This is a genomic window from Halonotius terrestris, assembly GCF_006861665.1.
In the GTDB taxonomy this organism is placed as follows: domain Archaea; phylum Halobacteriota; class Halobacteria; order Halobacteriales; family Haloferacaceae; genus Halonotius; species Halonotius terrestris.
On record NZ_RKLU01000002.1, the window covers coordinates 123,383 to 232,578 of the forward strand.

Sequence of the window (109,196 nt, forward strand, 5' to 3'; positions counted from 1 at the left end):
TGTNTNGANGAGGGNATCGCGCAGGAGTACTCCTGTCGCGTCGGGATGTGTCTCGCCTGCAGCGCCGAGATCGTCGAGGGCGANGTCGNNCAGNCNGNNGCNACGAAGCGCGGCTTCACCGANCAGGAGCGAGAGAACTACGCGCTGACCTGCATGGCCCGCCCGCAGTCGGATCTCAAACTCGAACGCGGCGTCTACCCGCCGAGCATCGAGAACGATGCTGCCAGCGGAGCCGCCGACGCCGCGCCCGCTGACGACGACTAATTCTCCGACGACTGCGGTTCGAACTGGTGTCTTACCACGTCGGCATCGTCGTTCCATTCGAAGTCGCCGCCGTGAACCCGAACCAATCGCTCCTTGTAGGCGTCGAGATCCGCTGAGCCTTCCCGCTGGGCGTCGGCGTCGGTGAGATCGCCGAGTTTGATTTCTTCGACGCTCGTCACCTCGAAGGCGTCGCCGTCGATGTCGAATGTATCGCCTTCGTCGACGTACGCCTGCCCGCGGGTCATCTGGGTGATCTCGCCGGCTGCGACAGCCTGTTTGACGTGCTCGTTCGGCAGCAATGTTTCGGGGTCGACCTGTGTCATAACCTCGATTGGGACGGCCGAGACAAAAACGTGGCTCGCCCAACCCACGGGATTCAATAGCGTCGGCCCATCGCAGTGAGATAATGCGTCAGGACCACCTCATCACCGCGACTCAACTCTCGCGGGCCGACATCGAGGCGGTGCTCGACCGAGCGGCGGAGATCGACGCCGACCCCGCGGCGATGGCCGACCGATACCGGGAGGCCGTCCTCGCCCTCTGCTTTTTCGAGCCGAGCACGCGCACGAAGATGAGCTTCGAGACCGCGATCAAACGCCTCGGCGGCGCGACGACCGACATGGGAACGGTCGAATCCTCCTCGGTCAAAAAGGGCGAAAGCCTCGCCGATACCGTCCGCGTCGTCGAGGGCTACGCCGACGCGCTCGTGCTCCGCCATCCCAGCGAGGGCGCGGCGAAGATGGCCGCCGAGTTCGTTGACGTGCCCGTCATCAACGCCGGCGACGGCGCGGGCCACCACCCCAGCCAGACCCTCCTCGATCTCTATACGATCCGCGAGAACGTCGGCCTCGACGACCTCTCGATCGGCATTATGGGCGATCTCAAGTATGGCCGGACGGTCCACTCGCTGGCCGACGCGCTGACCAACTTCGACGCGCGCCAGCACTTCATCAGCCCCGAGAGCCTCCAACTCCCCCGTAGCGTCCGGTTCGATCTCCACAACGCCGGCGCGCAACTCCGCGAACACACCGATCTCGATGATGTCCTGCCCGAACTCGACGTGCTCTACGTGACCCGCATCCAGCGCGAGCGGTTCCCCGACGAAACTGAGTACGAACAGATCGCCGGCGAGTATCAGATCGACGCCGACACCTTGGAAGCCGCCAGCGACGACCTCGCGGTGATGCATCCGCTGCCCCGCGTTGACGAGATCGATCCCGGTGTCGACGCGTTGCCGCAGGCGACGTACTTCGAACAGGCACACAACGGCGTCCCGGTCAGGATGGCACTGCTTGATTTCCTGCTCTCGGAGGGTGAGCTATGAGCGATCACGAACTCCACGTTGCGAAGATCCGCGACGGCACCGTCATCGACCACGTCACCGGCGGCCAAGCCCTCAACGTGCTGTCGATCCTCGGTATCGACGGCAGCGAAGGCTTGGGCGTCTCCGTTGGGATGAACGTCCCCAGCGACCGCCTCGGCAAGAAGGACGTTGTCAAGGTCGAAGACCGCGAACTCAGCCAATCCGAGGTCGATGTGATCTCGCTGATCGCCCCCGAGGCGACGATCAACATCATCCGGGATTACGATGTCGCCGAGAAGAACCGCGTTGACCGCCCCGACAGCGTCGTCGGCCTGCTGTCCTGTCCGAACCGCAACTGTATCACGACCGGTAGCAACGAGCCAGTCGAAACCAAATTCAGCGTTGTCGACGAGGGTGTCAGATGCACCTACTGCGGGACGATCATTCGGGACTCGCTGGCCGATCACATTGACCCAGAGTAGCCGTCGACCGCTGCCGTCGCGGCCCTTCGTTTACTCGTGATAAGCTACTTCCACGGCGCGCCCGAAGGAGCGATATGGTCACCCTCTACGCGCTCGATGGCTGTCCGTACTGTGAGAAAGTCCACGACGCCCTCGACGACAACGAGATCGATTACGAGACGATCTGGACCGATCCACTCCACTCTGACCGCAACGAGGTCAAGCGGGTCAGCGGCCAGCGCGGCGTGCCCGTCATCGTCGACGAGACCCGTGGTGTGACGATGGCAGAGAGTGAAAACATTCTCACCTTCATCGAACGGAGTCTCGCATGAGTATCTACACTGGCCGCGGCGACGAGGGGCTGACCGACCTTCGCGATCGCTCCCGCGTCTCGAAAACGAACGTCCGGATCGAAGCCTACGGCGTCGTTGACGAAGCGAACTCCCTGATCGGCCGGGCGCGCCCGACCGGCTACGAGGATCTCGACGAGTGGCTGGCCGGCGTCCAGAACCACCTCCATATCATCCAGGCGGAGTTCTCGATGCCGGAATCCGACGACCCCGCAATCGAGGAGTCCCACGTCGAGGAAGTCGAATCGTGGATCGACACTGCCGACGAAGAGCTTGAGCCGCTCACTGAGTTCATTCTCCCGGGCGGCGGTGACACCGGCGCGACGCTGCATCACGCTCGGGCGGTCACTCGCCGCGCGGAGCGACGGTCGGTCGAACTCGCTAACAACGAGCCGATCAACAAGCAGGCGTTGGTCTATCTGAACCGCTTATCCGACGCGCTGTTCACGTTCGCGCGGCTGGTCAACGCCCGCGACGGTGTGCCCGAAGAATCGCCGAGCTACTGAGCGATCGGACTTTTCACGCGACAGCGTCGTAACTCACCGGGTGAGAACGGAAGTGGGCGACGACCGCCGGGGGGACAGACGGGAGCTGGGCGGTCGGCCCGGAACGGATGATGCCAACGGTGCCGTCGATTCCAAGACGGAGGCGATGCAGTCCGGCTGCAACGGGGACGGGATGTCCCGTTGCGAGCCGTGTCTTTAGGTTCGCCTAAAGGTTTGTATAGGTTTCGATTTAGGTTGGCCTAAAAGTAGAACTGGAGACCTTCTGCTCAGTAACGTGGCCGGATTGTACAGCGGTCTAAAAACTGTTGCCGCTGTGGGGACACAAGAGTTTTATCTGTCGCAACCGAAAGGACAGATATGAACAAGCACTTCAGTGATACCCGGTACTACCTCAGCCAAGCCGCATCGCACCTCAAACGTGGACTAAGCGAGGAGCTATCCCCTGTTGTTCGGCGGGTTCGCTCCCGGCTCGGCCGAGAGGTCCCGGAGCCGGAACCTGAAACCCGCGCCGAAAAGGCTCGCGTCGTCGCCGAGACGACCGCAGCGCGGGTCGTCGAAACGGCGACCGGCGCGAAACGGCGTGTCGACCAGCGCCGCGGTGACGACGACGCTGCCGCCTAAGCGTCGCACTCAGCGGTCATTCTTTTTGTAGTACAACGTCACCCGGAGAGAAGGGTTTAAGTCCAGCCGAGAGGTAGCGACTGTCGCTGGGTCGGTGGTCTAGTCTGGTTATGACGGCTCCTTCACACGGAGCAGGTCGGCGGTTCAAATCCGCCCTGACCCATTCGTCGTTTTAGTTTCCAATTCACTGATAGCGACACGACTGTCGATCAGTTTGCCGCTTCAATAGCGTCGTCGAACGTCTCCGCCAATGAGCGAACCTCGTCGATATCGAACCCGAGATGTTCGTCGGTGAGCTCCGGATGGTCGCTCAACACGCGAAAGAGGTTCACACCGTCCGCCGCACACTCCTTGCCGATGCCGACGAGTTCGTCCACATCGAAATGGTCGTCGTCAGCGAGGCGGGCGAGCATCCGGATCATCTCTTCGGGGTCGTCCTCAGCGAGGGCGGCCAAACTCCCGTCGTCGGGTCCTGTCATTGCCCCCGAGTTCGATATCGTGACGTATCAATCCCCACGGTTGCGGACGCCCTCGGCTGGCACCGCTCGCCCGGCGAAGATTGAATTGCGAGCCGGCCGAAACGACTGTATGTCAGTCGAAGGCGTCTGTCAACTCTGTGAGTCTCGCCTCGCCGAACACGATTGCACGCGGTGTGGGGCGAGCGTCTGTCGGCTCCATTACGACGGCGAGATGCGGTTTTGCGCCGACTGCGCCGACAAAGCGAAACCTGATAATCGGCGTGGCGACACCTTTCGGCTGTGAGGACCGGATCGAATCGGGAGTGTTGACGACGGCGGAGCCAGTGGCTCCCATCGCTGCGTGATGGCTCGCACCGGGTACTCGATTCGTGAATTCTGATCCGTCCATACGATTATCGATAGAGATAATTTTAGGAGTATTTTTAACAGGGTGATCCGCTATGTATCCTTTACAGCCTGTGAAGACCGAATAGGGTCACAGGTAGCCCATGTTCAACACTGAGAATTGCGGTCCAGTACTCGCATGACTGGCCGCCGCGAACTGCTGTTCGGAGTCGCCGGCTCCCTCTCGGTAGCCGGTTGTCTCGGCAGCGTGAGCGGTGTTGAGCGTGGGCTCTCACAGGCTGATTCTGGTTCTACCACCGACAGCGAGGCCGACGGTGTGACTTCCGAATCCGAGAACGAGGGGACTGATTCTGACACCGCGGAGGGCCCACCGAAGGGGTTGCCGAATTTCACGGTCGAGAACATCGAACTCAACTACGCCTCTCATGTCGGTATTACAACGCTCATTACAATCAAAAATGAGACTGATCATGGGTCGAAAACTGCACATCTCGTCGCCGAAGCCCACGATGGCGACGGGGTGCTCGGATCGGCTTCCTGTTGGGACGATATTCCGACGCTGACACGACCTGTCGAACTTCGTATCGAGAACATCTTCGATCTGTACGGCAATCTCGGTAGTATCTCCGAATTCGTGATCAAAGGGCGCGTCCCGGAAGGCGAATACGGCGTGATCAAATCCTTCTCCGGTAGTGGGTTCCGCGACGAAGTTGGGGTCGAGGACGTCTCCGAAGACGATGGGGAAGTTGAGGTCGACGTGGAGTCTGGCGACGAAACCGAGGACGATTCGGCCGGTGGTGACGCAACCAACGAAACCGAGACTGATGGATCCGAATCAGGAGACGGTGGTGGCGATGACTCCTCAGACGGCGGTGGCTCACTCGCGGACGAACTGGATGTTAATTTCTAATGAGTCGACACTATTCCGAGCAATCCGCACAGACTTACGGATTCACGCCGAGCCGAGATTCGCCGTTGTCGTGTGAGTCTGAGAAGTATAGCGGGAAGTAGATTTGAATAACAGTCGCTCACTCCGTTCGCTCCCTCATTCAAATCTATTCCGTGCGAGATGCAGCGACAGTCGAGATGGCGTGGCGACGAGACGCCACTTTTTGGGGTGACTGTCGCAAAAGTATAGCGGGAAGTAGATTTGAACTACCGATCTCCGGGTTATGAGCCCGGCGGAATCTCCTGGCTATCCCATCCCGCTATCAGTTTCGATGCCACAGTTACGGTTAAGCGTTATGATCCAAACGCAGTATGGCACTTTTCGGCAAAACGAAGCCGCTACACTCGTGGCTCACAACCCGCCGACTGGCCCTTATTTCGTCGGCTGAACCGTGCTAAAATCCCCCCGTGCATCCAACGATCACGATGGCTGAGACTGCCAGCAATCAGGCACCTTCCAAGTCCACGCCGGCGTCGTCGATCGTCATAACATAATCGAACAGCGGTTTGAGCGTGTTGATGTTTTTCGGATCGGTCGCAGAGGGGTTCACGAAGAAGTGCGTGATCGCCCCACCGGAGCTGAGCTTTCCGAGGAAAATGTGCAGGAACCGGAACGTCCCTTCGACCGTTTTGTACCGGAACAACACGTCCAACGGGTCGAGCGAGACGGCGGTCTCGCCCTCGAAAGCCGACCAGTCGTCCAGCGTCTTGGTGGCGAGGATTCCCAACCGCGTCACGTCGTTCGGGTTGTTGATGTCGACGACTTCGACGGTGTCGCTGACTGCGTTCGGCACCGACTGCGAACAGCCGATCGTGATGACCTTGACACGGCTGGCGTTGGTTGCGATCTCTTCGAGCCGCTCAACGTCCAGCGATCGGTACTGGATGAGCAAGACATTACGGTCGCTCGTCTCATCGAGTCCGAGGAGGTCGCGTCGGGCCTTGTGTTTGCGGTCGTCTTGGGAGCCACACTGGACGAGCATCGTCGTGCCGGCAGCGAGCTCGACTCCGTCGGGTCGCTGATACTCGTCGCTCGTTTCCCACTCGACCTCAGCGGCCGGCTCGTCGCTCGGGGTCGCCGGTTGGCCATCGTCGGTGGTTGCCGCTGCCTCCTGTGTGGCTTCTGCCGAATCATCGTCCGTCGTGGACTCGTCTTCGTCGTCGCCGATGATCTCCGAGAGCAGCCCGATCAGCTCGTCTTTCGGCAACTGTTTGAGCTGGTCGAGGTCGACATCGGCGGATTCGAGTTGTTCGTCCGAGACGCCGTCCAACGCGCTCGGCACCTCCTCGTCGCCCGCTGCGTCGCCGTCGGCTCTGCCGGTGTCCTGCCCGCCGTCAGTCAGCAACCGCCCGGTCGCCGCGGGCGGTGGATCGTCGGCGGTGGCTGCTCCCGATGGAAGCCCATCGATATCGACGCCCGGGAAGAGCAACCGGTCCTGCGTGGTCATAGCTACAACAGTGACGCCGGGGCATAAAAACATCCTCGGTTATCGAAACCGATTCTCTCGATTCTGTCACGGAATAATCATGCCGCGTGACGACAGAGTATACAGTCCCTACCGGCTGAAAATACGGGCGGCGAGTCGGTGGAGTTCGTTCACTGATCGGCGCGGAGCAACGCTCCGCCGGCTCGACTTCGCGTTGCTCAGTCGAACAACGTCTCGCCGTCAACCATGTGCTCCTCAACGGCGTCCATATCGAGCGTGACACCGAGGCCTGGCTCCTCTGGAATCTCGATGTAGCCGTCGACGATCACGTCTTCCTCGACGAGGTCTGCCCACCAGCCGAGTTCGTAGCTGTGGTACTCGACGGCCAGCGAGTTCGGGATCGCCGCGCCGACGTGCGCGCTCGCCATCGTCGCCACCGGCGAGGAGACGTTGTGCATCGCNACGGGGANGTAGTACTGNTTCGCNACGTCGGCGATCTTCCGCGTCTCCCGCATCCCGCCGACCTTCGGGAGGTCGGGCGCGACGATGTCGACGGCNNNGTTCTCNATGAGTCGTCGNNNCTCGGTNACNCGNTAGCGGTTCTCGCCGACNGNGATCGGCGTGATCGTGGATTTGGTGACCTCCTCCTGGACTTCGAGGTTCTCCGGCGGGACGGGGTCTTCGAGCCACCANACGTCGTACTCCTCNAGCNCNGCGGCGAGNCGCTTCGCNNNNCCNCCCGANAACGTCCAGTGGCAGTCGAANGCNACGTCNGCGCGGTCCNNNACNCGCTCGGTNACCGCNTCGACGATNTCGNCTTTGTGNCGGATCTCGCCGGGACGGAGATGGCGGTTCGCGCGGTCCTTTTCGAGGCCGCTCGGCACGTCGAGATCGAATTTGAGGGCGTCGTACCCCAGTTCCTCGACGACGCGTTCGGCCTCGTCGGCGCAGGCCTGGGGGTCGGCCTCGTCGGCGGTGTGGCAGTCACAGTAGACCCGCACCTCGTCGCGGTACTTGCCGCCCAGCAGTTGGTAGGCCGGTACGTCGAGGATCTTGCCCGCGAGGTCGTGGAGGGCGATTTCGATCCCAGCGATGGCGGTGACGGTGACGCCCTCGACGCTGCCCTCACCGGACATCTTCTGGATCAGATGCTCGTAGAGGCGGTCGATGTCGAGGGGGTTCTCGCCGACGACGAAGGGTTTCATCCGCTCGATGAGTTCGGGGATGCCCGCGCCCCAGTAGGCCTCGCCGGTGCCGACGACGCCGCTGTCGGTGTAAATCCGCACCAGGGTCCACGGGAAGTTACCGTCGATCATCGTCGTCTGTACGTCGGTGATCTCGACGTCGCGGTCGCCGCCGCGGGTGCCGGTGACGCCCATCGTTTCGCCGGACAGCTCGCGCATCGTGTACTCGGCGTTCGGATCGTGTAAAGAGTCGTAATCGACCATATGTCGGCGTTGGCGTCCACTCCTAAATAGTCTCCTCACCTGTGTGCGAAAGGCAACATTCAGGCACGGGCCGCACTGAGGAACGGTAATGAGCGGTTCGAACCTCTCGCGGACCCAAGCGTGGGTCGCCGCCGCCCGCCCGCAGACGCTGCCGGCGGCGGCCGCGCCCGTGATCGTCGGCGTCGGCCTCGCCGTCAACGACGGCGTGTTTGCCCCGTTGCCAGCCGTCGCCGCCTTCATCGGCGCGGCGCTCATCCAGATCGGTACCAACTTCGCCAACGACTACTACGACGCGATTCAGGGTGCCGACACCGACGACCGCGAGGGGTTCACCCGCGTCACGCAGTCCGGCCTCATCGAACCCGGTCGCGTCAAAGCTGCGATGTATCTCACGTTCGCTGCTGCCGTCGTCGTCGGCAGCTATCTCGTCTACATCGGCGGCGTTCCGATTCTCATCATCGGCTTGCTGTCGGTCGTCTCCGGGATTGCCTACACCGGCGGCCCCTACCCGCTCGGCTACCACGGCCTCGGCGACCTCTTCGTCTTCGTCTTTTTCGGCGTGATTGCCGTCACTGGGACCTACTACGTCCAAGCCGCAGCCGTGTTGGCCGCGCCGCTGGCGACGACGATTCCGGCGGGGACGGTCACGCTCGAAGCCTTCGTCGCCAGCCTCCCGATCGCGGCGATTTCGACGAACATCCTCGTCGTCAACAACATCCGTGATAAGGCCGAAGACGAGACGACGGGCAAGCGCACGCTGGCAGTCCGGTTCGGCTACAGTTTCAGCCGTGCCGAGTACATCGGTCTGTTCGGACTGGCGTATCTGGTGCCGGTCTGGCTGTGGCTGGCGACCGATTTTTCAACAACTGTGTTGCTCCCGCTGTTGACGCTGCCGATCGCTGCCCGCGTCGCCGAGACGGTTCGGACTGAAACGAGCGGTGCGGCCCTCAACCCCGCACTGGAAACGACCGGGAAACTGCTGGCGGGCTACGCGCTGCTGTTCGGCGTGGGGTTGGGGCTCTGATGTGGATCGACTCGTTCAGCCTGCGGCTCACATCGCCGCTGGAAACGGCCCACGGATCGATCACTGACCGCCGCGGATTTCTCGTTGGCATCGACGGCACGACGGCCCCCCACGGCATCGGCGAAGCAACTCCGCTGCCGGGCTGGACTGAGTCCCTCGACGACTGCAGAGACGTACTCGAAGCGACCGACCAGGAAAATACTGAGACTCACCCCGACCCAGCGACGACACCGGCGGCTGCTCACGCCGTCGAACTCGCAGGGCTTGACGGCCACGGTCGCAATGAGGCTACTCCGTTGTCAGCGATGCTCCGGGAGGCTGCCTTCGACGGCGATGCTTCCGCAGTACCGAACCAGGTGCCCGTCAACGCGACAATCGGCGACGAAAATATCGATTCGACCGTCGCTGCCGCCGAAGACGCAGTCGCCGACGGCTACGACTGCCTGAAACTCAAAGTCGGTAGCCGCTCTCTCGACGCCGATCTCCAGCGCGTTCGCGCCGTCCGTGAGGCCGTTGGCGACGATATCGCGCTCCGTGCCGACGCCAACGGCGCTTGGGACGTAGCGACCGCTGAGCGGGCACTCGACAGCCTCGCACCTCTCGATATCGCGTACGTCGAACAGCCGCTGCCGGCAACCGACATCGCCGGTCACCGCGAGCTCCGCGGCCGTGGCGTCGATATCGCGCTCGATGAGTCGCTGGCGACAACGTCGGTTTCAACCGTCCTTGATGCCGACGCAGCCGACGTGATCATTCTCAAACCGATGGCCCTCGGCGGGCCGCTACGGGCAACGCAGGCGGCTGCTGCCGCCCGCGAGGCAGGCGTCGAACCCGTGGTAACCACGACGATCGACGCCGTCGTCGCGCGATCGGCCGCAGTCCATGTCGCGGCGTCGATTCCCGATATCGCCCCGTGTGGGCTGGCGACTGGGTCGCTGCTCGCCGACGATCTGGCCGCTGATCCGGTGACGATAGCCGACGGGACTGCGAGCGTCCCGACCGGCGGCGGCCTCTGCGGCGACGATTTCGATAGCCTACGTCGCTGATTAGGCTTCGACGACCTCGACGACGCCGAGCATCCCCTGTGTTTGGTGGGGCGTACAGCGATACTTGTAGACGCCCGGCGTCTCGAAGGTGTAGCTGAACTGTCCGCTGTCTTCGAGATAATAGTCGCTCTCAAAGGAGCCATCGTCGGCGATGACGTTGTGCTGGCCGCCGCGACCGGTCCACTTCCAGACGACGGTCGTTCCCGGCGAGACTTTGACGGCCGCCGGATCGAACGACAGCCCGCTGTTGGCTCCGACGGCGACGGTGACCTCGTTCTCTCCGGTGCGATCGACGACGACGCCGTCGAAATTGTTTGCCGGCCCGAGGTGGCCATCGTAGGGAGCGTCGCCGCCGCCCCCACCGAGACAGCCTGCGAGACCGAGCGTGACCGCGCTGCCAGCCGCTGCAACTGCGTGTCGCCGCGTGTAGTCCATACGCCCGATAGCTGTCGAACGCCTATGAGTGGTGCCATCTGATCGTCGCTCTCGTGGCCCGAACGCTGAAACGGCGGTCCGTCCTACCGCGGGTATGAGCCACTGGACGGACACCATCGTCGGCGACCGGATGGCCGTCGATCAAGCGTTCACCGAGCGCGTACAGGCTTCCCAATTCACCAGCCAGGAGTGGGGGTTGATCATGACGGCGACCGACCTCGAAATCGAGCACGCCGAGGACCCTGACCAGGCCCGCATCGTCGCCAACACCGAGGCCGTCGAATCGATCATCCCGGAGTTGGAGTCGATCCGCTCGCAGATGGGGCCGATGGCTGGGGGCACCCGTGACGCCGGCGATGAGGGTAGTGGGGGTGTTGTCGACTCGATCAAGGGCGCGCTGGGCCTCAGCAACGGTGCGGACGACGGCGTCGATCAAGAGCAGTTAGCAGCGGCCGAATCACTCGCGCAGGCGTACGCCGACGAACTCCAACAGCATCTCGAATCGAAAGACGCCTTCGAGGCGGCCAGAGAGGCCTACCTCGAATCAGCGGACTCGTAAGCCGGGCTTCGCTTGGGGCCTCTCTGCATAGGCCGCGGTTGCGTTGGTGCCGAGATAGTTCGACTGTGCTGTCCGATTCTGCGCTAAAACCTATATTGATTGGGTATATCCATCGTCGAGTGTCCCTATGAACATAGCGCGTACGCATACGTGACACTGTTCCAATACTCTACTATGGCTGAAACGCAGTCACGCAATCGGATACGCGACAGTTACGCGACGAAGCTTACGCTTTCGTTGGCGGGAGTCGTCGCCCTCGCCACGGCGGCCGGCGTCTTGGTCTATTTCCAGGCTCGTTCGCTGTTCGGGGCGGAAGCCGGCGTTATCGGCTCAAGCATTCTCGGATTGATTCTCGTCACCGTCATCAGCCTCGCGCTGATCGGCGTGACGATCGGCAGCAACACGATCATCGCCCTGCGGCGGCTGACAACCAAGGCCGACCAGATGGCCGAGGGCGATCTCGATGTCGATCTCGATACCAAGCGAACCGACGAGATCGGCCAGCTGCACCAGGCCTTCGATTCGATGCGCCGCTCGCTGCGGGAGCAGATCTCGGCAGCCGAAGAGGCCCAAGAAGACGCACAGGCCGCCCGCGAGGAGATGGAACAGCGGGCCGAACGGATCGAACAGAAGGCTGCCGAGTACGAACGTGTGATGCAGGCCGTCGCCGACGGCGACCTCACCCAGCGCGTCGATCCCGACACCGACAGCGAGGCGATGCAGCAGGTCGGCATCGCGTTCAACGAGACGCTCGACGAGCTGGAAGGGACTGTCAGCGAGGTGATGACCTTCGCCGACCACGTCGAGGACGCTGCCGCCAGCGTCGATAGCACCGCCGACCAGCTCTACGAGGACAGCAGCGGCGTCGCCAACGCCGTCGAGGACATTTCGGACGGAGCCCATCGCCAAACCGAGAACCTCCGAGATGTCGCCGACGAGATGGACGGCCTCTCCTCGGGAGCCGAAGAGGTCGCCGCGACGGTCGATACGGTCGCGGAAACGACCGAGCAGGCGACCGAAGCCGGCACCGAAGGGGAGGCCGCCGCGGCTGACGCTATCGAACAGATGGATGCCGTCGAGTCGACGACCAACGAGACGCTGGAGGACATCGAAGTGCTCGACGAGGAGATGGACGAGATCGGCGAGATCGTCGATATGATCAGCGAGATCGCCGAGCAGACGAACCTGCTCGCGCTGAACGCCTCTATCGAGGCCGCTCGCGCCGGCCAAGAGGGTGAAGGCTTCGCGGTCGTTGCTGAGGAGGTCAAGTCACTCGCCGAAGAGACGAAGGAGGCTGCCGGCCAGATCGAAGGGCGCATTCAGCGCGTCCAAGAGAAAACTGGCGAAGCCGTCGCCGGCATGGACGAAACCTCCGTCCGGATCAGCCAGGGCGTCGAGACCGTCGAAGGAGCCATCGACCAGCTCAACGACGTCATCGAGTACGTTGAGGAGGTCGACAGCAGCATGAGCGAGATCAACCGGACGACCGAGGAGCAGGCCCGCGCAGCCAACTCGGTCGTCGAGATGATCGACGAGGTCGCCGAGATCAGCGAGACGACGACCGAGACGGCCGACGACGTGACGGAGACGGCCACCGACCAGCAGGAGACGCTCCAGACGGTCGAGTCCTCGGCGACGCAACTCCGGTCACAGGCCGCGAAACTGCACGAGGCCCTCGACCGCTTCGAGGTTGACGCCGACGCGGGCGAGGGTGAACTCGGTGGCTCGGTATCGACCTCGCCGACGGCTGGCAGCGAAATGTCGCCGGATGCGACGGCAACGACTCCCGACGCGGCCGCGACCGACGGCGGGCAGGACACGGACAGCGAGGCAACTGACAGCGGTTTCAACTTCGGTGATTCCTAATGTTGTTTTCAGCAAACGGCTGGGCGGCGATCGGCGCGATAGCACTGGCACTCGGCACGATCCCGTCGGCGTATTTCGCCGTTCGTGACGCGAAAAACCGGAAATACTACAGCGTGCTTGCGGCGATCACGGGGATCGCGACGGTCGCCTACACGCTGACCTCGCTTGGCGTGGGATCGATCCCAGTCGACGGTGCGACGTTCTACACGCCGCGGTACGTCGACTGGCTGTTGACGACACCGCTGTTGATCCTTTACCTGACGCTGCTGTGCAAACCGGGCAAACAGCTCTACGCGCTGTTGATCGGACTTGACGTGGTGTTGATCGCTCTGGGGATCGCCGCGATCTTCACCTCGGGCGTGCTGTCGCTGACGCTGTTCGGACTCGGCGGCGTGGCCTACCTCGCCTTAGCCTACCTGCTGGTCACTGAACTCCCGGATCGAGCGAGCTTCGCCAGCGAGCGGGTCGGGATCGTCTTCGCCAAACTCCGGAACGTGACGGTCGTGCTGTGGACGCTGTACCCCGTGGTCTGGCTGCTCGCGCCGGTCGGGTTCGGCCTGCTGGAGCCTGGCGTCGAGATGATGGTGATCGTCTATCTCGACATCATCACGAAGGTCGGTTTCGCCATGCTCGCACTGATGGGCAAGGACGCCCTCGACGACATCACCGACCAGTCGCTCCAGCTCGACACCGAAGAAGAACAGGGCACCTCAACGGCGACCGAGTTCGTGAGCTAACGGCTCTCTTTTCGCTGTTCGCAGCAGTCCCGCTACAGTTCGTCGATGATTGCCTGCGTGACCTCGTCGGTATCGGCGTCGCCGCCGAGGTCGGCCGTTCGCGGCCCCTCGGCGAGGACGGTTTCGACGGCGGTCTCGACGCGATCAGATTCCTCGCTGTAGCCGAGATGATTGAGTAGCATCGCCGCCGAGAGCACTGTCGCCATCGGGTTGGCAACGCCTTCGCCGGCGATGTCGGGTGCGGTGCCGTGGACTGGCTCGAACAGCGCGTTGTCGTCGCCGATGTTCGCGGAGGGCAGGAGTCCGAGCCCGCCAACGAGGCCGGCGGCGAGATCCGAGAGCACGTCGCCCGCCAGATTCGGACAGACAATAGTGTCGAACTGTTCGGGATCGAGACAGACCCGCGTTGCGAAGGCGTCCATCAGGACTTCGTCGGTGTCGACGCCGTGGTCGTCGGCGACGCGAACGACCGCATCGCGGAACCGGCCGTCGGTCTTCCGCATCACGTTGGCCTTGTGGACGACGCTGAACCCCTCGCCGTCGACGTACTCGCAGGCGAATTCGGCGAGTTTCTCGGAGGCGGAGGTGGTGACGACGCGGGTAAGCGTCGAGAGGTCATCCGAGAGATCGTCTTCGTGGCCGGAGTAGACGCCTTCGGTGTTTTCGCGGAGGAAAACGAGGTCAGTTTCGGGCCGGACGGCGTTGACGCCAGGGTACGCCTTCGCGGGGCGGATGTTGACGAAGGAGTCGACGGCGTCCCGAAGCGGGAGAATCACGTCGGCGGCGGTCTCGCCGGCCGCGCCGAACAGCGTGGCGTCGGCGTCGGCCGCGAGGTCGTAGGTCTCCTGTGGGAGTGCCTCGCCGGTGGCTTCTTTGACCGCGTCGCCGGCGTCGCCTTCGACGAATTCGAGATCGAGATCGAGCGATTCGAGTACCTCAACGGCAGCTGGGATTACTTCCTGTCCGATGCCGTCGCCTTCGATGACGGCGATTCGATGGCTCATACGCGCTGTCTCTCCAGCACTGAAAAGAGCATGTCGATGTGTGGGAGTCGTTTGGGTCCTCATCAAAGCAAAAATAAATATAGTTTATATATTCTGCCTGCGAAGACATTATAATATTGTAGTGAGCATCTGTCAGTATGTCTCAAGTAACGGATCCAGACTCTCCTGATGAATTTGAATATTCAGGTTGGCTTTCTTTTTATTTATATAAAACAGAAATAAAAGGCGAGTTAGAAAACATTACTTCTGGAATAAACTTAGAGGAGAAATTAAAACAAAGACTGCCAAAGTATGAGCAAGGAACGCCTTCTGACCCTGGTGACGGATTTAGGGTTACAAACACGCGAGAGCTCCTGAGGCAAGCCGGATTGCTTGATGAATACCCTTTCCTTGACGAGACTGTTCACGTGAAATATATCCAAGAAGAATACCAAGAAAGATTGGCATATATTGAGGAGGATGATGATTTTAGGGAAACTAGCACCTTGGAAATTTCAACCTCTGATCTATTCTGGATGTTTCCCAAGTTCCTATTTACAAGAGCATCTAAACAGGTATCGGATAACATTCGTACTCGGATGAGGTCAACGTTGGTTAATTCCCTGCGAACCGAAAAAATTGAATTCAATCGGGATTTCTTTATTTGGCTCATATATAATAACTATTCAGGCGAAGAAACCGATTCGTTAATTAATATACAACAATTACAGTCGATAGAATTAGTTGGACAACCAGATACTTTTGGAAGTAGCTCGAAATTTTCTAATGCAGAATCTGGTTCTGCTGTGGCACTACTCCAGCTTTTAGAAGGTAATTCACCACAAAATATTGAGGCGATGTTCAATTATTGTGATCGTAAAATAGTCGTAAATGTCAGTCATGATCGTATTCAAATATTGACAAGCAAAGAGTTGCCAGAGAAGCTGTCTGATTTAGAAAGGATGGCCCTCTCGGTGTCATTTGTGTCAGAATTCATATCCCTCTACGAAATGTGGACTAACCTCCCGAATGAAGAGAAATATCCACCTACATCCTCATTTAAAGAAATTTATAAGAAAGGGATTGACGAAGGGTACGAGACTGAAGGAATATCTAGCCAATTAATTGAAAGATTCGAAAAACTTAGAGGAGATAAGTGACCTTATGTCTCGGCGGGGTAAAATTATAACTCTGATCCGGCGTGCACCCTTTGGGGTGGTGCCAGTTCTAATTTTAGCTTTTACTGCAATAACCGGGATTTTAATCCCTGAAGGCAACTATTCTGATGAAGCTACAATACTGGTTTTATTGGTCTGTTCTGGGTTTGCGGCTTATTCATATCTGTTAGTAAATGACACAAAGATATTCTATGTTCAAATTGATCCAGAGTCAGAATCCCCTGCTCGCACTCATTATTCTAATGAGTTTGAACTTGAAGAAGGATATAGTGAATTTGACGCTTTTGTAAATGTTCCAAAATGGATGAACAAGTTTATTTTAGAATTCGATCCTGATTCTCCACTTGAGGTCGGGCTATGGGAGGTTCCTAATGATTACAACGAAAATGGAAATACAATAGAGTGTAGCGATAATGCTCATGATTTCAGTTTTATTCTTACTGTTGGTGGTGATGTTGCTGAATTGGGAACTGCAGATAGAGAGTTGAGAATTTATGAAAAAGAAACTAATTCAAAATTGACAACTCTCACACTGAAATCCACAAACACTCAGACAGATGATAGCTATCGTGACCAGTTCAAGAATGATGGATGAGTAAAATTCACATATTTCATATTAAATCTTGTTTTGAATAATCTGTACGGGTCAATATATTAAGGCGAGATTCACCCCAAACCGCTTCCCTGCGGTCTGCATAGCAGATGTAATGAGGGATGGCTTGGAACGGTTCAAACGCCCGCTACTCTACGTGATGGGGCCGCTCTACGTCGTCGCGGGCGTCCTGCATTTTGTCGTCCCGGAGCTATACGCCCAGATCATCCCGCCGTTCCTGCCCGCGCCGCTCGCGCTGGTCTACCTCTCCGGCGTCGCCGAAATCGCCGTCGGTGTCGGGGTGTTGATTCCACGAACGCGACGCTACGCGGCGTGGGCGACGATTGCGCTGCTCGTTGCGATTTTCCCGGCGAACGTCTATATGGCGACCTCGATGGTCGTCGTCGATGGAATCGGCGGTGGCGACCCCTCGCCGCTGATTCGCTGGGGACGGCTGCCGCTTCAGGGCGTGTTGATTCTCTGGGCCTACTGGTACACTGATTCGGAAACTGTCGATGCGTAGCGTGGATCGCTGGCGACTCGACTGATTTTAACTGGGCAACAGAGGTGTAGAAAGCCCTCGACGCTCTGGACTCCCGGGCCTCGCTGCGCGCTTCGTCGTTCGCTACGCTCACTCCTGCAGTGCTTGCGTCGGCCGGGTTCGTCGAGCGGGCGGTCGGCTCTGCCGACCGCCGCAAACGTGGCGGCTTCGCCGCCACGCGCGTCTCGCCCTTTCAGTCTGCCAGGGGCGGCGGCTGGCCGACTTGTCGATCACTTCTGATCACTCGTGGCTGGACAACCGAAGAGATAGAATACAGCGAACGTTAGCTTAGTCGTCGCCTTCGACGTACGGCAGCCCAGCAACCGTTTCCTCGACCTTGCTGCGGTTCGAGTACATCAGCGCGGTCGTATCCCAGATGCCCTCGACGAGGGCTTCCTTCATCGCGTCGTCGATCTCGACGTCAATGGTCGTGTCGCCGTAGGTGACGGCCTCGTTTTCGACATCGATGTTGATGTCGCCGTCGGGGTTGGCTTCGATCCACTCCTGGAGCTCAGTGACGGTCTCGTGGTCGGTCGTGACCGCCGGAATCCCCAGCGACTTGCAGTTGTCGCGGAAGATTTCGGCGTAGGATACGCCGACGATGCCGTCGACGCCCCAGCGCATCATCGCCTGCGGCGCGTGCTCACGGGAGGAGCCACAGCCGAAGTTGGAGTTGACCACGGCAATCGACGCCCCCTCAAAGCGGTTGAGCGGGTGATCGTTGAACCCGTCGTCGTCCCGCCGCGCGTCGTAGAAGAGGTAGTCGGCCATGTTGTCGAAGGTGACCTCCTTCATGAATCGCGCCGGCAGGATCTGGTCGGTGTCGATGTCGTCGCCGGGGATCGGGACGCCGGTGCCGCCGACTTCGGTAATGTGGTTTTCAGGAGCCATTAGTCAGCCGCCTCCCCAACACCGCTGGCACTGCCAGCCGGATCGTCGCCCAGGTACTCGCGGGCGTCGGCGACTTCGCCTTCGACGGCCGCGGCTGCGACCATCGCCGGACTCATCAGGACCGTGCGGCCCTCTTTGGAGCCTTGGCGNCCGATGAAGTTCCGGTTCGACGAGGAGGCNNANNNCTCGTCGCCCTCCAGNNNGTCGTCGTTCATGNCGAGACACATCGAACAGCCGGCCCTGCGCCACTGGAAGCCGGCGTTGATGAACGTCTCGTCGATGCCGCGGGCTTCACACTCCTCGCGGACGGTCTCGGAGCCGGGGACGGCGAGTGCGCGGACGCCGTCGGCGACCGTGTTGCCCTCCAGAATCTTCGCGGCTTCCTCGAAGTCCGAGACGCGGCCGTTCGTACAGGTACCGAGGAACGCCACGTCGACATCGTAGCCCAGCATCGACTGGCCGGGTTCGATATCCATGTGTTCGAGGGCCTGCTCGGCGGCCTCCCGATCCGTTCGGGCCTCGAAGTCCTCGGGGTGCGGGACGCTGTCGGTGATCTCGATGACCTGGCCGGGGTTGATCCCCCACGTGATAAGCGGGTCGATGTCGTCGGCGTCGACGGTGACGACATCGTCGTACTCGGCGTCCTCGTCGCTGCTGATGGACTCCCAGTACTCCTTGCGCTCCTCGAAGGCCTCGCCTTCGGGGACGTATTCGCGGCCCTGCAGGTACTCGTAGGTGGTCTCGTCGGGGTTGATGTAGCCCGCGCGAGCGCCGCCTTCGATAGACATGTTACAGACCGCCAGCCGGCCCTCCATATCGAGGGCTTCGATGGCCGGGCCGCCGTACTCGTAGACGTGGCCGACGCCGCCGTCGACGCCGAGGTCCTGAATGATCTTCAGGATGATGTCCTTGGCGTAGACGCCCTCGCCGAGTTCGCCCTCGACGTTGATCCGGCGGACTTTCTGTTTGTCGGCCGCAATGCAGCCGGTCGCCAGCACGTCGCGGATCTGGCTGGTGCCGATGCCGACGCCGATAGAGCCGAACGCGCCGTGGGTCGCCGTGTGGCTGTCACCGCAGGCGACGGTCATCCCCGGCTGCGAGAGGCCGAGTTCGGGGGCGACCACGTGGGTGATGCCCTGCTTTCCAGATTCAAAACCGAAGAACGTGATGCCGTTCTCGCTGGTGTTCCGTTCCAGCGCGGACAGCATCTCCTCGCTTTGCTCGTCGGTCAGCGGTCGCTTTCGCTTCTCGGCCTCGGTCGGCGCGATGTGGTCGGTCGTTGCGAAGGTCTGATTCGGGTAGGCGACGTTGAGGTCTCGCTCCCGGAGCATGCCGAATGCCTGCGGGCTCGTCACTTCGTGGACGAGGTGCAGGCCGATGAACAGTTGATCCTGTCCGCTCGGCAACTCAGCTACCTTGTGCTTCTCCCATACCTTGTCGTACAGCGTTCCGTTGCTCATTTGATAACTCCGTTAGTTTCGTTTTGCATGTTAGTGTACTCCTGTATCCGCAGCCGTATTTACTCGTCGGCCCACGAGAAGAGGCCGCGCAGTTCCTCGCCGACGCCCTCGATCTCGTGGTTTTCTTCGGCGGTTTTCAGCTGGTCGTAGTTCGGCCGGCCGGCCTGGTTCTCCAGAATCCACTGCCGGGCGAAGGTGCCGTCCTGGACCTCTTCGAGGACTTCCTCCATCTGTTCGCGGGCGTGGTCGTCGACGACGCGGTCGCCGCGGGTCAGCCCACCGTACTCGGCCGTGTCGGAGACCGACTCCCACATCTCGCCGAGGCCGCCCTCGTACATGAGGTCGACAATCAGCTTCAGTTCGTTCATGCACTCGAAGTANGCCATCTCNNNGNNGTAGCCGGCNTCGACGAGCGTCTCNTANCCCTGNTTGACGAGGCTGGTGACGCCGCCGCACAGCACCGCCTGCTCGCCGAACAGGTCCGTCTCCGTCTCCTCGCGGAACGTCGTCTCGATGACGCCCGCGCGGGTNCAGCCGATNNCNTTCGCGTANGCNAGGNCNNNCTCNTNGGCGTCGCCGGTCACGTCTTGGTAGACGGCGACCAGACCGGGCGTGCCCTCGTCGGCCTCGTAGTTCCGCCGCACGAGGTGGCCCGGCGATTTCGGGGCGACNANNGTNACGTNNANGTCGTCGCNNGGCTGGATNTGGTTGTAGTGNATGTTGAANCCGTGNGCGAACTGCAGCGTGTCGCCNGNNTCNAGNNCGTCCTNGATNTGGTCGTAGACCGCGGGCTGGACCGTATCGGGAACCAGAATCGAGACCACGTCGGCCTGGGCGGCCGCCTTGGGTGGCGTCGCCACGTCGAGCCCGTCGCTTTCGGCGGCGTCCCGCGAGGACGAGCCTTCGCGGAGGCCGACGACCACGTCGATCCCGCTGTCGTTGAGGTTCTGGGCGTGGGCGTGGCCTTGGCTGCCGTAGCCGATGATTGCCACCGTGGCGTCGTCCAGATAGCCGGTGTCTGCGTCGTCGTCGTAGTAGATCGTCGCGTCGAGTTCGTCTGCCATTGTGTCTCCGGAAAGACGCCCCCCTTAGTTGGTGGTTTCGGCTTGGCTTTCGGCCGCGCCGTCGCCAGCCGCGTCGTTCTCGGTGCCACCGTCGGTTTCAACGCCGACGGCGGTTGCCTCCGCAGCGGGCTTCTCGCCGGGCGTCGTGGGCGTACTCCCGCGGGCGAGGGCGGTTGGGCCCGTCCGGGCGATCTCGATGATGCCGAACTGCCGGTAGGCGTCCAGCGCGTCCTCGATCTCGTCGTACTCGCCGGTAAGCTGAACCGTGATCGTCTCCGGCCCCGCGTCGAGCGTTTCGCCGTCGTACATCTCGGTGACCGCTTGCACCTTGTCCGGCTCGTCGCCGTTGACCTTCAGCAGGACGAGCTCCGAGCGGATCGGCCGGTTTTCGAGTTCGCCGACCGAGATGACCGGCTTGAGCTTGGCGAGCTGTTTCTTCGCTTGGTCGATGCCGGGTTCGGGTTCCTCAACGATGAGGGTAAGTCTGGCGTTGCCCTCGACGGTCGTCGGGCCGACCGTCAGGCTCTCGATGTTGAACTGCCGGCGGGAGAACAGCCCCGCGATCCGGGCGAGCACGCCGGGCTCGTGTTCGACGAGCGCGGAGATCATCGCCGTGCGGCTCTCGGGTTCGGCCTCGACCTCGGGGTCGATCCGAATCCCTTGGCTGTTGCGCCGGCCGTCCGGGTGTGGGCGTTCCTCCGGTGGCGGCCCTTGCAGGCCCTGTTGGTTCTCCGTCATAGTTGGTCCTCCGAGAGGGCGAACTTGCCATTTGGCGCGCCGCTTGCGACCATCGGATAGACGTTGGCGTCGGGATCGATGTGGAAATCGATGACCGACGGACCGTCGTACTCAAGGGCGGCTTCGACGGTGTCGGCGACCTCGTCGTAGTCGTTGACGCGCCAGCCTTTCGCGCCGAAGGCTTCGGCGAGTTTGTCGAATTCTGGCATCCAGTTGTAATCGGAGGCCATGTGGCGGCCCTCGAAGAAGGCGTCCTGCCACTGCCGAACCATCCCGACGTACTCGTTGTTNANNACGNNNACNGTGATGTCGAGNTCCTCGCGGACGGCGACGGTGAGCTCCTGACACGTCATCAGGAAGGAGCCGTCGCCGTCGAAACAGACGACCGACTGCTCGTCGTCGGCCGCGAACCGCGCGCCGATGGCCGCGGGNAGGCCGTANCCCATCGTNCCNAGCCCNTGNGAGGAGACCCACGTNCGCGGCTCGGTGNANNNCCAGTACTGNNNNGCCCACATCTGGTGTTGGCCGACGCCGNTNGTGACGANGGTGTNGTCNTCNGTNGCNTCGTCGAAGGCTTCGACGATGAACTCCGGTCGCAGCGGCGCGTCCTTGTCGACCGAGTAGTCCATCGGGTACTCGTCTTTCCACGTCGCACACTGCTCGCGCCACTCGCGGGCGTCCGGTTCGTGCTCCATTTCCTCAGTCAACTGGTCGAGGACCGTCCCCGCGTCGCCGATACAGGGATAGTCGGCGTGGATATTTTTCGAGATTTCGGCGGGGTCGATGTCAACGTGGACGACCTCTGCCTCAGGCGCGAAGGTATCGATGCCGCCGGTTAGGCGGTCGTCGAAGCGGGTGCCGACGCCGATCAGGCAGTCGGTGTGGGTGATCGCCATGTTGGCGTACCCAGTCCCGTGCATGCCCGCCCACGAGAGACAGAGTTCGTCGTCCTCGGGGTAGCTGCCGATGCCGGGCATCGTCGTCACGACCGGGATGCCGTGTTCGCGCGCGAACTCGCGGGCGGTCTCGCTGGCTTCGGCCTTGATGACGCCGCCGCCGAGCAGGAGGAGCGGTTTTTCGGCGCGCTCGATGGCGCGGGCGGCCGCATCGATATCCTCTTCGTCGGCCGTGGTCGGTGGCTCTTGGCCGGCCGGGAGCTCGGGCTCGCCGGGCTCGTTGTCGGTCTCCTCGAAGCTCACGTCCTTCGGGAGGTCGACCAGCGTCGGGCCGGGGCGGCCGGATTCCGAGAGCGCGAACGCCTCGCCGACGGTGTCGCCGATGGTGTCGGCGGAGCTGGCGAACCAGTTGTGCTTGGTGATTGGCATCGTGACACCGGTCGTGTCGGTCTCTTGGAAGGCGTCGNNNCCGACNANNTCNNTCGGNACTTGGCCNGTCAGNGCGACNANCGNGTCGGAGTCCATGTNGGCGTCGGCGATGCCGGTGACGAGGTTNGTCGCNCCNGGNCCCGANGTGGCNANGNNGATGCCGGGCTCGTTGGCGACGACGCCGTAGGCATCGGCCGCGTGGGCCGCGCCTTGCTCGTGGGCCATCGTAATGTGTTCGATGTCGGAATCCCACAGCGCGTCGTAGACGGGCATGATCGCCCCGCCCTGGACGCCGAAGGCGTGTTGGACGCCGCCGTTTTCGAGCGCACGGACGATGGCCGTCGAGCCGTCGGTAACGGGCGTCCGCCCGCTGTCGGCCTCACTGGCCGCGTCGTCCGCGGTCGCTTCCTCCGCTGTTGATTCTTCGTCGGCATCGGGTGGTGATTTGGCTGTTTCGCTCATTGGCCTGCTCCTGTTGTCGGTCGGTCGTGGTCTGTTGTGTGTGGTCGTGAATGCATGGTTTGCTGTCGGGTGGATGGAAGTTCGACACCGTCAGTCGGTGTGGATCGAACGCCGGAGATGGGGGTGAAAAGTGGAGTCGGGGTTAGACCCCTACAATACCGCGTACGCCGACAGCACGGGCTCGGGCGACCGCCGCGCCGAGAGGTCGTTGCTGTGGCATCGTACCCGAAGAAATGACACGGTTCTTTATAATAGTTACGCGTTTCCGGTGATCGGCTCGATCTCGACGACCATGCCGTCGCCGCGCTGTCGGCTGGCTGGGGCTGTCGCTCACCGGGTGCAAACAAGCGGGAGACGGGCATTAGACCCGTACCTCCTCGGAATCGGCTTCGGCGACACCGACCTCCTCGGCGAAGCGTGCGATAACGCTGTCGGTGACCTGCTCCTTCTCGGCCCCGAACTCTTTGACGAGTTTGGTGACTGCTCGGACCTCGGAGTCGCTTGGCTCGTAGTTGAGTTCCTCCAAGCGTTTCCGGACCGAGTGGGTGCCGGTGTGTTTGCCAAGGACGAACTCGCGGGACGCCCCGACCATCTCGGGGGTCATCACGCCGGGCTCGAAGGTGTCGGTGTTCTCCATGACGCCCGCGGCGTGGATGCCGCTCTCGTGGGCGAAGGCGTTGTCGCCGACGACCGCTTTGTTGACCGGGATCGGAATCGTCGATTTCTCTTCGACGAGTTTCGCTAACTCGGTGATCCGTGTCGTGTCGATGCCGGTGTCGACGTTGTAGAGGCTCTCGGCCGACATGACGACCTCCTCGAAGGCCGCGTTGCCGGCGCGTTCGCCGATGCCGTTGACCGAGACCTGCGCCTGGTGGGCGCCGGCCTCGNAGCCGGNNANCGCGTTNGCGGNNGCCAGCCCGAAGTCGTCGTGGGTGTGGACGTCGATCCGGGCGTCGGTGTGTTCGCCGACGAGCCTGATGAGCTTCGCAAACCGCGAGGGGGTTGCGACGCCACAGGTGTCGGGGATGTTGATCCAGTCGNNNCCNGCCTCGNNGACNGCCTCGACGACNTCGACNAGGAACGNCTCGTNNGTCCGGGTCGCGTCCATCGGCGAGAACATGACCTCGAGGCCCGCATCGCGGACCTGCTCGACGCTGGCGACCGCGCGCTCGACGGCCTCCTCGCGGCTCGCGTGCATCGAGTCCTGCAACTGCACGTCGCTCGTGGAAACGAAGACGTGCACCATGTCCACGCCAGCGTCGATCGCCGCTTGGACGTCCTTCTCGACAACGCGGGCGAGCCCGCAGGTCGTCGCCGACGTTGCCGCCGCGATGTCCGAGACGGCCTCGAACTCCGGCTCGGAGTTGACGGGGAACCCAGCCTCGATGACGTGGGTGCCCATCTCGTCCAGCAGCTCGGCGATGGCGCGTTTGTCGTTGTAATCAAACGATGTGCGTGGTGACTGTTCGCCATCACGCAGCGTCGTGTCGAAAATTCGTACTGACTCTATTTCGTCAGTGTTAGTCAATGTGCCCTCGAAGAACTCGATCCGCCGGGGAATCCGACGTGTCCTCCGTGTCGTGGTGAGACATGTACCCGAAGTAAGTGGCTACATGAGTAATAAACCCATCGCTCCGAACGGGGTAAAATAAGTCAAGTGTCCAATCAGACTTGCTAAAACCACGAGAAAAGTTACCAAGCCGCAATAACTGCGCTGACAGCCCTTCCTACATATGGCTCACAAACTGTGAGTCTCCTCGCTTGTTGCCGAAATGTGCAGTTTCGACCGTCGGTATACAACAGGTAGATGGTCTCTATACGGTTGGTTTATACATTTGAACGGCGTACTAGCTGGTATGAGCGGTCGAAAAACAAACGTTGGTCGTCGTGATCGAATCGTCCGAGCCCTCCTGACGCCGATTGCCCTCGGTGCTATCGTGTGGCTCTATACGTCAGTTCCACAGACACTGGCGACGCTGGCAGCCATGGGTGGCCTCGGTCTCGTTGCCATCGTTCTCGGCACGGGTGCGCTGACTGGCACCTGTGGCGTCTACGCCGCACTTGGTTTCGATACCTGCAGTTGTGTCGACGAGTACGCTGGCGGCGATACGTGGGGATAGCAGCAGTTTCAGTCGTTCGCTGACGACGAGGGCTCGTCTGTCTCTTCTGGTTCGTTCGGTTGCATAACCGTTGCATCAAAGTCTGGGTTCATATCTGCGAGCGTTTCGGCACTCGCACGCTCCGGCTGCTCCTTTGTCGCACGTCCCGGCGTTTTCTCGGTGATTTTGAAGTCTTTTGCCGGCCGTAGTAGCCCCCAAAACGCGCCGACTGCGTGGAGTGCCACGACGATCGGTGTCAACACCAGATAGATCGGCCACACCTCGGGATACTTTTTGTACTCGATCAATCCGGCGATCATATACACGAACAGCATGCTGAACAGGCCGATCGAGGTAATCCAATAGAGCTCGTGTTGGGGCACGAACTCGGGATACAGAAACGCCAACACGGACAACAGCGGGATCACTGGCGACAGCGTCCACGTGATGATCCGTGCGAACTGCAACGGGAGATACCGCTTGGGGAGGCGGTACATATCCCGCAAGGTACCGGACATCCACCGTCGTCGCTGATTGAACATGCTGCGGATCGTTGGCGGGGCCTGATTCCGAAACCGCCTGTTGAGCAGTCGGTATTCGAACTTGCCGCCCTGCTGATCGACGTACTTCGCGGCCCGCCAGATGTAGGTTGTGTCCTCGGTGATCGTCGGCACGTCCCACGTGACCTCGTTTTCGAGTTCGTGCCGGACGGCGACGGCTCCGCCCCACGCATAGAGCGGGTACGCCATCCGGTGAAACGCCCGTTGTTCGCGCTGGTAGCCGACCCGGAAGACTTCACAGAGATACACCCACCACGACCCGGTTCGCAGCGGGTGTTCGCTGATCTGGATCAGATCAGCCGCCGGCAACCCTTCGAAGTTGACTATGATGCTGTCCTCGTCGAGATACAGGATATACTCCTGCTCGCACTCGACATGCTTTCGTGCCCATTCGATCGCTCGGCCTTTCTTTTGGGCCGCGCTCTCGAAGTCCTCGGGAACGACGTGGACATCCGCGCCGTCGATATCCATCTCGGCTTCGGCGATCACTTTCGTCGCGCCGATTCCGGTCGGCACCGAGTTGGCTGTCACCTGCACGGTCGACGGCGAGTTGTAGGTCAAAATTCGCACTTGAATGTTGTCGAGAGGGATTTCACTCTCATTGTCGGCCTGCCAGCCGGTGGCCAGCACTGTCACTTCGAGAAGCCACCAGAACGAGGAAAAGCCATACAGCACCAGCGTTACCCAAAATACCAGTCCGATGACTGTCCCGACGGCCAGTTCAGTCATCGACCACTCCGCGAACCAATCCCTCGCCGCGGATCGTCGCTATTGGTTTCAGTGTCGAGTGGAGGGTCACGGTTCTGACAGGTGGTTCAACAGTCGACTACTTCAAACTGCTGTCCGAACGGGTGTGGCGAGAACGTAGCGACTGAGACAGCGCGCTAGCGACCCTCGGTCGCTACTTCGATGCTGTCGTCGGGACTTCTCGCGGCCGGGGCTCAGTCGTCAGCCGGCGGCGCGACTTCTCCCGGCGACTCCTCGGCGTCGAGTTCCGGTTCTTCGGTGTCGTGCGATGCAAGCGTTCGTGTCCGTGACTCGGATTCGGTTTCGACTTCGTCCCAGTCGATGGCCATATCTACATGGTGGCACATGACAACAGTTGTCACGGTCTGGACGAAAATAAATCCTCGGTCCAAGCGGCTCTGCGGCCACGTACGGTTATAATTCGCCACTATACTGAAAGTGTTCGACGACCGGCGTATGGCTATCGTCGGCGATTTCGGCGATGTTTTTCCCGTGCATGATCCGCGAGATATAGCTGATTTCTGTGACCGCCAGCCCGTCGTCGCCCTCGCCGAGGTGGAGCGTGAAGCTCGTCACCGGCCCCGAACTCTGGCCGTCGATCGGCCGCAACTCGATCCGGTAGTCGCCGCCGTCGAGTGCCTTGCATTCGACCACCTGACACATGATCCAGTCGTCGGGAATCGTCTTTTTGCGCAGCCGGTCCCCGTTGAGCTGCATATAGTCGTTTTTCCGAACCCCCGCCGGAGTGATCCTATCGGACGCCATGTGCGCGTGCCCGACACCTGCACCCGGGGGCTACTAAATCCCACAGGTACCGCGCTGTGTGCGGCTGCTCGCGTCGAGGTCGTGTTCAAACCAACCGAGGAGACTGGAAACATCTCGAAAGCCCCACCCGATTGCGGCTGCTTGGCTTGCCAACGCGGAGGGACTGAAAGGGGCCGGCGGGTCGGCGAACCCGGACGATGCAAGCACCGCAGGAGTGAGCAGCGCGAACGACGAGGAGCGCAGCGAGTCCCGGGAGCCGAGCCGCCGGGGGCTTTCGAGGTGTTCTCAATCCAATCGCACTACGCTGCACGGTATCCGCGATCGAACCCCCGAACGCTTTTACTCCGCCCGGCGAACCGGCCTGTATGGCTGATTTCGACCTCGACCTCCGGGAAGCGGAAGCCCAACTCGACGACATGCCGAGCGACGAAGTCGTCTTGGGCGTACTCAACGGCGAGACGGAGGGCACCGAGTGGGTGCAGGCGGTCACGCAGGGCAACGTGTTGGTCCTCGCCATCGAGGGCGACCTCAACGAGTTGGCCGCCGGCTTCGCCCGCGATATCAAGGAGATGGGCGGCGAACTCATGCACTTTCGAGAATTTTTGATCGTCACGCCGCCGGAAACCGCGATCAACACCGACCGGCTGTGAGCCGTGCCGTTCGACCGCCGGCGACCCCTCGTTGCCAGCGACGGGTCTCCGTTGCAACCGATAGCTCCCCGCCGTCACCGACGACCGAGAACGCAAGGGATAGAAACGTCGCCACTGAGGGATAGGTATGCGTGATCGACTTCGCCATCCGTTGGTCGCAGTCACCCTCGTCGTCGCCCTCACGGTTCCGTGGCTCTACACGTTCTTCTCCTACGGCGGCTACGACACTGTCCATCCGGGCGAGAACATCTCCCCGGTCATGGCTGGCCTGATCGGCGGGCTGGCCATCCTCGGCGCGGCGTTCCTGCTCGCGTGGGCGGCCGAAACTGCTGAGAAGGATGTCCCCCAATCGTTTGCGATCGCCGTGCTGGCGGTGCTGGCGGTCGCCCCCGAGTACGCCGTNGACGCGCTGTACGCCTGGNAGGCCGGNGCGGNGCCNGNCNCGCCCGCCTCGNNGNANGCNGNNAACCTCGCNGTNGCNAACATGACCGGCGCGAACCGNATCCTCNTCGGCNTCGGCTGGTCGGGCATCGCGCTGTTCACGGTCTACCGCGCGAAACAGACCCGCGATACGGCCGTTGAGGATCGCCCCGGTTTGCTGGCCGACGTGGTGACGCTCGACCGCGGGATTGCGACGGAGATCACCTTTCTGCTGGCGGCGACGGTCTTTGCGTTCTTCATCCCGCTTGGTGGCGGCATCGGCCCCGTCGATACGGTCGTCCTCGTCGGGCTCTACCTGCTGTATCTCCTCGTTGCGATCCGCGGGATGGTCGTCGAACCCGAAGCCAGGATCGGCGTTCCGGCCTACTTCCAGGCCCTGCCGAAACCGCAACGTGTCGCCTTCGTGATCCTCGGGTTTGCTTTCTCGGGGGCGATCATCTTCACTGCCGTCCACCCCTTTGCCGAGGGGCTCGAACAGATCGGCCTGCAGTACGGCATCCCCGAGTTCTTCATGATNCAGTGGNTCGCNCCGCTNGCCTCCGAGNNNCCNGANCTCATCGTCGTCGCCTACCTCGTCAACAAGGCNCGNNCGACNGCCGGCTTCAACNCGCTCATCTCCTCGAANCTGAACCAGTGGACGCTNCTNATCGGNACGCTNGCNGTCGTCTACTCGATCTCTGCGGGCGCGGTCGGGACACTCCCCTTTGATTCCAAACAGGCCGCCGAAATCTGGATCACCGCCGGCCAGAGCCTCTTCGCTATCGGTATCCTCGCCAACTTCGAGATCAGCATGCGGGAGGCAATCGGCCTGCTTGTGCTGTTTGCTTCGCAGGTACTCGCCGAGTTCTACATCATCCGGACTGTCGCCGAGCCGGCGGCGACCGCGCTCAGTACTGACCTCCTCTATGCGTACACGGTCGTGTATCTGGTAATCGGCGGTGCCCTGCTGTTCAAACGCCGCGCGAGCGTCCGGACGCTTTTCGGCCGGACGATGGAGAAAATCAAGATCGCACTGAGTTTCTGACTCTTGACGACCCCGAAGGTTTATTCTTCGTTGCTGTCGCCAACCGAGTCGCTCCTGCCGGCCGAGTCGCCCCCGTCAGTGAGGGCAGCGAGGTCGTCGTTGATGTCGGCCCCTGAACTCTCTCCGGGGAGGATATCGCCGAGCGACGCGCCGAAGGAGGCGACCGTCCAGACGACGCTGATCCGCGCCAGCGCGACCACCGGCTCCCGCCAGCCGTCGACCCGGCCCCACAGCGTCATCAACGCCGCTGCCGTCAGGAAGGAGACGACGGCGATCCCGACGAGTCGGCGGGGAATGAGCCCGAAGATCGGGCGGTTGACCCGCACGTCCTGGGGGCCGGCCCAGTAGACCAACGCGAGGATCATCAACAGGACGAACGCCGCGTTGAGCACGAACGCCACGGGAACGCCGCCGAGCCGAACCGAGAGGAAGAAGCCGGCGATCTCGAAGACGCCGTCCTCGACGAGGAATGGAATCGCAAAGAAGACGCTGCCGACGAAGGCTTCGGCGATGTCCCGCGACGTATACTTCTGGATGCGGTCGCCGAACCCGTCGTCGAGGGCAGCTTGCACCGTCTCCTCACGGATGCGGTTGACCGCCTCGCGGTCGCGTTCGTCGACGACGGATTCCAGATCGTCGAACTCCGCGTTGATCGCGCTGACGAGTTCGCCGTCGGCCCACTCGTCAACCGCATCCGGTAGCCCCGCCGTGGGTGGTTTTTCGCGGGCCGCTGTGGCCCCACTCGCGTTCCTGCCGGTCGCGGCCGGTGGGCCCACACTTGGCGCGGGATCGTTTTCCGAGAGGATGTCGCCGAGGGCGGCCCCGATCGAGCCGACAGTCCAGATCACGTTGATCCGCGCGACGGCCTCAACGGGGTCAGCCCAGCCGTTGACCCGCCCCCAGACCGTCATCAACACGGCGGCGACGAAGAAAGAGACGACGAGGATCATCACCACGCGCACGGGCAGGCTCCGGAGGACCACCGTCGTCTCCTCCTGGTTTCGTCCGGTCCACTCCAAGAGGGCGTAGGTCATCAACACGACGAACAGCGTGTTGGCGATCAGGAAGATCGGCACACCGGCGACGGTGGATTCGAAGAGGTGAGTGCCGATATCGAAGACGCCATCCTCGACCAACAGCGGCGAGGCGAAGATGACGCTGCCGACGAAGGCTTCGGCGGCGTCTCGGGCCTGTAGCTCCCGCACCTCGGAGTCGAGCAGGCCACGCTCGTAGGCCTCCGCCAGCAGGTGTTTGATGTCGCGGGTCTCCGCCGCCGCGGTCGGCGCGCTCGTCTCGGCGGTCAGCGCACGAAGGTCGGCAAAGAGGCTCTCGATCGTCGTCTCGGAGGGGTCGATCTCCTCGGAGCCGTTTCCGACGATGTCGTCAGTGGGTGCCGAGCCGGCCATGCTGCTATCGGTCGGTTGCAACCCCGACGGCATATAGCTACGCACCGGTCGTCGCAGCCGTGGCTGGCATGTAACGGCCGCTGGCGCGGGCGGCAGCGACGGCGTGGCTGTTTTTAAGCGTCCGCAGCCCCAACGAGCGTGCATGCCGATGAAAGGAAGCGGGACGGCCAGCCTCACGGAGATCGACCGCTTCGACGGCGGTGTGGGCTGGATCGCCTACCCCGATGAGACGATGCAACGCGCGAGCCACGCCCTGGCGACCGAGGAGGGCATCTGGCTGATCGACCCCGTTGACGCGCCGGGGCTTGACGACCTAATCGCCGACGTTGCCGCGGACGCCGGCACCGACGCTGTCGCCGGCGTCGTTGTCTGTCTCGATCGCCACAAGCGTGATGCGGCCGCGATTGCCCGCCGCCACGATACCGAGGTGTACATCCCGCGGTGGATGAGCGGCGTCGCCAGCAAACTCGACGCGCCAGTGACCCGGTTTGCGGGCGAACTCGGCGACTCCGGCTTCGAGTCGTTCGTGATCCGGGAGTCGTCGCTGCCGCCGTGGCAGGAGGTCGGCCTCTACAACCCCGACACCGGTACGCTCGTCGTCCCCGAATCCGTCGGGACGGCGTCGTATTTCCTTGCCGACGACGAGGTCCTCGGCGTTCACCCCATGTTGCGGCTGATGCCGCCGAAGACGCTCGAACGGTACGACCCCGAGCGGATCCTCGTCGGTCACGGTGCCGGCGTGCTGTCGGATGCTGCGGCCGCGCTCGATGCCGCCTTAGCGAGTTCGAAGAGCAACGCGATCGAACTCTACGGCAAGACCGCCAAGCAGTTCATCATGGGCTGACCAGTGGCCGTTTTTGTAACCCAAGGGCTCCTCGATGTCCTCATCGAATTCGCCGCCGACCGCGAGCCGGGGGAAGCCAACGTCCCGCTGGCGGCAACGCCCGCTGGCGACCTCGCGGGCGACGACGACCGGCTGCCCGACATCGACGACGACACCCCGGTCATCACGCACTTCTACCTGCCCGAGGCCGGCGGCTCCGTGAGTTCGGTCTTCGGCGTCGATCTCGGGACGCCGTCCGGCAGCGCGCAGGCCCGATTCATCTCTCACCCGACCGGCCCGCTCGGGGTCAGCAAGGAGGACGATCTGGCCGGCGTCGTGTTGGTGGCGACGCCGCCGTGGGACGCCGACACCGTCGCCGCTTTCGATCGTAGCGGTGCGACCGTCGAGTTGGTCACGCTGGACGCCGAACCGCCGGTCGAACGGATCGAGTAGTCGCGGTGACCTATTCTAGATAGCCCAAGTCCCGAAGCTGGTCGGTCACTTCGTCGAAATCAGCCTCGGTGAGGCTCCCGTCGGGCTGCTGTTGGATGACGATGCTGCGAAGCAGAAACCGGACGAGGTCGCTCGTCGAGGTGAAGCTGGTTCCCTCGATGGTTTCTTCGACGCGGTCGCCGAGTTCCTTCGGGATCGAGACGGTAGTGTAATCGGTCATACCGGTGGGTGAGGTGGCGATCTGAATAAGTCCTTGTGTCCACGGTTGCTGTCCCGCTCGTTCGGGACTAGAGCTAAACCGGCCGACCCACGTTATTCCGTATGGATCTCGACGCGGCGACGACCGAGGACGGCGAGACGGTCTACATCGACAGGAACGACGCCGAACGCGGCTCCGTCGGTCCGTTTCATCCGGTCTACGAGGACGAGGCTGGCACTGACCGCTGGGGTTACTACTGCAGTGGGTGTGAGGGCTTCGACAACGCGATGGACACGATGGGGCGGATCGTCTGCAACGCCTGTGAGAACGTTCGGAAACCCGACGAGTGGGACGCCGCCCACGAGTGAGCCATGAGCGATGCCGAGTGGCGACGACGACACGGCGTCGAGCAGGCGACCCGAACCCGACCGCGAATAAGCCACGAACGACCCACCAACGACCCAGTTTTGCGGCACGTACCGAAACTGTGGGAAGCTTTATCATGGATACTGCCGTACCCCCACGTGGATGGCCACTGTTACCATACCACCGACTGAGGAAGCCCGAAACGTGTTCAGAGGGCTCGGCTACGCCATCGAGGAGCGCGGCAGCGAGTTCGTGGCCGAGCGGAAATGGCGGCGCGTCCAGGTGACACCGCTCTGTGCGGACGACGCCAAAGAGCCGGGCGAAATGATCGAGTACGGCGAGGGAGGCGGCCCCCGTCTCCGCTGTTTTGTGACGTGGATGGATTGTACGGACGCGCTCAAATCGTATCTTCAGTCGGCCAAACCGCCCTACGATTGGGCGATCATCGGCATCGAGGGTGAGGATGATTTCGAGGTCGTCCACCCCGAGCCGAGCGTTGCCCCGGTCTGAGCCAGTTGGCTTGGCCGGCAGCGACTGACCGCTGAGTTCCGGGTTCGCCAGCGGACGGTTCATCCATCGCGCGGCGGAGCGGTACCCTCTTGCCGTCGGGACCTAAAAGATCGCTAATGACGCTGGTCGTCGTTCCGGTTCGCTACCCGCTCACCGAGCACTCGATGGCGACGCTGCGGGAAGCGATCAGGATCAGTGATGAACGCGGGGCCGACCTCTCGATCCTGCACGTCGATCTCTACCAGCACCCCAGCCATGTCACCCGGACCGAACTCAAACGCGCCGTCGAACGCGAGTTCGGCGCGATCGAACAGGCTCGCTACGTCATCCGCCGCGGGCTGTTGGTCGAGGAGACCATTCTCGAAGAGATCGTCTCCGAGGAGGCCGATACCGTCGTCATCGGCTCGAAACAGGCCGGGCGGTGGCGGGAGATGCTCCGGAAACTCCGGTCGGATCCCGATATCGGCGAGTACCTCCGCGGCGAGTTGGACTGTACGGTCATCACCGTCAGCGTCGACGGCGTGACGAGTCAGTGAAGCTATTGTTGTCGGTCGTCGAACCCCGGCCATGATCGCGGGAGGGATCACTCGATGACGGATGGGATGGTCAGCGCGCGGTTCCGCATGGAACTCCCAGATGGGCTGTGGACGAAAGAGCTCTCGACGCGGTTTCCGACCACGCAGTTCCGGCTTCTTGCCGGCGTCCCGGTCGAGGGCGGCTCGATGGCCCTCGGCGAGGTCACCGGCGAGCACGCCCCCGCGGCCGCAGAGGCGATCCGGACTCACGAGGCGATCCGTGAGTACGACGAGCTATACGCCGACACGACGCGAGCGATCGCCCAGTACAAGGGCGCACAGAAACCTTTCTTCGAGTTTTTCGACGAATCGGCCGTTCCCCCGGAGTTCCCCGTCGTCACCGAAAACGGGATCGTCGAGTTCGACGTGACGGTGACCCGCGAGCAGTTCGAGCACATGGGCGATGTCCTCGACGAAAGCGACACCAGCTACGAACTGGTCTCGGTCGTCAGCAACCGTGACAGCGAGTCGCTGTTGACCGACCGCCAGCGGGAGTGTCTCGCTGTCGCGCTCCGGGCGGGCTACTTCGAGATCCCACGGGACTGTACGCTGGCCGATGTAGCCGATCGGATCGACGTGGACAAATCGACCGCTAGCAAGACGATTCGCCGCGGCTCAGCCCGGGTAATCGAGTGGTTCCTCGTCGGGCAGGATGCGAGGCATACGCCATAGTCGTTCCGCGGGCCCGACCGCAATCACCCCACCGTTGTAGCCGCAATCTTGTTTTAGGTGTGGCCCCTACGTGGGGCAGTGCCCTCGACCTATCTGCAGTTCCATCTCGTCTTCACGCTGCCACCGTTGCTGTTGCTGTGGTACCTCACGCCGACCTACGAACCGACACGCCGGCGACGCGGCGCGATCGGACTGGCGATCCTCGTCGCTATCGCCGTCGCCTACACGACGCCGTGGGGGTCGTATATGATCCAGCGTGGCGCGTGGGCCTACGGCGAGGGCGTCGTCACCGCCCGGCTGCTGTCGATCCCGCTCGGCGAGTACCTGTTTTTCGGCATCCAAACGCTGACCGTCGGTTTTTACCTCTATTGGCGCGGCTTCGATCCCCGCTACGAGCCGGGTGATTTCGCGTGGCTCCCGCGGATCGCCGGCGTCGCAGCCGGCGTGGCCCTCTTTGGCGGCGGGCTCTGGATGGTGTTTCAGCGACCGTCGTGGCTCTATATCGGCGGGCTGCTCGCGTGGGTCGGGCCAGTCGTCGCCCTGCAGTGGGCCGTCGGCGGCGGCTACCTCGTGCGCAAACCGCGAGCGTGGATCGAGGCGTCGCTGGTGCCGACGGTCTATCTGTGGATCATCGATCGCTGGGCAATCGGCCGCGGCCTGTGGATCCTTTCGGATCGATATACCACGGGCGTCGCGCCGTTCGGCCTGCCGATCGAGGAGATCCTGTTTTTCCTCTCGGCGGGCGTGATGACTGTGACCGGCCTCGTCCTCTTCGAGTGGGTGGTTGATTGGAACGATCAGCGGACGGCTGCGGCCGAGCCGTAATTTTGCCCGCCGCGGCGATACCCGAGAGCACCCTTCGAAATCCTTTTACAGCTTTCGGGTGGAGTATGGACAACTAACCATGGACGTCACTATCGTCTCCGAGGAGGAGAACCCCATGTTGCACCGCACGGACATCCGCTTCGAGACCGTTCACGACGAGGAAACGCCATCACGGCTCTCCGTCCGTGACAGCCTCGCCGCGAAACTCGACAAAGACGCAGAGGAGGTCGTCGTCCACGAACTCGACACTACCTTCGGCATGCGGAAGACGCTGGGCTACGCGAAGGTCTACGACAGCCCGGAGTTCGCCGCTGAGGTCGAACAGGAACACATGCTCGAACGCAACAAGATCGCCGACGACGCCGACGCTGCCGACGCCGAGGAAGCCTAAGGCGACATGCGCGTGCTCGGCATCGAGGGCACCGCATGGGCCGCCAGCGCGGCCGTTTACGACGACGCCGACGACGCCGTTTTCATCGAGTCGGACCCCTACCAACCCGACAGCGGCGGCATTCACCCGCGTGAGGCCGCCGAACACATGGGCGAGGCGATCCCGCAGGTCATCGACCGTGTTCTCGCTCACGCCGCCGAGACAACCGATAGCGACACTGAAACAGCCGACGGCGATGCTGTCGACACCGACGCTCCCAACCCGTACGACATCGACTGCGTCGCCTTCTCGCAGGGACCGGGACTCGGCCCGTGTCTCAGGACGATCGGCACCGCGGCGCGGGCGGCCGCCCAAGCCCTCGATGTCCCGCTNGTCGGCGTCAACCACATGGTCGCCCANCTCGANATNGGNCGNCACCNGTCNGGCTTCGNNTCGCCGGTCTGTCTNAACGCCNNCGGCGCGAACGCNCACCTGCTGGGCTTCCACAACGGTCGCTACCGAATCCTCGGCGAGACGATGGACACCGGCGTCGGCAACGCGCTCGACAAATTTACGCGGCACATCGGCTGGGACCATCCCGGCGGTCCGAAGGTCGAGCAAGCAGCCAAAGACGGCGAACTGATCGATCTTCCGTACGTCGTCAAAGGGATGGACTTCTCGTTTTCCGGCATCATGAGCGCGGCAAAGAACGCCGCCGACGAGGGCGAAGCAATCGAAGATATCTGTTTCTCGCTCCAGGAGCACATCTTCGGGATGCTGACCGAGGTCGCCGAGCGCGCGCTGTCGCTGACGGGCACTGACGAACTCGTTCTCGGCGGCGGCGTCGGCCAAAACGCCCGCTTGCAGTCGATGTTGGAAACGATGTGCGACGAGCGCGGCGCGGAGTTCTACGTTCCCGACAACCGATTCCTCCGTGACAACGCGGGGATGATCGCCGTACTCGGAGCCAAACAGTTCGCCGCTGGCCAGACACTCGCCATCGAAGACTCACAGGTCGATCCGAACTTTCGGCCTGACGAGGTCGAAGTCGCGTGGCGGCAGGGCGAGGCGTCTGTCGCTCGCGGCCGAGGCATCGATTCGGCGACAGCAGCCGATGCGGCTGCGGCAGACCAGCGTCGCCAACGCGGCGCGGAAGCGATCGTCGAGTCCGTCGAGCCGGCCGACTGCGGGTTCGACCTCCCCGGCCGGAGCGTTCGCAAACACCGGCTCTCGAAACCGTATCGGCATCCCGACCTCGACGCGACCCTCCAGCGGGAGCGGACGACTGCGGAAGCTCGGCTCACGTCGGAGGCCCGCGAGGCCGGCGTCCCAACACCGTTAGTCTGGGATGTCGACCACGAAACTGCAACGATCCATCTTCAGCACGTCGGCGACGCCGATCTCGCAGATCGCCTTACCGCCGATTCGATCGCAACGGTCGGCCGCCATCTCGCCGCGATCCACGAGGCAGGAATGGTTCACGGCGATCCGACGACCCGGAACGTCCGCGTCGGCGACCGCGTCTGGCTGGTCGATTTCGGCCTCGGGTTCCACACGGGTCACGTCGAGGATTACGCGATGGACCTCCACGTCCTCAGACAGAGCATCGTCGCGACCGCCGACGAGCCGGCACCGCTGTTGGATGCCGTCATCGACGGCTACACCGAGGCTGGCGACCCTGCTGTCGTCGAGCGGCTGGCAACCGTCGAGGATCGCGGTCGCTATCAGTAGCTGGACTGCCCCGGCCGCTCGATCTGTCAGGCGGCGAAGGCGAATTTTCATTACGTTGAGGCGACTACCCGACTCTATGGGAAAGAAATCAGAGTCCGGAACGCTGTTCGGCATCCCGTATAACTTCAAACGCCCCTCCATCGGCCGGCTGCTGTCGGCGCACTGGAAGCCCGACAAGGGCATGCTCGTCGAGAAACCGTTCGGTATCGGCTACACCCTCAACCTCGCCAGCTGGCGGTCGTGGATCGCGCTGGCCGTCGTCGGGGGCCTCCTCTATCAGGAACGCAGCGGCGGCAGCGACGACGACGGCGATTCGGTCGACATCGACGGCGACGACGGCGACGAGCCGGTCGAAGTCATCGTCGAGGAGTAGCGCGCTTCACCGAGATTCGCTCTCGCTTCCGCGAACCGACGCCTCTTTTCACACTGGGACGAACCACCAGCCATGCTGCAGTACGTGACGACGAACCCCGGCAAACTCCGGGAGGCTCGCCGCTACCTCGGCGACGAAACGATCGACAGCTACGACTACGACTACCCCGAGATCCAAGCACCTACCCTCGAACCGATCGCCGCCGAGGGAGCCCGCGAGGCCTACCGCGAGGTCGGCGAGCCCGTGATCGTCGACGACGCCGGGCTGTTCATCGACGCCTTCGACGGCTTTCCGGGGCCGTACTCCTCGTTCGTCGAAACCACGATCGGCGTCGACCGCGTCTGGGAACTCACCCAAACTGAGCCCGAACGCGACCGCGACGCGGCGTTCCGCTGTGTGCTGGCCTACTGTGACGGCGACGATTTCGACGACGGCGTCGAGCGCGATGGCGACGAACTCCCGGTAAAATGTTTCACTGGCGTTGTCGAGGGCGAGATCGTCGCGCCGCGGGGCTCCGGCGGCTTCGGCTACGATCCGATCTTCGAACACGACGGGGCGACGTTCGCCGAACTAACCTCGGATGAAAAGAACGAGGTCTCCCATCGCGGGCGCGCGCTCGAAACCTTTGCTGCGTGGTACGACGGGCGATAGCTACTCTCTGGGCTCTCGATCTGGACCGGGGTAGGGGTCGTCGCTGACGGTTCCGTACAGGCTTTCGGGGTCGAACAGTCGGGCGAAGGCTGCCGGCGAGCGAACGCTGACCGGGAACCGTTGGTTGAGTGCCGCGGCGGCTCCCGAGCCGGTCAGTTCCTCATCGAACGAGAGGACGTGCATCGCGCCGCCGCGGTAGGCCGACGCGAGCGCGGGGTGATCGCCCGGCGGTTGGACGACTGGTTCGCGCCACGATTCGATCGCCGCTCGCCAGTCACTCGCCGTCTCGTTGTCGGCGACGGTTTCGATGACCGCCTCGGCTGCCGCGAGCAGTTCGTCGCTGGCGACGAGCGTCGTCCACGAGTGTTGCCACACCGGTTCGAGCGCGTCGCTGGCGTCGCCGCCGACCAGCAGATCGGCCGCGAGCACGTCGGCGTCGGCGACGACGCGGGTCGGTTCGGGGTCGCGTGGCTCGGTGGGGTCGTCGGTCGCGTCGGCTGTCGCCTCAGGATTGGCTTCCGCCCGGTCGGTCGCCAGTGCGCGCTGTATCTCCGCCAATTCGACCGCCTCCGTACGGTCAAACAGCCCGGTCCACTCCATACTCGGCGTTGTCCACGCGATCATAAGAGCGTTGCCAGCGAGTACTGGAGGGCACCGACTGCGCTACGCGCCGAGCAGTTGCGCTTCGATATCGCCGAGAGCGTCGCGTTCGACGACCATCGCCAACCGGTCGCCGGCCTCGACGGTTGTCGTCGGCAGCGGAATCGTCATCGGGTCGTTCCGGTGGCCGTGGGCGTAGAGCCGGGCGGTCTGTGGCAGATCGATCTCGGAGATCCGGCGGCCGACGACCGGCGAATCGGCTTCGACGTTGACGACGGTCAGCTGGAGTGCTTCGGTCAGATCGCCGATCGCGTTGAGACTCCCGCCCAGCAGGGCGGTTTTCGCGCCGGCCGCACCGAGTCGCTGCGGGTAGATCACGTCGTCGGCGTCCTCGACGTACTGATCGTAGGTCTCACTATCGACGTCCTCGCTGATCCGCATGACGGTGCGGCAGCCGTACTTCTTGCCGATGAGACAGATCTCGTGGTTGATCTCGACATCGCCCGTGATTCCGCCGAGGGCGTCGGCGTCCTCGATGCCGGCCTGCTTGAGGACGTCCTCGTCGGAGCCGTCGCCGGCGATGACGGTGAGGCCAGCGTCCTCGGCGCGTTCGACTTTGAGTTGGTCGTTGTCGATGACGACGACATCGTATCCTTCCTCGGCGAGCACGCGGGCCGTGCGGGACCCGACACGGCCGTATCCAACGACAATGATTCGCATACAGTCCCGTATGGGAGTCACTCGCAAAAAGGTATCCGCCGCGTGAGACTACTGGTGCCTCTTTGTGCCTACTCTCGGCTGCCGACAAGCCATTTCTGGCTGTAGTTGGTGCCACAGGCACAGTGGGCGTAGGCGTGGACTACGTCGCCCTCGGCGTAGAGGCCGCCGACCTCCTCGTTTTGCGCCTCCGCGAACGCGAAAATGAACTCGGTTCGGTGGTCGTCGGTGTCAGCATCGGCGGCCGCGCCATCGCTACCCGCATCAGGACAGCCGCCGCCGGCGAGACCCGGATCGATCTCGCCGTCGCGTTCCATCGCCTGCTTGGAGAACTGCATCGGATCGAGGCCGGTCGCCTGCTCGAACGCGCTGCGACCTTTTTCGCCGTCGACGACGAGGACGACGCCCTCGTCGACCGTCGTCCCCGCGTCGGCCAGCGCGTGGTCGTCGCCGAGATACTGGTCGCCGATGTAGATCGCCACGCTATCGAGGCGGTCGCCCGCGAGAAACGCCTCCAGTTCGCTCATACCCGCGTTCGGCGGGCCAGCCTTTTAGGGGTGCTTACTCGGCCCGCGGTCGAAACCCCGCTCAGGCGTCGTCGAGATCTTCGGCGATCGACTGCAGTGAGTCCCGTGGTTCCTGTTGGACGGTATAGACCGCGCGGTCGCCCGGCGCGCGCAGGCCGTACCGCTCGCCGGCGGCGATCTCGTCGCAGACGACGCTGTTGTCGGCCTCCCGACCCAACTCGGCGAGCCACTCGCCGAGGCGGTTCGTTCCCTCGCCGGTCGTCTTCGCCAGCCGGCGGTTGTCGTAGGCCCCGTGGACGACGAGCCCATCACTGTCGCCGGCGACGACGGTGTAGTACTCCGAGCCGTCGATAACGAGCGTCAGGCGGTCGCCCGCGCTGACTGCGTCGCCGATGGCCGCCGGCAGGCTGAGGCATTTGGTGCGGCTGCCGCCGCGGCGGACGATTTCCGCGCGGTGGTTCGCGACGGCGTCGCTGTCGCTGGGGAGTTTGGTGCGCATAGAAGCGTCACTCCGCCGGTTAGGCGTCGTCCTTTTCGGCGTCGTCGTCAGCGGTCTCTTCGTCGGCTTCGTCGGCGTCGTCACCCTCGTCGTCCGCTTCGGTTGCTTCCTCCTCTTCGTCCGCTTCTTCGCCCGCATCTTCGGCCGCGTCCGCATCTTCTGCTTCGTCGTCGGCGTCATCAGCGGTCTCTTCGTCAGCTTCCTCGGCGTCTGCATCGTCAGCCTCGTCCGTGTCGTCCTCCGGTTCAGGCTCTTCTTCGCCGAGAGCGACCAGGAGCTGGTCGTCGCCGTCGATGATCTTCGCGTTGATCTGTGCGGTTGCCGATGAGACCTGCCGGCCACGGACGGTGATCCGTTTGCGTTCGCCGTCGCGGCTGGGGTTGAAGCCGACGCCGCCTTCGAGCAGGAGCTCTTTGATCGCCGAGCCGGGCACGTTGTCGCGCATCGGCCGGCCCGTTTCATCGGAGCCGCCGGTCAGTTCGAGCGTGTAGCCGTCGAGGCCGACCGCACCGGCATCGACTTCGTCGCCGATCTCTCGGCCGACGAATCGGTTGGCGGCCTGTCCCTCGACCTCGTGTTGGTAGGTCTTCCCGCCGTCAGGGTCGGAGACGACGACTTGGAATTCTGCCATACCTTGCTTCTTCGGTCGGGCAATAAAAAGCACGTCGAAAGCGACTCCGCAGTTGCACACCGGCAGTGGGGGGTCTCAGCGAGCGGCGCTTAGTAATCGTTATACGCCGGACGTTCGTTGCCCGAAACATGCAACGACGCGCTGTGGCCGTGTACGTCGCGTTATTTCTGCTCATCGGCGCGGCGTCCTACACACTGATGGTAACCGCCGAGCAACCACAAATATCGGTCGAGGACCCTGATTACCAGCTATCCTCGGGTGAAGAGTTCACCGCCGCTGGACAGTCCTACACCGCGGCGACCGTCGAGGAGGTGACCGAGGAGGGCAGCTACGGGAGCACTAGCACCTACATTGCAGCCACCGTCGAGTGGACGCTAACCGGCGTCGAAAACACCGACGAGTGGGCGGAGGGTGACACGATCACCGTCGACGAACGTGAGTGGGAAGTTACGGATATCGCGCCGCCGCGTGTCACGGTCGAAGAAGTCCTCGACCGGCAGGCGATCCTTGAAGCCGATCCTGACGCCGACAATCAGACCTATTCTGGTGAAGACGGCGAATTTGTCCGTATCAACGGCGAGACTGTGCCTGCTTCGGAGTACTTCGATCCTGCGGTCGTGACGTTCACTGAGGGCGAGACGGTTCCCTACGACGGCCAGTCGGCTACCCTCGATTCGGTCACCAACGAGAGCGTGGCCGTTTCGTGGACGACCACCGAATCCCGAAGCCAGGAACTGCAGTCCGGCGACACGATCACGCTCGCCGACAACAGCACCTACACTGCCTACTTCACGGGGACGAACACGCTGGAGCTCACTGACGACACCGAAGCCTACCAAGCCTCCGTCGCCGAGCAGGAGACGTTCTCCCAGCGCGTCAGCGGCCTGCGCTGGGTGACGTTCACCACCGCGTTCATCTCGTTCCTCATGATCGCCTTCGCGTTCCTGCCATCGCGGTACTGACGCCCCGTCGACCACCGTTTTTCCACGATACCGCGTCAGTCGAAGCCGCTTTCGCTCGTTTCTTCGAGCAGCGTCTCGGCTGCATCGACGGAGTCGGCCTGCTCGCCACTGTAGCCGACATCGCGGGAGCGGCGCTCGAAGGCGTTGACGACGACCGGGCTGGTGTCGTCGTCGATCACTCGCACCGTCCGGGAGAGCCCCATCTCCTGTAGCTCACCCTGTGCGACTTTGATCGGTTCGGCGGCCTCCGGTGACGGCGGCTGGAACCCCGAGAGATCGTTGATAATGTCGAACCCGTCGCGGAGTTTCTCCGCCTCGCTGAGCGTCTTGTCAGCGGCGTCCTCCATCTCCTCGCGGTCGACGTTGCCCGTGATGTCGATGTACAGTCGATTCGTTGCCCGATCGGCTGATATTTCGAACACAGCATCAGAAGCAGGGCTTCCAGCGACTTTAGTGTACGGCCGGCGCGAGTGGCGACACACATGCTGTGTGCAGGCCTGCTGTCGCCCGACTGCAACTGAACGTTTTTGTATTTGTAATTATATCTCCTTGACAGCTACCGCGGGCAGGATTTCACGACATGTTGTCGGCAATCATCGGGACGATCCTTTCGTTGGCGACGGTTAGTTGTCTTAGCTTGGTCGGGTACGTCCTGGTGCAATCGAGTACTGCACAGGATGCTGTCTCGGCCGAATCCGCAGAGCCCCACTCGTTCAGCAGCAAAGAACAGCCGAAGAAGGTCTTAACGACTGTCGAGACCGAACGGTATGGCGTCAGGTGGAAGGGGAAATACGGGACGTGGATCGAGCCGGACATCGTCGATGCTGTCGATCCATACATCTATGTCCACGGGCCATACTGCCCGCATGACGGCCATGGACTCCGTGTCGGGACAGTCACAAAACAGGTGGTTCGCACTGACACAGCGTGGATCTGCGATGCTTGCGACCGAACGTACTCCTATCCCGAGGAGGGACTCAGTGACGAAAGCAGAATCGAATACGAGATGAAACAGCAGCTCAAAAAGCAGCGGGCGCAAGCCCAGGCCACAGACTAACCTATTGAGCTGTCTCCGCTGTCGTCGTTCGTTAGCGTGTCGAACCCAGTGGTCGCCGAGTACATTTTCGCTGTTGGAGGCCAAGAAACGTGGATCGACACGGGCACAACGGGATTCGAACCCGCGGCCGTCGGATTAGAAGTCCGACGCTCTGTCCAAACTGAGCTATGTGCCCCACCGGATGGTAACGCCATCGCATAAAAAGCCGTTTGGGTTCGGCAGCTGCTGTGTAATTGATCCAGTCACTCGCTGACTGCGTCGTTGTCGGGGAACGGTACCTCGATCTCTTGGCCGTCGGTGGCGATGAACACGTCGCCGTCGAAGGCCTCGGCGGCCTCCTCCCTGATCGGCGAGGCGTCCGCGGCGTACCGCGAGGAGATATGCGTCAACGCGAGCCGTTTCGCGCCGGCCCGCGCAGCCAGTTCGCCGGCTTCACGGCCGGTCGCGTGACTCGTTTCGCGGGCGCGAGTGGCGTGGTCGTCGGCGAACGTCGCGTCGTGGATCAGTAGATCCGCGTCGGCGGCGATCTCCTCGGCCGCGTCGGTCGGTCGCGTGTCACCGGTGTAGACGAACCGCCGCCCCGGTCGGGGGTCGCCGACGACTTGGTCCGGCTCGATGACGCGGCCGTCGTCGAGTTCAACGCGTTCGCCGTCGTGGAGTTTGCCGTACAGCGGTCCGGGTGGAATTCCGAGTTCGTCCTCCGCTTTTTCGCGGTCGAACCGCCCCGCCCGGTCGGCCTCGATGAGCGCGTAGCCGACCGATGTGATGCGGTGGTCGGTCTCGAACGCGCGGACGGCGTACTCGTCGGTTTCGTGGGCGGCCTCGCCCGGCGCGACTTCCTCGATCTCGATCCGGAACGACGGCGAGTGACCGCCGACGCTCAGCAGGCTGTTGATCTCGCTGTAGGTGCCGCGCGGACAGTGGATCGTCAGCGGCTCGTCGCGGCCGTTGAAATCCCAGCTTTGGATCAGGCCTGGAATCCCGAGGATGTGATCGCCGTGGAGGTGGGTGACGAAAATATGGGAGACGGTAAAGCCGGTGTTGTACCGCATCATCTGCCGCTGGGTGCCCTCACCGCAGTCGAACAGCAGCCGGTCGCCCTCGCGGTTGACGAACACCGCACTCGGTGCCCGCTGGGTCGTCGGAACCGCCCCGCTGGTCCCGAGAAACGTGACGCGTAACGACATGGCTGGGACTCCAGCACCGAGGGCTAAACCCCCTTCGGAACGCTGACCGGCGCGCTCCCGTGTCGACGCTTGCGCTTGCGGCGTCAACCTCAGGGAGCGGGCTCGAAATACGCAGCCAACTCCGCACCGAAGCGGTCGGCCAGCGTGGCGACGTCCTCGTCCCACAGCAGGTCGTAGCCGTCGTCGAGTGCGGTCTCGATCTGCGCGCCGAGCGCGACTTCGAAAATCGCGTCGCTGTCGAGATACGCTCGCGCGTCGGTCACCTCGCGCGGGCGTTCGGCGACGTAGCGGTCGTCCTCGATGAATGGGCCGTAAACCGCGTCGTCGTCGGCGTAGGTTTCGAAGAAGCCCTCGGCGTGTTCGCGGACGGCCACCGGCGGCCCCTCGTGGCGTTCGACTGCGGGCTGAGTCGTCGTCGCCAACTCGAACAGGAGGACACTCCGCTCGGCGTCGGCGAACGTCGCCGATCGGAAGACGGTGAAGTCGTGGGCTTCGAGGCCGGCCTCGATGCCAGCGAGTGATTTCCGGAGCTGCGGGTAGAGTTGGTCTTCGACGATATCTGGCGTCTCGAAGACGATGGCGGCTGGGGTGGTTGCCCGGCGGTCGAGATGTGTGCGGATCGCGTCGCCGTCGAGCGTGGGCTGGTCGTTCGGGAAGAACAGGTCGAGCCGCGGGTCGGCCAGCAGGTCGCGGGCGTAATGCTGGAGGCGTGCGAGGTTGGCCGTCGAGAGGACGGCCGCGACGTTGCGCTCGGGGTCGGTCGGATCGATAACGGTGAGCGGATCATCGAACGTCGTCTTGCCGTGATTTTCCGGATCGAGCGTGACCGGCGGGTGCCAGTCGGCCGCGGCGCGGAGCAGGGGTTCGAATCCGCCGTATTCGAGGACGAGGAGTTCGGCGAGATAGCCCGAAAACCCCTCGGTGCGGAGGTCGCTGCCGTAGACGCCGATGCCTTTGAGGAACCCTTTGCAGACCCGCACGTCGCCTGCGAGATCGTCGGTGAGGTTGGCTTCGACGTACTGGGTGTGAAACGGGGTGCGGTCGACCGCCGAGCGGATGTCGGTCGCGCTGGCAACATCGTAACAGGGAACGAGATCGACCGCGAAGCCCTCGAACTCGCCGGTGACGTAGGGGTGTTCGGCGTACTCCTCGTGGCCCTCGGGGAGGACTTCGTGGCCGATGGCGAGGCCGAGGCGTTCCAGTTCGGCGCGGTCGTAGTCGGTGGGAAACCGAACGAACAGGTCGATATCGCGGTCGCCGGCGAGCCACGTGCCGCGAGCGGTCGAGCCGACCTGTAGCACGTCGCCATCGACCTCGTGGTCGGCGAGGGCGGCCTCGGCGCGGTCGGTCAGCGTCGCCGCTGCGTCGGCCAGCCGCTCCCGTTCCTCAGGGGCAGGCGTGACGCGATCGGCGACGGTCTCGAGGACGCTGTCGAGGCTCGGCATACGCGCCGTTTCACCACCGGGCGTCGAAAGGATGTCGCTTCCGTCGGGGGGAAAACGAAAGCCCTATTAAAACGATCCGACTACCCTGTGACGCGTCGGGCCGTCGTAGCTCAGATGGTAGAGCACCTCGCTGTTAACGAGGTGGTCCCAGGTTCGAGCCCTGGCGACGGCGTCATTCTCCTGCGACACATCACGAAGAGCTTGGCCCCGAGTATCAACTGTCGCAGGTGTGGTCGCTCAGAAAGGGCTCGTGCAGACAAGTCGCAGCACCCGAACGAAGCGACGGTGATCGTCTTGGCGAGTTCGAGCCCTGGCGACGGCAGGGGTTTGATTCGAAAACTCGACAGTCTCATATGGGGGCAGTCGGTATCAGTCCGGTAGGGCCCTTAGCTTAGTCTGGTAAGAGCGCCGAGCTCATAACTCGGTGGTCATTGGTTCAAATCCGATAGGGCCCATTTTCACGACGACCAATATCGATTTGGAAGCCGTTTCTGTCGCGTCGGCGACCCTGATACGCCGACTTCCCCAGTAGTGTACGAAAAAAGATTATTACACTTGTTTCGCTACTGGGAAGTGGTATGTACCATCACGTCACGCCCATCGGCTCTGTCGGGGACAGGACACAGCAACCGTCTGCGGACTATCCAGCTGGAGGGCACGCATGAGCGATGACGATTCGGCGTCGCTGTCGTCGGCCCAAGAAGCGATTATCCAGGTCGCCAGCGAGAATCCCAAGCTAACCAACGCCGAAATCGCCGAGGAAACTGGCAATCGACTCACGCTCGTCCGGGATACGATTGCTGCCCATGGTGACCAGATCGAGACTCGGGACGTTCCGTCGGAGGGGTCGAAACCGATCGACTCTGCCTCGTTCAACGAGACTGAGTCGGCCGTGCTTGAAGCAGCCTTGCGGAACCCGGAGGCAACGAACGCCGAAATAGCAACCAGCGTCGGCACTCACGTCGGCTTGGTGCGGGACATCCGCGCGGAGTACGAGGACGTTGCGACGCTTCCCGATGCAGAGGCGTCGTCGAGTGACGCTTCAGCCGGTGGCATGGAGTTCGATACGGAACTGCTCTCCGCAGCCCAAGAGGAGATCCTGCGGGTCGCCCGCGAGAACCCCGAATCGACGAACGCCGAAATCGCCGAGGAAACGGACAGTCGGCTCACGCTTGTTCGGGATACGATCGCCAATCACGGCGACTCGATTTCCACTGGGTCGGGTCGCTCAGGCGGCACCAAACCGATCGACTCGGCGTCGTTCAACGAGACGGAAGCTGCCGTGCTTGAAGCCGCCCTGCGAAACCCGAACGCGACGAACGCCGCGATCGCCGAACACGCCGGGACCCACGTCGGCTTAGTGCGGGATATCCGCGACCAGTACGAGGATATCGCCACCTTGCCGGACGACGACAGCACGGCTGCGGCCGACGAGTCGGCGGCGGATGCGCCCGATGTCGATACTGAGGGGCTCTCTGCGGCCCAGCAGGCTATTCTCGAAACGGCCGCGGCCCACCCCGCGCTCACGAACGCAGAGATCGCCGAGGAAACAGGCAATCGGCTCCCGCTCGTCCGGGATACGCTGGCCGAACACTACGATCCTGATACGGCGAGTTCGGAAGCAGCGTCCGGCGACTCGTCATCGACCGCGTCAGCAACTGACATCCAACATAAAATCATCAACCTCGCCGAGGAGAACCCCGAGCTGACCAATTCCGAGATCGCCGACGAAATCGGTGCCCGGCTGACACTCGTCCGAGATACGCTCCGGAACCGCGAGGTCGCAACCGCCTCGTAATCGATCTTTTGTCCCCGCCGCAGCCGCGTTACAGGAACTCCGTGTTCTGTGGTCCGTTTGTGATGTGAACTTCGAACGGCTGTGTGCTGACATCGTCCTGTTCGACTAGGTGCCAGTAGGTCTCGGCCATCTCGTCGGGATCGAGGAGTGTGTCATCGCCGCGGTCGTCCACGCGCTCGCGGACGCTCGGTGTGTCGATCTGACCGTCGATGACGACGTGGGCGACGTGGACTCCCTCGGGGCCGAACTCCTGGGCGATATCCATCGCCATCCCGCGGGCCGCAAACTTCGCGGCCGTGAAGCCGACCGCGCCACCGAGGCTACGGACCGCTGAGGTCGCGCCGGTGAAGATGATCGTCCCGCCGCCGGCACCCAGCATGTCGTTGACGGCTTCCTTCGAGCACACCAACGCGCCGCGGGCGTTGACTGCCCACGCTTCCTCGAACTCGTCGATAGTGATGTCGGTCAACCCCTTCCATGCGGCCGCGCTGGCGTGGTTGACGAGAACGTCGACCGCGCCGAACTCGGCTCGAACCGTCTCGAATCCTTCTCGGATCGCGTCGATGTCTGTGAGGTCCGTCGGGACGGCGAGCCCGTCGCCGGCGGCCGGTAGGTCGTCAGCGAGTTCTTCGATGTACTCCGCTGAGCGGGCGAAGAGGGCGACGTTGCACCCGTTGTCGGCGAACGTTCGGGCCAGCGACTCGCCGAGTCCCGGACCGACGCCTGCGATGACGGCTGTCCGTGTCATGCGGTACCATTGGTAATGACGACTCAAAACGCTGCTCCCCGAACATTTTCTTCACAATTCCTTCGCCTGCGTCCATCCAACCGTGCCGTGTACGCACTCTATCGTCACGCACTACCGCAGAAGGGTCGCTGTATTACTTCAAGACGAAACGAGGGTGCCTCGGTTCTCAGTGTTGAACATGGTGTGCCTGTGTCAGCCGGCAACGCTCACAGGCTGTACTGACAACATGCCCGACTATCCCAATAAAACCACGGACCAAATTATCAACACAGAAAATGGTGTGCCGGCTGTGCGGTTCCGTTAGGAGAGGGCATATTTGCGCGTCGCCTGCGAGCCGCTACGCGATTTTCTCCGAGGGTCGTCCCGCACCATCGCAAAAACCCATCCAGTGCGGAGCGTTGTAGCCCATGTTCAACTCCGAGAACCGAGACACCAGATGGGCAGTTATGTGTACTCAAACCGGCATATTAAATTTATCGTCAACACTGGTCCTGTCTAGCGGATTCGTGTTCCGTTCGACCAACTATATCAACGACTGATCATACTGTTCGCTGAACCAACATGTCCGGCGTAGTCTACTCCTCGTCGAGTTCCCGAAGCAGTGTTTCGGCACGATCCGTCGTGATAAAGTAGGTGTGCTTGCGGTGGGTCTCGTCTTTCGGTTTCAGTTTTCGTTCGCTGGCTTTGATCGTGCTGCCCTCGTATTCGGTCACCAAGCCGACCCGCCGCAGCGCGCGGTACAGATGGCGGACGTACTCGAACTCCATCCCCAGCTCCTCGGCGGTCATGCGGGCGTAGTCGGGGCCGCCGCGGTCGAGCCGGCGGACCAGTCGTCGCCCGTCAGGCAGGTGGCGCAGGACGTTCAGCTGCCCCTCGCGCTCGCCGAGAAATCGCAGGAGGTGGTCACCCTCCCGCGAGAGTCGGTAGTATGTGTGATGCTGGCGGACCTCGTCGGCCTGCTTGGCCTTGACGCGGCGTTGTTTGACGGTGCCGGACTCGACGCGTTCCAGCAGGCCCGCCTCGATCAGTTCCTCGCAGAGTGCTTCGACGTGGCTGCGGTCGGCGTCAAGATGGCCTGCTATCGAGCGCGGATAATTGCCCTCGACCCTGTCGAGGTGATAACAGAGCAGGTAGGCGACCGGATCAGCCGGCAGCGGAGCCAGTTGGCCGACGATCTCGCGTTTCCGTTCGAGTTCGGCTTCGAGGTCCTTCGCGCGCTCGTAGCGGGTTTCGGCGTTGCTCGCGGGATCGGCGTGAAGGTCGAGCGTGATATCGAGCGGCTCGCCCTGCGGTGAATCAAGCGTCATGTCGAGTTCGCCGTCGTCCCAATGGTCGCCGGATTCCTCGCGGGCGGCTTCGAGCCGGTTTTCGACCTGCTGGTGCCGCGTCATGATCGTATCGGCCTCGCGGCGCAACCGCTCGATTTCGGCTTCCGAGACCATGATACCCGTCGCTCCGTGTTTTCCGTCCTCCCTTACAGTTCGTGTCCACACGCACACTTCCCGATACAGTACGTCGTTTCCGCCGTCGACGCTGCGAGCCCGAGTCGCGCGAGTGCGACGGCCGCGGCTGAGGTCGAATCTGTCGGCGGCCGTACCGTCGCGGCGGTCGCGCCGTAGGGACTCGGGCCCACGTCGATTCGCTCGACGATTTCGCCCGCGGCGTGGTCGATGACCGCTACCTTATCGTTCGTCTGCACCGGGACGTAGAGCATCGTTTTCGCCGGGTTCCACGTCCCGACGAACGCCGAGCCGCCGAGATCGAGGCGGTCGGTGACGGTGCCCGCTACGAGATCGATGACGCTCACGTCGTTGCTGCCGGGCGTGAACACATAGCCCGTCCCGCTGTCGGGGCCGATCTCGCTGGTGAGCGCGCCGCTGCCAAGGCCGTCGTCGGTCGTCAGCCGGGTCCGCTCGGTCGGGCTGGCGGGGTCGCTCACGTCCCAGATGCTCTCGGTGCCCTCCGCGCCCTCGTTGTGTTCGACCAGCATCGTCTCGCCGTCGGGCGCGATGGTCGCCATCCACGGCGCGGCCGCGTCGCCGACGACGCCCTCGACATCGATCTGTGTCTCGATCTCGAATGGGTCGACGCTGAGAACGGTCAGCGTTTCGCCGAAGAGGTCCGGCACGTAGGCGTACTCGCCGTTGGGGTGGATCGTCACATCGCACGGCCCGGGGCCGTCGTTGCCGCCGCGGCCGCCCTCGTCGGTCCGATCGAGTTCGCCTGTCACCTCGCCGAACGTTTCCGAGTCGGGATTGGCGTCGATCCGGTAGTTGGTGTGGCTCGGCTCCCGCGCGCTCACGACGACGTGGCTGCCGTCGGGTGTTTGCTCTTGCCAGTTCGCCCCCGAACCGGTTTCGACGCGAGCGACTTCCTCCAGTGTCCCGGCGGTGAGCGCGCGTACTCCCTGCTCCACGTTGAGCCACAGCGCGTCCTCGGGCTGGTCGGTCAAATCAGGGCTATACTGGTTCGACGGGAACGACGAGGAGAGGTCGATCGCCCGGGAGCCAACGACCTCGTTGCTCGCGGGATCGATCAGGCTCACGGTCCCGTCGCCGGTGTTGAACACGAAGACGGTCGGCTCTCCGCCGTTTTCCGCCGAGTCTTCCGTGTCGTCGCCGTCGCTGGTCCCGCTGCTGCCGTCGCCGGCACAGCCTGCGGCGGCGACCGCGCCCGCGGTGGCACCGCTGGCCAGCAGATGCCGACGGGACAGGCCGTCCCGTCCGTCGCTGTCGCTCCCGCGGTTCGGATACAGCCGTCGGTCGCGCGATGAACGTCTCACGCTTTCCTCTTGGGTGGGGTGGCAGTAATTACCACCGGGCCGGGCCGTTTCTGCCGCTACTCGCCGTTTCGGCGTCGGCATCTCACCGACGGCAGCTTAGACCCCGGTCGAGTACCGCAGAATTCCGGCGANGCCNCCGAAGGCGNTNNNNAGNTGTTCGCCCTTCTCGAAGTCNNTGGAGATGAACTTNNNNTCNGTGCCGCGCTGTTCGGCGATCTCGATNAGGTGGTCGATNACGTCCTCGCGGTCAACGACCTCCGCCTCCGCGCCGTCGTCACACTCGTGATCGGGGGTGTCGTGGCGGCGGTCGACCAGTTCGTACTCCTCGGTCCCGTCGCAGTCGTAGATGGCCACGTCCTGCCGCAGGTCTTCGGAGATGAGCAGCCGATCGACCGAGCCCATCACGAGGTTCCGGCGCGTCGGCTCGAAGCCGTAGGTCGCCTCGTCGCCGTCGTGGAGGTTCTCGAAGAACTCCTCCATCTGTTTTTTGTCCTTGACGACCTCCTGGTCGGCCAGCACGTCGCTGGCGGCGTCAACGAGGTCGTTGAGCCCGGATTCGTCNGTGTAGGNGACNTCGAANTTCCCGAGNACNNTGTCCTGCAGNTCGTGGTGGAGGTAGTCCCCGTCGAGGAACTCGTCTTTCGTCGGCGACGGGCCGCCGACGAGCACGCCGTCGAGCTCGTGTCGCTTCGGGACGAACAGGTCGTTTGCCATCTCCGCGACCTCCTGATAGAAGTTGTCGATGGCCTCGAGCCGGAGACGCGCGAACCGCTGTGCCGACTGTCCCCCCTTCCGCTGCTTGCCCGGGACGAGCGAGGAGGCCGACTTGACGGGTTCGACGCGTTTCCCCTTCAGCCAGCCGACGTTCGCCTCCCGGCGGTCGAGGACGATGAGCCCGAAGAGCCCCTTGTCCGCGAGCATGTGCTCCAGCGGCTCGGTNAGNAACGCCGANTCGCAGTGATACCGGAATGACTGGATCGGCTCGGAGGGCGATTCGAGGACGCGCGTAATCATGTCAGTCTGGCCGCCGCCGGAGTCGACCGCGCCGGAGAAGATGACGATCCCGTTTTCCGGCGGGTAGGTGTCGTAGTAGCGCAGGCGGTCTTTGATCGAGGTCAGCGCGTCTTGGACGTTCGTCCGGGTCTGTTTGGACTTGATGTTCGCCGCCTCGGAGTGTTCCTGGACGACGTGTTCGACGACAGAGGAGATCTGCTTGTCATCAGGGATGTAGATCGTGACGAGCTGGGTGCCGGAGCCTTCGAAATCCTGGAGTTCTTCGATGACCTTCTTGAACTCGTATTTCCGGCGGTCGTCACCCGGCTGCTCGTCGGCGTCCGTACTCATTGGCGATATATCGCCCGGCTGCGGGTAAGTATGCTTTGACTGCTATACGAGGTGATCTTTAGAGGAGTCGTTTCGGGCGGGAAGCAGACGTAGAAAGCCCTCCACGCTATCGACTCCCGCGGCTCGCTGCGCGCTTCGTCACTCGCTCCGCTCGTTCCTGTAGTGCTTGCGTCGCCGGGGTTCGTCGAGCGGGCGGTCGGCGGAGCCGACCGCCGCAAACGTGGCGGCGAAGCCGCCACGCGCGTCTCGCCCTTTCAGTCCGCCAGGAGTGCCGCTGGTCAGTCGGCCGACTCACCCGAACCGAAGCGTCGGCCTTTTGCTCACCCGACAGCAAGAGGCGATAACTGGATGGCCACCTACCATATCGAGACGTACGGGTGTACGTCGAACCGCGGCGAGAGCCAGCGGATCGAGCAGGCCCTCCGCGAGGGCGGCCACCACCCCGTCGATGGTCCCGAAGCCGCCGACGTGGCGATCCTCAACAGCTGTACGGTCGTCGAAAAGACCGAGCGAAACATGCTCCGCCGGGCAGAAGAGCTCCAAGAGCAGACCGCGGACCTCATCGTCACCGGCTGTATGGCCCTCGCCCAAGGCGAAGAGTTCGAGGACGCCGGCATCGACGCCCAAATCCTCCACTGGGACGAGGTACCCGACGCCGTCCTCAACGGCGAGTGCCCGACGGTCACGCCCGACACCGAGCCNGTNCTNGANGGTNNNATCGGNATCCTCCCCATCGCCCGCGGCTGCATGTCGAACTGCTCGTACTGCATCACGAAGTTCGCCACCGGCCGCATCGACTCGCCGCCGATCGAGGAGAACGTCCGCAAGGCCGAGGCGCTCGTCCACGCCGGCGCGAAGGAGCTCCGCGTGACCGGCCAGGACACCGGCGTCTACGGCTGGGACGANGNCGANCGNAAGCTCCCNGANCTNCTNGANCGNATCTGCACCGAGATCGACGGCGAGTTCAGAGTCAGAGTAGGGATGGCCAACCCCGGCGGGATTCACGGGATTCACGAGGAGTTGGCCGATGTCTTCGCCCGCCACGAGAAGCTCTACAACTTCATTCACGCTCCGGTCCAGTCCGGGAGTGACGACGTACTGGAGGAGATGCGCCGGCAACACCGCGTCGACAAGTTCCGCGAGGTAGTCGCCGCCTTCGACGACCGNCTNGANNACTGGACGCTNTCGACGGANTTCATCGTCGGCTTCCCGACGGAGACGGACGCGGACCACGAGCGGTCGATGGAGCTGCTGCGCGAGGTGCGCCCGGAGAAGATCAACGTCACCCGCTTCTCGAAGCGACCGGGGACGGACGCCGCCGACATGAAGGGNCTCGGCGGGNNGANNAAGAAGGANCGCTCCAAGGAGATGTCGGCCGCGAAACGCGAGATCGTCGGTGAGGTCCACGAGAACATGGTCGGGACGACCCAAGACGTGCTCGTTGTCGAGGAGGGAACGGGCGATTCGGTGAAGTGCCGCGACGGTGCCTACCGGCAGATCATCGTCCAGAAGGCCAGCGAGTACGACCTCCAGCCCGGCGACTTTACGACGGTCGAAGTCACGGACCACCAGACGATGTACGCTTTCGGGCAGCCGGTCTAAGTCGTCACCGGCGCTCTGTTTCTCGCACTTCCCGTTACTCGTCGCTCTCGTCGTCCTCGACCTCGTCAAGCGTGATACTGTCAGTCGCCGCGTTCCGCAGCGCGTCTGACCGGCCGTGGCTGCCGGGTGCGATCGCCAGCGTTCGGAGGCCGACGCTGTTGGCGACTTCCAACACCGGTTTGAAATCCGTATCGCGGGAGGCGATCGCCAGCGTCGCCGCCCGACCTTCGGTCGCAAACCGAGTCGCGTCAACCGCGAGTTTCACATCGACGTCGCCGCTGGTGACGATGACCTCGAAGCCGCGGGCTTCGGCGGCCTGAATCAACCCCGGTGTTGCGTGTTCATCCACGTAGAGCCGGGCGGTCGCCAGTCGGTCGGTTGCGGCGGTTGCCTCGCGGATATCGTCGAGATCGACGTCGAACTCGTCGCGCAGCATGTTCGGCCCGTCAACGAACAGCGCGATCCCGTCGGCGGGCTCGTCGCGCCCAAACAGATCCATGCGTTCGCTCGGTGATGAGCGAGTATAGGGATACCGTTTAGGGACCACATACTGCTACTCCTGCGCACGGAATCGACCGCTCGGTTCCGGCCTCGTGACCGCATTCCCTTCGGCCTCCGAACCGCTTTATACATGTACGATCATTACAGATTTATGTCGTCAGCACAGCTTCAGGTAGTCACCTGCACGATCAAACGGCCGATGAATAGCCACGGCGCGCTGATGCTGGCAGCGGTCAGCGGCTGCCGGACGTTCCACGTGGTCGAGTACGACTCACCCCGAATTCAGGCGACCTTGGCGCGTCGCAACCGCGGGACGACGGTTCGCGTTTGCCTCCAGCGGGTCGAGAGCCGAGGCGAGGCCTGGCGCGTCACCGGACTCGAGCCCACGGCCTCCCACAGCAAGCCGAACCAGTCGCTATCGCCGAGTAAGGGCCCCATCGATGCCGCTGGATCCGGTAGCAGTCGACTACCGCTCCTTCGATAGCCCGAACCGCGCTGCCGTCCGCTTCTCTTTCTTGTTTCAATCGTCGCTCGCGGTCGGGCTCGGCTCGGCCTCAGTCGTCGGCCCTTCGTCGGTTGCCGACCCGCCGGTCAGATCGCCGTCGCGCCACGTTCCGCGCTCGAACCACACCGCGGCGACGACGGCGGCGATCACACCGGAGACGGCGAAGGCGAACCAGATTCCCTCCGGCGTCGGCGACGCGAAGATCCAGCGGTCGATCGGAACGAGGCCTTGAGAGGCGACGTAGGCGATCGGCAGGCGGATGAAGCCGAACAGGACGACCGCGATCGTCGCAGCGGTCAGTGTCTTGCCCGCGCCGCGGAACCCACCGCTGTAGGCCCGCAGGATGCCGACGAAGCCGAACGTCGGCGCGATCCACCGAAGGAACCGCGCACCCTCAGCGACGACGGCCGGCGAGTCATCGAAGACGCGGATGATCTCCGGGGCGAAGGCGAACGTCACGACGCCGAGCAGCGACAACAACAGGAACGAGGAGACGGCGGCGAAGCGGTTGGTCGTCGACACGCGATCCAGTTTGCCCGCGCCGATATTTTGGCCAGTCATCGCCTCGACGCCGCGGTCGATAGCGATGGCGGGCATGAACACCATGGAAAACACGCGGAGACCGACGCCGAAAGCGGCGACGACCGGCGTCGCAAACAGCGTGACGATGACTAAGACGAGGTTGACCGAGATGGCTCGGCCGGTGTTTTCCAGCGATGCCGGCCCGCCGATCCGCAAGAGCTTCTTGCTGTATTCGAGATCCGGCCACATCTCTCGGAGGTGGATCTGAATCCCGTGTCGGCCGCGAACCATGAGCCAGAGGCCGACAACCATCGCCGACCCACGCGAGATGACCGTAGCGACGGCCGCGCCCTCGACGCCGAGTTCAGGGACGGGTCCCCAGCCGAAGATCAACACGGGGTCGAGGGCGACGTTGAGGACGACGGTCCCGAACATCACGAGCATCGGCGTCACCGTGTCGCCGGCCCCGCGCATCAGCGCGATGAAGACGGTGAACCCGAAGAGGAACGGCAACCCGAGGCTGATGATCTCCATGTAGTCGGTGGCTAAGCCGAGGACGACCGGCTCCGCGCCGAAGACTTGTAGCAACGACTCCACGAAGTTGAACCCGAGGATGCCGAGGAACAGCCCGGCCAGCAGCGTGAAAACGACGGTCTGGGAGGCGGCGTACTCCGCTTCGGCGGGCTGTTCCGCGCCGGTGTGTTGGGCGACCAACACGCTGCCGGCGACGGTGAGGCCGAGACCCAACGAAATGAACAGATAGACCAGCGGGAAGCCGAGGCTGATCGCCGCCAAGGCGTCGGTGCTGTATCGCCCCAGCCAGAAGGTGTCGGCGAGGTTGTAGGCGACCTGCAGCATGTTGGTGATGACGATCGGCACCGAGAGATAGAACAGCGACTGCGGGATCGGGCCGCTGGTGAGATCAAGTTCGGATTGACTCTTGAACAGCCCGCCGAGTCGCTCACGGAGGCTCATCGGTGGTCCTCTCGCTGTCTGCCCCATCGACTATCATGCGACCCGAGACGCCCGCTGTCGACGCGTCGTGTCGCCACCACGCCAGCCGAAATCACTGTCGTTGCTATGGGCCTGCAATACATAAATCGTCCGAGCGACTGGTGAGCCAGCGGCGGCGACACGTGGTGTTTCTGGCTCTGCAACACGCCCCCGGGAGTATTTATGTCCCCTCCTGTAGTCACTGTCGGGGACAGGTTGTGTCCCATACCGGCCACCACCACTCCGGTTCGGTCCTCCACCCCTGATCGGTCCCCCTAGCCCGAGTACCCCCCCCTTTACCGCCACTCCCCCCACGGCGGTTTCTTGGCTGATTCTGCTCCGAGCAGCGGCGAGACACGCGGAAAGGATAAACTAAATAACCGATGGGTCGGTACTCGGCACCGAACCCACGACAACTCATGGCAAGCTCAGAACCTATCGTCTACTCGGGGGCGGGCGTGACGGTACAGAAGGCCTACCACGAGTCGGTGTACCCGTCGCCGGCAATCGTTTTCGCTATCGAACACTGGGGCGAGGAGCCGCGGACGCTCACGCTCACGGAGTCGCTACCCGACGGCGTTGACGGCACGCTGATCGAGTTCGAAGGCGACGGCTGGGACGCGCGCTCGGAGGAACTCGTCTTCTCGACGACGCTGCAGGGTGAGGCCCACGTCGAAACGGCCTACTCGTATGCCGGTGATTTCGAGGAATCCCTCGACGCGTGGCTTTCGGAGCCACACGTCACCGTCGCGGTCGACGATGGCGAGCCGACCGTGCTGACCGTCGATGACCCCGGCGAGACGCCGGTGGCTGCGACCGTCGGTATCGCCGCGGAGTCGCCGCTGACAGCGGGCTCGGACGGTGCCGGGGCCGAAGCCTCAAGCGAGACCCGGGTGTACGGCGACGGCATCGCCTACGAGCCTGACGAACCGGAGGAAGTCGAATCCGGCGATGTGTACGGCCAGCAGGACGCAACGCCGTTCGAGGATCACGAAGCCGTCGAACCGGACGGCCTCTATACAGAAATCGAGGACCGCTGGGCCGCCGAGGACGTCGATCCCGAACCACACACCTACGGCGAGCAGGACGCCTACGAGCCGGACGACGCGGGCAACGGCCACCGCTACGGCGACAGCGATCCGATTCCGGACGACGAATAGACTCATACCGCAGCGTAAACGACGGGTCGTGGTCGACGACGGTATTCTTCCTACTGGTTTGATTTCGCAGAAGAATCGCCGCTGGCCGCCGCGATTATGCCGATACTGTCGGGCGATCGTCGCCCGCGTCCGGCGACTCTGTCCGCTCGTTCGATTCGGGCTCTGCGGTGTCCGGTTCCGCGGTCTCGGTGTCCGCAGCGTCCATCGCTGCAGCATCGATCGTCGACCCGTCGATGAGCGAGCAGGCAACGGCGTCGAGGGCGACGCGGTAGGCCTGTCGGTCTTGGCCGTTCGACTGAGCCGTGGTCACGGTTTCGACGAGTCCGACCTCCGTGAGTCGGTTCAGTCGGCGGTAGACGGTCGGCCGCGAGACGTCGGCCCGGTCGGCGATCCCCCGAGCCGGCATCGCCGTCTGCTCCATCGCGGTCAGCACTGCTCGCGTGTACTCGTCGCCCAGTACGGACAGGAGGGCTGCCGTGTCGATTTCGTTGCCGGCCGTGGCTGTCGTTGCCGGGCTGGCCGCAGCGGGCGTGATCTCGATGTCGTCGTCGCCGAACCGCAGGTGGAGGGCTTCGATGGCGACGTGGAACCGCTTTCGGTGGTGGCCGTCGCCGTCGATCGCGACCCGGCTCTCGATGAGGTCCGCCGCTTCGAGGTCGTCGAGGCGACGGTAGACGGTCGCTCTGGAGGCGTCGACCCGTTCGGCGAGGGCACTCGCCGAACGCGGTTTGACGCCGAGTGCGTAGAGTAACTGCCGAGCGTATTCGTCGCTCAGGAGATCCAAGGCCTCGGCCGTGTTGACCGCGATTCCGTTCGGTTCGGTGCCACCGGGTGGTTCGACCCTGCTGCCGTGGGAACCCTCTGACGTACCCATCTTGCTCTCTTCTTTTTCATCAATGCCGCTATACCATCCCACTAGTATCTCGCATTCGCGCCGAAACCACACTCTAGTTATTAAGACTCCGCGTTTACTGACCGAGTTCGACTGTCTTCGGCTGTCTTCGACCGCAGTTCGCGCGCTGTCTTGATCCCGACTGTCTGTACCGACATATTAGTAGGGGGGCGGTGTAATCACCGACAAGATGGGTACGGGCTTGCGTGCCGAGAAGCCGCGAGTGGTCGTCGTTGACGACGAAAAGAAGGTCGCCGACGCCTACGCGCTTCGCCTGCAGGACGTCGCCGCGGTGAGCGTCGCCTACGACGGGCGTGAGGCACTTGATCTCATTACCGAGGGTCGGCCGCCGGATGTCGTTCTGCTGGATCGCCACATGCCGGGGCTCTCCGGCGACGACGTCCTCGAAAAGATCCGCGAGCAAGGGATCCGGACACAGGTGGTCATGGTGACGGCCATCGACCCGGATCTGGGCGTGGTCGATCTCCCGTTCGACGATTACCTCTCGAAACCGGTCGACCGCGAGGACCTGTATGCCGCGATCGACCAGCAGTGTCAGGTCCTCGCTTACGACCTGCTCGGCGAGTACTTTCGGCTGGAGTCGACGCGGGCAGTCATCGAGACGCAACTACCGGAGGACACGGACGACGCCGACGACCAGGTGGCCGAGATCGAAACCCGGCTTGCGACAACCGAGGCACGCGTCCGCGACCTGCTGCCCGACGCCGACACGCTGTTAGACGAGTTCACCGGCATCGACCGCGAACCCTACTGACCGTCAGTCGTCGTCGGCCGGCACGTCGGGGCTGTCGTCGCCTGCTGCCGGCTCGGTTTCTTCGCTCTCGGCGCCCGCTGAGAGGAACGCCTCGATCAGTTCCCGCTCGGCTCGCCGGAGGTGATACAGCACTGTCGGGCCCGTAATCCCGAGTGCGTCGGCCACTTCCTCGGCGGTGCTGCCGCGTGGCGAATCGAAGTACTCCGCGAGGAACGCCGTCCGGAGGACGGTCTCTTGGCGGTCGGTCAGCCGCTCGCTCACGCGGTCGCGGAACGCTGCGGGTTCGGCGGTCGGCGTCGCCTCTGATTTGGCGATGAGCTCGGTTTCGGCGACCGTCTCATCGACGGTTTCGAGCAGTTGGCGGACGTTCTCGTCGGGAGGTGTTTCGGCGACGAGCCGCGTCGTCGATCCCGTGTAGGTGGCGTCCGTGATCGTCGCACCCCAGCCGACGAGCGTTGTGACCGGGGTCTCGCCGGTGACGGTGACCTGCAACAGCGGCTCGTCGTCGGTTCGCACCCACGAGACGCCCTCGACGCGGTCATCGTCAGCGAAAGCCGCCTCGATGGTGTCGGGATCGACGACGCGCTCGGCAGTGGTTTCCCCATGGCCGCCAGTGTCTGTAGCGGCTCTCGGTCTGACGTAGCAGACGACCGCGCCGTCGCCGCGCGGGACCGCGCCATCGAGGTCGAATTCGACGCCGAGTTCGCGGGCGACTGTGACGAGCGGCAGCGTTTCGTCGCGGATCTCCAGCGTGATCTCGGTGACGGTGTCGGCGACCAGCAGCTCCTCCTGGCGGATCGCACGGATCGCAAAGCCGGCGACACGGCCCAGCGTTTCCAAGCCCGCTACCTCGCCGTCGCTGAAGCCGTCTTCCCGGCCGGCGTACACCGAGAGCACGCCGTAGACTGTTCCCTGATGGGTGAGCGGGACGGCGACACACGACTGGAGGCCGCTGCCGAAGGCGGCCTGCCGGACGGCCCGCGGGAGTCCGGCGTCGTCGGCGACGGCCTCGACGTGCTGTGTGGCCTCGGTTTCGACCGCCTGCTGTCCGGGCAGGGTATCACAGTCGCCGAGGGCGTCGTCGATGTGCTCGCGTAACTCGGGAGCGGAGCCGGCGGTATCGACGACGCGGAGCCGATCGTTCCGGAAGTCCCGATCGCCGACCCAGACGAAGTCGTAGCCTTCGGTCCCACCCAACTGCGCACAGACCGTCCGGGCGACCTCGCGTCGGTCGGCCGCGCCGATCACCCGCTGGAGGACGGTGGCGATCAGGGTCTCGATCCGCTGGATGCGGTCGAGGCGTCGCTCCAAGCGGTCGGCGCGCTGGTCGGTCTCGTGGTACTCGGTTCGATCTTGGACGTAGATCAGGACCGTGTCGTCGATGACAACGTCGACCGCGAACCACCGATCGAGTCGGGGATAGTACTCCTCGAACTCGGTATCGGTGGGGGTGTCGCCGCGGAAGGCTTCCCGCAGTGTGCCGGCCGCGGCGTACGGAAAGCTCTCGCGGATATCCGTCTCGCGGAGGGCGGCGGGCTCCGTCTCAAGCAGCTCCGCGGCGGCATCGTTGACGGCCGTGATCTCGCCTGCGGCGGTCGTCTCGATCACCCCGATCGGAGCCTGTGTGAGCGACTCGTCCATGCTACCCTATCCCCATGATTGCGGCTGTTAGTCGTACAACGTCGTCGGGGGTTGTAAGCCTCTCCCCTGATTGACCGCCAGCGCAAACCGAGTGCTTTTCTCGACGAGTCGGTACGTGGCGGGCTTCTCAGGCGGTCGAGGTGTCGATCCCGTTGATGAGGACAAAGCCGTAGTCGCATTCCGGACAGCCCCACTTCGTCTTCTCGCCGAGATGGAGCGTCGTGCTGGCGGTGCGATAGAAGGTCCGTTCGGTGCCACACTCGGGACAGTCGTGGCTGCGTTCAAGGCTCATAGGGGAGGTGTGTCCGCCCGCTGCCTTAAGATATCGGTCCGTCGGTTTCCCAAGATATCGGTCCATCGACCTCCCCCTCGATCTGCGAGGGCCGCCGCAGGGCTAACCCCTAAGTGGTGGTGGGTGAACTGATTGCATATGACTCCAAGCGTACTCACACTTGGCTGGGGGTTTCCACCGAACGTCACAGGCGGCCTCGACACCTACGTCGCCGAAGTGTTCCACGCTTTCGAGCGGAAGGGCGTCGAGCAGGACCTGTTGCTCCCCGCGGAGTACGCCCCGGATGACTACGACAACATCCACAGCGTCGAAACCGGCGAGGGCGACATCATCACCCGCGTCGGCCGAATGGGTGACAAGTTCGTCGAACTCGCTGAGGACGCTGATATTGCCCACACCAATGACTGGTTCGGCTACGGGCCGGGCCTCCGCGCGAAACGCGAAACCGACGCGACGTGGGTGTCGTCGTTCCACTCGCTGTCGTCGGACCGCAACATCAACCCGCCGGAGCGGGAGGTCGAAACCGAACAGCGTGTCGCCGACCAGTCGGACGTGTTGATCTCGGTCAGCGACATCGTCCGCCAGGACGTACTGGAGCTCTACGGCGCGGACTCTCATGTCGTCCATAATGGCTTCACGTCGGTCGAACCCAGTGGCGTCGACGTGAAAAGCGAACTCGGGATCGACGGCCCGATGCTGTTTTTCGTCGGTCGCCACACCGACCAGAAAGGCATCACGCACCTGCTGTATGCGATGCGGAAGCTCGGCGAGACGGATGCGACACTCGTCCTCGGCGGCTCGGGCCACCAGACGCCCCATCTCAAGATGTTCACCGAACTGCTCGGCATCGAGGACCGCGTGCAGTTCGCCGGCTACATTCCGGAATCTGAACTCGGCGACTACTACGAGGCCGCCGATGTCTTCATTTCTCCCTCGCGGGCCGAACCGTTCGGCCTGACGATCACCGAAGCCCTCAACGCCGGCTGTCAGGTCGTCGCCACGCCGAGCGGCGTCCGCGAAACGCTGCCGGATGGGTGTCTCATCGAGGTGACGACCCACTCGGATTCGATCGCCCAAGGCATCAAGGAAGCTCTCGCCCGCGAGGGTCCACCGCAGTACGAGCCGCGAACGTGGGACGACGTTGCCGACGACCTGCTTGACGTCTACAACCAAGGCCTCAACTGACGCCGCGCGCTGCGTCGCTGCACTGCCTCCCGGTAGCTATTTGCCGCCGACACTGCTAGGCCCTGTATGTTCAGCGACACCATGGAGGACTACCTGAAGGCGATTTACGTCCTTCAGACCGAAAGCGGGCCGCCGGTGTCGACCTCCGAGATCGCGGAGTACCTCGACAAGACTCCGCCGACGGTCACCAGCATGGTGAGTACCCTGGCCGAAAACGACCTCATCGACCACGAGAAGTACAAAGGTGTCGAGCTGACCGAGGAGGGCGAAACCGTCGCCTTAGAAGTCATTCGCCACCACCGTCTGCTGGAAACCTATCTCACCGAACATCTCGACTACGACTGGAGTGAAGTCCACGAGGAAGCCGACGCCTTAGAACACCACATCTCCGAGGAGTTCGAACGCCGCGTCGCTGAAGCCCTTGATAACCCAACTGTCGACCCTCACGGCGACCCGATTCCCGGTGTCGAGCTCGACCCGATCGAGGGCGACGATGCTGTCCGGCTCACCGAGTTCGAGGCTGGCGACCATGTCGTCGTCAGTCGCGTCAGCGACCGCGACGAGGAAGAGCTCACGTATCTCGAAGAAACCGGTATCACGCCCGGCACGGAACTCGAACTGACCGCCATCGCGCCGTTCGGCATGATCACCGTCGAAACCGCCGCCGGCGACGAGCAGAGTCTGCCGGAGTCGGTTGCGCGGTCGATCCGCGTTGAGCCGGTCGATGAGGCTGTCGCCTGATTTTGGCGTCGGCGCGAGAATGACCGCGTCCGCATCCGCTTTTACCTTGGTGGGCCAGTTAGTGGGAGCGACAACCGACAATCTCAGCAGCCAGTCGTTTTGGTGTTCTTGTCACAACTGATCTTCTGACAGGTCCCATTTGTTGCGAACTTGTTCGAGGGACAACGTCGTGGATTCGGATTTTTCGCCCTCGGGATGGACGCTTACCCCCTCTTCAGTAATCCGGGCTACCGTACGCGAAATCTCTCGCGTGCCACCGCCTGAGCCGTACTGCTCTCTCGTTCGGACGATCGTGTCGCCGGGCTCTAACTCGGATGGGTCCACCATAGGTGTCTCTCGTTCATCTGCACAGTAAAATCAGACGGTCAGCAACAGCACTGTCGCTGCGCGCAACGTTGTCGTCGGCCACGGCGTGAGTAAGTTGCTTGGGGAGCCTACCACTGCTACGGCTCGGTACTCTCGGGCTCGTCATCTCGTCGAACGACCAACACCGGGCCGACCGAAGCAGCAGCGACGCGTTCGGCGTCATCGCCGAAGACGAGCGACCGCAGCGACGGGGCCGACTCGCCGATAACGATCGCGTCGTGGCCTGGCACCGCATCCATCAGCGAGTCGAACGGCGAGCCGGCCGCAGTCGACGTGCCGGTGTCGATCCCGGCCTCACGCAGGCGACTCGCGGCGGCCGCCAGCCCATGGCCGCTCGCTTCGGCGGCCTCGCCCGCGAGCAGCAGCGTCACGTCGATGTCGCGGTCGCCGACCAGGTCGATCACGAACTCGATGATCCGGTCGATATTCACATCGCCAGACAGCGAGACGAGCAGGTCGTCGACATCGCCAGTCATCCCGGAGATGGCAAACGCATTGGCGTCGATTTCGTCGGCCACCCGCGTCACCGTCTGTTCGCGGTCGTGCGTGAACACGAGTCGGTGATCGGCCGCGCCGCCGGCCGTCCGGAACTCCTCGCTGAGGTCTTCAAGGGCGGCGGTCGCCCGCTCCTCGTACTGGTGGCGAGCCTGGTCCGGCGGCGTCTGTTCGGGCAGGACGTGGTAGCCGAGGACGGTCACGTCCATCGTGCCCAGCAGGCTCATCAGTCCCGGTGCGACCGTCTTTCCCGCGAGGACTTCGACGGGGACGAGGACGCGGCTCATTAGAGGGCTCCCTTGAGACGTATGTCGCGGGCGTAATAGAAGTACCACCCGGCCGTCGCGGCGATAACGGCGATCCCGACGCCGATGGACAGCGGGTTCATGAAGGCGATCAGGCCGAAACTCGCCACCGCGCCGACTGCCGGGATCACCGGGCCACCCGGAACGACGAAATCCGGATCGTACCACTCGGGCCTGTCGCGGCGGATGGCGATCAGCGCGACACACATCAAGCCGTACATGATCAGATGCAGAAACGAGGCGACCTCGGCGAGCAGTTGCACCTGCCGAGTCGCCGCCAGGACGATCACGGGGCCGCCGGCCAGCCCGAGGGCGACGTGCGGCGTCCCATATTTGAGGTTGATTCGACTCGCCCACCCTGGGAGCAGGGCGTCCTTCGAGACGCCGTAGATGGCCCGCGAGGTACTGAGGATCGAGGCGTTGGCCGACGACATCGTCGCCAACAGGCCGCCGATGATTATCACGAGCGCGCCCGGCCGCCCGAGCAGCGCGCGACCGATATCGACCATCGCGGTCTCGCCGGCCTCGGCCAAGGCGGCCTGCGTGAAGACGCTCGTCGCCACGAAGATCGTCAACACGTACATCGCCATGACGATCAGTACCGAGCCGATCATCGCCAGCGGGAGGTTCCGGCCGGGTGATTTCATCTCCCCGGCGACCGTGGCGACCTGCGCGAAGCCGAGATACGACGTGAACACGAGGGCGGCCACCGACATGATCGGGCCAACCGCCCAGACGTTTCGCGCCTCACCCGGTGGCGTGCCGGCATCGACGAACCCGAGGGCGTCGGCCATCCCGAAGGCGAGAAACGCGACCAGCATCGAGAGCAACAGCGCGACGATCCCGTTTTGGAGTTTGGCCGCGTTTTCGGTGCCGGTCACGTTCAGCACGGTGAACCCGATCCCGGCGACGACAGCGATACCGGAAACGATCAGCCCCGGACTCGGGCCGACGGTGATCCCGAGCAGGGCGAGCCCATCCAGCGCGTAAAACCCCAGGCCGACCAGATAGAACGCGGTCGCAAACACGAGGCCGATCCACAGCGAGAGGCCGATGATCGTCCCGGCGAGCGTTCCCAGGCCNCGNGANATNAANTAGTAGCCNCCGCCGCTNNNNGGCATCGCGGTCGCGAGCTCCGAGGTCGGCAGCGCGACCAGCAGCGCGATCACGCCGCCGATCGCAAAAGAGAGCGTNGCCGCNNNCCCGNCNTNNNCGNCNGCNAGNCCNGGAAANACGAAGATGCCCGCGCCGATCATCGTGCCGATCCCGATGGCCAACCCACCCGAGAGGCCGAGCGTTCGTTCGAGTTCGGCGTCCGCCGTGATCGTCGCCTCGTCGGTCTCGACGACCGGCTCGGCGTCGGGTGCCTCGCCCTCGATGTTGGTGCCGGTCGGTTCGGTACTCATTGTCAAGGGTTCACTCTCAGCGGGGTAATAAGCTGGGGCCGCCCCTGTTGGGACACCAAACGGTTTCATGCCGGGCCGCCGATGACCCGAGTATGTTCGACAAATCGACCTGGATCAAGCTCCCGCGCAACGTCGTCGTCGGCCACGGCGTGCTCGACGAGCTCGGCCAGGCTGTCGCTGACCTCCATCTCCACGGCGACCCGCTCGTCGTCACCAGCCCGACGCCCAACGAGATCGCGGGCGACCGGCTGCGCGACCAGCTCGGCGATCCCTCCACCGTCGTCGTCGAGTCGGCGAGCTTCGACTCCATCGAGCACGTCGTCGAGATCGCCCGCGATGCTGACGCCGGCTACCTGATCGCCCTCGGCGGCGGGAANGCCATCGACATCGCNAAGATGGCNGCCGACGANNTCGACNNNGGGTTCGTCTCNGTNCCNACNGCNGCNAGCCACGACGGCATCGTCTCNGGCCGNNNNTCNNTCCCNGAGGGCGACAGCCGCCACTCTATCGCCGCGGACCCGCCGCTGGCAGTCGTCGCCGACACCGAACTCATCGCTCGGTCTCCATGGAAGTTGACGACCGCCGGCTGCGCGGACATCATCTCGAACTACACCGCCGTCCAGGACTGGCGGCTCGCCCACCGACTCAAAAACGTCGAGTACTCCGAGTATGCGGCCGCGCTCTCGGAGATGACCGCCGAGATGTTGGTCGACAACGCCGCCTCGATCCGCCCGAACCTCGAAGAGTCAGCATGGATCGTGGTCAAAGCACTCGTCTCCTCNGGCGTCGCNATGTCGATCGCNGGCTCNTCNCGNCCNGCCTCGGGCGCGGAACACCTNNTNNNCCACCANCTCGACCGCATCGCGCCGNANNNNGCNCTNCACGGCCANCAGGTCGGCGTCGGCTCGATCCTGACTGAGTACCTCCACAGCGGCGACGCCGGCCGCTGGCGGGCGATCCGGCAGGCTCTCGACAGCATCGACGCGCCGACGACGGCCGCAGAACTGGGCGTCAGCGACGACGAAGTACTGGAGGCACTAACGACGGCTCACGAGATCCGGGATCGCTATACGATCCTCGGCAACGGCGTCGACCTCGATGCAGCCGTCGAGACGGCGACCGTGACCGGCGTCATCGACCGCGAGTAAGGCCGTCACCACAGGGTTCAACGCTGTCTCGCCGCTCGCGCTGCCGCGCCCCTGCTCACACCGAGTCGAAACCCACATTAGCGGCACGTTCCAACACCCTGTATGGAGACTCCGCTGGTCGGTGGCTGGGTTCGTGATCATCCACGCGCGACGACGCTCTTGCTAGCCGTGGTTGGTTACGCGGCGGTCGTCGGCGTGTTCGCCGTTCCCTCGGTACAGGCCCTGTTTCCAGAACTGACTCTGGGACAGGTCAATCTCCTCGCGCACGCTATCGCGGTCGTCAACACCCTTGCGGCCACGTCGCTGGCTGCCGGGTGGTACTGGATTCGCAACGACGAAGTGAGCAAACACGCCCACGCGATGCTCTCGGCGTTCGTGCTCATCCTGTTATTCTTGAGCATGTACCTTCCGAAAGTAGCCGGCGGCGGCACCAAGGAGTTCGTGCTCGAATCGGCCTACGCATGGGTGCCGCTGTGGGAGTGGGTCTATCCAGCCTACCTGCTCATGCTCGCAATCCACATCCTGCTATCGATTCTGGCGATGCCGCTGGTGCTGTACGCGGTCGTCCTCGGTGTGACCCACACCCCCGATGAGTTGCGCACCCAAACGCCACACCGCAAAGTCGGTCGCGTCGCCGCCAGCACGTGGATACTCTCGCTGGTGCTGGGTGTCGTTACCTACGTCCTGTTGAATCACCTCTACGGCTACGAGTTCGTGGCCGCGTGATCGTTCCTATTCACTGTCCATCGCTGCCGCCCCGCGGGACTTTTATCGATCCGGCGTAAGCCTCCGACTATGTCGCAGCGAGCGGGCACGGAGCGATCCCGATGAACGTCGCCGTCTACGATCCGCCGGAGCCCACCGCCTCGGCGGAGACAGCCCCCAGCGACCGCGTGGTCGATCGAACGCCAAGCGAAGTCGCCAGCGACCTTTCAGGCCGCGGGATCGACCTTGTTGCGCCCGAGGCAGCCGACCTGCTGCTCACGGTCGGCCTCGACGGCCTCCGCGCGGCGGTGATCGCCGACGAGCAGCGACCGCTCTTTCCGATCGGCATCGACGCCGAGTGGAGCCCCGCGGCAACCGATGTCGACGGGCTCGCGGACACGGTGTCGCAGCTCGCCGACGAGACTGCGTCGTCGCTGCCGACGACCGCTCATCGGCCGCTTGAGCTGTCCGTTGCCGATACGACGGCGACGGCTGTCTGTGACTGTACGCTGTTGACGACCCAGCCCGCCAGAATCTCGGAGTACGCGGTCGAAATCGACGGGCTACAGCGGGCGGAGTTCCGGGCTGACGGCGTCGTCGCCGCCACGCCGCTGGGCAGTTGGGGCTACGCCCGAGCGGCTGGCGGCCCGCGGCTGGCTCCCGATACCGGGGTCGCCGTCGTCCCGATCGCGCCGTTTGCGATGCAGGCCGACAACGTGGTGGCGACCCCGCCGCTGTCGCTGTCGGTCGAACGCGACACCGAGGTGACGGTCTTCGCCGACGACAGGCGCGTCGTCGCCGGCGGATCGGAACTCACCGTTGATCTGTCAGTCGGCTCACCGGTGTCGATCGTTGAGGGCCAGTGGGCACTCGATCGGCAGTAGCAATTGGAAAAACTCTAATGAGTCCTCGACTGAGTGGATGATATGCACCCACTGCAGTTTCTCGTTCCGCTCGGCTGGATCGAGACTATCGGGCCGATACTGCCGATCGCCCTGTTCGTCCTCGCAGTCGCTAACGTCGGAACGCGACTGCTGAGCCACCGGCAACACGAACAGCAGGCCGCCGAGGGCGATGACGACGAGGCACTCGACCGCTACGCGCCACACGTCTTCACGAACACCGGGCTGGTGACGATGGGGATGCTGTTCACCCTCTACCGGCCGACCAGCGGCATGATCTTCATGATCCCCGTGATCGGCCTGTTCGTGACCGACTTCTTCGAGTTCGAGTCACGACTGGTCGAGGCCCGCAACGACATGGAACTCGAACGGCCGAAGGCCGGCATCGCCATCTCGCTTTTGGTCGTCGTCTACGCGGCCTACTACGGGCTTGAGTTCCTCTACAGCCCGTACCTCGATCTGATCTTCGCCTGAGAAAGCGATTGATTCACATGCCGGTACGTGCTACGGCCGGCTATGTACGACGTTGTGCTCTTTCCGACCGACGGTAGTGAGACGGCCACCGCCGCCGCCGACCACGCCATCGACATGGCGACCCGCCACGACGCGACGCTCCACGCGCTGTACGTCATCGACCACGAACGGGTGAGTCAGATGGCTCCCGAACTCGGCAGCGACCACGTCAAGGACACGCTCCGCGAGGAAGGCGAGAAGGCGACCGGCGCGATCGCCGACAAGGCGAGTACAGCCGGTGTAGACACCACGACGAGCCTGCGCGAGGGCTCGGCCGGCGAGACGATCACCTCGTACGCCGAGGATGTCGGCGCCGACGCGATCGTCATGGGGACGAACGGCCGAACCGGGATGGACCGGCTGCTGATGGGCAGCGTCGCCGAACGCGTCATCCAGAGCACTGAACTGCCTGTGATGACTGTCAAACGGCCCGCAGACGACTGACGAATATTCGCCGCCGACCCGGCGAAAGTCTTGCGAAAGCGGCTGTTCGACGGCATCGCACACAACGACAAGGGTTTTATGAGTCTACCACCTTCCACCGGTAATGACCGGCTCGGCACTGGGGTGGCTTCGCGGCCAACTGTTTACGATGGGGCCGCTGTCGGACGTGCTGGTGTGGACCGTCGTTTTGCTGTTCGCACTTGCGGGGGCCGTCGAATGGTACGGTCGCCGCAACGATGCGGATCTGATGGCTCCCGCACGGACGATTGCGACCGCCGCGTGGGTCGGTTTCGGCCTCTTCTGGCTGAACTCCGTCCCCTTCTGGTTTTTTGAACACCAGAGCTACGTCGAAGCGATCCTCGCAGCCGTCGCCGTTCCGGGCTGTCTGTACGCGGCCCGCGAGCTGTATACCGGCCGCACCTCGCTGTTCATCCTCTCGCGGGCGATCGCCGTCATGGGATTCATCTACCTCCCCTTCGAGACGATCCCCGCGATCACCGTCGGCGGCCTCGCGTTGCCCGCACCGCGGCAGTACCTCATCGAGATCACGACCGCGATCACGGGCTGGCTTATCTCGCTGGCCGGCTACTCGCCGGAACTCATCGAGAACGGAGCCGGCTATCCCTCGACCTACCAGTGGGTACTCGAAGACGGCCATATCTACAACGTCTCGATCGTGCTTGCCTGTACCGGCCTCGGGAGCATCGCCGTCTTCGGCGGCCTCATTGCGGCCGTCCGCGCACCCCTCAGTCGCAAACTCCGCGGGCTGGCGGTCGCCGTCCCGATCATCTTCACGCTCAACGTGATGCGAACCGCCTTCATCTCCATCGTCTCGGGCAACCAACTGATGCACTGGTTCCCGAACGCGATCCTGTTCATGTTCGGCGAGACCAACCCATACCGCGTCTCTTTCCTCATCTCCGACCGGATCATCAGTCAGGTCGGAGCGGTCATCGCGCTGATGGCGATCACCTACCTTGTCGTCCGCGAGTTACCGGAACTGCTGACGGTGCTCGAAGACGTGTTGTACCTGCTCACCGGCGAGGAACACGACCTGCAGGAGGCACTTGACCTCCCGCGGGAGCCAGCGGTCGAACAGCCGGAAGCGGCAGCCAGAAGCGACTGAGTTCAGTCGTTGGTTCAATTTTCGGGGATGTACGATCTCGTGGCCGCTGCGACCTCGCCAGTGAAGTCATCCGTAACAGTTCCCTGTCTACCGACGATATGGAGGTCGTCTTTCAGCGTCGCTACCGTCCACGGCAGGACGTAACTCTGCTGGGATGGCTCACCGCGCACCCATGCCTCACTCGGGACGACAATACTACCGGAATGATGTGACTGTGTCGTGAACGCAACGGCGATGGATTCCGTCTCCGGATACGGCAGTGTCTCGTCGGAGACGACGAGCCATGGACGTGGATTTCCGCCGTCGGTTGCAAACGGATCCGGTGCCCATACCACGGTTCCGCGTTCCGGCATGGATTACTCCTCGTTTGTCGTCGCGTCCTGCTGGCGGTCGTCGATAGGGTCGACAGCATTCTCCATCCATGCGGCGACCGCGTCGTCATCGAACCCGCCATCGACCGCGTCGGCCGTCGCCGCGCTGTGGTGGCCGGCGGCCGCTGCTGCGTGTTCGTCGTCGGCAATCGCCCAAAACCGGTCGCGGTGAGCGACGAGGCCGTGATCTTCGAGCCGCTTCAGCGTCGGGCCGACGCTCCCGGCTGGTACGTCGACCGCTTCGACGATCTCGCGCTGACGAAACGCGCGGTCGGCGTTGGCAAGCAGGAAGCGGTAGACCGCTCCCTGTGTCGTCTCCGGTGAGAGATCAGGGCGGGACGTATCGTCCTCGTCGATCCCCTGAAACTCGTCTTTCGAGATCGGCATCGTATGTACTCGTTTGTATTAGAACCTATTAGCCGTTGTCACGGCTCGTTATTCCTCGTCAGGCAGCAACGCGGCCGGCGCCCCGGCCAACGCTTCTAGCGCGTCAGCCTCGACGTGATGGAGGTCGCCTGGAATCACCAGCAGATGCAGCGGCTCGCCGAAGGACCGCTCGGCCAGTGCTGACAGTCGGTCGGCGGCCACGAGCGGCTCAGGGCTGCCGGCGCGGGCGACGACGACCGCGAGTTCATCCGCCCAGTCGCCAGCGAGCAATTCGGCGGCATGGTCGGCGGTCATGTACGGTTCGTCGGTATCGAGTTCGGCGAGGTCGCGGTGGGTGTCGACCTTGATGTCGAGGTAGACGAGCGTGTGCAACCCACGTTTGCGGTTGGCGTCGATGGATTCGATCACGCTCGGCGGCACGTCGCCCGCGCCGTGGACAGCCGGGAACGGCAGCGTGACGGCCTTGCCGAAGCGGTAATTTTGGAGGCCGGTCAGCCCACTGGCGGCGGTTTCGGCGGTGACGCCGTGGATCACGTGGGTGTCGATCCCGCGGTCGGCCGCCCGGACTCGGAGGTCGGCGTGAGTCGTCGAAATCATCGTATCGCCCGCCGTGAGAAACGCCACGTCGGTGTCCTCGGCAGCCCGCAGCATCGGCTCGGGATCCTGTTCGACGCCCGCGCGGTCCCGAACTTCGATCTCGGTGTTGTGGTGGGATTCGAGGTCTTCGACGGTCGCACCCAGCAGGCGACTGGTGTAGAACTCCGCGAAGACGCGGTCAGCCGCCCGGAGTGCGGCTTCGCCCTCACGGGTGATCGACTGCTCGTCGTAGAGTCCGAGCCCGATGAACGTCAGCATACTCCGACAGATGGCGGCGGGGTGAATAAACGCCGTGTTCGGGCGGCTGGATTAGAGCAGGAACACGACAAGCAGGAACGCGACGAGGATCGAGCCCGTCAACAGCAGCTGTGCGACCGAGGAGGCCAACACGCCGGCTGCGGTGTAGACGCCACGCCGTGCGGCCGTCTCGATGTCGGCCCCGTCGGCGAGTTCGAGGGCGATCACGGTGGCGACGACGCCGACGATGATGCCGAGCGGGCCGAGCACGAACAGGAGGACGAAGCCGACGACCGCCGCGATCAGGACGGTCCGGTTCGACGAGCCGCCGAGCTTCGCGGCGATCGGGCCGCCGACTTGGTCGATCACGACCGTCGCCACCGCTGCCAACGTCAGCGCGCCGAGGGCCACCGGGCCGAGGCCGTCGCTCCCGAACAGCGCGTACACCCAGACGCCGGCCAGCGAGAACAGGCCCGAGGGAACCGCCGGGAGGAGGCTGCCGGCCATCGCGGCGACCATGAGGACGACCGCGGCGACGAGGACCAGATCGACCATACGACCCCTCCAGCCGGCAGCGCGAAAAAGCCCACGCCGGACGGCGGCGGGTCGCTCACGTCTCGTATCGTGCTTGTTCGTCGGCAACGACGTCGTTATCGACGGCCTCGCAGAACCGCGTTGCGATCGTGCCGAACTCACGTTTGCACTGGCGTTCGGACACGAAGTCGAGTTCCGCCGCAACCGACGCCCACGGCTTGTTCTGCAGGACTTTCCGCACCAGCAGTCGCTCTTGCCGGGGCGACAACTCAGCTATCGGCTCCAGTAGGTGTGCCATCGTGACCTGTCTGAAGACGTGCGGAGACGCCTCGTATGTTCCCGGTCCATAGGCGACGCCTGCCAGCAGTCGCCAGCCGCGGTCGTCGAGGTCGATACCGCCCGCCATGTCGTCGGTCAGCGACGCTGCACGCAACGCTGCCCGCACTACATCCGGATCGAGCGACGACAGCGCGTCACCAAGTTGTCCGGCGATCCGCTCGCGGAACCACCGGCTGTGCCACTCGGCGAGGGCTTCACCCGCCGGCGAACAGGGCCGCAGCATGAGCGCGGAGTGTTCGCCGCTGGTCGCGTTGCGCGTCACCGAGAGATGCACCGTTTGGTAGCCGTTGGCCTGCCAGAACGACAGCAGCCGCGGTGTCGCGCCGAAGCCGACGCCGAACCAGTCGACATCGTCGCCGAACTCCGCGTGACACCGCGCGAGGAGTTCGGAGCCCAACCCACGCGAGCGGGCGGCGTGGTGTGTGGCGATCCGCATCACCCGGTAGCCGACCGGGTCGGCGGCCGTCGGATCGCGTAGCTGGCTGGTCAGTACGTCCGGCAGCATATTGCCCTGCACGCGCTGGCCGCGGTAGATCGCGTCCTGCTGGTCACTGCTCAGGCCGCCTTCGCGGGCGAGCAGCGCGACCGAGACGGGGTGGCCGTCGTGGGTAAGCGCGCGCAGTTCGAGGTTCGGCGCGTCGAGCAGCCGGACGAGGTCGTCGGGTTCCGTGCGGTAGTGCGCCGCGACGAGCAGGCCGACGACCGAGCGGAACAGCTCCTCGTCGTTAACGAGGTCGTCGGCCGACAGCCGTCGATAGCGCACGGTGTCGGGTGTCGCATCGGCGACGAGCTGGTCGGCCGGCGGCTCCGCGTCGAGCAGCAGCGTCCACGCGAGCCACGCTTCGACCGGGTCGTCCTGTGCGTATCGGATCGGCTCTCGTAGTTCGATGTCGGTCACGTCGTGAGCCGATTCGGCCAGTCGCTCGCGGAACCGAACCGCAAAGCCGCGGCCCGAGCCCTCGTAGCCGTGGACTGTCGTACAGAAGCCGACCGCCGGCGCGTCGAGCAGCCGCTCCAGCAGCCGAACCGGCAGCGCGGCTGCCTCGTCGACGAGGACGACATCGGGTTGGTCTGGCAGCGTCGCTGCATCCAGCGGCGATTCGAAGCGAATCTGCCCGCCGGTCGTCGTCGCCAGCGGCGGGTCAGTTCGGTCGTCGCTGTCGTCATCGGTTGCATCCTCGGTATCGAGGCAATTTAGCGTCGTCAGCAGCTCTCGGGCCCGCTCGAACAACTCGGCGGCGTTGTCGACGGCGGGTGCGGTCACGAGCCCGTCCCGGCCGTCGGCTGCCAGCGCGGCAGCGGCCAGTCCGGCCGCACTCGATTTCCCGCGGCCGCGGTCGGCTTCGACGACGACGGCGTTGCCCGGTGTCGCCAGCACCGACAGACCGGCGACGGCGCGCGCCTGATCGCCCGTCCGACAGGCTTCGTAGGCGGCTGCGGGAAACGGGGTATCGGTGTAGACGTGTGGCTCAGAGGTTGGCGTCGACTCGACGGGTTCGATCAGGCCGTCGCGTTCGATGCTGGCCTCGTACTCCGGCTCGCTGCTGTCCGGTGTCGTTGTCGAGAGTCGGGCGATCGCCACGCCGGGATGCTGCCGCAGTGTTGTGACCAACCGCTGCCGAAAGCGGTTGCCGACCTCGTCGCGCGAAAACGGCGGCACAGCGACCTGATCGACCAGTGCGGTGAGTTGTGTTGGCACGTCCTCCAGCGGCGGGAGCAACAGCACGAGCAGGCCGCCGCCGTCGACCGCGCCGGTGACTTGGCCGAGCGCGTTCGCTGAAAATCCCTCGTGGCAGTCAAAGACGACGATCTCGCGGGTCGTTCCCATCAATTCGTCGGCGTGATCGGGATGCAGGCGGTGGTATTTGAACCCTTCACGAGTCGTAACTAGACTCACCGCCGCGTCGTCGACGCCGGCTGCCTCGATCGTGGTGTAAGCGGCGTCGAGTCCGACCTCGCGGTCGCCAGTGAGCGCGAGCAGTCGTCGCTCGTTGGCGGCAGCGGCGTTGTCGCGGAGGTCGGTGACGAGGCCCCTCAGATCCATACCCCGGCTTGCGGCAGCGTCGGCAAGGCTCTTTCCGTCTCCGCCCTCTCGCCGTTGGACTGCTATTCGTCGTCGCTGGCCTGCGCTCCGTCGTCGCCGAAGCGGTCGGACTCGTCGTATTTCTCCAGGAGTTCCTGTCGATGATCGAGCTGGTCGGTCGCCCGGCGGAGCACGCCCAGCAGCGTGTGAATCTCTCGACCCGTCGGGTGAGACCGACCGATCAGTCGACGCATGAGCCGCTGGGTTTTCTCGCGTTTCCGCTCGTTGTAGTTCTGGGCGTCGAGAAACGTCTCGAAGTAGTCGTAAAACCGCTCGATGGACTCCTCCTCGGCGCGTTCGTGCTCGCGGTCGGGGAGTTGCGTCTCGTCGACGGTGAGATCCCGGAGTTCGTAGAGGACGATCGTGGCAGCCTGTCCGAGATTCAGGACTGGGTAGTCGTTGCTGGCGGGAATTGAACAGATCTGATCGAGTTGTTCGATCTCCTCGTTGTAGAGCCCGCGTCCCTCCCGGCCGAAAACGATGGCTGTTCGGCTGTCGATCGATTCGAGGGTTTCGGCCAACTCGGCCGGCGTGGTGTACGGAAACCGGCGGTGACGGTGACTGTCTTCGCCGGTGATCGCGGTACAGCCGACGGTATGGTAGTTGGCGACGATCTCCTCGAACGTGACGGTATCAGCGTTCGGCAGTACGTCCTCGCGGGCGTGGCCAGCGAAGCCGTAGGCCTCGCCGTCCGGCTCCAGCGGCGGCGGATCGACGAGTTTGAGATCCGACAGCCCGAAGTTCTTCATCGCACGGGCGATAGTGCCGACATTGCCCGGCGTTTCGGCCTCAACGACGACAACGACCGGTTCGTGGCTCATTCGTCGCTGGTCGGATACTCGGTGTCGATCTCCGCCAAATCGTCGGTGGTGATCTGTTCCTCGCTCGCTTCGTCGTCGTTGGGGTTGTCTTCCTCATCCACGTAGTCCTTGAGGTCGATCCGGTGGGGCTCGTAGTTTTCCTCCAGTTTGGCCTGTAGTTCTTGGGCGTTCGGGAGGTCGGGGAGGTCGTCGGGGTCGGTTTCGACGTGGTCGACAGCCCCGAACCCGTCGGGAGCGCGACCGCCGTCTGCGAACCACTCGTAGAAGGCGTCCGCGAGTTCGGGCTCGCCGCGGAGCCGACTCCCGCCGACCTCTTGATACCAGTAGATAAAGTCGGATTCGTGGTCGTCACAAAGGAGGACTTCTTCGCCGGGTTCGCCGTAGACGACCGCGGCTTGTGTCGCGCGGTGAACGTCCTCGTCGCCGTGGATGAGATGGCAGGCGTCGCAGGGTTTCTCGATCAGCGTCACGAGTCGGATCAGTCGCTGGCGGGAGTCCAAGGGGATGTCGTCGAGCTCCTTGAACAGGTCGTCGTCGGTGAAGATCTCGTCCTCGTCGAACCGCCAGCCGCGAAGTCCGACACTGACTTTGCCCATATCGCCGGTAGCAACCCCGTCGATAAAAACCACCTGTCTCCCGGTGGATCGGGGGGTCTATGGCGGCGGCGACCCCAGTAGCGGTATGCGAACTGTCGATGCCGCCGGCCTGCGGATCGGTGACGACCAGCCGCCGCGAATCATGGGCGTGTTGAACGTCAGCAGCGAGTCGCCCTACAAGCCGAGCGTCTTCAACAGTCCCGATGAGGCCGCCGAATACGTCGACCGGGAACTCATCGACGAGGGCGCGGATATCGTCGATGTCGGCCTCGAATCCGCCAACAAGAAGTTCGAGGTGCTCNCCNCNGAGNNGGAACTCGACCGCCTCGACACCGCGCTGGAAACCATTGAGAGCGTCTCCGGTGACGCCGTTTTCTCGATCGAGACGCGCTACCACGAGGTCGCCGAGGCGGCCCTCGACGGCGGCTTCGATATGGTNAACGANATCTGNGGGTTCGCCGACCCGNAGATGCCANGTGTCTGCGAGGAGTACGACGTCGCCGTCGGCAAGATGGCCTCGCCGCCGGACCTCGAACGACCCGGGGCCGTCGAGGACGTCGACGACATNTACGANGCNCTCGNNNTNAANGGCNTNACNGACAAGACGATCATCGACCCCGCGTTTGGGGGTTGGAGCGAGGACAAAACCATTGAGGACGACCGCGAAACGTTCCATCGGCTGCGGGAGTTCCGCGGCTACGGCCACCCGATTTTGGTCTCCATCAACCGCAAAAACTTCCTCCGGTCCGTTGCCGGCCGCGAGACCGAGGACGCCCTCCCCGTTTCGTTGGCGGCGACGGCGATGGCCGTCGAACGCGGCGCGCACGTCATCCGCACTCACGACGTGGCGGAAACGCGGGATGCCGCGCTGATCGGCAAGGAGTTCAGCCGGGATCGCCTTCGAGACACCGTCGACGACAGCGTCTCGGTCGAAGAACTCGATATCACGACTCGCCGGGAAGCCGAGCGGCATCTTGACCGGCTTGCCGCAGAGACCGACGTTGCCGATCACAGCGTCACCCGGACCTTCGAGATCGCTGGCTTGGGGCCGACAGCCCGCGAGCAACTGCTGTCCGCGGCCGCTGAGACCGATGGTGTCGCCGTCAGCGGTGCGTCTGACAACACTCTGGTATTGGTTGGCACGCCGGCCGGGGTCGAAACGCTCAAACGCCAGGTATCGGGCGGCTCACCCGTGATTACGGAGATTGTAGAACGTATCAGCGAACGGTGCTGTTAAGAGAAAACTTATGCCGGATGATGCTAAACGATCAGGTGGACGCCGGAGAGGCCACTGGGTAGGGGTACTGAGTGCTGATCCGGCCCATACAATATCTGCACTGGCGAGCACTCTGCTCGACAGTGAATATTTATTGCACCAATGAGCGACAGCCTTGCCTTCACCGAGTGGGAGCCGATCTACGAGGCGATCCTCGCGGATTTCGGGTTCGCCCGTGGTGCCGACGAGCAGGCCCGCGATGTCGCCAGCGAATTTGCCGAGCCGTTTGCACACGACCGCTTCGATGCCTTCGCGGACGCGACCGTTGCGGTCGTCGGTGCCGCGCCGTCGCTGTCGGCCGAAATCGACAGGTTCGATCCTGACAGCGTCGACGCCGTCATCGCCGCTTCGACGGCGGTCGACGTGCTGGCCGATGCTGACATCGCAGTTGATCTGATGGTAACGGATTTGGACAAAAACGCGGCGACGGCCTGTGATCTGACTCAGCGCGGCACGCCGGTGGCGGCACACGCGCACGGCGACAACATCCCAGCCGTTCGAGAGTGGCTGCCGCAGTTCGACAGCCAGCACACGCTGGTGACGACGCAGGCGGAACCCCGCGACGCTGTCGAGAATTTCGGCGGATTCACTGATGGCGACCGCGCGGCGTTTCTCGCCGACGCATTCGGTGCAAGCGAACTGCGATTCATTGGCTGGGATTTCGACGATCCGGACGTTGATCCGATGAAAGCCCGCAAACTCCAGTGGGCCGAACACTTGCTATACTGGCTGGAACGCCGTCGTGGCGACCGGTTCGCTGTCCTCGACGGGCGGCGCGACGCGCTGGCGACTGACCTGACGACGCTTTCGACCTCGACGTAGCCGATCACATCCACAACTTTCCTTATTCGACCGCCCGTGGTGGGGGTATGCAACTCCACTGGCACCGTCGGGATCTCCGCGGGGCCGACAACCGCGCGCTGGCGGCGGCCGCTGACGCGGCCGACGACGGCCTGCTGGCTCTGTTCGTCTTCGACGACGCGGTACTTGACCACGCCGGCGCGCCACGGGTCGCCTACCTGCTGGACGCACTCGCCGAACTTCGCGCGTGGTATCGCGAGCGCGGCGGAGACCTCCTCGTTCGCCACGGCGATCCTGAACAGGTCGTCGCCGATATCGCCGAAAGCGTCGCCGCCGACCGCGTCGTCTGGAACAAGGATTACTCCGGCTTGGCCCGCGAGCGCGACGCGTCGGTTCGCCAGGCACTCGCCGACGCCGACATCGCCCGCGAATCATACCACGACGCGATCTGCCACGAACCGGGGTCGATCACGACCAACGACGGCGATCCGTACTCCGTGTTTACCTACTTCGGCCGGAAGTGGCACGACCGGGAGAAAGACGACCCTTACCCTGCCCCCGACGCCAATAGGCTCGTTGACGCCGACGCGTTCGGCGTCGACCCCGGCTCACTGCCGACTCTGGGCGACCTCGGCTTCGAGGAGCCGGAAGCCGACCTGCTGTCGGCCGGCACCGAGGCTGCCCGCAAGCGACTCGAACGGTTCTGTGAGGACGGCATCTATCGCTACGAGAGCGACCGCGATTACCCGACCCGCGATTCGACCTCGCGGCTCTCGGCCGATCTGAAATACGGGACCATCGGAATCCGGGAGGTCTACTGGGCCAGCGAGGAGGCTAAGGCCGACGCCAGCGACGACGAGCGCGAGGAGATCGAGGAGTTTCAGTCACAACTCGCCTGGCGAGCGTTCTACACCCACGTCCTGTGGTTCAATCCCGAAGTCGTTTCGCAGAACTACAAGACGTACGAAAACGGGATCGAGTGGGAAAACGACCCCGAACTCCTGGCGGCCTGGCAGGACGGCGANACNGGCTACCCNATCGTCGACGCCGGGATGCGNCAGCTCCGCGNGGAGGGNTTCATGCACAACCGNGTNCGNATGATCGTCGCCTCCTTNCTNACNAAGGACCTNNTGNTCGACTGGCGCNACGGCTACGCGCANTTCCGCGAGCAGCTCGTCGACCACAACACCGCGAACGACAACGGCGGCTGGCAGTGGGCCGCCTCGACGGGNACNGACGCNCAGCCGTACTTTCGNATNTTNAANCCGATGACGCAGGGNGANCGCTACGATCCCGACGCCGAATATATAACGAAATACGTCCCCGAGTTGGAGGGTGTCGACCCCGAGGTCATCCACGGCTGGCACGAGGCGTCGCCGACACAGCGGCGCAAGGCTGCGCCAGAGTATCCCGCGCCGATTGTCGACCACAGCGAGCGACGCGAGCAGGCCCTGGCGATGTTCGAGGCCGCTCGTGGCGAGGACGACTAAGCCAGGGTGGCGATTCCGTCAGCGAACCCCCGTCAGCCGAACAGCCCCAATAGTTTGTAATCCTCGTCGGGCGAGTAGCGACGGAACAGCAGGCTGTTGGTCAGCACCGAGACGCTGGAAATCGCCATCGCGCCGGCGGCGAGCACCGGCTGGAGCAAGCCCAGCGAGGCCAGCGGGATCATCGCCGTGTTGTAGCCGAGCGCCCACACGAGGTTCTGCTTGATTTTCTGGAGCGTCGCCGCCGAAATTCGGATCGCCTTCACCACGTCGAGCGGGTCGTCGCGCATGAGCGTCACGTCAGCGGCCTCGATAGCCACGTCGGTCCCGGAGCCGATGGCGGTGCCGACGTAGGCGACAGCGAGCGCGGGCGCGTCGTTGACGCCGTCGCCGACCATCATCGCCTTGCGGCCCTCCGCCTGGATCGCCTCGACTGCGTCGGATTTGTCCTCCGGCAGTACGCCAGCGCGAACGTTGTCGGGGTCGATACCGACCTGTTCGGCGACCGCGCGGGCGGTGTGTTCGTTGTCGCCGGTGATCATCATGACGTCGATACCGCGTTCTTGCAGTGCAGCGACGGCGTCTTTCGCGCTCGGCTTGATCGTATCGGCGTCGGCGACGACGCCCGCGAGTTCGCCGTCGACGGCGACCAGCATCGCCGTTTTGCCCTCGCGTTCGAGTTCCTCCATCGTTTCGGCGGCGGGCTCGGTGTCGATGCCGTTGTCCTGCAGGAGTCGGCGGTTGCCGACCAGCACTTCGCGGCTGTCAACTGTCGCACGAATCCCCTGTCCAGGGACGTTTTCGAACTCTTCTGGCTCGCCTACGTCGATACCGCGCTCCTCGGCCCCCTCGACAATCGCGCGAGCAAGCGGGTGTTCGCTGCCGCTCTCGGCGGTCGCGGCGAGTCGCAGTATCTCGTCCTCGCTCCGCACGTCGTGCTCGGCGAGCTGGCCGCCGTCGGTCGCCGCCCCGCCACCGTTGGCGACTGCGTTGCCATCGCTGTCGAAGGCGACCACGTCGGTCAACTCCATCTCGCCTTCGGTNAGNGTNCCGGTNTTGTCGAAGACGACGGTGTCNACGTCNTNNGCGCGNTCGAGGATGTCGCCGCCCTTGAACAGGACGCCGTTCTGTGCGCCGATCGTCGTTCCGACCATCGTCGCTGCCGGCGTCGCCAGGCCGAGCGCGCAGGGACAAGCGATGAGGACGGCGGAGGCGAAGACGACGACCGCAAACTCGAAGACGGAGACGGTGCCACCGACGACGCCCGGCCCGCCGGCGACCGGCTCCCACAGCGGCAGCCACGCGACGAACTCCGCGAGCGCGGTCGGGAAGAGGAACCAGACAACCCCCCACAGCACGGCGTTGGCGATGACGATGGGGACGAAATACGCCGAGATCCGGTCGGCGACGTTCTGGATTTCGGGCTGCCGCGACTGGGCATCTTTGACCGTCTGGACGATCTGCTGGAGGGCGGTATCCGACCCCACTTTCGTCGCTTCGACGACGAGCACGCCGTTTTCGTTGATCGTCGAGCCGACGACCTCGTCGCCCTCGATCTTTTCGACCGGCACCGACTCGCCGGTCACCATCGATTCGTCGACCGCCGACTGTCCGTCGACGACGACGCCGTCGGTCGGGANCTGNTCGCCCGGCCGGACTTTCATCCGGTCGCCGACCTCGACGTCCTCCAGCGGGATCTCCGCCTCGCCGTCGTCGGTGATGACGGTCGCGGTGTCGGCNTCCATNTCGAGNAGCTTCCGGAGNGCNTCGCCGGCCTGNCCCTTCGAGCGGGCCTCGAGGTAGTTGCCGAGCGTGATGAACACGAGGATGAACGCCGCCGTGTCGAAGTACAGCCCGCCGGCGATCACGTCGNGCAGNACNGCNACGGAGTAGNCGTANGCNGTCGTCGANCCTAAGGCGATCAGCACGTCCATGTTCGCGCGCCCGTTCTTTACGAGAGCTTTGTAGGAGTTCTTGTAGAACGGCCGCCCGAGAACTATCTGGACCGGCGTCGCCAGCAGGAACTCGACCCAGCCGAACCGGACGCCGAAGACGGTCTCGGGGACGAGCGCGCCGCCGAGGAGGAACTTGTCGGCGAGAAACAGGAGCAGCGGAGCCGACAGCGCGGCCCCGAACAAGGTGAGCCGGAGCTGTTTGCGGATTTCGCCCTCGCGGGCCGCATCGCGGGCGTCGGTGTCGCTGTCGCCGCCCTCGCCGTCGCTTTCCTCCCGCACTGGCGAGTAGCCCGCGTTCTCGATGGCATCGTAGAAGGCGTCGATATCGGCGGCGGCCGGGTTGTAGCGGACCTGGGCCTCGTCGGTCGCGTAGTTCACGTCGGCCTCGATGACGCCGGGGAGGGCTTCGAGGGCCTCGGCGTTGGTGTCGGCGCAGTTCGCACACGACATATCCGTTATTGCGATTGTCACCGTCTCGCTGACCGCGCCGTAGCCCGCGTCGTCGATAGCGTCGTAGATCTCGGCCAGCGAGACGCTTTCGGCGTCGTATTCGACGGTCGCCTCGTCAGTCGCGTAGTTGGCACTCGCGTCGCTGACGCCGTCGAGGTCGCCGAGGGCGTCTTCGATTGTGGCCGAACAGTTCGCACAGGACATGCCCGTGATATCGATGTGGGCTGTTCGGGTGCTCATGGTAGTCTAGTATAGGGGTTCCTCCCTTACTGCGTTTTCTACTTCGAGAGTACGACTCGGGCGGCCCGCAAACTTTCGAATCCAAAGCGAGCCGCCAGCGGCTACGCGTCGGCTTCGAGGCGTCGGTAGCGGTCCTCGAAGCGACCCAGACACGATGAACAGCAGAAATGGTACACATCGCCGTCGATGCGGGCGGTTTCGCCCTCGCTGTCGACGGTGTTGCCACACTCGGCACAGGTCAGCGCGAACTCCACGCCCTCGATGGTGGGTGTCCATTCCACGTCGTCGACGAGTGTGACGGTGTAATCGTCGAGAGCAATGTCGTCGAACAGGCCAGCGACCCACTCGCGGACGTTCTGGGCTTCGACACGCGCGTAAAATCGGAGGTCGCCCTCGGCGGTGACGAACACGTGTTCGACCGCATCGGCGTCGTGAACGGTTTCGCGCGCCCCGTCGAGCGAGCCGGCCGGGAGTTCGAGATCGATCAGCACCGGCACGCCGGCCCGCAACGTCGAGCGGTTGAGATCGACGGTGAAGCCGTTGATGACGCCGGCCTCCTCCAGACGCGTGACGCGGTCGGAGACGGCCGGCCCGGAGAGGCCTACTTCCTCACCGATCTCGCTGAACGGGCGGCGGGCGTCCTCGGCCAGCATCGAGAGGATTTTTACGTCGGTTTCGTCGAGATCACGCATACCGGGGCTACACACGCCGATTACAATACGTTTCCCCTGAATTTGCTTTGGAAGCCATTGTGCATAGTGGCTAAGACGAACGAATCAAAAGGAATTGCCATCGAACGCCTCACAAAAGAACGGACTGGGGTGATGCTGTCGAATCGATTGCCACACCATCGGTAGTAGTGCTGATCTGTTCGTGAAAGTCAACCGTATTTTCACGGCAGAAAACATATGCCGCTGCCGTGGGGAGCCACGCGATATGGTTCCCGCCTCCCGCCGAGGGTTCGTTTTGACCCTGTCCGCCGGCAGTAGTGTCGGCCTCGCTGGCTGTCTCTCTGCTCCGGAAAACCAGAATAGCACATCAACGGATACAGAGAGTGAACCCGACCCCTCGGATGACTCCGTGCAATCGCTTCCCGACTTCCCCGAAGATACTGCTTCGGATGACTGCCCACCGTTCGATGACGCCGACCAGGTCGCCTGCTACGATGCCGTTGATCCCGAGTCAATTCCGCTCGTCTTGATTCCGGAAACCCAGTCCGTCCAGCCGAACGAGTCGACTGATTTCACGCTTCGGAACCGCAGCGATCAGCAGTTCAATACCAACATCTATGCCTGGCAACTGTACAAGCGCGTTGATGGCGAGTGGTACTACGTCATGCCGCAGGAGTCGATACAACCGCTGACACCGCTGGAAGCCGGCGATGATCATACGTGGACTGCAACGGTCGAGACCGGGCGTGTCAGTGATGGCGAGCCTATCGAGGAACTGAGATATGACGAACCACTTACCACGGCTGGTCTCGGTGGCGGACACTACGCGTTTGGGATAGATGGTTGGTTCACAGCCGGCTCCACTGAGGAATCCATCGCGGTTGCGGCAGGGTTCGAGTTAGAGACCGATCCACTCGAATTGGCACCGACCTCGGCGATTTCCGAAACCGAGTGGAACGGCGAGACGCTTGTCGCACGGTCGACTCGCGGCGAGCCTGACGACGACAGCGATCAACCCGAGTGGTATATTCTCGAACGAATTGAACAAGCAGACACCACTCCGGAGCGGGTCATCGTTGAGCAGGTCGTTCGCAACCACCAGTTACGCGACGCCATCGCGCTGAGTCGGAACTACGACGCAAACCGTGTCCGGATAGAGGAATTCAGCCGAGCCCATCCGCCGTTTGGAATCGACGATGTCCGTTACTACGAGTTTCAGGGCACCTACTACCGGGTAACGACGACAGAAGGGTCGTCGTAGTTTCAGGTTCGTCTTACTACCCGAACGCTATTGCGTGACGATGGCGTTCTGATCGCAGCGCAGATTGGACCGGAAGCTTCTCAAGAGACTTTCATCAGCGAACTGTACGCCGTTCACGCGCTTGATACGAGTCACAACAATATCCAAGTCGAGGCAGTTCCCAGTCATACACATGAGCCAGACGATCACGGTCGAGGGGATGAGCTGTGCGCACTGTGAGGAAACCGTCGAGGACGCCCTCGAAGCGGTCGACGGCGTGACCGAGGCCCGCGCCGACCGCGAGGCAGCGACCGCCACCGTTGAGGGATCGGCCGCGAGCGACGACCTCGTTGCTGCGGTCGAGGATGCGGGCTACGAGGTATCGGCGTAGGTCTGATTTCTGACAGGTTCGCGGAACGGGTTTTGGTTACACCCTGTTTTCCCTGTGGATGAAATTGCTTGTATTTCAGGGTTCTGTGTGGTTTATGCTACCATACTACTCCTCAACCTTTAACAGCGTTCCACCGGTACCGACTGGTGGAGGAATTACCTATGAGCTACGAACTCGACCCCCTTCCATACGACTATGACGCCCTCGAACCGCATATCAGCGAACAAGTCCTGACGTGGCATCACGACACCCACCACCAGGGCTACGTCAACGGCTGGAATTCGGCCGAAGAAACCCTCGAAGAAAACCGCGAGAGCGGCGACTTCGGCTCCAGTGCCGGTGCGATCCGCAACGTGACCCACAACTCTTCGGGTCATATTCTGCACGACCTCTTCTGGCAGAACATGTCGCCGGAGGGCGGCGACGAGCCGTCCGGTGCCCTCGCGGATCGGATCGAGGAGGACTTCGGCTCCTACGAGGNNTGGAANGGCGAGTTCGAAGCCGCAGCCGGCAACGCTTCCGGCTGGGCACTGCTCGTNTACGACNCNNTCNCGAANCAGCTTCGTAACGTCGTNGTCGACAANCACGACCAGGGCGCGNTNTGGGGNNGNCACCCNATCCTCGCNCTNGACGTCTGGGAACACTCCTACTACTACGACTACGGNCCNGCCCGNGGNGNCTTCGTCGACGCGTTCTTCAACGTCGTCGACTGGGAGGAACCCAGCGCACGCTACGAACAGGCCGTCGAGCTCTTCGAGTAATCGGGCGTTCACTTCATTTTTTGGGACGCTGACGGCATAGCGATAGCTCTCAGCTGCTAGTGCCAGCCAGCAGCGTTTAGACCGATTTTACTCCCGACCTATTGGAATTCCCTAAATTATAAATACTGAACGAACGTTCGTTCGGCCGCGGAGAGGAACATCAATGGTAGACACATACGTCGGCTCAATCGATCAGGGGACGACCGGAACCCGCTTCATGGTCTTTGACCATGACGGGCAAGTCGTCTCGCAAGCGTACGAAAAACACGAACAGATCTATCCGGAACCCGGCTGGGTCGAACACGACCCGATGGAAATCTGGGAGAACACGAAACTCGTCATCAACGAGGCCCTCGACAAAGAGGGACTTGACGCCGAACAGCTCGACGCGCTCGGCGTCACTAATCAGCGCGAGACGACAATCGTGTGGGACAAAGAGACCGGCAAACCAGTGCACAACGCGCTGGTCTGGCAGGACCGTCGGACGACGGACCGCGTCGAAGAGATTCAGGACGAGAGCACGGACACGCTGACCGTCGAAACCATCCGCGAGAAGACGGGCCTCGAATGCGACGCCTATTTCTCGGCGACGAAAACCGAGTGGATCCTCGACAACGCGGATCCGATCAAGCTCCAGCGATCCCGACCACAGGATGTCCGCGAGCGAGCTGAAGACGGCGAACTCCTGATGGGAACGATCGACACGTGGGTTATCTACAACCTCACTGGAAATCATATCACCGACGTGTCAAATGCATCGCGGACGATGCTCTACAACATCGAGGACCTCGAATGGGATGACGAACTCCTCGAAGAGTTCCGCGTGCCTGAGTCCATGCTACCGGAAGTCCGACCATCCTCGGACGACGATACGTACGGTTCCACTGACGCCGACGGCTTCCTCGGCGCCGAAGTGCCTGTCGCGGGCGCGCTCGGCGACCAGCAGGCAGCCCTGTTCGGCCAGACCTGTTTCGACGCTGGCGACGCCAAGAACACCTACGGGACCGGCTCGTTCATGCTCATGAACACCGGCAACGAAGCTGTTCCGTCCGAGCACGGCCTGCTCACCACCATCGGCTTCCAGCGAACCGGCGGCGACGTCCAGTACGCACTCGAAGGTGCGATCTTCATCACTGGTGCAGCCATCGAGTGGCTCGAAGACATGACGCTCATCGAGGATGCTGCCGAATCCGAAGAACTCGCCCGCAGCATCGACTCGACTGACGGCGTCTACGTCGTGCCCGCCTTTACCGGATTGGGCGCGCCCCACTGGGACGGTCGCGCACGCGGGACGATCGTCGGCATGACGCGTGGCACCCGACGCGAGCACATCGTTCGTGCCACGCTCGAATCCATCGCCTACCAGACCAAAGACGTCGCCGAGGCAATGGTCGAAGACGCAGACATCGACCTCTCGAGCCTCCGCGTCGACGGTGGTGCAGTCAAGAACAACTTCCTCTGTCAGCTCCAGTCGAACATCATCGGCACGGAGATCGTCCGCCCGGTCGTCGACGAGACGACCGCGCTCGGTAGTGCCTACGCCGCCGGCCTCGCCGTCGGCTACTGGGACACCCTCGACGAACTCCGCGACAACTGGCAGGTCGACCGACGCTTCCCCGTCGACGAAGACGCAAACATCGAAGTCAACTACGACCGCTGGAAAGATGCCGTTGAACGCTCCGAAGACTGGGCACAGGACGGTGGTGAATAATGGTTTCGCCAACGTTGCTTCAGTTCGGAGGGCTCACTGATCCGACACTGTTGCTTACCGCCTTTGCAGGCGGTGCCTTCGGTGCTGCCATCGGTGCACTGCCGGCGTTCATCTTCACCGGCTTCATGGTGATCGCAGGTGAGGCAGTCCGCGTGCTCGGTATCGATGGTGCCGAAGGCGCGTCGGTCACCAATGCTGGTGGTTTCACGAACGTCATCGGTTTCGGTCCGCTCTTCGGTCCGCACGTCGCCTTCGCAGGCGGTGCCGCAGCCGCGGCATATGCAGCCAAGCAGGGCTACATCGACGACGGAAAGAACATCCTCTGGGCTGCCGGTACCCAGAAGATCGACGTGCTCGGTGTTGGTGCTTTCTTCGGTCTCTTCGGTCACGCGCTCGTGACGATCTTGGTCGGCATCAAGTGGCCGACTGACCCAATTGCGACGACAGTGTTCGTGTCGGCACTTGTCCACCGTGTTGCCTTCGGCTACAGCATCATCGGTGAAGTCACCGGTGACGGGCTGTTCGATGTCGGTCCGTGGGAGCGCGACGAGGACGACGCACCCGGCATCTGGCTGCCATGGCAGTACAAATGGAGCGGTGTCGTCGCAATCGGTCTGATCGGTGGTCTCTTCGGTGGATACACCTTCCAGGCAACCGAGAGTGTCTTCATCAGCTTCGGTATCGCTGCAGCGAGCCTCGTGTTCCTGCAGGGTGGCACTGACAACATCCCGGTTACCCACCACATCATGTTCCCAGGTGCGTTCGGTACGATGGGTGCATCGGCCGGTATCGCCTCGGGGAGCCCGGCACTTGCGCTCATCTTCGGTGGCCTTTGGGGAGCCGGCGGTGCGCTCCTTGGTGAGGTCTGTAACCGTGTGTTCTACATGCACGGTAAGACCCACGTGGACCCACCAGCGTTCGCTATCGCACTGATGGGTATCCTCGCGGCAGTCATGACCGCGATTGGTGTCTTCGACGCCAACATCTGGTTTACCTTCGAGACGTTCCTCGGGTAAGCCACCGGCAGTCACCACACTCCTTTCACCCGTTTGGTGAGTTCGGAGCTGCTAACACTCGTCTTGTGACGGTGTTGGCTGACGTACTCTGGGTTTCCAGTCCCGTACACAGAGACAGATCGCACGACGGACGGTTCCTACGAAGACACAGCCATGACTCTCAAAGAGCGGATCGCACGCCGACACCGGACTACCGGCGACCTCCGGCTGGTGCTCGAATCCGATGCGCTGAACCCGATTGCGCATCCGGCTGAGCCGACCGGCCGAGAGGCCGTGATCGAACAGTTGCTCGATTGGCTCGCTCCGGTGTTCGATGGCCACTGCCCGGGCGACTGCTACGTCTGGGGACCGAAAGGCGCCGGCAAATCCGCGGTCGTCCGACCGCTGTTCGAGCAGTTGCGGCGATTGCTCGGCCGCAACGAAACCCATATCTACACGACGACGCGGACGGCACCCGATCCCAACGTGCAGTTCGTCTACGTCGACGCCCGGCGTGCTCAGTCGGCGTTCGCGCTGTTGCATACCGTCGTCGACACCGTCATCACGGAGTCGATCCCGCGACAGGGCGTCGGCAGCGATGTCATCATCGAACGGTTCGCCGACCACCTCGCTGAGACGAACCGACAGCTCGTCGTCGCTGTCGACCATGTCGGCGAACCCGAAACCATCTCGGCCGAAGCGGCCTTCGAGCAGTTCGACGCCTTCGGCGACGCGGTCGGCTGTCTCGCCGTCGGCCGGACGGAGCCGACCGACACCGTCGTCAGTAGCCGACCTGACATCGAGACGGTCCACGTCGACGCCTACACCCAGTACTCGCTGGCCGACGTGTTGACCAGCCGCGTCGCCGACGGCCGGCTTCGAACTGCGACGACGGACGAACAGCTCACCGCGCTGGCGCGGTGGGCCGACGGTGACGCCCACGACGCCCTCGCCGCGCTGTTCGTGGCTACCGACCGAGCGGCCAAGCGCAACGGATCGACCGTCACTGACGACGATATCGCCCACGCCACGGCAACGATGCCACGTCCGGAAGTCTCGCTCGCGCAGGTCCTCCTCCTGCCGCCCAGCCGCCAGCAGGTACTTCGTGCCCTCCTCGACGTACCGGAGAGGGATCGTTCATCGGTGGAAAACACGACTGCCGCTATCGCTGCTGACGATACTGTTGATCTCTCAGCTGGGACGCTCAAACGCTACTTATACGAACTCGCTGACGACGGGATCGTCGAGCGGGTACGCACGGACGGTTCGACGAGCGGCCGCCCGCCGAGCCGGATCGAGCCGCGGTTCCCGACGCGGGTGTTCCGTCGGCTCTATGACCGTGAGGAGCCGGTGTGACCCTTCCTGCGGACACTTAGCGCGTTTTTCAGCTCCTTCGCCGCCTGTGACAAGCTATTTCTCTCGCAATGGACTAACGGGTCCGTATGAGCGACGGGAGCGCGTCCAGCAGGGAGCCCACTAGCACGCGTGAAGCCATTATGCACGCGACTTACGACGCGTTACATAAACACGGATACGCTGGCCTCTCCATTTCGCGCATCGCCGAGGAAGGCGATTTCAGCAAGTCGACGTTCTATCACCACTTCGACGACAAAGACGATATCTTGCTTTCGTTCGCCGATTTCATCATCGTGCAGTTCGAGCGCGGGTTCGAGCTCGAATCGACTGGCGGCCCCGTCGAGGACCTCTATGTGTTTCTAAACTTCGCCCTCGGCACCCACCCACTCGCAGCGGACCGACCTGACTCCGTCGAACGGATGGGAGTCTGGATAGAACTTCGGTCGCAGTCGATTCACGACCCAGCGTTCGCCGAGAAGTTCACCGAGACGGCTGATAAGTACATCGACCACCTCACCGGGATCCTTGCGGAGGGTATCGAACAGGGCGTCTTCAACGATGTTGACGCCCGGAAGATGGCGACGTTCCTCCTCACCATCGTCGACGGTGCCATCCTTGAAGTGACGACGCGAACCGACGATCTGCGACCGTTGGTATGGGAAAAAATGGACGAGTACATCAGAGACAACCTCATTCGTGGCGACGTTGACATCGACGAGAGCGTCCTCACTGACGACTTCGAGTTGGCTGACGACGCAGAGTAGCGGGTTGGGACTCCGATTCCTCCAGTTGTCCGCACCGCGAGCCGTTGTCGGTTGAGTCATCGTCGTTCATGGATTCACTCACAGTGTGAGCCGTTCAGTTCCCGTTTCACCGTAATCCGTACCGTTTTCGGGGTCGGCACTGCTACTGCTACGTATGCCACGCCCGAAAGACGCTTTCGAGGATCTGTATCCGTGTGACTTCTACACGCCCGAGGAACTGCTCGACGACGAGATGATGTACTCCGTCTACGAGATCGCCCGCCTGCTGCAGGGACTTGAGGCCGACGCCGAGATCGACGAGGGCGTCGAGGACGTGTTGCTCGATTGGGCCATTCCATGGATCATGCGCAACTCCGAGGAGTTAGTCATCGCCGAACCACCGAACGAGGAGGAGCCGGGCTACTACGGACTCAAAAACGAGAGTGACGACGGTGATGATGACGCCGATACCGCCGGCAGCGACGACTAACCGATGAAACTACTCGTCGCCGGCGACGCCCGCGTCGACGCCGGCAAAACGACGTTCGCCGCGGGACTGCTCGCGGCTCTCGACAGCGCGGTCGGCTTCAAACCACGCGCCGGCAACGACTACTGGTACGATCACGACGACGCTGCGGCCGCTCTCAGCGACGGCCGCCTCTACGGCAAGGATGTCGCCACGATGGCTGCCGCTGGCGATACCGACCAACCCGAAGAAACGCTCAATCCCGTTCACCGTCTCTGGCGGCCAACCCCCGACCGAACCGGGATGCTCGGCGAGGCCGGCCAGACGTTCCTGATCGACCGCGTGACGACGCCCGAGGGTCTGCTATTTGTCGTCAATGGCGTTGCCGAACGCGAGGGGTTGCTCCCCAACCGCGTCGCCGAGTCGTTGCCGCTGGACGACGCTCCCCGCGTCGAGACTGTCGAGCGGTTCAACGACGTGATGACCGACCGCTATCTGCCGGCTTTCGAGCGCGTGACCGAGCGGATCGCCGCAACGACACCCGCGGTGGTCGAATCCTACGCCGACATCGCTCTCCCGGTCGCGGGAATCGACTTCGACGCGGTCGCCGTCGTCGGCCCGACACGCGTTCGGCTCTACGATGGCTCGCGGTATCTCAAGGCCCACGACGTTGCCAGCGGGAGCGTCCGCGAGGGCCAACTGGAGGAGCGCGTCGACCGCGTCGTCGAGATGATCGAGCCGGTCTCGACGCACACGCTCAGACCGCTCGACGACGACGAGCGAGGCGATTCCACCCGCATCGCCGACGCCTACGTGGACGTGTATGAAGCTCTGCTTGATATCGCTCTCACTGATGCGCCGGCCGCCCGAAGCCGGTAGCGGAATACACTTGTAGCCGGCCCCGGTGGAACCACCAACAGCCGCCATGCAGCAGTATCTCGACCTCGTCGCCGACACCCTCGCCGGCGGCGGGCACAAACCGAACCGCACCGGCGTCGACACGATTGCCTCCTTCAGCCAGCAGTACAAAATCGACCTGCAAGAGGGGTTCCCGCTGCTGACGACGAAGGACCTCTCGGGCTTTCGCTGGAACTCGCTNATCCACGAGNTNNNGTGGTATCTCTCCGGCGANGAGCANATCCGNAANCTCCGNGAGGAGACNGGCATCTGGGACGCCTGGGCCGACGAGCAGGGCCGTCTCGACACCGCCTACGGCCGATTCTGGCGGCGGTTTCCCGTTCCCGACGAGGGCCTCGACGGCGAGGCGTGGCCCGAGGACGATCACCGCTGGCGCAACGACGACGGTACCTTCGACCAGATTCAGTACGTCGTCGACACCTTGCAGGAGTCGCCGAACTCCCGCCGGCTTGTCGTCTCAGCGTGGCACCCCGCCAACGCCGCGGTGAGCACGCTGCCGCCGTGTCACTACACCTTCGTGTTCAACGTNCNNGNCGNNCNNCTCAACNNNCATCTCACCCAGCGGTCGGGTGACATCGCCCTCGGCGTCCCGTTCAACATCGCAGCCTACTCGCTTCTCACTCACGCGGTCGCNNANNNGACNGNCNTCGNGGTCGGCGAGTTCGGCCACACCGTCGTCGACGCGCACGTCTACTGCGGCNCCGGCGCNCGCGGCGACTGGTACGCCGANAACCTCGACCGNCTNCAGGANCGNCTCGCCGACGTAGACGACCGCGAGGAGTACCTTACCGTCCGCGAGTGGCTCGAATCTGAGGCACCGGACGAAACCGAGGAGACAGAGGGCTACGATCACGTCCCCGGACTCCTCACGCAACTGTCGCGTGAACCCCGATCGCGGCCGAGCATCGAGATCGCCGACAAACCGCTGGACGAACTCGACTTCGAGGACATCGAACTGACCGACTACGACCCGGCCGACGGCATCAGCTTCGCGGTCGCGGAGTAACGATGGCGGAGGACACTGCCGACACCGATGATCACGCCATCGACAGCGACGACCCACCGATCGCCCTGATCGCCGCGGTCGCCGACAACGGTGTCATCGGCGACGACAGCGAGATGCCATGGCACATCCCTGAAGACCTCCAGCACTTCAAGCAGACAACGATGGGCAACCCCGTGATCATGGGCCGCCGTACCTACGAGTCGATTGCTGCTCGGATCGACGGCCCGCTGCCGGGGCGGATGAACATCGTTTTGAGCCGGAGCGAGCCCGACCTCCACGAGTCGGTTGTCGTCGCCGACTCCATTGACGCCGCTGTCGCCGAAGCCGAAGCTGTCTGTGAACTCGACGACGACGCCGAGCGGATTTTCGTGATCGGCGGCGCGACCGTCTACGAGCAGTTCCTCGATCGCGCCGACGAATTGGTGCTGACCGAGATCGACGATGCCTACGAGGGTGACACCGAGTTCCCCGAGTGGGACGACAGCGCGTGGGTCGAGGTTCAGCGTGACGATCACGACGAGTTCTCGTTTGTTACCTACAGCCGTCGCTGACCGGGCGTCGTCGTCTGGCTCACCAGTCCGTCAGCCGTGCCGGGTAGCAAGGGTTTTTCCTATTCGGCACTTAAGAAGGGGTAGATGAATCAGTACGCAGTCGGTCGCCGATTCGGAGGAGAGCGATGAGAGGCAACGACCAGCAGGCCTACGATCGCGGCACGTCGCTGTTTTCGCCGGACGGTCGCATCTATCAGGTCGAGTACGCCCGCGAAGCCGTCTCCCGCGGCGCGCCCAGCGTCGGCATCCGAACGGCTGACGGCGTCATTCTTGCCGCCCAGAGCCGCGCGGGCTCGTCGCTGATGGAATCCGAAAGCATCGAAAAACTGCACAAGATCGACGACCACGTCGGCGCGGCCTCTGCAGGCCACGTCGCTGACGCCCGCCAGCTGATCGACTTCGCCCGCCAGCAGGGCCAAGTCAGCCAGCTCCGCTACGGCGAGCCGATCGACGTCGAAGCGCTTACCAAACGGCTCACCGACCACATCCAAGAGAACACCCAGCGCGGCGGCACCCGCCCGTACGGTGCGGCTCTGCTCATCGGTGGGATCGAAAACGGCGTCCCGCGGCTGTTCGCGGCCGACCCCTCGGGCACGCCCAATGAGTGGAAGGCAACGGTCATCGGTGGCTCCGGCGCGGATATTCAGGAGTTCCTCGAAGAGGAATGGGACGAGGACATCAGCCACGCCGACGGCCTCGCCTTAGCGGTTCGCGCGCTCCGCGTGGCAACCGACGAACTCGGTCCGAAGGAAGTCAGCATCGCTACCCTCACCACTGAGGAAGGGTACCGCTCGCTGACCGTCGAGGAGATCGAGGACGTCTTCGACGACGCCGATATCGACCTCGACGCTGACGGCGACGACGAAGACGACGAGTAAGCCAGCGGATCGCGCGGCCAACGCGGCCGACATCGCTGCCGACGAATATCTAGCGGGACCGACGGTTTTTCTATTCGGCGTGCCGTTCCGCCGACATGCAACCTCCGGACTCGGCGACAGTCGAACACATATCGATTTATCCGATCAAATCCCTTGACGGCCGGCCAGTCGAGCGTGTCGAAATCGTTACCAACGGCGGCCTCGCTGGTGACCGCGAGTACGCACTGTTCGACGAGGACGGCGACTACGTCAACGGCAAGAACGACCAGCAGGTCCATCCGATCCGTGCGACCTATGACGGCGAGACAGCGCGCGCAGCGGCGGTCACGCTGTCGACGCCGGCCCAAGAGCCGCGCCAGTTCGAACTAGGTGCAGTCGACAGCGACGAAACAGCCGCTCTCGCCGACTGGCTGCGCGAGTGGTTCGGCTACCCCGTCACGCTCGACCGCAACCGCGAGGGTGGATTTCCCGATGACACCACTGCCTCGGGGCCGACGATCATCAGCAAGGCGACGATCAACACCGTCGCGGACTGGTTCGACGGTATCGATGCTGCGGGCATGCGGCGTCGTCTCCGACCGAACATCGTTGTCAGTGGCGTGCCGGCGTTCTGGGAAGATCACCTGTTTGCCGAGCGCGACAGCCGTGTTCAGTTTTCGATTGGCGAGGCTGACTTCTTCGGCGTCAATCCCTGTCAGCGGTGTGTTGTTCCGAGTCGTGATCCGGATACCGGCGATGAGATCGAGGACTTCAACAAGACGTTCATCGAAAAGCGTCGGACCACGATGCCCGACTGGAGCGGCGGCGACTGGTTCAACCACGACTTCCGGTTGATGGTCAACACCGCAGTTCCGGAGACGAGTTGGGGTGAAACGATCGCTGTCGGCGACGAATTGACCGTCGGCGAGACGGTGACAGCCGACGACACACCAGTACCAGCCGAGTAAGATAGCCCTCGCTCAGCCGGTTCGGAACGAGAAATCGAGGCTCGGAGCCGAGTGCGTTAGCGAGCCCATCGAGATGATGTCGACGCCAGTGGCGGCGTAATCCGCCACGTCGTTGAGTGCGATGCCGCCGCTGGCTTCGGTCAGCACGTCGCCTGCGTCGTCCGCGTCGCTGAGGGCGTCGACCGTTTCTTCGGTTTCGGCGGGCGTCATGTTGTCCAGCAAGACGATGTCGGCACCTGCTGCAGCCGCCCGCTTGGCCTGCTCGGCCGATTCGGCTTCGACCTCGATTTTTGTCGCAAACGAGGCGCGCTCTCGGAAGGTTTTGACGGCGGTTTCAAGTCCCATCTCGGCGATGTGGTTCTCCTTGATCATCACCATATGCGAGAGATCCAGCCGGTGGGTGTCGCCACCGCCGGCAACGACGGCGCGTTTTTCGATTCCGCGCAGGCCGGGCGTCGTCTTGCGTGTGCCGGCGATTCGTACGTCGCTAGCGACTTCGGCCGCGCGCTCGACGGCCTCGCGCGTTTTCGTGGCAACGCCGGAGGCGTGGCCTGCGAGGTTAACTGCGACACGCTCGGCGCGCAGCGTCTCGCGGGCGGGGCCGCTCGTCGTGAGCACGGTTTCGCCCGCGTCGACAGAGTCGCCGTCGGCGACCTCGCGGTCGATGTTGACGCCGAGATGGTCGAAAACGGCCCCGGCGGCGTCGATGCCGGCGGCGACGCCCGACTCCTTGGCGACGAGTCGCCCGGTCGTCTCGCCGCGCACGTCGTTAGTCACGTCGTGGTGGCCGATATCCTCCTGGAGCCACCGGTCGATCTGACTGGCCGTGAGCATCAGTCCCCGTCCGTCGCTGTCGCCGTTGATTCGGTTTCGCTCGCCGCCTCGTCAACGAGATAGTGACAGCCGACGCTCTCGTCGTTCTCGCCGGCGGCGTTGGCGATCAGAATGGCGACGACGGTCGCGTTCCGGAGTTCGTAGAGCCCGCGGGAGGTCCGCGTTCGGGTGTAGGCGTCGACCTCGCCTTTGAGTCGCCGGAGGACGCCCCGCGCGCTGTTGATCCCGCTTTTCGTTCGTCGGAGGCCGAGTTCACCGCTGACGATCCGGCGCAGTCGGTGGAATTTCTCGCCAGCGAAGCGGTCCGGTAAGGCGGGATCGCTGTTCTGGAGCCGCTGGTATTCGATCTTCTCTGGCTCGAAACCTGCCGCATCCCGGCCAGCGCGGAGCCCCCAGACGAGGCCCTCAAGCAGACTCGTCGAGGCGAGTCGGTTCGCGCCGTGGACGCCGGTGTGGGCACACTCGCCGACCGCATAGAGGCGGTCGAGCGTCGCGCGGCCGTGGCCGTCAACGGCGACGCCACCACAGAGGAAGTGTTCGCAGGGCGCGACCGGAATCCCGTCGGCGGGGTCGATCCCGTGATTGGCGCATTTCTCGGCGAGGTTCGGAAACGCCTTGTCGAAGGGTTCGGCCAGCGGGCTGACATCGAGCGTTACGCCGCCGGTCGCGTCGATCTCGTCCTGCACGGCGCGGGCGACGACATCCCGTGGTGCGAGTTCGGCGTCGGCGTGATAGTCGGGCATGAATCGCTCGCTGTCGGCGTTGCGAAGGAGGGCTCCCTCACCGCGAACCGCCTCGCTGAGGAGGAACGGTTCCTCCACATCAGCGGCGGTCGGATGGAACTGGACGTACTCCATGTCGTCGACTTCGGCACCTGCCAGAAACGCCATAGCGATGCCGTCGCCGGTCGAGCCCGGCGGGTTGGTCGATTGCTCGAAGCAGTCGCCGATGCCGCCGGTGGCGAGGACGGTTGCGCCGGCGAAAACGGGTTCGCCGTCGGGTTCGGTATCGAGCAGCGCGCCGTGGACGCGGCCCTCGTGGCGGAGGAGTTCGAGCGCGGCCGTCGATTCGAGGATTTCGACGTTGTCGACCTCGTCGAGATGCGAAAGAAACGGCCGGAGGACGTGCTGGCCGGTCGCGGCGTCGACGTGGAGGATGCGGTCCTCGGAGTGGGCGGCCTCCTGTGCGAAGTCATACTCCGCGCCGAGGGTGTCGAAATCGACGCCGAGCGTCTCGATCAGCACATCGCGGACGGCGTCGGCGGCGTTTCGAACGAGTACATCGACCGCCTCGGGATCGGCCACCCCTGCGCTGGCATCGATGATATCCTCTTTGAGCGAGTCGGGGTCGCCGCGGGTGGTGGCGATCCCACCCTGTGCCCAGTCGGAAGAGGCGTCTTCGGGCTCGCTGGCCTTCGTGACGAGCAGTACCTCCTCGCCCTTTCGTGCGGCCGCGAGGGCGGCCGCACAGCCGGCGATCCCGCTGCCGACGACGAGCACGTCAGCTGTTCGTGGCTCTGCGTTCGACTCCGCGCCGGCTTCGTCGGTCGATTCGGTTGCCATCTTAGAGTTCCAGCATCCGGTCGAGGGCGACGCCCGCGAGTTCCTTCTCCTCGGGAGCGACCTCGATGACGTTGTGTTCGCGGCCCGCAGCCAGCTCTTCGAGCACCCACGTCAGGTAGTTCGGGTCGATCTGTCGCATCGCGTCGCAGTCCATACACGCGTCGCCACAGAGCGGCACCACGTTCACATCGTCGTGCCAGCGGTCGAGGTGTTTGGCGAGGTGGATCTCGGTGCCGATGGCCCACGTCTCGCCGGGGTCGGCTTCCTCGACGACTTCGGTGATCGTCGCCGTGCTGCCGACCAAGTCGGCGGCTTCGACGACCTCGCGGCGACACTCGGGGTGGACGACGACATTGGCGTCGGGGTGTCGCTCGCGCACGTCGGTGATGTGCTCGGCGGTGAATCGCTCGTGGACTTGGCAGTAGCCGTCCCAGAGGACGATCTCGGCGTCTTCGAGTTCGTCGGCGTCCTTCGCTTCAGGATCCCACGGGTTCCACTCGGCGATGGAATCCTCCATCCCGAGGCGGTGAGCCGTGTTCTCGCCGAGGTGTTTGTCCGGGAGGAAGAGCACCTTGTCGCCGCGCTCGAAGGCCCACTCGAAGGCCTTGTGGGCGTTCGAGGAGGTACAGACGAGGCCGCCTTGTTCGGCGCAGAAGGCCTTCAGGTCGGCATACGAGTTCATATAGGTGATCGGGATGATCTCGCTGTCGGGGTCGGCGGCGGTTATCTGCTCCCATGCGGCGTCGACCTGCAGGGCTTCGGCCATGCCGGCCATCGGACAGGATGCCTCCATACAGGGGAGGATGACCGTCTGGTCGTCGTCGGTGATGATGTCGGCTGATTCGGCCATGAACGTCACCCCGCCGAAGATGACGTACTCGGCGTCGGCCTCGGCAGCGTGTTTACTCAGGGCGTAGGAGTCGCCGATGAAGTCGGCGTGTTCGACGATCTCCCGTCGCTGGTAGTTGTGGCCGAGGATGACCACGTCGTCGCCGAGTACCTCAAGAGCGGCTTCGATGCGTGGTTCGCGTTCGGCTTCGGTGAGGTCGCGGTGACTCGACGGAAGCTGTTCGAGATTGTCGTATTTAAAAAGGCTCAGCTCCGTGTCGAACGTCGCTGTTTCCATGTTGGCCATAGGGTCGAGTCCTTCGGGTATTCGTACGAGGGTGCCTGTATTGAAGAGGTTTTCTATTCAATACCTTATTTCGGGTGAAGATGTTCGTATAACCCGGATTGCGGCGGGATTGCGTTCTACAGTCACCCGGTTCGTCACCGCCTCGCACGCGGCGGGCGAAGCGCAACTGTTTTGATACCAACCCGGCTACCGACGAGTGCGTTCGCAGGAATGCGGTCTGCTCTGGTGGTGTAGTCCGGCCAATCATATTACCCTCTCACGGTAATGACCGGGGTTCAAATCCCCGCCGGAGCATTTTCTGCCTCGATTCTTCTTCCGAGAGCGTTCGGTGTTGTCAATGCCGGCAAACGACACGACAGTGACACGTGACCGGTGTATTAAATGCTACTGAGTCCGAAGCACGTGGCACCGAGCTAACAATGACCGATACTACCGACGCTGACGACGGTCCTCGATGTGACTGTGGACGACGGATTCCGCGAGGGATTTCTGCCACCGCAAAATGTCCGCAGTGCCGCCGCCGGTAGCAGCAGCCGCACTCTGAACTGCCCGTGACGGATGCCAGCCGCTCCGTGACTCGGTAAGATTCCCTATTTGCTCCGTTCGCTGAGAGAAATCGATTCTCCTCGCAGTCACCCTGCTTAGTTGCGACGCCACCGAACAATGAGCGTGATGCACAGCACCGTGAGCGCGGTGACAAGCGCGGTGATCAGCGTCCCGCGTGTGCTGGCCCCGCCGATGGCGACTGTGGTGCCAGCGGCACCGCCGATCAGTGCGGCACTCCCGGCGGCCGCGCCGATCCCGATACAGCAGAAGCTGATGAGGCCGACGAGTGAGAGCGCGCCGAGCACTGACTCGTCGTCGCTCATACCATCACCTCCATCGTGAGGACAATGAGGCCAACGATCCCGAAGACGACTCCCAGCCCGGACTCCATCAACTCACTCGGGAGATGCTTCCCGACATGGGTGCCGACAGTGCCACCAACGAGGACACCGGGGATCGACCAGGCGACGACGTACCAGACCGGCGTCGCCGTCAACGCGTGGACGGCCGCGCCAGCGGCGGCGGCGATAGCGAGGACAAACACGCTCGTCGCCACCGCGACCCGCGGCGGGAGGCGACACCGGACGATCAATTGAGTGGTGACGATCTCCGGCAGCCCCGCGCTGATCAGGCCAGTGATGAAGCCGCCGATGGTCGACAACGCGACGCCCGGTGGTCGCCAGCACGTTTCGTAGCTGTATTGTGCTCCATCCGTCGCTTCGATCGTGGTCACTCCACGGCCCTTGTTCTTCCGTTCTAAGAACGCGTTCTCTGCATTCCCAGGGACCGCGTTTTCGGGCGGGTCGTAGTAGAGGAGGAACCCACCCAGGACCACGAGTCCGGCCCCGAACGCGAGTTTCAGCAGTCGGGGCTCGATGTAGTGGGCGGCGAACGCGCCCACAACGACCGCCGGCACCGCCCCAGCGAGCAGGTATTTCGCCGTGTCGTAGTCAACGACGCCCTGTTTGACGTAGGATCGCAGTCCGTTGCTCATCCCGAACAACTCGGTCAACAGCCCCGCGCCGACGGCTTCTGCCGGTGTGAGCCCGACAACGAGCAGGAAAAACGGCGTGAAAAACAGCGCGCCCGAGACGCCGGCTGCCAGTGCGATCGTCGAAAACAGGATCGCTGCCGGAAAGACCCACCAATGGGCGACCAGCCGGTCGACAGGGACCGTTGTCGCAGCTTGTGCCACCGTTTCAGTGGCCGACACTGTGATCGTGAACAAAAACACCCCCAGTGTCGATACTGCGAGGATCGTCCCGACCGATCGCCGCGTCATTGGCTGTGCATCATTCGATAGAATATCGCTTCACTCCGTCTCGGATACGTTCCTATCGTCCTGTGTCCGACGAGTTATGGAACGTAGTGACAGGCATCGTCTCTGCCGTCCTCACAGACCCGTTCGAGCGTGTGACACGCTCGGTCGTTGCCCTCGACGCATTCCTTTCGGAGGAGTGCCATTTCTTGTCGTTTCATTTGTGAACGTCTATCACACTCTATACGGGAGATCGATTTATAGTTAGGTTCGTTGTGTGGTGTGGACGCATCACCGTCGGCCGGTGATCCGCGACGTAGCCGCTTTCGTCGTCTCTTGGCCGCCTCAGACGTGTCGCCGCCTACTCGTTGACCGATTCGAGGCGGTCGGTAACGACGATCTCGCCGCGGGAGGTCAGATGGAGTTGCCCGTCGTCTTTCGTCACCAGTCCCTTCTCTTTGAGACTCTGGAGGAGGGCTTTTTGTTCGGTTTCGTCGCCGGTGATGACCGCATCGAGTGTTGCGTTGCCGCCGGCACTGTACAGCGAGACAAGGGCTTGGGTTTCGGTGTCGCTGACGTCGATATTCTTCACGTCGTCAACGACTTTGCTGTAGTTGAGTCGGATGAACTGGCTGAGGAACTTCAGCTTTCGTTGGCTGAGCAGCGAGATGAACGTCGTCAGCGTGGTACTGCCGGCGGCGTGATCGATCGAGAGCGTCGGCCGCGGTTTGTCGAACAGGTCCCGCGTTTCGTGTTCGAAGCCGATCACCGACTCAACGTTGATCGTCGCCGTCTGGTCGTCCTTGCTGAGCGTGATCGCCGACTCTTCGAGATCCAGCACCATCTTGTGCGCCGAGGCGTCGGTGATGCGTCCGCCGCGTTTCGCCGGGTGTTTGGCGATCACGGTCTGTTTGCCGATCAGGAGTTTGAACAGCAGCGTGCGGAACTTGGCGATCGTCTGGGTGTTGCCGCCGACGATGGCTCGTTTTTGATTGCCGTTGCGCTCGTAGGCGATAGCGATGGCCTCTTCGAGGAACTGCGAGACGCTGGCGGCGACGGAGCCGGGGTTCGTGCTGATAATCTTCGAGAGGAAGATCACTTCCTTGCCCTCGCCTGTCACCAAGACCAGTTGCTCGCGGTTGAGGAGGACGCGCCCTTTGACCGGTTTGAGCTGATCGAGGTCGTCCGTGAGGAGCTTTCCGGTGAAGTCGGCGACGACCTCCTCACTCATGGCCCGCCGTTTGCACGGATGGATATTGGGTGTTTTGTCTCATTCGTTGACGCGTTCGGTTGGTATCGGAAATCCCTGCCGGCGATTAGCTCCGTCGACGGTCGTCACTCGTCCTGATAGGCGGCCCGCAGGAACGCGACGGCCGCGCCGAGCATGGCGAGGTTGCCGAAAAACGCCAGCCGCTCGCCGCTGCGATCGTCGGGGTCGGCGTTCCAGAAATCGTGCATCGTTGGCGTGACGACCGCCAGAAACGTAGCGACCGCGCCCGTTGCCAGCCGCGGAAACCGCCACAGGGCAGTCCCGAGCCCACCGACGACCATCATCCCCGACGCCAACGGGGCCATCAGTTCCGGAAACGGGACGCCGGCCGATTCGGCGTACTCGATGGTGTCGTCCATCTCTCGGAAATCCTCGCTGGCCTGCAGTGCAACGCCCAATCCGAACAGGAGCCGCCCGACCGTCGACAGCGACGATCCGGTGTCGGCCGTGGAATCGCTCATACGGAGTGGACAACGGCCGGTCACAAAAACACTGAGGCCGACCCACTACCCTGTGTCTCTATCAACAGATAGAATCTAACATAGTTAATCAATACGATGCTAAAAGTAGAGTAAATAGGCAACTTAGATGAGAAATAACAAAAAACAAACGCAGTTCACGACAAAAAGTGTCTGTTTGAACTCGAATATTAGGTCGACAGAAACCCGTTTATATGTGTAGTGTTACCATACCAATGCCAACAGTATGAGACACGATTACGATCTCCCACCTGACTGGGATGCATTGACTGCCGAGGAGAAATCGCGGTGGATGACCCAAGAGCGGTGCCGCCGACAGGCCATGCAACAAGGAACGTCGCCGTCAAAGAAACTGAAAGCCGAAACCCGGCGACGCGACCGCGTACTGGCCGCTCGTGGCTACGAACCGGTGAAACAGAAACGGTAGGCGACGCCAGCCGGTCGCCACGTCGCTCTCGCTCACACTTCGGCGCAACCGACCGCGTCGAATGTCACAACCCTTTCGAGGCTCACGCCGCTTGTATTTTTCATGTCGGCCGACGACGACAACGGTGGGTTCGCCGATGTCCGCGAGGAGGTCGACGGCCACCCGATGGTGGGGCTGTTGCGGTACGCCCGCGCCTACTGGGGCCGCCTCGCACTCGGCATCGGCTCCTCGATCACGACGCGGCTGGCCCGTCTCGTCCCGCCGATCATCGTCGGGGCAGCCATCGACCGCGTCATCAATCAGTCGGCCGAGCCGGGACTGCTCGCCGATCTCGGCCTCGTAACTGCCGCACCGGCAACGACGACCGCCGCCAGACTCGGCCTGTTGCAGCGACTCGCCCTGATTGCAGTGATCGCGTATCTCGTTCGCTCGGTCACTCGCTTCGCCGAACGCTATCTGCTTGAGGCGACCGCCCAGAAGATCCAACGGGATCTCCGCAACGACACCTATGACCACATGCAGCGGCTCTCCTTGGACTTCTTTGCGAACCACCAGACCGGCGCGATGATGTCGATCCTCAACAACGACATCAATCAGTTGGAGACCTTCCTCAGCCGGGAGACCCGGCAGATCATCCGCGTCGTCGCCACCGTCGGCGGTATCGGAGCGGTGTTGTTGGTGATGTCACCACCGCTCGCGGCGATCGTCCTGATCCCGGTGCCGATCATCGGCTACGGGAGCGTGCGGTTCCTGACGTGGATCGAACCCAAGTACAAGGAAATACGGGAGAGCGTCGCCCGCCTGAACTCCCGACTCGAAAACAACATCAGCGGTGCGAAAGTCATCAAAGCCTTCGACCGCTACGGGTTCGAGCGCGAACGGGTCGGCGACCAGAGCCAAGCCTACCATGACGAACAGATTGCGGCCCTCAAAATCCGACGCGGTTTCTTTGCGACGATTCGGCTGTTTACCGGACTTGCGTTCGTCGGCGTCCTCTTGGTCGGCGGCGAGATGGTGATCACCGGCGGCTACACGCTGGGCGCGCTGTCGCTGTCGAGCGGGATTACGGCCGGGACGTTCACGATGTTCTTCCTCTATTTGCGGCGGATGTACAGCCCAATGCGGCGGATCGGCCGAACCGCCAACCAGTACCAGCGGGCGAAATCCAGCGCGGAACGCGTTTTCGGTCTGTTGGGCCATGAGCCGACGATCACGCCGCCGGCCGATCCCGTCACCGAGCCGATCCGCGACGGTCGGGTTGCTTTCGATGACGTGACGTTCAGCTACGAGGGCCGCGGCGAGAATGTCCTCTCGAATATTTCGCTCGACGTTGATGCGGGCGAAACCATCGGCCTCGCTGGCGAAACCGGGGCCGGGAAATCGACGCTCGTGAAGTTGATCCCGCGGTTCTACGATGTGGATTCGGGTGCCGTCAGCGTCGATGACGTTGACGTACGCGAGTACGACCTCCAGCATCTCCGCCGGCATGTCGGCGTCGTCGAGCAGGACCCGTATCTCTTCTCGGGCACGGTCGAGGAGAACATCGCCTACGGCGACCTCTCAACGCTCGATGGCGAGGGGATCGACAGCCGGATCGTCGACGCCGCTCGCGCCGCGGAGGCCCACGAGTTCATTGCCGACTTACCGGATGGCTACGAGACACAGATCGGCGAGCGCGGCGTCAAACTTTCCGGCGGCCAACGCCAGCGGCTCTCGATCGCCCGCGCGCTGTTGAACGATCCTGAGATCATCATACTCGACGAGGCGACAAGCGATGTCGACACCGAAACCGAGGAGCTGATTCAGGCGAGCCTACGGCGGCTGATCGCCGACCGGACGGCGTTCGTCATCGCCCACCGCCTCTCGACGATTCAGGACGCCGACCGGATCGTCGTCATGGCCGACGGCGAGATCATCGAGGAAGGCCCTCACGACGACCTCCTCGCAGCCGAGGGTGCCTACGCCGATCTCTGGGAGGCCCAAACTGACGACGACGATGATGCGGCCGAGCTCCCTGCACTCGACGACTGAGAGACGTACTCCGGCGAGAAAATCAAAAACAGCGAGAGAAGCGTGGGGATTAGACCGAGAGGCCGCTGCGGGCTTTGACTACGTCGAGAGCTTCGGCGTCGATGGTGTCGACGTCGAGCCAGTTGGGGACGTATTCGCGTTTCTCGAAGGTTTCGCGTTCGTCTTCGGTGCCGATGGTACACCAGAGTTGGACTTCGTCGGGGCCGTGCCAGTCGCCCTGTCGCTGGATCGAGAAACAGACCTTCTCTTCCCCATCGTAGTTGATGATGGCGTCCTTGCGGATCCCGGGGTCGCCCTTGACGATGAGCATCTGCATACTCGCGCTTGGCGTGGCCCGCTGTTAATGGCTTCGGTGCGGCGTCGTCGGTGGTGTCGCTGCGGCATCGATTCCGTTGACTTGCTGCGTCGTCGTCGAGACCGTCATCTTTAGGTCGCCGCTGCCGAACCCTCGGTATGGATCTGTTGCGGCAGTCGCTTCTCGACGCGCCGATCATCGAAAAGGGGGAGTACGAATATTTCGTCCATCCGATCAGCGACGGCGTCCCGATGTTACGGCCCGAGCTGCTCCGGGAGATCGTCATCNNNATCATCCGGAAGGCNGANNTCGANNACGTCGACAAGATCGTNACGCCNGCGGCGATGGGNATCCACATCTCNACGGCCGTCTCGCTGATGACNGANATNCCNCTNGTNGTCATCCGGAAACGCTCCTATGGACTGGAGGGTGAGGTCTCGCTGGCGAAACAGACGGGCTACTCCGAGTCGGAGATGTTCATCAACGATGTGGAGCCGGGCGACCGCGTGCTCGTCCTCGACGACGTGCTCTCGACCGGCGGGACGATGGCGTCGATCCTCGACGCGCTGACCGAAATCGGCACCGAAATCGCGGATGTCGTCGCCGTCATCAAGAAGGCCGGCCCCAACGAACTCGACGAGACCGACTACCACGTGAAGACGCTGATCAACGTGACTGTCGAGGACGGCGAGGTCGAAATCGTCGACCCGATGGGTGACGACTGATCGCGTCGGTGCTGTCGCCCTCGGGCGGCTGTTTCGCAACCCTTATTTCTGCAATCCCGAAATGAAGTAGTAGCCAGCGACGGCGTGCCGGAGTAGCTCAGCCTGGCAGAGCGAATCCTTCGTAAGGATTAGGCCGAGGGTTCAATTCCCTCCTCCGGCTTGATATTTACTGTGCCTCAGTTGAGAGCGATCTGTTTTGTTAAGTTTTGACTGGCTGTTAAGTGATTTAGTTTGTTTGTGATCCTCGCTGGTGAGAGTAAGCCGCATTAGTTTTTCTGACGGCAAACGGACGGTACTACTCATTCAAATCAAGCGAATCCAGCACCCCGGATCTGGCGAGTTGTGTATAAATCACAAGTAGGATCACACCCGCTGTGACGGTTGTAATAAGGGATATTGTTCCCGTTACAGAATCGGAAACCTGTGCAGTGAGTGCCATCGCCTGCGCCATCCCCACGAATGCAAGTACGACAGTGAGGAGTGCCACTGAGCGATTTGAGCGGATATTCCGTTTCTCTTGTTGTCGCTCGTGAGCAAATGAGTATCCCTCGCCGGTTAGTTCAATTAGATACCGAACTGGTTCACCATCTTCATATAAGCCGATTGTGTTGCTCTCGGCGAGTCCCATATTTTGAAGCGTCTTTGAAGCCGTTTTGATACCCTCGTTGGACAAGTCTGTTTGTTGTACCAAGTTGTCATCGGAATCCAATGGCTGATCTGTATCGTCGCTCGGGTGTTCCCCCTTCCCACCCATATTGTATAGTGTATCCAGCACCGTCTGCCACGGGTTTTCGTGCATAAATTCAGTTTAGATAGTGATAACTTAAAACGCTGACAACGGTAGAGAGTTATATCATTTAACCTCGCGGCCGTTCTTGGACGAAACATGGCTGACTCGCCGGAGGCGATCGCTGGCGTCGCGGATGTCGATTGTTCAGGGAAGACGGTCCTCATCACCGGCTCGACCAGTGGCATCGGGCGCGCCGCAGCACTGGCCTGTGGCCGGATGGGTGCGGACGTACTCGTCCACGGCCGCGATGCCGCCGCGGGCAACGCCGTTGTCGACGAAATCGAGTCCACCGGCGCGAGTGCGACCTTTTTCCAAGCCGACTTTGCTGAGGTCGATGCAGTCGAGGGATTGATTTCGTCGGTGCGGAAGGCGACTACTGGACTGGATGTCCTCATCAACAACGCCGGCGGCTTCTTCCGCTCCGGCGAGCTCACCGAATTGGGCGTCGAATACACCTTCCACGTGAACCATCTGAGCCCGTATCTCTTGACGACCGAACTCCTCGATCACTGCAACGACGGTGCCCGCATCGTCACGACCGCCTCCGGCGCACACAGAGGTGCGTCCCTCGATCTCGACCGCATCGAATCGGTCGACAGCTACGCTGCGATGTGGGCCTACAGCCACTCGAAGCTCGCCAACATCCTCTTTTCGTCAGAACTCGCGTGGCGACTCGGCGAGGCCGACATCGAGATCACGGCCAACAGTCTGCATCCGGGCGCAATCCCCGGTTCCGGCTTCTGGCGGTTCCTCCCGGGCCCGCTCTCGCGGCTGGTCAGCGGGGCGGGCTGGCTGCCGGGCGTCACGACGGTCGCCGATGGGGCTGCCGAACTCCTCCATGCCGCCTTCTCACCGCGCATTGCGTCCGTCTCCGGGCGATATTTCGCGTCCCAACGGCCGCAAACGCCATCGGAAGCCGCCCGCGATACCGATGCGGCCAACCGCCTGTGGTCTTACAGTGCGGACGTGCTGGACATCCCTGAACCGCTGGCCGCCGAATCGACAGCCGAGTGAGAAACTCTATTACACCGGGTCGGCCCCGAGCAGCCGCGGCAGGGCCGTGTCGGCGAAGGTGAGCCCGATCACCAACACGATCGGCGCGAAAAACAGCCCGTAGAACCCCAACACGACCGGGCCGAAAATATAGGCTAACATTAACAGCCCGACGTGCGTTCGGTTCCCGCTCAGGTACGGCCGGAGGACGATATCCGGGATCGTATCGACGAGGACGGCCGCGACGATGAGGAACCCACCGAGGTACAACAACAGTGCCGTCTGTCCCTGGAGCATGACCGGCACCGCCGCGATGATCGCCAGCGGGACGTAGACGATCTTCATCCCGATCACCGGAATCAGACTGGCAACGCCGGTCAGCGCGCCGGATAACACCGGGTACGGCACCTCGACAGCAGTGGGCACAACGGCGTTGTACCCCATGAAGACGAGCACGCCGATCAGTGAAATCACGATCACGTTGAGGAGATTTCCGAAGAGCACTGCCTCCAACTCATCGTCGGCGGCCTCGAAGAACTCCCGGACGATATCGTCGTCGTCGAACCGGAGCAGCCACGCCCGGAACGTCGAGCCCTCGATCAGGAGGTAGTAGGTAACGACAGCAATAATGAACGTGTTCAACAGCAGCCCGCTGACGAGACTGGTGGCAAAGGCGGCGTGATCGACAGCGAACCCGATGAACACGTCCAACTGCCCGGCCTGATAGGCGTTGATGATCCCGTCTATCGTCGGTTCGGGAAGTCCGTCGACGCCCTCGAACCACGCGACATCGTCGGGCACTGATTCGACGACGGGGTAGGTCTCGACGAACGACCGGATCTCGACGGCCAGCAACACGAGCGTGTAGCTGAACAGCAACAGAAACGGCACGACGAGGACGGAAATCGTCGACAACGCCCGCAGCTGTTTCGGCATCCCGAACCGGTCCAGCTTGTGGTAGAAGTTCCGCGAGGAGTAGTACAGAAAGACTGAGATCGTGAACGCGGCGATGAACTGGGAGATGAGATAACCGATGATCGCAGCCACTGCCACCCCAAAGGCGGCGACGACGGCCCGCTTTTCGTTCATACTCGGCAGCTATCGCTAAACGTATGTAAAAACTGATGGATCGGTGTCGCCGGGGGTGCTGTGACTATTTGTCGTCGCCCTCGCTTGCGAACGCCGTGAGATCGGCTTGGTCGACTGCATCGTCCGACTCCTTTTCTTCCTTCTG

Annotated in this window: 118 protein-coding genes, 7 tRNA genes and 5 pseudogenes (2 of these 130 running past the window's edge); 70 read left to right on the forward strand and 60 right to left on the reverse strand. The window is 63.2% G+C overall.

Annotated features, from left to right (window positions below):
* Positions 1–264 carry the 3' portion of a 2Fe-2S iron-sulfur cluster-binding protein gene (locus EGH24_RS04155; protein WP_142978914.1) on the forward strand. It extends 78 nt beyond the left edge of the window, so the window shows 264 of its 342 coding nt (coding positions 79–342); its start codon lies off the left edge, out of view; its stop codon occupies positions 262–264.
* Here EGH24_RS04155 and EGH24_RS04160 read toward each other — a convergent pair.
* Positions 261–587 (reverse strand): ASCH domain-containing protein, encoded by a 327-nt coding sequence (locus tag EGH24_RS04160; RefSeq protein ID WP_142978915.1) that lies wholly within the window; start codon positions 585–587, stop codon positions 261–263. The genes EGH24_RS04155 and EGH24_RS04160 overlap by 4 nt on opposite strands.
* 83 nt (positions 588–670) lie before the next feature.
* Here EGH24_RS04160 and pyrB point away from each other — a divergent pair, with 83 nt between their 5' ends.
* From pyrB to EGH24_RS04190, 6 genes are all read left to right on the forward strand, one after another.
* A complete protein-coding gene (pyrB, locus tag EGH24_RS04165; protein WP_142978916.1) occupies positions 671–1,588 on the forward strand; it encodes an aspartate carbamoyltransferase in 918 nt (305 codons plus the stop codon).
* Positions 1,585–2,049, forward strand: a complete 465-nt coding sequence (gene pyrI / locus EGH24_RS04170) for an aspartate carbamoyltransferase regulatory subunit (protein WP_142978917.1) — start codon at positions 1,585–1,587, stop codon at positions 2,047–2,049. The genes pyrB and pyrI overlap by 4 nt, the downstream gene beginning before the upstream one ends.
* Before the next feature lie 74 nt (positions 2,050–2,123).
* Positions 2,124–2,360 (forward strand): glutaredoxin family protein, encoded by a 237-nt coding sequence (locus EGH24_RS04175; RefSeq protein ID WP_142978918.1) that lies wholly within the window; start codon positions 2,124–2,126, stop codon positions 2,358–2,360.
* Positions 2,357–2,884 (forward strand): cob(I)yrinic acid a,c-diamide adenosyltransferase, encoded by a 528-nt coding sequence (locus tag EGH24_RS04180; RefSeq protein WP_142978919.1) that lies wholly within the window; start codon positions 2,357–2,359, stop codon positions 2,882–2,884. Before EGH24_RS04175 ends, EGH24_RS04180 begins: the two co-directional genes overlap by 4 nt.
* 357 nt (positions 2,885–3,241) lie before the next feature.
* Positions 3,242–3,505 carry a DUF7553 family protein gene (locus EGH24_RS04185; protein WP_142978920.1) on the forward strand — a complete coding sequence of 88 codons (264 nt, stop codon included), beginning with the start codon at positions 3,242–3,244 and terminating at the stop codon, positions 3,503–3,505.
* A gap of 88 nt (positions 3,506–3,593) precedes the next feature.
* A tRNA-Val gene (locus EGH24_RS04190) sits at positions 3,594–3,668 on the forward strand.
* 46 nt (positions 3,669–3,714) lie between these two features.
* Here EGH24_RS04190 and EGH24_RS04195 read toward each other — a convergent pair.
* Positions 3,715–3,984 (reverse strand): hypothetical protein, encoded by a 270-nt coding sequence (locus tag EGH24_RS04195; RefSeq protein WP_142978921.1) that lies wholly within the window; start codon positions 3,982–3,984, stop codon positions 3,715–3,717.
* Between the two features lie 109 nt (positions 3,985–4,093).
* Here EGH24_RS04195 and EGH24_RS15235 point away from each other — a divergent pair, with 109 nt between their 5' ends.
* Complete coding sequence (locus tag EGH24_RS15235; RefSeq protein WP_185903230.1) at positions 4,094–4,267, forward strand: hypothetical protein; 174 nt, start codon at positions 4,094–4,096, stop codon at positions 4,265–4,267.
* Positions 4,268–4,507: 240 nt separating this feature from the next.
* Positions 4,508–5,239, forward strand: a complete 732-nt coding sequence (locus EGH24_RS04200) for a hypothetical protein (protein ID WP_142978922.1) — start codon at positions 4,508–4,510, stop codon at positions 5,237–5,239.
* A gap of 225 nt (positions 5,240–5,464) precedes the next feature.
* On the opposite strand, the gene EGH24_RS04205 is transcribed toward EGH24_RS04200, so the two are convergent.
* The 3 genes from EGH24_RS04205 to EGH24_RS04215 form a co-directional block, all read right to left on the reverse strand.
* Positions 5,465–5,539: transfer RNA gene (locus EGH24_RS04205), tRNA-Met, on the reverse strand.
* A gap of 184 nt (positions 5,540–5,723) precedes the next feature.
* The gene (locus EGH24_RS04210) at positions 5,724–6,725 is read right to left on the reverse strand and encodes a DUF7504 family protein (RefSeq protein WP_142978923.1); all 1,002 of its coding nucleotides are present in this window, start codon (positions 6,723–6,725) and stop codon (positions 5,724–5,726) included.
* Positions 6,726–6,922: 197 nt separating this feature from the next.
* Complete coding sequence (locus EGH24_RS04215; RefSeq protein WP_142978924.1) at positions 6,923–8,152, reverse strand: mandelate racemase/muconate lactonizing enzyme family protein; 1,230 nt, start codon at positions 8,150–8,152, stop codon at positions 6,923–6,925.
* An 88-nt stretch (positions 8,153–8,240) separates the two neighbouring features.
* On the opposite strand from EGH24_RS04215, the gene EGH24_RS04220 reads away from it, so the two are divergent.
* A complete protein-coding gene (locus EGH24_RS04220; protein WP_142978925.1) occupies positions 8,241–9,176 on the forward strand; it encodes a 1,4-dihydroxy-2-naphthoate polyprenyltransferase in 936 nt (311 codons plus the stop codon).
* The gene (locus EGH24_RS04225; protein WP_142978926.1) at positions 9,176–10,222 is read left to right on the forward strand and encodes a mandelate racemase/muconate lactonizing enzyme family protein; all 1,047 of its coding nucleotides are present in this window, start codon (positions 9,176–9,178) and stop codon (positions 10,220–10,222) included. Before EGH24_RS04220 ends, EGH24_RS04225 begins: the two co-directional genes overlap by 1 nt.
* On the opposite strand, the gene EGH24_RS04230 is transcribed toward EGH24_RS04225, so the two are convergent.
* Positions 10,223–10,657 (reverse strand): halocyanin domain-containing protein, encoded by a 435-nt coding sequence (locus tag EGH24_RS04230; RefSeq protein ID WP_142978927.1) that lies wholly within the window; start codon positions 10,655–10,657, stop codon positions 10,223–10,225. It lies immediately after the preceding gene.
* Between the two features lie 94 nt (positions 10,658–10,751).
* Here EGH24_RS04230 and EGH24_RS04235 point away from each other — a divergent pair, with 94 nt between their 5' ends.
* The 3 genes from EGH24_RS04235 (at position 10,752) to EGH24_RS04245 (ending at position 13,819) form a co-directional block, all read left to right on the forward strand.
* On the forward strand, positions 10,752–11,216 hold the full coding sequence (locus EGH24_RS04235) for a DUF5799 family protein (protein WP_142978928.1): 465 nt from the start codon (positions 10,752–10,754) through the stop codon (positions 11,214–11,216).
* A gap of 174 nt (positions 11,217–11,390) precedes the next feature.
* Complete coding sequence (locus EGH24_RS04240; RefSeq protein ID WP_142978929.1) at positions 11,391–13,082, forward strand: methyl-accepting chemotaxis protein; 1,692 nt, start codon at positions 11,391–11,393, stop codon at positions 13,080–13,082.
* Positions 13,082–13,819: a bacteriorhodopsin gene (locus EGH24_RS04245; protein WP_142978930.1), complete on the forward strand. Its 738-nt coding sequence runs from the start codon at positions 13,082–13,084 to the stop codon at positions 13,817–13,819. The genes EGH24_RS04240 and EGH24_RS04245 overlap by 1 nt, the downstream gene beginning before the upstream one ends.
* A 32-nt stretch (positions 13,820–13,851) precedes the next feature.
* On the opposite strand, the gene leuB is transcribed toward EGH24_RS04245, so the two are convergent.
* Positions 13,852–14,823 carry a 3-isopropylmalate dehydrogenase gene (gene leuB, locus EGH24_RS04250; protein ID WP_142978931.1) on the reverse strand — a complete coding sequence of 324 codons (972 nt, stop codon included), beginning with the start codon at positions 14,821–14,823 and terminating at the stop codon, positions 13,852–13,854.
* Positions 14,824–14,960: 137 nt separating this feature from the next.
* Between leuB and EGH24_RS04255 the strand changes: the two genes are divergently transcribed.
* The 3 genes from EGH24_RS04255 to EGH24_RS04265 all read left to right on the forward strand — a co-directional run bounded on the left by EGH24_RS04255 (position 14,961) and on the right by EGH24_RS04265 (position 17,095).
* Positions 14,961–15,962 (forward strand): hypothetical protein, encoded by a 1,002-nt coding sequence (locus tag EGH24_RS04255; protein ID WP_142978932.1) that lies wholly within the window; start codon positions 14,961–14,963, stop codon positions 15,960–15,962.
* Positions 15,963–16,020: 58 nt separating this feature from the next.
* The gene (locus tag EGH24_RS04260; RefSeq protein WP_142978933.1) at positions 16,021–16,575 is read left to right on the forward strand and encodes a hypothetical protein; all 555 of its coding nucleotides are present in this window, start codon (positions 16,021–16,023) and stop codon (positions 16,573–16,575) included.
* A gap of 112 nt (positions 16,576–16,687) precedes the next feature.
* Positions 16,688–17,095 (forward strand): DoxX family protein, encoded by a 408-nt coding sequence (locus EGH24_RS04265; RefSeq protein ID WP_185903231.1) that lies wholly within the window; start codon positions 16,688–16,690, stop codon positions 17,093–17,095.
* A gap of 306 nt (positions 17,096–17,401) precedes the next feature.
* Here the strand turns inward: EGH24_RS04265 and leuD are convergent, their stop codons facing one another.
* From leuD to EGH24_RS04295, 6 genes are all read right to left on the reverse strand, one after another.
* A complete protein-coding gene (gene leuD / locus EGH24_RS04270) occupies positions 17,402–18,004 on the reverse strand; it encodes a 3-isopropylmalate dehydratase small subunit (RefSeq protein ID WP_142978934.1) in 603 nt (200 codons plus the stop codon).
* A complete protein-coding gene (gene leuC, locus EGH24_RS04275) occupies positions 18,004–19,464 on the reverse strand; it encodes a 3-isopropylmalate dehydratase large subunit (protein ID WP_142978935.1) in 1,461 nt (486 codons plus the stop codon). The genes leuD and leuC overlap by 1 nt, the downstream gene beginning before the upstream one ends.
* A 59-nt stretch (positions 19,465–19,523) precedes the next feature.
* Positions 19,524–20,528: a ketol-acid reductoisomerase gene (gene ilvC / locus EGH24_RS04280; protein ID WP_142978936.1), complete on the reverse strand. Its 1,005-nt coding sequence runs from the start codon at positions 20,526–20,528 to the stop codon at positions 19,524–19,526.
* Positions 20,529–20,552: 24 nt separating this feature from the next.
* The gene (ilvN, locus tag EGH24_RS04285; protein ID WP_142978937.1) at positions 20,553–21,266 is read right to left on the reverse strand and encodes an acetolactate synthase small subunit; all 714 of its coding nucleotides are present in this window, start codon (positions 21,264–21,266) and stop codon (positions 20,553–20,555) included.
* Positions 21,263–23,053 carry a biosynthetic-type acetolactate synthase large subunit gene (ilvB, locus tag EGH24_RS04290; protein ID WP_142978938.1) on the reverse strand — a complete coding sequence of 597 codons (1,791 nt, stop codon included), beginning with the start codon at positions 23,051–23,053 and terminating at the stop codon, positions 21,263–21,265. Before ilvB ends, ilvN begins: the two co-directional genes overlap by 4 nt.
* Before the next feature lie 361 nt (positions 23,054–23,414).
* A complete protein-coding gene (locus EGH24_RS04295; protein ID WP_142978939.1) occupies positions 23,415–24,614 on the reverse strand; it encodes a LeuA family protein in 1,200 nt (399 codons plus the stop codon).
* Between the two features lie 295 nt (positions 24,615–24,909).
* Here EGH24_RS04295 and EGH24_RS04300 point away from each other — a divergent pair, with 295 nt between their 5' ends.
* The gene (locus tag EGH24_RS04300; RefSeq protein ID WP_142978940.1) at positions 24,910–25,173 is read left to right on the forward strand and encodes a YgaP family membrane protein; all 264 of its coding nucleotides are present in this window, start codon (positions 24,910–24,912) and stop codon (positions 25,171–25,173) included.
* A gap of 8 nt (positions 25,174–25,181) precedes the next feature.
* Here the strand turns inward: EGH24_RS04300 and EGH24_RS04305 are convergent, their stop codons facing one another.
* From EGH24_RS04305 to EGH24_RS04310, 3 genes are all read right to left on the reverse strand, one after another.
* Complete coding sequence (locus EGH24_RS04305) at positions 25,182–26,441, reverse strand: glycosyltransferase (RefSeq protein ID WP_142978941.1); 1,260 nt, start codon at positions 26,439–26,441, stop codon at positions 25,182–25,184.
* Between the two features lie 212 nt (positions 26,442–26,653).
* Positions 26,654–26,806 carry a hypothetical protein gene (locus EGH24_RS15490; RefSeq protein WP_221886708.1) on the reverse strand — a complete coding sequence of 51 codons (153 nt, stop codon included), beginning with the start codon at positions 26,804–26,806 and terminating at the stop codon, positions 26,654–26,656.
* Between the two features lie 67 nt (positions 26,807–26,873).
* Positions 26,874–27,176 (reverse strand): hypothetical protein, encoded by a 303-nt coding sequence (locus EGH24_RS04310; protein WP_142978942.1) that lies wholly within the window; start codon positions 27,174–27,176, stop codon positions 26,874–26,876.
* Between the two features lie 413 nt (positions 27,177–27,589).
* On the opposite strand from EGH24_RS04310, the gene EGH24_RS04320 reads away from it, so the two are divergent.
* Positions 27,590–27,874 (forward strand): DUF5779 family protein, encoded by a 285-nt coding sequence (locus EGH24_RS04320; protein ID WP_142978944.1) that lies wholly within the window; start codon positions 27,590–27,592, stop codon positions 27,872–27,874.
* A 127-nt stretch (positions 27,875–28,001) separates the two neighbouring features.
* Positions 28,002–29,339, forward strand: coding sequence for a sodium:calcium antiporter (locus tag EGH24_RS04325; protein WP_142978945.1), 1,338 nt, complete (start codon positions 28,002–28,004; stop codon positions 29,337–29,339).
* Positions 29,340–29,359: 20 nt separating this feature from the next.
* Here EGH24_RS04325 and EGH24_RS04330 read toward each other — a convergent pair whose 3' ends face one another.
* On the reverse strand, positions 29,360–30,745 hold the full coding sequence (locus tag EGH24_RS04330) for a DUF2391 family protein (RefSeq protein ID WP_142978946.1): 1,386 nt from the start codon (positions 30,743–30,745) through the stop codon (positions 29,360–29,362).
* 142 nt (positions 30,746–30,887) lie between these two features.
* Between EGH24_RS04330 and EGH24_RS04335 the strand changes: the two genes are divergently transcribed.
* Positions 30,888–31,589, forward strand: coding sequence for a hypothetical protein (locus EGH24_RS04335; protein ID WP_185903232.1), 702 nt, complete (start codon positions 30,888–30,890; stop codon positions 31,587–31,589).
* 3 nt (positions 31,590–31,592) lie between these two features.
* On the forward strand, positions 31,593–32,021 hold the full coding sequence (locus tag EGH24_RS04340) for a hypothetical protein (RefSeq protein WP_142978947.1): 429 nt from the start codon (positions 31,593–31,595) through the stop codon (positions 32,019–32,021).
* Between the two features lie 10 nt (positions 32,022–32,031).
* On the opposite strand, the gene EGH24_RS04345 is transcribed toward EGH24_RS04340, so the two are convergent.
* On the reverse strand, positions 32,032–32,241 hold the full coding sequence (locus EGH24_RS04345) for a ribbon-helix-helix domain-containing protein (protein ID WP_142978948.1): 210 nt from the start codon (positions 32,239–32,241) through the stop codon (positions 32,032–32,034).
* Positions 32,242–32,342: 101 nt separating this feature from the next.
* Between EGH24_RS04345 and EGH24_RS04350 the strand changes: the two genes are divergently transcribed.
* From EGH24_RS04350 to rdgB, 9 genes are all read left to right on the forward strand, one after another.
* The gene (locus EGH24_RS04350; RefSeq protein ID WP_142978949.1) at positions 32,343–32,588 is read left to right on the forward strand and encodes a DUF5816 domain-containing protein; all 246 of its coding nucleotides are present in this window, start codon (positions 32,343–32,345) and stop codon (positions 32,586–32,588) included.
* A gap of 160 nt (positions 32,589–32,748) precedes the next feature.
* Positions 32,749–33,096 carry a DUF7116 family protein gene (locus EGH24_RS04355; RefSeq protein WP_142978950.1) on the forward strand — a complete coding sequence of 116 codons (348 nt, stop codon included), beginning with the start codon at positions 32,749–32,751 and terminating at the stop codon, positions 33,094–33,096.
* Positions 33,097–33,212: 116 nt separating this feature from the next.
* A complete protein-coding gene (locus tag EGH24_RS04360; protein WP_142978951.1) occupies positions 33,213–33,632 on the forward strand; it encodes a universal stress protein in 420 nt (139 codons plus the stop codon).
* Positions 33,633–33,686: 54 nt separating this feature from the next.
* Positions 33,687–34,343 carry a helix-turn-helix domain-containing protein gene (locus EGH24_RS04365; protein ID WP_142978952.1) on the forward strand — a complete coding sequence of 219 codons (657 nt, stop codon included), beginning with the start codon at positions 33,687–33,689 and terminating at the stop codon, positions 34,341–34,343.
* A gap of 78 nt (positions 34,344–34,421) precedes the next feature.
* Complete coding sequence (locus tag EGH24_RS04370; RefSeq protein WP_142978953.1) at positions 34,422–35,168, forward strand: lycopene cyclase domain-containing protein; 747 nt, start codon at positions 34,422–34,424, stop codon at positions 35,166–35,168.
* A 79-nt stretch (positions 35,169–35,247) separates the two neighbouring features.
* Entirely contained in the window at positions 35,248–35,559 is a 312-nt protein-coding gene (locus EGH24_RS04375; protein ID WP_142978954.1) for a 30S ribosomal protein S24e, read from the forward strand.
* Positions 35,560–35,565: 6 nt separating this feature from the next.
* Positions 35,566–37,269, forward strand: coding sequence for a bifunctional N(6)-L-threonylcarbamoyladenine synthase/serine/threonine protein kinase (locus tag EGH24_RS04380; protein ID WP_142978955.1), 1,704 nt, complete (start codon positions 35,566–35,568; stop codon positions 37,267–37,269).
* Between the two features lie 76 nt (positions 37,270–37,345).
* Positions 37,346–37,642 carry a DUF5808 domain-containing protein gene (locus EGH24_RS04385; RefSeq protein ID WP_142978956.1) on the forward strand — a complete coding sequence of 99 codons (297 nt, stop codon included), beginning with the start codon at positions 37,346–37,348 and terminating at the stop codon, positions 37,640–37,642.
* A gap of 72 nt (positions 37,643–37,714) precedes the next feature.
* Entirely contained in the window at positions 37,715–38,293 is a 579-nt protein-coding gene (gene rdgB, locus EGH24_RS04390) for an RdgB/HAM1 family non-canonical purine NTP pyrophosphatase (protein ID WP_142978957.1), read from the forward strand.
* On the opposite strand, the gene EGH24_RS04395 is transcribed toward rdgB, so the two are convergent.
* From EGH24_RS04395 to EGH24_RS15580, 5 genes and pseudogenes are all read right to left on the reverse strand, one after another.
* Entirely contained in the window at positions 38,294–38,893 is a 600-nt protein-coding gene (locus EGH24_RS04395) for a DUF7384 family protein (RefSeq protein ID WP_142978958.1), read from the reverse strand.
* Between the two features lie 63 nt (positions 38,894–38,956).
* Positions 38,957–39,613, reverse strand: coding sequence for a potassium channel family protein (locus EGH24_RS04400; RefSeq protein ID WP_142978959.1), 657 nt, complete (start codon positions 39,611–39,613; stop codon positions 38,957–38,959).
* 68 nt (positions 39,614–39,681) lie between these two features.
* Positions 39,682–40,137: a DUF5807 family protein gene (locus tag EGH24_RS04405; RefSeq protein ID WP_142978960.1), complete on the reverse strand. Its 456-nt coding sequence runs from the start codon at positions 40,135–40,137 to the stop codon at positions 39,682–39,684.
* A 61-nt stretch (positions 40,138–40,198) separates the two neighbouring features.
* On the reverse strand, positions 40,199–40,636 hold the full coding sequence (locus EGH24_RS04410) for a DUF7112 family protein (RefSeq protein WP_142978961.1): 438 nt from the start codon (positions 40,634–40,636) through the stop codon (positions 40,199–40,201).
* A gap of 232 nt (positions 40,637–40,868) precedes the next feature.
* A pseudogene (locus tag EGH24_RS15580) lies at positions 40,869–41,267 on the reverse strand (30S ribosomal protein S6e); the annotation flags it as partial.
* 128 nt (positions 41,268–41,395) lie between these two features.
* Between EGH24_RS15580 and EGH24_RS04420 the strand changes: the two are divergent.
* Positions 41,396–42,229 (forward strand): hypothetical protein, encoded by an 834-nt coding sequence (locus EGH24_RS04420; protein WP_142978963.1) that lies wholly within the window; start codon positions 41,396–41,398, stop codon positions 42,227–42,229.
* Between the two features lie 35 nt (positions 42,230–42,264).
* Here the strand turns inward: EGH24_RS04420 and EGH24_RS04425 are convergent, their stop codons facing one another.
* On the reverse strand, positions 42,265–42,651 hold the full coding sequence (locus EGH24_RS04425) for a hypothetical protein (protein WP_142978964.1): 387 nt from the start codon (positions 42,649–42,651) through the stop codon (positions 42,265–42,267).
* A gap of 233 nt (positions 42,652–42,884) precedes the next feature.
* Here EGH24_RS04425 and EGH24_RS04430 point away from each other — a divergent pair, with 233 nt between their 5' ends.
* Positions 42,885–43,286, forward strand: coding sequence for a hypothetical protein (locus EGH24_RS04430; RefSeq protein WP_142978965.1), 402 nt, complete (start codon positions 42,885–42,887; stop codon positions 43,284–43,286).
* A 100-nt stretch (positions 43,287–43,386) separates the two neighbouring features.
* On the opposite strand, the gene EGH24_RS04435 is transcribed toward EGH24_RS04430, so the two are convergent.
* The 3 genes from EGH24_RS04435 to cca all read right to left on the reverse strand — a co-directional run bounded on the left by EGH24_RS04435 (position 43,387) and on the right by cca (position 45,918).
* Positions 43,387–43,461 (reverse strand) — tRNA-Arg (locus tag EGH24_RS04435).
* A 67-nt stretch (positions 43,462–43,528) separates the two neighbouring features.
* On the reverse strand, positions 43,529–44,473 hold the full coding sequence (gene rnz / locus EGH24_RS04440) for a ribonuclease Z (RefSeq protein ID WP_142978966.1): 945 nt from the start codon (positions 44,471–44,473) through the stop codon (positions 43,529–43,531).
* An 89-nt stretch (positions 44,474–44,562) separates the two neighbouring features.
* Positions 44,563–45,918, reverse strand: a complete 1,356-nt coding sequence (gene cca / locus EGH24_RS04445; RefSeq protein ID WP_142978967.1) for a CCA tRNA nucleotidyltransferase — start codon at positions 45,916–45,918, stop codon at positions 44,563–44,565.
* Between the two features lie 99 nt (positions 45,919–46,017).
* Between cca and EGH24_RS04450 the strand changes: the two genes are divergently transcribed.
* The 3 genes from EGH24_RS04450 (at position 46,018) to EGH24_RS04460 (ending at position 47,716) form a co-directional block, all read left to right on the forward strand.
* Positions 46,018–46,090: transfer RNA gene (locus EGH24_RS04450), tRNA-Asn, on the forward strand.
* Between the two features lie 208 nt (positions 46,091–46,298).
* Positions 46,299–46,373, forward strand: a tRNA-Ile gene (locus EGH24_RS04455).
* A 206-nt stretch (positions 46,374–46,579) separates the two neighbouring features.
* On the forward strand, positions 46,580–47,716 hold the full coding sequence (locus EGH24_RS04460) for a hypothetical protein (RefSeq protein WP_142978968.1): 1,137 nt from the start codon (positions 46,580–46,582) through the stop codon (positions 47,714–47,716).
* Between the two features lie 28 nt (positions 47,717–47,744).
* Here EGH24_RS04460 and EGH24_RS04465 read toward each other — a convergent pair whose 3' ends face one another.
* From EGH24_RS04465 to prf1, 4 genes are all read right to left on the reverse strand, one after another.
* Positions 47,745–48,464, reverse strand: a complete 720-nt coding sequence (locus EGH24_RS04465; RefSeq protein ID WP_142978969.1) for an SDR family NAD(P)-dependent oxidoreductase — start codon at positions 48,462–48,464, stop codon at positions 47,745–47,747.
* A 575-nt stretch (positions 48,465–49,039) separates the two neighbouring features.
* Positions 49,040–49,906 carry a DUF2250 domain-containing protein gene (locus tag EGH24_RS04470; RefSeq protein WP_142978970.1) on the reverse strand — a complete coding sequence of 289 codons (867 nt, stop codon included), beginning with the start codon at positions 49,904–49,906 and terminating at the stop codon, positions 49,040–49,042.
* A gap of 32 nt (positions 49,907–49,938) precedes the next feature.
* Entirely contained in the window at positions 49,939–51,246 is a 1,308-nt protein-coding gene (locus tag EGH24_RS04475) for a YncE family protein (protein WP_142978971.1), read from the reverse strand.
* Between the two features lie 96 nt (positions 51,247–51,342).
* Entirely contained in the window at positions 51,343–52,590 is a 1,248-nt protein-coding gene (gene prf1 / locus EGH24_RS04480) for a peptide chain release factor aRF-1 (RefSeq protein WP_142978972.1), read from the reverse strand.
* A 348-nt stretch (positions 52,591–52,938) separates the two neighbouring features.
* Here prf1 and EGH24_RS04485 point away from each other — a divergent pair, with 348 nt between their 5' ends.
* Positions 52,939–54,192 carry a tRNA (N(6)-L-threonylcarbamoyladenosine(37)-C(2))-methylthiotransferase gene (locus EGH24_RS04485; RefSeq protein WP_142978973.1) on the forward strand — a complete coding sequence of 418 codons (1,254 nt, stop codon included), beginning with the start codon at positions 52,939–52,941 and terminating at the stop codon, positions 54,190–54,192.
* Between the two features lie 34 nt (positions 54,193–54,226).
* Here the strand turns inward: EGH24_RS04485 and EGH24_RS04490 are convergent, their stop codons facing one another.
* Entirely contained in the window at positions 54,227–54,691 is a 465-nt protein-coding gene (locus EGH24_RS04490) for an NYN domain-containing protein (protein ID WP_142978974.1), read from the reverse strand.
* A 153-nt stretch (positions 54,692–54,844) separates the two neighbouring features.
* Between EGH24_RS04490 and EGH24_RS04495 the strand changes: the two genes are divergently transcribed.
* Positions 54,845–55,177, forward strand: a complete 333-nt coding sequence (locus tag EGH24_RS04495; protein ID WP_142978975.1) for a hypothetical protein — start codon at positions 54,845–54,847, stop codon at positions 55,175–55,177.
* 36 nt (positions 55,178–55,213) lie between these two features.
* Here EGH24_RS04495 and EGH24_RS04500 read toward each other — a convergent pair whose 3' ends face one another.
* Positions 55,214–56,695: an MATE family efflux transporter gene (locus tag EGH24_RS04500; RefSeq protein ID WP_142978976.1), complete on the reverse strand. Its 1,482-nt coding sequence runs from the start codon at positions 56,693–56,695 to the stop codon at positions 55,214–55,216.
* 437 nt (positions 56,696–57,132) lie between these two features.
* On the opposite strand from EGH24_RS04500, the gene EGH24_RS04505 reads away from it, so the two are divergent.
* Positions 57,133–57,873, forward strand: coding sequence for a hypothetical protein (locus EGH24_RS04505; protein ID WP_142978977.1), 741 nt, complete (start codon positions 57,133–57,135; stop codon positions 57,871–57,873).
* A gap of 94 nt (positions 57,874–57,967) precedes the next feature.
* On the opposite strand, the gene EGH24_RS04510 is transcribed toward EGH24_RS04505, so the two are convergent.
* Positions 57,968–58,747 carry a winged helix-turn-helix domain-containing protein gene (locus tag EGH24_RS04510; RefSeq protein ID WP_142978978.1) on the reverse strand — a complete coding sequence of 260 codons (780 nt, stop codon included), beginning with the start codon at positions 58,745–58,747 and terminating at the stop codon, positions 57,968–57,970.
* A 208-nt stretch (positions 58,748–58,955) separates the two neighbouring features.
* On the opposite strand from EGH24_RS04510, the gene EGH24_RS04515 reads away from it, so the two are divergent.
* Positions 58,956–59,540: a response regulator gene (locus tag EGH24_RS04515; RefSeq protein ID WP_142978979.1), complete on the forward strand. Its 585-nt coding sequence runs from the start codon at positions 58,956–58,958 to the stop codon at positions 59,538–59,540.
* Positions 59,541–59,543: 3 nt separating this feature from the next.
* Here EGH24_RS04515 and EGH24_RS04520 read toward each other — a convergent pair whose 3' ends face one another.
* A complete protein-coding gene (locus EGH24_RS04520; RefSeq protein ID WP_142978980.1) occupies positions 59,544–61,181 on the reverse strand; it encodes a bacterio-opsin activator domain-containing protein in 1,638 nt (545 codons plus the stop codon).
* Positions 61,182–61,308: 127 nt separating this feature from the next.
* Positions 61,309–61,473 (reverse strand): DUF7838 family putative zinc beta-ribbon protein, encoded by a 165-nt coding sequence (locus EGH24_RS15240; RefSeq protein ID WP_185903233.1) that lies wholly within the window; start codon positions 61,471–61,473, stop codon positions 61,309–61,311.
* 138 nt (positions 61,474–61,611) lie between these two features.
* Between EGH24_RS15240 and EGH24_RS04525 the strand changes: the two genes are divergently transcribed.
* Both EGH24_RS04525 and EGH24_RS04530 read left to right on the forward strand, forming a co-directional pair.
* Entirely contained in the window at positions 61,612–62,658 is a 1,047-nt protein-coding gene (locus EGH24_RS04525; RefSeq protein WP_142978981.1) for a glycosyltransferase family 4 protein, read from the forward strand.
* A gap of 66 nt (positions 62,659–62,724) precedes the next feature.
* Positions 62,725–63,399: a metal-dependent transcriptional regulator gene (locus EGH24_RS04530; RefSeq protein WP_142978982.1), complete on the forward strand. Its 675-nt coding sequence runs from the start codon at positions 62,725–62,727 to the stop codon at positions 63,397–63,399.
* A 111-nt stretch (positions 63,400–63,510) separates the two neighbouring features.
* Here EGH24_RS04530 and EGH24_RS04535 read toward each other — a convergent pair whose 3' ends face one another.
* From EGH24_RS04535 to EGH24_RS04545, 3 genes and pseudogenes are all read right to left on the reverse strand, one after another.
* Positions 63,511–63,726 carry a hypothetical protein gene (locus EGH24_RS04535; protein ID WP_142978983.1) on the reverse strand — a complete coding sequence of 72 codons (216 nt, stop codon included), beginning with the start codon at positions 63,724–63,726 and terminating at the stop codon, positions 63,511–63,513.
* A gap of 116 nt (positions 63,727–63,842) precedes the next feature.
* The gene (locus EGH24_RS04540; protein ID WP_142978984.1) at positions 63,843–64,547 is read right to left on the reverse strand and encodes a universal stress protein; all 705 of its coding nucleotides are present in this window, start codon (positions 64,545–64,547) and stop codon (positions 63,843–63,845) included.
* Positions 64,547–65,971 (reverse strand): annotated as a pseudogene (locus tag EGH24_RS04545) (APC family permease). The gene EGH24_RS04540 and the pseudogene EGH24_RS04545 overlap by 1 nt, the downstream one beginning before the upstream one ends.
* A 92-nt stretch (positions 65,972–66,063) precedes the next feature.
* On the opposite strand from EGH24_RS04545, the gene EGH24_RS04550 reads away from it, so the two are divergent.
* From EGH24_RS04550 to artA, 6 genes are all read left to right on the forward strand, one after another.
* Entirely contained in the window at positions 66,064–67,119 is a 1,056-nt protein-coding gene (locus tag EGH24_RS04550) for an NAD(P)-dependent glycerol-1-phosphate dehydrogenase (protein ID WP_142978985.1), read from the forward strand.
* 102 nt (positions 67,120–67,221) lie between these two features.
* Positions 67,222–67,845 (forward strand): DUF420 domain-containing protein, encoded by a 624-nt coding sequence (locus tag EGH24_RS04555; RefSeq protein ID WP_142978986.1) that lies wholly within the window; start codon positions 67,222–67,224, stop codon positions 67,843–67,845.
* 101 nt (positions 67,846–67,946) lie between these two features.
* A complete protein-coding gene (locus EGH24_RS04560; RefSeq protein ID WP_142978987.1) occupies positions 67,947–68,708 on the forward strand; it encodes an NAD(+)/NADH kinase in 762 nt (253 codons plus the stop codon).
* 42 nt (positions 68,709–68,750) lie between these two features.
* Complete coding sequence (locus tag EGH24_RS04565) at positions 68,751–69,200, forward strand: DUF7313 family protein (RefSeq protein WP_142978988.1); 450 nt, start codon at positions 68,751–68,753, stop codon at positions 69,198–69,200.
* Between the two features lie 42 nt (positions 69,201–69,242).
* Entirely contained in the window at positions 69,243–69,683 is a 441-nt protein-coding gene (locus tag EGH24_RS04570; RefSeq protein WP_142978989.1) for a universal stress protein, read from the forward strand.
* 148 nt (positions 69,684–69,831) lie between these two features.
* Positions 69,832–70,809: an archaeosortase A gene (artA, locus tag EGH24_RS04575; protein WP_142979377.1), complete on the forward strand. Its 978-nt coding sequence runs from the start codon at positions 69,832–69,834 to the stop codon at positions 70,807–70,809.
* A 14-nt stretch (positions 70,810–70,823) separates the two neighbouring features.
* On the opposite strand, the gene EGH24_RS04580 is transcribed toward artA, so the two are convergent.
* The 7 genes from EGH24_RS04580 to EGH24_RS04610 all read right to left on the reverse strand — a co-directional run bounded on the left by EGH24_RS04580 (position 70,824) and on the right by EGH24_RS04610 (position 76,774).
* Positions 70,824–71,162 (reverse strand): type II toxin-antitoxin system PemK/MazF family toxin, encoded by a 339-nt coding sequence (locus tag EGH24_RS04580; protein WP_142978990.1) that lies wholly within the window; start codon positions 71,160–71,162, stop codon positions 70,824–70,826.
* Between the two features lie 3 nt (positions 71,163–71,165).
* Positions 71,166–71,567 carry a MarR family transcriptional regulator gene (locus EGH24_RS15245; protein ID WP_185903234.1) on the reverse strand — a complete coding sequence of 134 codons (402 nt, stop codon included), beginning with the start codon at positions 71,565–71,567 and terminating at the stop codon, positions 71,166–71,168.
* A 48-nt stretch (positions 71,568–71,615) separates the two neighbouring features.
* A complete protein-coding gene (gene dph5, locus EGH24_RS04590; RefSeq protein WP_142978991.1) occupies positions 71,616–72,422 on the reverse strand; it encodes a diphthine synthase in 807 nt (268 codons plus the stop codon).
* Between the two features lie 51 nt (positions 72,423–72,473).
* Positions 72,474–72,956, reverse strand: coding sequence for a DUF456 domain-containing protein (locus EGH24_RS04595; RefSeq protein WP_142978992.1), 483 nt, complete (start codon positions 72,954–72,956; stop codon positions 72,474–72,476).
* A gap of 55 nt (positions 72,957–73,011) precedes the next feature.
* Positions 73,012–75,318: a tRNA(Met) cytidine acetyltransferase TmcA gene (gene tmcA / locus EGH24_RS04600; protein ID WP_142978993.1), complete on the reverse strand. Its 2,307-nt coding sequence runs from the start codon at positions 75,316–75,318 to the stop codon at positions 73,012–73,014.
* Between the two features lie 62 nt (positions 75,319–75,380).
* Positions 75,381–76,178, reverse strand: coding sequence for an RNA methyltransferase (locus EGH24_RS04605; RefSeq protein ID WP_142978994.1), 798 nt, complete (start codon positions 76,176–76,178; stop codon positions 75,381–75,383).
* Positions 76,175–76,774, reverse strand: a complete 600-nt coding sequence (locus EGH24_RS04610; RefSeq protein WP_142978995.1) for a hypothetical protein — start codon at positions 76,772–76,774, stop codon at positions 76,175–76,177. The genes EGH24_RS04605 and EGH24_RS04610 overlap by 4 nt, the downstream gene beginning before the upstream one ends.
* Before the next feature lie 85 nt (positions 76,775–76,859).
* On the opposite strand from EGH24_RS04610, the gene EGH24_RS04615 reads away from it, so the two are divergent.
* From EGH24_RS04615 to EGH24_RS04625, 3 genes are all read left to right on the forward strand, one after another.
* Entirely contained in the window at positions 76,860–78,011 is a 1,152-nt protein-coding gene (locus EGH24_RS04615; protein WP_142978996.1) for a dihydropteroate synthase, read from the forward strand.
* A 141-nt stretch (positions 78,012–78,152) separates the two neighbouring features.
* Complete coding sequence (locus EGH24_RS04620; RefSeq protein WP_142978997.1) at positions 78,153–78,872, forward strand: 6-hydroxymethylpterin diphosphokinase MptE-like protein; 720 nt, start codon at positions 78,153–78,155, stop codon at positions 78,870–78,872.
* A 47-nt stretch (positions 78,873–78,919) separates the two neighbouring features.
* Positions 78,920–80,341: a cryptochrome/photolyase family protein gene (locus EGH24_RS04625; protein ID WP_142978998.1), complete on the forward strand. Its 1,422-nt coding sequence runs from the start codon at positions 78,920–78,922 to the stop codon at positions 80,339–80,341.
* Positions 80,342–80,373: 32 nt separating this feature from the next.
* Here EGH24_RS04625 and EGH24_RS04630 read toward each other — a convergent pair whose 3' ends face one another.
* Both EGH24_RS04630 and EGH24_RS04635 read right to left on the reverse strand, forming a co-directional pair.
* Entirely contained in the window at positions 80,374–82,983 is a 2,610-nt protein-coding gene (locus EGH24_RS04630; protein WP_142978999.1) for a heavy metal translocating P-type ATPase, read from the reverse strand.
* 101 nt (positions 82,984–83,084) lie between these two features.
* The gene (locus tag EGH24_RS04635; RefSeq protein ID WP_142979000.1) at positions 83,085–83,675 is read right to left on the reverse strand and encodes an AsnC family transcriptional regulator; all 591 of its coding nucleotides are present in this window, start codon (positions 83,673–83,675) and stop codon (positions 83,085–83,087) included.
* Between the two features lie 244 nt (positions 83,676–83,919).
* Between EGH24_RS04635 and EGH24_RS04640 the strand changes: the two genes are divergently transcribed.
* The 13 genes and pseudogenes from EGH24_RS04640 (at position 83,920) to EGH24_RS04700 (ending at position 95,617) form a co-directional block, all read left to right on the forward strand.
* Entirely contained in the window at positions 83,920–84,915 is a 996-nt protein-coding gene (locus tag EGH24_RS04640) for a hypothetical protein (RefSeq protein WP_142979001.1), read from the forward strand.
* Between the two features lie 172 nt (positions 84,916–85,087).
* Positions 85,088–85,285, forward strand: coding sequence for a heavy-metal-associated domain-containing protein (locus EGH24_RS04645; protein WP_142979002.1), 198 nt, complete (start codon positions 85,088–85,090; stop codon positions 85,283–85,285).
* A gap of 161 nt (positions 85,286–85,446) precedes the next feature.
* Positions 85,447–86,046 (forward strand): annotated as a pseudogene (gene sod / locus EGH24_RS04650) (superoxide dismutase).
* Between the two features lie 163 nt (positions 86,047–86,209).
* Positions 86,210–87,757, forward strand: coding sequence for a glycerol kinase GlpK (gene glpK, locus EGH24_RS04655; protein ID WP_142979003.1), 1,548 nt, complete (start codon positions 86,210–86,212; stop codon positions 87,755–87,757).
* Entirely contained in the window at positions 87,757–88,773 is a 1,017-nt protein-coding gene (locus EGH24_RS04660; protein ID WP_142979004.1) for a hypothetical protein, read from the forward strand. The genes glpK and EGH24_RS04660 overlap by 1 nt, the downstream gene beginning before the upstream one ends.
* 153 nt (positions 88,774–88,926) lie before the next feature.
* Positions 88,927–90,108, forward strand: a complete 1,182-nt coding sequence (locus EGH24_RS04665; protein WP_142979005.1) for a Cdc6/Cdc18 family protein — start codon at positions 88,927–88,929, stop codon at positions 90,106–90,108.
* An 86-nt stretch (positions 90,109–90,194) separates the two neighbouring features.
* Positions 90,195–90,872: a TetR/AcrR family transcriptional regulator gene (locus EGH24_RS04670; protein WP_142979006.1), complete on the forward strand. Its 678-nt coding sequence runs from the start codon at positions 90,195–90,197 to the stop codon at positions 90,870–90,872.
* 154 nt (positions 90,873–91,026) lie between these two features.
* A complete protein-coding gene (locus EGH24_RS04675; RefSeq protein ID WP_142979007.1) occupies positions 91,027–91,341 on the forward strand; it encodes a DUF5827 family protein in 315 nt (104 codons plus the stop codon).
* A 3-nt stretch (positions 91,342–91,344) separates the two neighbouring features.
* A complete protein-coding gene (locus tag EGH24_RS04680) occupies positions 91,345–92,196 on the forward strand; it encodes an ATPase (protein ID WP_142979008.1) in 852 nt (283 codons plus the stop codon).
* Positions 92,197–92,242: 46 nt separating this feature from the next.
* Positions 92,243–93,241: pseudogene (gene thyA / locus EGH24_RS04685) on the forward strand (thymidylate synthase).
* Positions 93,242–93,243: 2 nt separating this feature from the next.
* Positions 93,244–93,792 carry a dihydrofolate reductase gene (locus tag EGH24_RS04690; protein ID WP_142979009.1) on the forward strand — a complete coding sequence of 183 codons (549 nt, stop codon included), beginning with the start codon at positions 93,244–93,246 and terminating at the stop codon, positions 93,790–93,792.
* A gap of 125 nt (positions 93,793–93,917) precedes the next feature.
* Complete coding sequence (psmA, locus tag EGH24_RS04695) at positions 93,918–94,670, forward strand: archaeal proteasome endopeptidase complex subunit alpha (protein WP_142979010.1); 753 nt, start codon at positions 93,918–93,920, stop codon at positions 94,668–94,670.
* Between the two features lie 95 nt (positions 94,671–94,765).
* The gene (locus EGH24_RS04700; RefSeq protein ID WP_142979011.1) at positions 94,766–95,617 is read left to right on the forward strand and encodes an MOSC domain-containing protein; all 852 of its coding nucleotides are present in this window, start codon (positions 94,766–94,768) and stop codon (positions 95,615–95,617) included.
* A gap of 12 nt (positions 95,618–95,629) precedes the next feature.
* Here the strand turns inward: EGH24_RS04700 and nadC are convergent, their stop codons facing one another.
* Genes nadC through nadA form a run of 3 tightly spaced genes read right to left on the reverse strand, consistent with a single transcriptional unit; the run spans position 95,630 to position 99,148 of the window.
* Positions 95,630–96,451, reverse strand: coding sequence for a carboxylating nicotinate-nucleotide diphosphorylase (gene nadC, locus EGH24_RS04705; protein ID WP_142979012.1), 822 nt, complete (start codon positions 96,449–96,451; stop codon positions 95,630–95,632).
* Positions 96,451–98,013, reverse strand: coding sequence for an L-aspartate oxidase (locus tag EGH24_RS04710; RefSeq protein WP_142979013.1), 1,563 nt, complete (start codon positions 98,011–98,013; stop codon positions 96,451–96,453). Before EGH24_RS04710 ends, nadC begins: the two co-directional genes overlap by 1 nt.
* Position 98,014: 1 nt before the next feature.
* Positions 98,015–99,148, reverse strand: coding sequence for a quinolinate synthase NadA (gene nadA / locus EGH24_RS04715; protein ID WP_142979014.1), 1,134 nt, complete (start codon positions 99,146–99,148; stop codon positions 98,015–98,017).
* A 219-nt stretch (positions 99,149–99,367) separates the two neighbouring features.
* Between nadA and EGH24_RS04720 the strand changes: the two genes are divergently transcribed.
* A tRNA-Glu gene (locus tag EGH24_RS04720) sits at positions 99,368–99,442 on the forward strand.
* Positions 99,443–99,789: 347 nt separating this feature from the next.
* Here the strand turns inward: EGH24_RS04720 and EGH24_RS04725 are convergent.
* From EGH24_RS04725 to EGH24_RS04740, 5 genes are all read right to left on the reverse strand, one after another.
* Positions 99,790–100,017, reverse strand: a complete 228-nt coding sequence (locus EGH24_RS04725; RefSeq protein WP_142979015.1) for a hypothetical protein — start codon at positions 100,015–100,017, stop codon at positions 99,790–99,792.
* On the reverse strand, positions 100,014–100,976 hold the full coding sequence (locus EGH24_RS04730) for a sulfite exporter TauE/SafE family protein (protein ID WP_142979016.1): 963 nt from the start codon (positions 100,974–100,976) through the stop codon (positions 100,014–100,016). The genes EGH24_RS04725 and EGH24_RS04730 overlap by 4 nt, the downstream gene beginning before the upstream one ends.
* Before the next feature lie 74 nt (positions 100,977–101,050).
* On the reverse strand, positions 101,051–101,173 hold the full coding sequence (locus EGH24_RS15755) for a hypothetical protein (protein ID WP_281284929.1): 123 nt from the start codon (positions 101,171–101,173) through the stop codon (positions 101,051–101,053).
* Between the two features lie 140 nt (positions 101,174–101,313).
* On the reverse strand, positions 101,314–102,183 hold the full coding sequence (locus tag EGH24_RS04735) for a CheF family chemotaxis protein (protein WP_142979017.1): 870 nt from the start codon (positions 102,181–102,183) through the stop codon (positions 101,314–101,316).
* A 104-nt stretch (positions 102,184–102,287) separates the two neighbouring features.
* Positions 102,288–102,683 (reverse strand): DoxX family protein, encoded by a 396-nt coding sequence (locus EGH24_RS04740; protein ID WP_142979018.1) that lies wholly within the window; start codon positions 102,681–102,683, stop codon positions 102,288–102,290.
* 244 nt (positions 102,684–102,927) lie between these two features.
* Between EGH24_RS04740 and EGH24_RS04745 the strand changes: the two genes are divergently transcribed.
* Entirely contained in the window at positions 102,928–103,128 is a 201-nt protein-coding gene (locus tag EGH24_RS04745) for a hypothetical protein (protein ID WP_142979019.1), read from the forward strand.
* A 102-nt stretch (positions 103,129–103,230) separates the two neighbouring features.
* A complete protein-coding gene (locus tag EGH24_RS04750; protein ID WP_142979020.1) occupies positions 103,231–105,159 on the forward strand; it encodes an ABC transporter ATP-binding protein in 1,929 nt (642 codons plus the stop codon).
* Between the two features lie 49 nt (positions 105,160–105,208).
* On the opposite strand, the gene EGH24_RS04755 is transcribed toward EGH24_RS04750, so the two are convergent.
* Positions 105,209–105,475: an HAH_0734 family protein gene (locus tag EGH24_RS04755; RefSeq protein ID WP_142979021.1), complete on the reverse strand. Its 267-nt coding sequence runs from the start codon at positions 105,473–105,475 to the stop codon at positions 105,209–105,211.
* A 137-nt stretch (positions 105,476–105,612) separates the two neighbouring features.
* Between EGH24_RS04755 and hpt the strand changes: the two are divergent.
* Positions 105,613–106,179, forward strand: a pseudogene (gene hpt / locus EGH24_RS04760) (hypoxanthine/guanine phosphoribosyltransferase).
* A gap of 86 nt (positions 106,180–106,265) precedes the next feature.
* Positions 106,266–106,339 (forward strand) — tRNA-Thr (locus EGH24_RS04765).
* A gap of 135 nt (positions 106,340–106,474) precedes the next feature.
* On the opposite strand, the gene EGH24_RS04770 is transcribed toward EGH24_RS04765, so the two are convergent.
* The gene (locus EGH24_RS04770) at positions 106,475–106,978 is read right to left on the reverse strand and encodes a hypothetical protein (protein WP_142979022.1); all 504 of its coding nucleotides are present in this window, start codon (positions 106,976–106,978) and stop codon (positions 106,475–106,477) included.
* A gap of 87 nt (positions 106,979–107,065) precedes the next feature.
* Between EGH24_RS04770 and EGH24_RS04775 the strand changes: the two genes are divergently transcribed.
* Positions 107,066–107,983, forward strand: coding sequence for an SDR family NAD(P)-dependent oxidoreductase (locus EGH24_RS04775; protein ID WP_142979023.1), 918 nt, complete (start codon positions 107,066–107,068; stop codon positions 107,981–107,983).
* Between the two features lie 9 nt (positions 107,984–107,992).
* Here the strand turns inward: EGH24_RS04775 and EGH24_RS04780 are convergent, their stop codons facing one another.
* Together EGH24_RS04780 and EGH24_RS04785 are read right to left on the reverse strand one after the other, a co-directional pair.
* Entirely contained in the window at positions 107,993–109,051 is a 1,059-nt protein-coding gene (locus tag EGH24_RS04780) for an AI-2E family transporter (protein WP_142979024.1), read from the reverse strand.
* 64 nt (positions 109,052–109,115) lie between these two features.
* Positions 109,116–109,196, reverse strand: the 3' end of a protein-coding gene (locus EGH24_RS04785) for a hypothetical protein (RefSeq protein ID WP_142979025.1). It continues 342 nt past the right edge of the window; only the last 81 of its 423 coding nucleotides appear in the window; its start codon lies off the right edge, out of view — the gene reads right to left on this strand; its stop codon occupies positions 109,116–109,118.

Coding starts and splice junctions, on each gene's coding strand:
- EGH24_RS04160 (WP_142978915.1), bottom strand. CDS start 587: ATGACACAGGTCGACCCCGAAACATTGCTGCCGAACGAGCACGTCAAA.
- pyrB (WP_142978916.1), top strand. CDS start 671: ATGCGTCAGGACCACCTCATCACCGCGACTCAACTCTCGCGGGCCGAC.
- pyrI (WP_142978917.1), top strand. CDS start 1,585: ATGAGCGATCACGAACTCCACGTTGCGAAGATCCGCGACGGCACCGTC.
- EGH24_RS04175 (WP_142978918.1), top strand. CDS start 2,124: ATGGTCACCCTCTACGCGCTCGATGGCTGTCCGTACTGTGAGAAAGTC.
- EGH24_RS04180 (WP_142978919.1), top strand. CDS start 2,357: ATGAGTATCTACACTGGCCGCGGCGACGAGGGGCTGACCGACCTTCGC.
- EGH24_RS04185 (WP_142978920.1), top strand. CDS start 3,242: ATGAACAAGCACTTCAGTGATACCCGGTACTACCTCAGCCAAGCCGCA.
- EGH24_RS04195 (WP_142978921.1), bottom strand. CDS start 3,984: ATGACAGGACCCGACGACGGGAGTTTGGCCGCCCTCGCTGAGGACGAC.
- EGH24_RS15235 (WP_185903230.1), top strand. CDS start 4,094: ATGTCAGTCGAAGGCGTCTGTCAACTCTGTGAGTCTCGCCTCGCCGAA.
- EGH24_RS04200 (WP_142978922.1), top strand. CDS start 4,508: ATGACTGGCCGCCGCGAACTGCTGTTCGGAGTCGCCGGCTCCCTCTCG.
- EGH24_RS04210 (WP_142978923.1), bottom strand. CDS start 6,725: ATGACCACGCAGGACCGGTTGCTCTTCCCGGGCGTCGATATCGATGGG.
- EGH24_RS04220 (WP_142978925.1), top strand. CDS start 8,241: ATGAGCGGTTCGAACCTCTCGCGGACCCAAGCGTGGGTCGCCGCCGCC.
- EGH24_RS04225 (WP_142978926.1), top strand. CDS start 9,176: ATGTGGATCGACTCGTTCAGCCTGCGGCTCACATCGCCGCTGGAAACG.
- EGH24_RS04230 (WP_142978927.1), bottom strand. CDS start 10,657: ATGGACTACACGCGGCGACACGCAGTTGCAGCGGCTGGCAGCGCGGTC.
- EGH24_RS04235 (WP_142978928.1), top strand. CDS start 10,752: ATGAGCCACTGGACGGACACCATCGTCGGCGACCGGATGGCCGTCGAT.
- EGH24_RS04240 (WP_142978929.1), top strand. CDS start 11,391: ATGGCTGAAACGCAGTCACGCAATCGGATACGCGACAGTTACGCGACG.
- EGH24_RS04245 (WP_142978930.1), top strand. CDS start 13,082: ATGTTGTTTTCAGCAAACGGCTGGGCGGCGATCGGCGCGATAGCACTG.
- leuB (WP_142978931.1), bottom strand. CDS start 14,823: ATGAGCCATCGAATCGCCGTCATCGAAGGCGACGGCATCGGACAGGAA.
- EGH24_RS04255 (WP_142978932.1), top strand. CDS start 14,961: ATGTCTCAAGTAACGGATCCAGACTCTCCTGATGAATTTGAATATTCA.
- EGH24_RS04265 (WP_185903231.1), top strand. CDS start 16,688: ATGAGGGATGGCTTGGAACGGTTCAAACGCCCGCTACTCTACGTGATG.
- leuD (WP_142978934.1), bottom strand. CDS start 18,004: ATGGCTCCTGAAAACCACATTACCGAAGTCGGCGGCACCGGCGTCCCG.
- ilvN (WP_142978937.1), bottom strand. CDS start 21,266: ATGACGGAGAACCAACAGGGCCTGCAAGGGCCGCCACCGGAGGAACGC.
- EGH24_RS04300 (WP_142978940.1), top strand. CDS start 24,910: ATGAGCGGTCGAAAAACAAACGTTGGTCGTCGTGATCGAATCGTCCGA.
- EGH24_RS04305 (WP_142978941.1), bottom strand. CDS start 26,441: ATGACTGAACTGGCCGTCGGGACAGTCATCGGACTGGTATTTTGGGTA.
- EGH24_RS15490 (WP_221886708.1), bottom strand. CDS start 26,806: ATGTGCCACCATGTAGATATGGCCATCGACTGGGACGAAGTCGAAACC.
- EGH24_RS04310 (WP_142978942.1), bottom strand. CDS start 27,176: ATGCAGCTCAACGGGGACCGGCTGCGCAAAAAGACGATTCCCGACGAC.
- EGH24_RS04320 (WP_142978944.1), top strand. CDS start 27,590: ATGGCTGATTTCGACCTCGACCTCCGGGAAGCGGAAGCCCAACTCGAC.
- EGH24_RS04330 (WP_142978946.1), bottom strand. CDS start 30,745: ATGGCCGGCTCGGCACCCACTGACGACATCGTCGGAAACGGCTCCGAG.
- EGH24_RS04335 (WP_185903232.1), top strand. CDS start 30,888: ATGCCGATGAAAGGAAGCGGGACGGCCAGCCTCACGGAGATCGACCGC.
- EGH24_RS04345 (WP_142978948.1), bottom strand. CDS start 32,241: ATGACCGATTACACTACCGTCTCGATCCCGAAGGAACTCGGCGACCGC.
- EGH24_RS04350 (WP_142978949.1), top strand. CDS start 32,343: ATGGATCTCGACGCGGCGACGACCGAGGACGGCGAGACGGTCTACATC.
- EGH24_RS04355 (WP_142978950.1), top strand. CDS start 32,749: ATGGCCACTGTTACCATACCACCGACTGAGGAAGCCCGAAACGTGTTC.
- EGH24_RS04360 (WP_142978951.1), top strand. CDS start 33,213: ATGACGCTGGTCGTCGTTCCGGTTCGCTACCCGCTCACCGAGCACTCG.
- EGH24_RS04365 (WP_142978952.1), top strand. CDS start 33,687: ATGACGGATGGGATGGTCAGCGCGCGGTTCCGCATGGAACTCCCAGAT.
- EGH24_RS04375 (WP_142978954.1), top strand. CDS start 35,248: ATGGACGTCACTATCGTCTCCGAGGAGGAGAACCCCATGTTGCACCGC.
- EGH24_RS04385 (WP_142978956.1), top strand. CDS start 37,346: ATGGGAAAGAAATCAGAGTCCGGAACGCTGTTCGGCATCCCGTATAAC.
- rdgB (WP_142978957.1), top strand. CDS start 37,715: ATGCTGCAGTACGTGACGACGAACCCCGGCAAACTCCGGGAGGCTCGC.
- EGH24_RS04395 (WP_142978958.1), bottom strand. CDS start 38,893: ATGGAGTGGACCGGGCTGTTTGACCGTACGGAGGCGGTCGAATTGGCG.
- EGH24_RS04400 (WP_142978959.1), bottom strand. CDS start 39,613: ATGCGAATCATTGTCGTTGGATACGGCCGTGTCGGGTCCCGCACGGCC.
- EGH24_RS04405 (WP_142978960.1), bottom strand. CDS start 40,137: ATGAGCGAACTGGAGGCGTTTCTCGCGGGCGACCGCCTCGATAGCGTG.
- EGH24_RS04410 (WP_142978961.1), bottom strand. CDS start 40,636: ATGCGCACCAAACTCCCCAGCGACAGCGACGCCGTCGCGAACCACCGC.
- EGH24_RS04420 (WP_142978963.1), top strand. CDS start 41,396: ATGCAACGACGCGCTGTGGCCGTGTACGTCGCGTTATTTCTGCTCATC.
- rnz (WP_142978966.1), bottom strand. CDS start 44,473: ATGTCGTTACGCGTCACGTTTCTCGGGACCAGCGGGGCGGTTCCGACG.
- cca (WP_142978967.1), bottom strand. CDS start 45,918: ATGCCGAGCCTCGACAGCGTCCTCGAGACCGTCGCCGATCGCGTCACG.
- EGH24_RS04460 (WP_142978968.1), top strand. CDS start 46,580: ATGAGCGATGACGATTCGGCGTCGCTGTCGTCGGCCCAAGAAGCGATT.
- EGH24_RS04465 (WP_142978969.1), bottom strand. CDS start 48,464: ATGACACGGACAGCCGTCATCGCAGGCGTCGGTCCGGGACTCGGCGAG.
- EGH24_RS04470 (WP_142978970.1), bottom strand. CDS start 49,906: ATGGTCTCGGAAGCCGAAATCGAGCGGTTGCGCCGCGAGGCCGATACG.
- EGH24_RS04490 (WP_142978974.1), bottom strand. CDS start 54,691: ATGGATCTGTTTGGGCGCGACGAGCCCGCCGACGGGATCGCGCTGTTC.
- EGH24_RS04495 (WP_142978975.1), top strand. CDS start 54,845: ATGTCGTCAGCACAGCTTCAGGTAGTCACCTGCACGATCAAACGGCCG.
- EGH24_RS04500 (WP_142978976.1), bottom strand. CDS start 56,695: ATGAGCCTCCGTGAGCGACTCGGCGGGCTGTTCAAGAGTCAATCCGAA.
- EGH24_RS04505 (WP_142978977.1), top strand. CDS start 57,133: ATGGCAAGCTCAGAACCTATCGTCTACTCGGGGGCGGGCGTGACGGTA.
- EGH24_RS04510 (WP_142978978.1), bottom strand. CDS start 58,747: ATGGGTACGTCAGAGGGTTCCCACGGCAGCAGGGTCGAACCACCCGGT.
- EGH24_RS04515 (WP_142978979.1), top strand. CDS start 58,956: ATGGGTACGGGCTTGCGTGCCGAGAAGCCGCGAGTGGTCGTCGTTGAC.
- EGH24_RS04520 (WP_142978980.1), bottom strand. CDS start 61,181: ATGGACGAGTCGCTCACACAGGCTCCGATCGGGGTGATCGAGACGACC.
- EGH24_RS15240 (WP_185903233.1), bottom strand. CDS start 61,473: ATGAGCCTTGAACGCAGCCACGACTGTCCCGAGTGTGGCACCGAACGG.
- EGH24_RS04525 (WP_142978981.1), top strand. CDS start 61,612: ATGACTCCAAGCGTACTCACACTTGGCTGGGGGTTTCCACCGAACGTC.
- EGH24_RS04530 (WP_142978982.1), top strand. CDS start 62,725: ATGTTCAGCGACACCATGGAGGACTACCTGAAGGCGATTTACGTCCTT.
- EGH24_RS04535 (WP_142978983.1), bottom strand. CDS start 63,726: ATGGTGGACCCATCCGAGTTAGAGCCCGGCGACACGATCGTCCGAACG.
- EGH24_RS04540 (WP_142978984.1), bottom strand. CDS start 64,547: ATGAGCCGCGTCCTCGTCCCCGTCGAAGTCCTCGCGGGAAAGACGGTC.
- EGH24_RS04555 (WP_142978986.1), top strand. CDS start 67,222: ATGGAGACTCCGCTGGTCGGTGGCTGGGTTCGTGATCATCCACGCGCG.
- EGH24_RS04560 (WP_142978987.1), top strand. CDS start 67,947: ATGAACGTCGCCGTCTACGATCCGCCGGAGCCCACCGCCTCGGCGGAG.
- EGH24_RS04565 (WP_142978988.1), top strand. CDS start 68,751: ATGCACCCACTGCAGTTTCTCGTTCCGCTCGGCTGGATCGAGACTATC.
- EGH24_RS04570 (WP_142978989.1), top strand. CDS start 69,243: ATGTACGACGTTGTGCTCTTTCCGACCGACGGTAGTGAGACGGCCACC.
- artA (WP_142979377.1), top strand. CDS start 69,832: ATGGGGCCGCTGTCGGACGTGCTGGTGTGGACCGTCGTTTTGCTGTTC.
- EGH24_RS04580 (WP_142978990.1), bottom strand. CDS start 71,162: ATGCCGGAACGCGGAACCGTGGTATGGGCACCGGATCCGTTTGCAACC.
- EGH24_RS15245 (WP_185903234.1), bottom strand. CDS start 71,567: ATGCCGATCTCGAAAGACGAGTTTCAGGGGATCGACGAGGACGATACG.
- dph5 (WP_142978991.1), bottom strand. CDS start 72,422: ATGCTGACGTTCATCGGGCTCGGACTCTACGACGAGCAGTCGATCACC.
- EGH24_RS04595 (WP_142978992.1), bottom strand. CDS start 72,956: ATGGTCGATCTGGTCCTCGTCGCCGCGGTCGTCCTCATGGTCGCCGCG.
- tmcA (WP_142978993.1), bottom strand. CDS start 75,318: ATGGATCTGAGGGGCCTCGTCACCGACCTCCGCGACAACGCCGCTGCC.
- EGH24_RS04605 (WP_142978994.1), bottom strand. CDS start 76,178: ATGAGCCACGAACCGGTCGTTGTCGTCGTTGAGGCCGAAACGCCGGGC.
- EGH24_RS04610 (WP_142978995.1), bottom strand. CDS start 76,774: ATGGGCAAAGTCAGTGTCGGACTTCGCGGCTGGCGGTTCGACGAGGAC.
- EGH24_RS04620 (WP_142978997.1), top strand. CDS start 78,153: ATGAGCGACAGCCTTGCCTTCACCGAGTGGGAGCCGATCTACGAGGCG.
- EGH24_RS04635 (WP_142979000.1), bottom strand. CDS start 83,675: ATGCGTGATCTCGACGAAACCGACGTAAAAATCCTCTCGATGCTGGCC.
- EGH24_RS04640 (WP_142979001.1), top strand. CDS start 83,920: ATGGTTCCCGCCTCCCGCCGAGGGTTCGTTTTGACCCTGTCCGCCGGC.
- EGH24_RS04645 (WP_142979002.1), top strand. CDS start 85,088: ATGAGCCAGACGATCACGGTCGAGGGGATGAGCTGTGCGCACTGTGAG.
- glpK (WP_142979003.1), top strand. CDS start 86,210: ATGGTAGACACATACGTCGGCTCAATCGATCAGGGGACGACCGGAACC.
- EGH24_RS04660 (WP_142979004.1), top strand. CDS start 87,757: ATGGTTTCGCCAACGTTGCTTCAGTTCGGAGGGCTCACTGATCCGACA.
- EGH24_RS04665 (WP_142979005.1), top strand. CDS start 88,927: ATGACTCTCAAAGAGCGGATCGCACGCCGACACCGGACTACCGGCGAC.
- EGH24_RS04670 (WP_142979006.1), top strand. CDS start 90,195: ATGAGCGACGGGAGCGCGTCCAGCAGGGAGCCCACTAGCACGCGTGAA.
- EGH24_RS04675 (WP_142979007.1), top strand. CDS start 91,027: ATGCCACGCCCGAAAGACGCTTTCGAGGATCTGTATCCGTGTGACTTC.
- EGH24_RS04680 (WP_142979008.1), top strand. CDS start 91,345: ATGAAACTACTCGTCGCCGGCGACGCCCGCGTCGACGCCGGCAAAACG.
- EGH24_RS04690 (WP_142979009.1), top strand. CDS start 93,244: ATGGCGGAGGACACTGCCGACACCGATGATCACGCCATCGACAGCGAC.
- psmA (WP_142979010.1), top strand. CDS start 93,918: ATGAGAGGCAACGACCAGCAGGCCTACGATCGCGGCACGTCGCTGTTT.
- EGH24_RS04700 (WP_142979011.1), top strand. CDS start 94,766: ATGCAACCTCCGGACTCGGCGACAGTCGAACACATATCGATTTATCCG.
- nadC (WP_142979012.1), bottom strand. CDS start 96,451: ATGCTCACGGCCAGTCAGATCGACCGGTGGCTCCAGGAGGATATCGGC.
- EGH24_RS04710 (WP_142979013.1), bottom strand. CDS start 98,013: ATGGCAACCGAATCGACCGACGAAGCCGGCGCGGAGTCGAACGCAGAG.
- nadA (WP_142979014.1), bottom strand. CDS start 99,148: ATGGCCAACATGGAAACAGCGACGTTCGACACGGAGCTGAGCCTTTTT.
- EGH24_RS04725 (WP_142979015.1), bottom strand. CDS start 100,017: ATGAGCGACGACGAGTCAGTGCTCGGCGCGCTCTCACTCGTCGGCCTC.
- EGH24_RS04730 (WP_142979016.1), bottom strand. CDS start 100,976: ATGACGCGGCGATCGGTCGGGACGATCCTCGCAGTATCGACACTGGGG.
- EGH24_RS15755 (WP_281284929.1), bottom strand. CDS start 101,173: ATGAAACGACAAGAAATGGCACTCCTCCGAAAGGAATGCGTCGAGGGC.
- EGH24_RS04735 (WP_142979017.1), bottom strand. CDS start 102,183: ATGAGTGAGGAGGTCGTCGCCGACTTCACCGGAAAGCTCCTCACGGAC.
- EGH24_RS04740 (WP_142979018.1), bottom strand. CDS start 102,683: ATGAGCGATTCCACGGCCGACACCGGATCGTCGCTGTCGACGGTCGGG.
- EGH24_RS04745 (WP_142979019.1), top strand. CDS start 102,928: ATGAGACACGATTACGATCTCCCACCTGACTGGGATGCATTGACTGCC.
- EGH24_RS04750 (WP_142979020.1), top strand. CDS start 103,231: ATGTCGGCCGACGACGACAACGGTGGGTTCGCCGATGTCCGCGAGGAG.
- EGH24_RS04755 (WP_142979021.1), bottom strand. CDS start 105,475: ATGCAGATGCTCATCGTCAAGGGCGACCCCGGGATCCGCAAGGACGCC.
- EGH24_RS04770 (WP_142979022.1), bottom strand. CDS start 106,978: ATGCACGAAAACCCGTGGCAGACGGTGCTGGATACACTATACAATATG.
- EGH24_RS04775 (WP_142979023.1), top strand. CDS start 107,066: ATGGCTGACTCGCCGGAGGCGATCGCTGGCGTCGCGGATGTCGATTGT.
- EGH24_RS04780 (WP_142979024.1), bottom strand. CDS start 109,051: ATGAACGAAAAGCGGGCCGTCGTCGCCGCCTTTGGGGTGGCAGTGGCT.